Origin of the sequence: Paracoccus sp. FO-3, assembly GCF_006386455.1 — a bacterium.
In the GTDB taxonomy this organism is placed as follows: domain Bacteria; phylum Pseudomonadota; class Alphaproteobacteria; order Rhodobacterales; family Rhodobacteraceae; genus Paracoccus; species Paracoccus versutus.
In genome coordinates this window covers 1-110,788 of the sequence record NZ_VCBQ01000001.1, presented here as the reverse complement: position 1 = coordinate 110,788, position 110,788 = coordinate 1, and the positions used below count along the sequence as shown (strand labels likewise).

Sequence of the window (110,788 nt, the reverse complement as noted above, 5' to 3'; positions counted from 1 at the left end):
ACGCCGGCCGCGGCATAGGCGGCGGTGACGCGCTCGGCATCCTCGGCGCGGGCCTGGTGGCTGACCGACAGGCGGGCGCGCAGGTCGTCCGGCAGGCCGGCGATGGCCTCGGGCACGATGTTCGACAGCACCCGCGCGCCCTGGCTGCCGCCGATGACCAGCAGGTGCAGCTCGCCTTCGCCCGGCGGGGCATAGGTGGCGGCGGCGCGGTCCAGCACCGCCTGGCGCACCGGGTTGCCGGTATGGATGCCCTGGACGCCGGGCGGCAGCCGGGTCGGCCAGGTGCCGCAGGCCACGCGGTCCACCCGGCGGGCAAAGGCGGCGTTCACCCGGCCCATGATGCCGTTCTGTTCGTGGATCATGCGCGGGATGCGCAGGGCCAGCGCCGCCGACATGGCGGGGATGGTCGGGTAGCCGCCAAAGCCAACCACCACGGCGGGACGGTCGCCGCGCATCGCCCGGATCGCCCCCAGGATGCCGGCGCCGATGCGGAAGGGCACGGCCAGCCTGGCCAGCGCGCCCCCGCGCGCGGTGGTGGCCGAACTGACCACCTCGCGCACCACCTCGGCCGGGAAGGCGTCGGCATAGCGCGCGCCGCGCTCGTCGGTGGAAAGCTTCACCCGCCAGCCCTGGGCCAGCAGCACCTCGGCCAGCGATTGCGCCGGGAACATGTGGCCGCCGGTGCCGCCGGCAGCGATCAGGCACAGCGGCCGGCCTTGGGACTGCGGGTCGCTCATCCCCGGCCCCGGCCCAGCACGTCGCCGATGCGGCCCTGCGGGCGCGAGCGGGTCAGCGCCAGCAGCATCCCCATGGCGATGCCCGAGGCGATCACCGACGAGCCGCCGTAGCTGACGAAGGGCAGCGTCATGCCCTTGGCCGGCAGAAGCCGCACCGCCACGCCCATGTTGATCAGCGCCTGCACGCCGAAGGCGCAGGCAAGGCCGGTGCCGGCGATGCGGACGAAGGGATCGCGCTCGCCCTGGAGCCGCAGCAGCGAGCGGATGACGATGGCGGCATAAAGCGCGATGATGATCAGGACCAGGATCAGCCCGTATTCCTCGGCCGCGACCGCGATGATGAAATCGGTATGCGCGTCCGGCAGCGACCACTTGACCGAGCCTTCGCCCACGCCGACGCCGAAGAAGCCGCCCTCCTGGATGGCGTTGGTGGCATAGCCCAGCTGGGTGCGCGGATCGACCTCGGCCGCAAGGAAGCCGTTGATGCGGCGGGCGAAATGCTCGGATGCGCCATAGGCGAAGACGCCGCCGACGCAGGCCAGCCCCATCACGCCGCCCAGAAGGTAAAGCGGCGCCCCGGCGATGAAATACATCACGCACCAGGAAAACAGCACCAGCGAGGCCTGGCCGAAATCGGGCTGCATGGCCAGAAGCAGCACCACGACCACGGCGAGGCCGAAGGAAAAGGACTTGCCGGGCGGGCCGCCGACCTCCTGGCTGGCGGCCATGAACCAGGCGCAGATGGCGACGAAGCAGGGCTTGAGGAACTCGGACGGCTGCACCGACATGCCGCCGGGCAGGCGCAGCCAGCGCACCGCGCCCTTGCCGAAATCGGTGCCGATGAAGGGCAGCGCCATCAGCACCACCAGCGCGACCAGAAAGCCCAGCACGCCGATCCGCCGCACCATCCGCGGCGAGAAGGTCGAGATCACCAGCATCGCCGCCAGCGCCATGGCACCGAACACCGCCTGGCGGGTGACGTAATAGAACTGCGGCAGGCCGTTCTTTTCGGCCAGCGGCACCGAGGCCGCCAGGCCCAGAAGCAGCCCCACCGCGAACAATCCCAGCACGCAGGCCAGGGACCATCGGTCCAGCGTGCGCCACCAGCGTGGAAGAATCGGGTCACCTGCCCGCAAAGGGGTGGTGCCAAAGACCATTTCGGTCATGGGTTACCGCCGTCACTGCCTCGTTTGCATCGCCCGTTTGCCGGGTCTGGGCGGAAGCATAGCGCGATTGCACCCGGCGCGCTACTGCGGATTGAGCGACGTGGTGGCAGCCCGGATCACATCGCGCGGAAGACGGCCGGGTTTCGCGCCCCGCCGCCCCGCCTTCTCCGTTCTTCAAATACCCGACGGCAACCGCGCGGCCGGGCGCGGCGGCGGAAATCTGGCGCTCAGGCGCGCGTCACGTCCTTGCGGGTGCGCCACAGCGACCAGCCGACGCCGGCGCCGAGGATGGCGAAGGTGATGCCCAGTGACACGGCGGGCGGGAATTTCGCCAGCCCCATCAGGTCGGCGATGAACACCTTGGAGCCGATGAAGATCAGCAGCACCGCCAGCGCCTGCTTGAGGTATTCGAAGCGGTGGATGATCGCCGCCAGCGCGAAAAACAGCGCGCGCAGGCCCAGGATGGCGAAGATGTTCGAGGTATAGACGATATAGGGATCGGTGGTGATGGCAAAGACCGCCGGCACCGAATCGACGGCGAAGATCACGTCGGCGATCTCGATCATCACCAGCGCCAGCAGCAGCGGCGTGGCAAAGCGGCGGATGCGGCCGGTCTTGGGGTCGGACTGGCGCACCACGAAGGCATGGCCGTGCAGCTCCTGCGTCAGCGGCATGCGGCGGCGCAGGAACCTCAGGACCGGGTTCGCGCCCATGTCATGCTCCTTGTCGCCGATGAACAGCATCTTGATGCCGGTCAGGATCAGGAAGCCGGCGAAGACATAGAGGATCCAGCCGTATTGCGCGACCAGCGTGGCGCCGACGCCGATCATGATGCCGCGCAGCACGATCACCCCCAGGATGCCCCAGAACAGCACGCGATGCTGGTAGCGGCGGGGGATCGACAGCGTGGCGAAGATCAGCGCGATGACGAAGACGTTGTCCATCGCCAGCGTCTTTTCGACCACGAAGGCGGTCATGTATTCCGCGGCGGCATTGCTGCCCAGCTGATACCAGACGAAGCCGCCGAACAGCACGCCCAGCGTGATGTAGAAGGACGATAGCTTCAGGCTCTCGGCGACGCCGATCTCCTTGTCGCCGCGATTGAGTACACCGAGATCGAAGGCCAAGAGCAGGCCGACCAGGCCGACGAAGACCAGCCACAGCCAGATCGGCGTGCCGAGAAACAGGGTCAGGTAGAAAGGTTCCATGTCAGGCTCCACGTTGAACGAAAGCCGGTGCGAAGCCTTGGGCGGGAATGGTTCCGGGCTGGCACCGAGCAGGGCTCGATGCGGTCCGACATCACGACATGCGTCGTCAGAGGGGCCCGGTCCGCCCGTCCCAGATAGGGGCTCGATGGCGCGATGCAAGGCCGTCCCGCCGGCTTTTCGACAGGCAGTCCCACCGGCGGCCCGCGTCCCCCTTCCCCTCGGCCCTGCGCGGGACTAACTATCGCCAAGCCCCGCAAAAGGATCGCCCATGCTTTACCAGACCAAGGCCGAATGGCTGGCCGCCCCGAAAAAGCGCGTGCTGTTCTTTGGCATGTCGGGCCTGGGCAAGACCTTCCTGGCCTCGATGCTGCGCGGCTCGGGCGAATGGTTCCACTATTCCGTCGATTACCGCATCGGCACCCGCTACATGGGCGAGCTGATCGCCGACAACTTCAAGCGCGAGGCGATGAAGGTGCCCTTCCTGCGCGAGCTCTTGCTGTCGGATTCGGTCTATATCGCCAGCAACATCACCTTCGAGAACCTGGCGCCGCTGTCCACCTATCTGGGCAAGCCCGGCAGCGTCACCCGCGGCGGGCTGGAATTCGACGAATACATGCGCCGCCAGGACCAGCACCGCATGGCCGAGATCGCGGCGCTGCTGGATACCGGCCATTTCATCCGCCGCGCGCAGGAGATCTATAACCTGGGCAATTTCGTCTGCGATTCCGGCGGCTCGGTCTGCGAGGTGGTGGACCCCTTTGCCGAAAGCGACCCGGTGCTGGACGCGCTGGGGCGCGAGCTGCTGCTGGTCTGGATCAAGGGCTCGGACGCGCATACCGAGGAACTGGTGCGCCGCTTCGACCGCGCGCCGAAGCCGATGTATTACCAGCCGGATTTCCTGGACCGGGCCTGGACCGACTATCGCGTCGAAAAGGGCCTGCGCGAGGACCAGGTGAACCCCGACGACTTCATCCGCTGGACCTATGCCCGCGCCCTGGCCCACCGCCAGCCCCGCTACGAGGCGATGGCCCGGCGCGGCGTGACGCTTTTGGCCGAGGAGGTGGCGCAGGTGACGACCCCGCAAGACCTGATCGCGCTGATCGGCCATGCCATAGACCGACGGCCCGCCGGCGCCGCCATTGCCGGAAAGTTCGACAGAAAGGACGCATGATGCCCATCACCCTGCCCAATGACCTGCCCGCCTATGACATCCTGTCGAACGAAGGCGTCATGGTCATGTCGCCGGGCCGGGCGGCGACGCAGGACATCCGGCCCTTGCGCATCGGCCTGCTGAACCTGATGCCCAAGAAGATCCAGACCGAGAACCAGTTCGCCCGGCTGATCGGCGCGACCCCCTTGCAGATCGAGTTCCAGCTGATCCGCATGTCGGACCACGAAAGCCGCAACACGGCCGCCGACCACCTGCAATCCTTCTATCGCCGCTTCTGCGAGGTCGAGGAGACGGGCGAGAAGTTCGACGGGCTCATCATCACCGGCGCGCCCATCGAACACCTGCCCTTCGAGGCCGTGACCTATTGGGACGAGTTGACCCGCGTCTTCGACTGGACGCAAAGCCACGTGCATTCGACCTTCGGCGTCTGCTGGGGCGGCATGGCGATGGCCTGGTATTTCCACCGCCTGGAAAAGCACATGCTGGACCGCAAGGCCTTCGGCTGCTTCCGCCACCGCAACCTGGCGCCCTCCAGCCCCTATCTGCGCGGCTTTTCCGACGACGTGCTGGTCCCGGTCAGCCGCTGGACCGAGGTGCGCCAGGACGAGGTGGACGCCATCCCGGCGCTGAAGACGCTGATCGCCTCGGACCAGGTCGGGCCCTGCCTGCTGCAAGACCCCGGCCATCGCGCGCTCTACGTCTTCAACCATTTCGAATATGACAGCACGACGCTGAAGGACGAATACGACCGCGACGCCGCCTCGGGCAAGCCGATCGACGTGCCGGTGAACTACTACCCGGACGACGACCCCTCGCGCACGCCCACGAACCGCTGGCGCAGCCATGCGCATCTGCTCTATGGTAACTGGATCAACGAGATCTACCAGACCACCCCCTTCGACCTGAACCGCATCGGCGAGGCGTGAGCATGGCCAGCAACGGCGACAAGGCCGGGTCCGGCAAGCAGGGATCGCTGCCCGACCTGCCCTTTGTCGGCGCGATCACCCGCTATCTGGAAAAGGACGCGCCCGATGGGCTGCGCAAGGCGGTGGCGGCGGCCGAGGGCAAGCGCATCCCCGATCCCACCTATCCCTATCCCGAGGAGATGAAGGGCAAGGATTACGACGACCGCATGGCCGGGCTGCAATTGCAGCTGGTGCGGCTGATGCGCGACGTGATCCACCAGCGCAAGCGCCTGGTGGTGCTGTTCGAGGGCCGCGACGCCGCCGGCAAGGGCGGCACCATCGAGCGGGTGCGCGAGAACCTGAACCCGCGCTCGGCCTATATCGCCGCCCTGCCCAAGCCCAGCGAACGCGAGGCCGAGGAATGGTATTTCCAGCGCTACGTGGACTGGCTGCCCGCCAGGGGCGAGATCGCGCTCTTCGACCGCAGCTGGTACAATCGCGGCGTGGTCGAAAAGGTTTTCGGCTTCTGCACGGATGCGCAGCGCGAGACCTTCTTTCGCCAATTGCCGCTGTTCGAGACCATGCTGGTCGATGACGGGGTGATCCTGGTCAAGCTGTGGCTGGAGGTGGGCCGGGCCGAGCAGCTCAAGCGGTTTCTCGACCGCGAGCGCGACCCGCTGAAGCAATGGAAGCTCAGCTCCATCGACGTCGAGGGGCTGGCGAAATGGGACGATTACAGCGCGGCGATCCGGGATACGCTGCTGCGCAGCCATTCCGGCATCGCGCCCTGGACGGTGATCCGCGCCGACGACAAGCGCCGCGCCCGGATCGCGGCGATCCAGGCGATCCTGCGCGCGGTGGATTTCGCCGGGCGCGACGACGCGGTGATCGGCCAGCCCGACCCGCGGATCACCGGCGGCCCCGAGATCCTGCCGGGGTGACGGGCAAGACGATGGACAAGGCGGCAGACAAAGCGGCGGGCGAGGCAAGGAGCGACGATGGATAGGCCGTCCGGGACCGCCCCGGCCAGCGCAATCGCCCGGATGGCGGCATGGCTGGTCGCGCTGCTCTGGCTGGCGGCCCTGGCCCCGGCCCATGCACAGGGCCTGCCCGACTGGCAGAGCCTGCATGTCAACGATTTCGCCGGGTTGCTCGCGCCCGAGGATGCCCAGGCCCTCGACAGGGCGCTGGCTGCGCTCAGGAAACAGACCGGCATCGAGGGCACGGTCGTCACCCTGCCCGACCGGACGCGCCATGGCGGGACCGACGGGCTGGAGCCCTTTGCCACCCGGCTTTTCAACCATTGGGGCGTGGGCGACGCCGCGCGCAACGACGGCTTCATGGTGCTGGTGCTGGCCCAGGACCGCGAGGCGCGCATTGAACTGGGCCGCGGCTACGAAAACGACGCCGACATCCTGGCCCAGGACATCATGCGCAACACCATGCTGCCCGCCTTCCGCGACGGCCGGATGTCGCAGGGCATCCGCGAGGGCACGCTGGCGGTGATCGACCTGATCGCCCGCCCCGTCGCGGCGGGCCAGCCGCTCGCCATGCCCCGGCGCAGCCTGATGGACCGCATCCTGCCCTTCCTGTTCGGCGCCGCCGGGCTGGCGATCCTGGGCGCCGCCGCGCGGCAGGCCTGGCGGCGCAACCGCTGCCCGCAATGCGGCCGTCGCGGCCTGGAAACGCAGGTGGCGCCGCTGGAAACCCCGCTGCCCGAGGGTGGCCATATGATCTCGCAGGACAGTGTCACGCGGCGCTGCCCGGCCTGCGGCTGGTCCGAAACCCGCCAGCGCCTGCGGCCGCAGACGGTGTGGTATGGACCGACCGGCACGGTGCTGCGCAGCGAGCCGACGCCGGGCTATCGCAGCGCCGCGCGCGGCTCCTCGGGCTTCGGCGGCGGCTCGTCGCGGGGCGGCGGCGCCTCGGGGCGCTGGTAGGGCACGGCCGCGCTTGCGAGGGCGCGGCGGGACCGCTAGCGTCGTGCCAGACTGCCTTCAAGGAAAGCTCCGACATGAAACCTCTCCGCTTCCCCGCCCTGGCGCTCGCGCTCGCCAGCACCAGCCTCACGGCCGCCTGGGCCGCCGACCCCGAACTGACGGTCTTCGACTGGGCCGGGTTCGAGGAGCCGGTGATCTTCCAGGGCTATATCGACCAGCATGGCGCCAGCCCCACCTTCGTCTTCTACGGCGACGACGACGAGGCCTATCAAAAGCTCGCCTCGGGCTTCAAGGCGGATGTCGCGCATCCCTGCTCGCAGATGGTGTCCAAATACCGCGACGCCGGGCTGATCGAGCCCTGGGACGTGTCGAAGATCCCGGCCTTCGAAAGCCTCGATGCGAAATTCCTCGATTCGGAAATCTTCAAGGACGACGAGGGCGTCTGGTATATCCCGACCGATTGGGGCGCGACCGCGGTGGCCTACAATACCGAGACCGTGCCGGCCGAGGACGTGGCCAGCCTGAACATCTTCATCGACCCGAAATACCAGGGCCGCACCTCGCTGCCCGATTCGGCCGACGACGTCTGGGCGCTGGCCTACCTGGCCACCGGCACCACCGACTGGACCGAAGTCACCGACGAGCAGTTCGCGGCCGCCGCGGACTGGTTGCGCCAGGCGCACCAGAACGTCGCCGCCTATTGGGCCGACCCGGCCGAACAGGCGCAGCTGATGGCCTCGGGCGCGGTGGACGTGGCCTGGTCCTGGAACGACGGCGTGGTGTTGCTGGAAAACGACGGCTTCCCGGTCGGCTTCCAGCGCGCGGCCAAGGAGGGCAGCTCGACCTTCTTCTGCGGCTTCATCAATCTCAAGAACGGACCGGGCAAGGAAGACAAGGCCTACGATTTCATCAACGCCTGGCTCGCGCCGGAAGCGGCCAAGGGCCTGCTGGACACGATCGGCTACGGCCATACCTCGACCGTCGCCATGGAGACGATCAAGGACGAGCCCGCGGTGCAGGAGGGTCTCTCGCCCGTGGACGCCCCGATCCTGGCCCAGACCCCGAACGACCCGCAGCAGCGCGAAAAGCAGTTGCAGGAGTTCGAAAAGATCAAGGCGGGCTTCTGATCGGCCCTTGCAGCGCCCCGCCCGAAGGCGGGGCGGTCCGCCGGCGGCACGGCCGCATGAGTATTTTGGGAACGAAGAAGGCGGGACGCCGCGCCCGCTTCTTCTCCGTTTTCCAAATACCCCAAGGGGTGAATTGGCCCGCGCAGCGGGACAAGAGGGGAACAGCGTTCCCCTCTCTTGCGCGACGGGATGGTGGCGCCTATATTCCGCTTGTCCGGGCTCGCCCGGACTATGGACATAAACGCGCAGGTAATAAGCGGATCGGACCCGGGGGCGGTACCCGGCGGCTCCACCAAGATCCCTCGTTGGGGGCACAGGGGGCCGAAACAGGATCGACGAACGTCTAAAGCTGTTTGCTTTGTCTCGGTGAGCTACCACCGTTATCGGTGCAAAATGTACAGTTGCCAACGACAACCGTGCTCCGGTGGCCCTGGCTGCGTAAGCAGCTCGGGTAACCGAAACTTAAGCCCTTCCGCCTAGCAGCGTAAGGCGGGGCCCGCAGGAGCCTGGCAACAGAATCCTGCACCTTCCCCTTTCCATCTGGCCCCTTTCCATCTGCCCGCTTTGCATCTGGCTTTTCAGCGCGCCGGCCCCTATTTCAGGCGTCATGCAAGGGAATGCCGCCATGAAAGACCTGACCTCTTCCGATGCCGATGCGCTGATCGCGGATCTGGGCGCAAAGGCGCGCGCCGCCGCCGCCGTCCTGGCCGAGGCCAGCGCCGAGCGCAAGCACGCCGCCCTGGTCGGCGCCGCCGATGCGATCCTGAAGGCCGAGGACGCCATCCTCGACGCCAATGCCGAGGACATGCATTACGCCGAGGCAAAGGGCCTCTCCCCCGCCATGCTCGACCGGCTGAAGCTCGATCCCGCGCGCATCCGCGCCATGGCCGAGGGCCTGCGCTCGGTCGCGGCGCAGGCGGACCCGGTCGGCAAGGTGCTGGCCGAATGGGACCGGCCGAACGGGCTGCATATCCAGCGCGTCGCCACCCCCCTGGGCGTCATCGGCGTGATCTATGAAAGCCGCCCCAATGTCACCGCCGATGCCGCGGCGCTGGCGCTGAAGGCCGGCAATGCGGTGATCCTGCGCGGCGGCTCGGAAAGCCTGAACAGCTCGGCCGCGATCCACCGGGCGCTGGTGACGGGCCTGGGGCAGGCCGGGCTGCCCGAGGCATCGGTGCAGATGGTGCCGACCCGCGACCGCGAGGCCGTCGCCGCCATGCTGCGCGCGCAGGAATTCATCGACGTGATCGTGCCCCGCGGCGGCAAGGGGCTGGTCGGGCTGGTGCAGAAGGAAGCCCGCGTGCCGGTCTTTGCCCATCTGGAGGGCATCTGCCACGTCTATGCCGACCGCGACGCCGACCTGGACAAGGCGCGGCGCGTGGTGCTGAACGCCAAGACCCGGCGCACCGGCATCTGCGGCGCCGCCGAATGCCTGCTGATCGACTGGCAGTTCTATACGAAACACGGCGCCGTGCTGGTGCAGGATCTGCTGGACGCGGGCGTCGAGGTGCGCGCCGAGAGCGAGCTTGCCAAGGTGCCGGGCACCACCCGCGCCGAGCCCTCGGATTTCGGGCAGGAGTTCCTGGACAGGATCATCGCGGTGAAACTGGTCGATGGCGTCGAGGAGGCGATCGCCCATATCCGCCGCTATGGCTCGGGCCATACCGAATCGATCCTGACCGAGAATGACGCCACCGCCGAGCGCTTCTTCAAGGGGCTCGACAGCGCGATCCTGATGCGCAACGCCTCGACGCAATTCGCCGATGGCGGCGAGTTCGGCATGGGCGCCGAGATCGGCATCGCCACCGGCAAGATGCATGCGCGCGGCCCGGTCGGCGCCGAGCAGCTGACCAGCTTCAAGTATCTGGTCACCGGCGACGGCACCATCCGCCCCTGATCCTCGCCCGAAAAGCTGCGCCGGGGCCGCCGCATCGCCCCGTTTGACGGCAGCGACCACGGATGCGCCGTGGTCGGTGTCGCGCAAGGCCCCGTGCCTTGCCGAAAGGCTTGGATTGGCGCGCAGATGATGCAGGCCGCACGGCGCGACCGTTCGTCCAGGGCCGCAGCATGACGCCGGCCGAAGCGCCGCTGCCGCCGCCGATCCAGATCGCGGCGACCGGCTCTCGGCGAAGGCCGGTTTGCCGCGCCGGGCGGGGTAGCGACGGCAGCGCGCCCCTTGCATGAATTGCGGGCGGCCGATCTCGGCGCGAGGAGGCTTTCCAAGGACAGGCCGCATCCATGGTCGGCAGAGCCCCACCCAAACCACGGCGGGTCCGGCCCCAAAAGCCCGGCAGAGAGCCTCAGAACGAGATCTCGCCGCCGGTCTCGTCCAGTTCCCAGGCCAGCGGCCGGTTGGCGGCGCAGGCAAAACCGGCCAGCAGCGGGAAATGCACCTCGGAGGCGCCCGGTTCTGGCCGCGCCCGGTCCCTGTCGAGGCCGAGCCAGGACCACAGCGCCGGATCGGACCGGATGCGGCTGCATTCGGCGACCAGCCGCCAGCCCTGGGCGCCGCGGCAGACCAGCACGCTGCCGCCCCAGGGCATCGCCGTCTCAAGGCACATCAGCGCCAGCAGGATCAGGCGGGCCTCGACGCGCGGCAGGTCGCCCTCGGCCTCCAGCCGCAGGCGGATGCGGCCGCCCTTCTCGACTTCGGCCAGCAGCGCGGCCAGTTCGGCCAGGCCAAGGCGCTGGTCCGGCACGGCATGGCCGAAGGCCACGCGAAACCAGCGTATCCGCGCCCGCGCCGCCTCGACGCTTTCGGCGATCAGCTGCATCTCGGGGCTGTCGTCGATGCCCGGCCAGTCACCCGAAAGCTGCAGCAGCTCCAGCCCGTTGCCGATGGCGCCCAAAGGCGAGACGATGTCGTGGCACAGCCGCGAGCCGACCAGCGCGGCCAGCCGCTCGGGCGACACCGCGCCGGGGGTGTCGGGCGGGCAATGGATTGTCAGATCGTCCATGGAAGGCTAGCCTGCATGCTGTCTCGGGAAAGGGCGTGAGATGAATGAAATCCTGGAACCCGGCATGATCGTGCGCCATCCCGGCGCGCCGGAATGGGGCACCGGGCAGGTCCAGTCGCGCATCGGTGACCGCATCACCATCAATTTCACCAATGCCGGCAAGCAGGTGGTGAACGGCAGACATATCAATCTTGAACTGGTCACAACCGACCCTTTTTAGGCGACCATTGCAGAGTAATTCAACTTTTGCGCGAGTCAACCGCTGTTGAAACGCCGGGCCTGCTGGCGGTTGCAATGTCGCGTTCCCCCGCCTAGACACGGGCGCAAGATGCCATAAGCCGGGGATAGCAGGCCGTAAGATGACGCCGGAAACCTCCTATTTCGCGACCCGTCTCGCCACCGAGGAAGCCGATCTTCTGGCCGCGCAGCGCCTGCGCTATCGCGTCTTCGTCGAGGAACTGGGCGGCGACGGCCCTCTGGTCGACCACGTGAACCGGTTCGAGCGCGACGAGTTCGACCCGGTGGTGGATCATCTGGTGCTGGTGGACGACCGCCGCTCGCGCGAGGCGCTGGACCATGTGGTCGGCGTCTATCGCCTGTTGCCGGGCGACCGGGCCGAGGCCTTTGGCCGCTTCTATTGCGACAGCGAATACGACCTCGCGCCGCTGCGCGCCTCGGGGCGGTCGCTGCTGGAGCTGGGCCGGTCCTGCGTCGATCCGGCTTATCGCGGCGGCTCGGGCATGTTCCTGATGTGGAATGCGCTGGCCGATTACGTGCTGGCGCGCGGGATCGAGATCCTGTTCGGCGTCGCCTCGTTCCATGGCACGGACGTGCAGGCGCTGGCCCAGCCGCTGTCCTGGCTTTACCACCACCACCTGGCGCCCGAGGCGATCCGGCCCCGCGCCCGGCCCGACGGCTATCGCCGCATGGACCTGGTTGCGCCCGAACAGCTGGATCGCCGCGCCGCCATGACCGGGATGCCGGCACTGATCAAGGCCTATCTGCGGCTGGGCGGCATGGTCGGCGAAGGCGCCTGGCTCGACCGCGCCTTCAACACCACCGATGTGTTCCTGATGGTCGATACCCAGGCGATGTCGGCCAAGCACCGCAGGTTCTACGAAGCCCGGCAGGGACAATGAGCGAGGGCAACCGCGCCACCTGGCGGGACGCGGTCGCGCCGCCGGCCATTCCACGGCCCGGCGCGCTCGGCTGGCTGCTGGTGCTGCTGCGCGGCAGCGGCATCGTCCTGGTGCTGGCGCTCGGCGTGCTGCTGATCCTGCCGCTGCGCCTGGCCGAGCGGCTGTTCACCGGCCCGCGCCGCCCGCTGACCGGCCCCTGGGTGCAGGGCGTCTGCCGCATCTGCCTGGGGATCATGGGCCTGCGCTGGCGCTGCATCGGCCGGCCGATGCGCGGCCCCGGCGCGGTGGTGGCAAACCATTCCAGCTGGCTCGACATCTTCGTGCTGAACGCAGCGATGCCGGTGTTCTTCGTCTCGAAATCCGAGGTGGCGGGCTGGCCAGGGATCAATATCCTGACCCGCGTCACCGACACGCATTTCGTCGCCCGCGACCCCAGGCTCGCCCGCGCCCAGGCCGAGGAATTTGCCGCCCGCACCCGCGCCGGCCACCGGCTGCTGTTCTTCCCCGAAGGGACCAGCAGCGACGGGCGCCGCGTGCTGCCCTTCAAGCCGACGCTGTTCCAGGGCTTCCTGGATCCCGCCCTGCCCGAGGGGCTGGCGATCCAGCCGATGAGCGCGACCTATCATGCGCCCGAGGGCCGCGATCCCCGCTTCTACGGCTGGTGGGGCGACATGGACCTGGGGCCGCATCTGCTCGCGGTGCTGGCAGAGCCGCGCCAGGGCTCGGTCGCGGTGCGGCTGCTGTCGCCGATCCCGGTCGCGGCAGAGACCCGCAAGACGCTTTCCGCCAAGGCGGAAACGGCGGTGCGTCAGGGCTTCGACCAGGGCTGACGCGCCGCGCCGACGGCGCTGTCGCATGGGTATTTGTGCAACAGAGAAAGCCGCAAGGCACGCCCAAGCAGGCCGGGGAGCTCCAGAGGTTCGCCTTCTCTGTTGTTAAAATACCCCGGCAGCCGTGACGCCGAGACCGCGCCGCCGCCTAGAGCGGCCAGAACAGCGGGATGGTCAGGCAGGCGACGATGCCGCAGATGATGTCCAGCGGCACGCCGACCTTGACGAAATCGCTGAATCTGTAGCCGCCGGGGCCATAGACCATCAGATGGGTCTGGTAGCCGATGGGCGTGGCGAAGGCGACCGTGGCCGAGAACATCACCGCCACCACATAGGCGCGCGGGTCATGGCCCAGCGATTTCGCCAGCGCGATGGCGACCGGCGTCAGCAGCACCGCGACGGCATTGTTCGACAGCACCTCGGTCATCACCAGGCCCAGGAAATAGACCGCGATCAGCGTGGCAAAGGGCGGCAGGCCGGAAAGATAGGGCGCGACCACATCCACCACCAGGTTGACAGTGCCGGTATGTTCCAGCGCCTCGCCCACCGCCAGCATGGCAAAGATCATCGCCAGCAGCCGGGCATCGACAAAGGAGAACGCCTCTTCGGCATCGACGCAGCGGGTGATCAGGATGATCGCCGAGGCCATGAAGGCCAGCGCCATGATCGGCGCCACGTCCAGCGCCGCCAGCGTGACCACCGACAGCAGGCATACGATAGCGATCGGCGCCTTGGCGCGGCGATAGGGCCGGGCCGAGGGGCGCGAGACATCGACCAGTTCCATGTCCGCGGCCAGCCGGGCGATGTCCTCGGGCGCGCCTTCCAGCAGCAGCGTGTCGCCGACCTGCACCACCAGGTCGTCGAGCTGGCGGCCGATGTTCTGGCTGCGGCGATGCGCGGCCAGAACATAGACGCCATAGCGCCGCCGCAGGCGCATGTCGCCCAGCCGCCGCCCGACCAGCCGCGCGCCGGGCGAGATCAGCACCTCGACCGTGTTGGTCGCGACCGAGCTGAGCTTGTCCACCATCTGGAAATTCTTGTTGGCCTGCATCTCCAGCAGGTCGGCCATTTCCGAGCGCAGCACCACGCGGTCGCCCGGTTCCAGCACCACCTCGGCCAGGTTGCGGCGCAGCGAGGCGTCGCCGCGCAGCACGTCGATCACCCGCACCGCCTCGCGCTTGAAGATCGGCGCGGCCAGCACCGGCTGGCCGACCAGGCTGGAATCCTCGGGGATGGCGACCTCGGTGAAATATTTCATCTCGCGTCGGGTGCCGAGGAAGCCGGCCAGCGAGGTGCGGTCGGGCAGAAGCCGCCAGCCGATGGCGGCGAAATAGGCGATGCCCGCAAGCGTGATGGCGATGCCGACCGGGGCGATCTCGAAGATGGTGAAGGGCACCATGCCCTGTTCGCGGGCCACGCCGTCGACCAGCAGGTTGGTCGAGGTGCCGATCAGCGTCATCATCCCGCCCAGGATGGTGAAATAGCTCAGCGGCATCAGCAGCTTCGAGGGCGAGAAACCCAGTCGCAGCGCCAGCTGGATGAAGATCGGGATCATGACCGCCACCACTGGCGTGTTGTTCATGATCGCCGAGGCCAGGATCACGAACAGGAACAGCGCGCCGATGGTGAAGCGCGGATGGCTGGTCGCCCGTGCGGTCACGAGGCGGGACATGATTTCCAAAGCTCCGGTTCGCAGAAGTCCGCCCATGATCAGGAACATGAAGGCGATGGTCCAGGGCGCCGAGTTCGACAGCACCCCGGCCGCGTCCTTGATCGGCAGAAGGCCCAGCAGCAGCATCACCGCGGCAGTGCCGATGGCCACGACTTCGGGCGGGTGCTTTTCGCGAATGAACTCGATGAACATGATGGTCACGACGATCAGCATCGCCACCGCCGCATTGGTTCCGGTCAGTTCAAAGCCCAGCATGCAATCCTGTCCCGTGCGCCGTTAAATCACGGCCCTTTCGATGGGTAATAGAATTATTTTCTCCGCCGCCGCAAGCAAAAGCACGAGGCACCGTCGCCTTCAGGCAGGAAGCTGCGTGGCATCCAGCCTGCCGCCCTGGCGCACCGCCTGGACCGCGACCGCCTTGCCGGTGCGGTCATCGGTTGTGACCAGCACGCCCGAAAGCGTCGCCTCGCCCTCGGCCGGGGTGAAGCGTTCCGAGGCCATGCCGGTCAGGAAGCGGCGCAGCGGCTCGGCCTTTTCCATGCCGATCACGCTGTCGTAGTCGCCGCACATGCCGGCGTCGGTCTGGTATGCGGTGCCGCGGTTCAGGATCATCGTATCGGCGGTCGGCACATGGGTATGGGTGCCGACGACCAGGCTGGCGCGGCCGTCGCACCAATGGCCCATGGCCATCTTTTCGCTGGTGGCCTCGGCATGGATGTCCACGACCGATGCCTGCACCAGCCCGCCCAGCGGATGCGTGCGCAGGACCGCGTCGATAGCCGAGAAGGGATCGTCGAAGGGCCGCTTCATGAAGACCTGGCCCAGCACCTGCGCCACCAGCACCTTGCGGCCGCGCGTCGCCTCGAAGACCCGCGCGCCATGGCCGGGCGCCACCTTGGAATAGTTCAGCGGCCGGATGACGCGCGGCTCGGTCTCGATATAGGACAGCATCTCCTTCTGGTCGAAGGCATGGTCGCCCAGGGTGATGCAATCGGCGCCGGCCTCGAGGATCAGCTTGGAATGGCCGCCGGTCAGCCCCATGCCGCCCGAGGCGTTTTCGCCGTTCACCACGGTGAAATCGACGCCCAGCCGTTCCTTGAGCGGGCCGAGCCCTTCCGCAATCGCGCGCCGGCCGGCGCGGCCCATCACATCGCCAAGATAGAGAATCCGCATGCGACAGCGTTAGGCGAAAGCCGGGGCACGCTCAAGCCCCGGCGGAGGCCGGGCGGCATCTTACCCCAGCCATGCGCCGAAGGCCGCGCCCGCCAGGGCAACGACGGCGCCCAGCGCCATGCCGGCGACAAGGCCCGGACGCCGGCGCGGCTCGGGCGGGGGCGGCGGTTCGCGCAGCAACTCGGGCATGCGGCGCTCCAGGTATTCCGGCAGAAGCGGCGCGAAGCGCCCCAGAACCTGCGCCGCCCGCGTCAAGTCGCGCACTGCCGCATGGGGGCCCAGGTTGTCGCGGATGTAGCTTTCCACCACCGGCTTGGCGACTTCCCACATGTTGATCTGCGGATCGAGCGAGCGCGCCACACCCTCGACCACGACCATGGTGCGTTGCAGCAGGATCAGTTCGGTCCGCGTGGCCATGCCGAAGCGCTCGGTCACTTCGAACAGATAGGCCAGCAGGTTGGCCATCGAGATGCGGCTGGCATCGGCGCCGAAGATCGGCTCGCCCACGGCGCGCAGGGCACGGGCGAATTCCTTGATGTCGCGGTCGCGCGGCACGTAGCCCGCCTCGAAATGCACCCGCGCGACGCGTTCGTAGTCGCGGCGGATGAAGCCCATCAGGATCTCGGCATAGACGCGGCGGGTGTATTCGTCGATCTCGCCCATGATGCCGAAGTCATAGATGACGATGTCGCCGTTCCTGGCCACCTTCAGGTTGCCCTGGTGCATGTCGGCGTGGAAATAGCCGTCGCGCAGCGCGTGGCGCAGGAAAAGCTGCAGCACCCGCGCGCCGATCGTCGGCAGGTCGTGCCCGGCCGCCCGCAGCGCCGCGACATCGCCCATCGGCACGCCCTCGGCCCAGTCGGTGGTCAGCACGCGCCGCGCGCTGAGGTGCCAATAGGGGGCGGGCACCGCCATCCCCTCGTCCCCCGACGTGTTCTCGGCAAATTCCGAGGCCGAGGCAGCCTCGAGCCGCAGGTCCAGCTCTCCGGTCACCACCGATTCGAAATGGGCGACCACGTCGCGCGGCCGCAGCCGGCGGGTCGAGGGCGACAGCCGCTCCATCATGCCGGCGGCGAAATGGAAGGCGTCGATGTCGCGGCGAAAGGCCGATTCGATGCCGGGCCGCAGCACCTTGACCGCCACCTCGCGGCCATTGTCCAGCCGCCGCGCGCGATGGACCTGCGCGATCGAGGCGGCGGCCACCGGCTCGGAGAACTCGCTGAACAGCGCCTCGACCGGGCGGCCCAGCTCGGCGGCGACGGTGCGGCGCGCCTGTTCCTGCGCAAAGGGCGCCAGCCGGTCCTGGAGCATGGAAAGCTGGTTGGCCAGCTCCACGCCCACCACGTCCGGCCGGGTCGACAGGATCTGGCCGAATTTCACATAGGCCGGCCCCAGCGCGGTGATGGCGCGGGTGACGGGCGGCAGCGCCGGGTCGCCCTTGTAGCCGAGCCAGGCGAAGGGCCAGCCCAGGATGCGGGCGGCGAAGCGGATGCCGGCGGGCGCGTTCGCCGCGTCCAGCGCGACCTTCATCGCGCCCGTGCGCTCGAAGGTGGCGCCGGTGCGGATCAGGCGCCAGATGTTGTGCGGGCCGCGCATCGTTACAGCTTCCAGCCCGAATGCAGCGCGGCGATGCCCATGGACAGGTTGCGCCATTGCACGCGGCCGAAGCCCGCCTCGCGGATCATCGCGGCAAAGGTTTCCTGGTCGGGGAAGTTGCGGATGGATTCGACCAGATACTGGTAGCTGTCGCGGTCGTTGGCGACGATCTGGCCCATGACCGGGATCACGTTGAAGCTGTAGCGGTCATAGAGCCATTGCAGCATCGGCACCGGCATCTGGCTGAACTCCAGCACCATCAGCCGCCCGCCGGGGCGCAGCACGCGGCGCGCCTCGGCCAGGGCGTCGGGGATGCGGGTGACGTTGCGGATGCCGAAGCTGATCGTGTAGCGGTCGAAGCTGTCGTCGGCGAAGGGCAGCTGCATCGCGTCGCCCGTCACCCAGGCGAGGCGCGAGGCGAGCTGGCCGGCCTCGGCACGCTTGCGGCCCTCGACCAGCATCGACTCGGTCATGTCGCAGACGGTGACGCGGGCGCCCGGCGCGCGCTCCAGGAAGCGGAAGGCGATGTCGCCGGTGCCGCCGGCCACGTCCAGGAGGTGCTGGCCGTCGCGCGGCGCCAGCCAGTCCATCATCGCGGTCTTCCAGATGCGATGGATGCCCCCGCTCATCAGGTCGTTCATCACGTCATAGCGCGAGGCCACGCGCGAGAAGACGCCATGGACCAGCCCGGCCTTGTCCGTCTCGGCCACGGTGCGGAAGCCGAAATGGGTCTGCTTTGGCTCGTCAGGGGTCATGTCGCTTGTCCATCCGTCGTTTCGCGCCCAGATAGTCCGAAAGCGCGCCGCGCGCCATAGCAAGGCCGCGGCCGCACCATGCGACGAACGGGAAGAAAATGCCAGAACTGCCAGAGGTCGAAACCGTCCGGCGCGGCCTTGAGCCGCATCTTGAAGGCCGCGTGATCGCCCGCGCCGAGGCCCGCCGCCCCGACCTGCGCTGGCCGCTGCCGCCGGACCTGGTGCAGGTGCTGACCGGGGCGCGGGTGACGCGGCTGCGGCGGCGCTCGAAATACATCCTGGCCGAGCTGGAGGATCGCGGCAGCCTGCTTTTGCACCTGGGCATGTCGGGGCGGATGCTGATCGAGGGGGAAAGCCAGGGCGAGTTCCACCGCGACCCGGCGATCCTGCCGCGCCACGACCATGTGGTGATCTGGACCGACCAGGGCACGCGCATCACCTTCAACGACGCGCGGCGATTCGGCATGGTGGACCTGGTGGCGCCGGGCGCGACCCATCCGCTGCTGGCGCATCTGGGGCCCGAGCCCCTGTCCGACGCCTTCACCCCCGAGGCACTGGGGCGGGCCCTGGCCGGGCGGCGCACGCCGGTCAAGGCGGCGCTGCTCGACCAGCGAATCGTGGCGGGGCTGGGCAATATCTATGTCTCGGAGGCGCTGCATCGCGCCGGCATCGACCCGCGCCGGCTGGCCGGAGCGGTCGCCGCCCCCGAACTGGCGGCGCTGGTCGGCCATGTCCGCGCCGTGCTGGAAGAGGCGATCGCCGCCGGGGGATCGTCCCTGCGCGACCACCGGCAGGCCACGGGCGAGCTGGGCTATTTCCAGCACTCCTTCCGCGTCTATGGCCGCGAGGGCGCGCCCTGCCCGACGCCGGGCTGCGCGGGCGCGGTGCAGCGCATCGTCCAATCCGGCCGGTCCAGCTTTTTCTGCCCGCTCTGCCAGAGGTGAAGCGGCCGCCGGCCGCTGCCTCCGGCGGGGGTATTTGGACAACAGAGAAGCGCGCTGGCCTTGGCCTCGCGCATTTGTTACGAGTCGCGGTCAACTTGCTTGCGAAAGGCGAAGAGTCGATGGCTTACCAGACCCTCACCGTCGAGATCGACGATTATGTGGCGCTGATCCGGCTGAACCGGCCCGAGGCGCTGAATGCACTGAACGCGCAGCTTCTGGGCGAGTTGGGCGATGCGCTGGCCGAGGCCGACCGGAACGAGAAGGTGCGCTGCGTCGTCCTGACCGGCAGCGAAAAGGCCTTTGCCGCCGGCGCCGACATCAAGGAAATGTCCAGCAAGAGCTTTGTCGACGTCTATGCCGAAGAGCTGTTCGGCCCCGAGATCGACCGCATCACCGCGACGCGCAAGCCGATCATCGCCGCGGTCTCGGGCTATGCGCTGGGGGGCGGGTGCGAGCTGGCCATGGCCTGCGACTTCATCATCTGCGCCGACAACGCCAAGTTCGGCCAGCCCGAGATCAACCTGGGCGTGATCGCCGGCATCGGCGGCACCCAGCGGCTGACCCGTTTCGTCGGCAAGTCGAAATCGATGGAGATGCACCTGACCGGCCGCTTCATGGATGCGGCCGAGGCCGAGCGCTCGGGGCTGGTGAGCCGCGTCGTGCCGGCCGCGAAGCTGATCCCCGAGGCGCTGGCCGCGGCCCGCAAGATCGCCGAGAAGGGCCAGATCGCCGTCATGGCCGCCAAGGAGGCGGTGAACCGCGCCTATGAGACCACCCTGCGCGAGGGCATCCTGTTCGAGCGCCGCAGCTTCCAGGCGCTGTTTGCCACCGAGGACCAGAAGGAGGGCATGGCCGCCTTTCTGGAAAAGCGCGAGCCGCAGTTCCGCGACCGTTGATTTGGCGCTTGGCATCGGGGCCGGTCCACTGTATAGGGCCGGGCTACATGCGCGTGGGCCCGCTTAAGGCAAGAATCATGACCGTCCGTTTCTGCGGACGGCGCCATGGGCTTTGCGCAACCGAGACATGAAGAACAGATAGGACCGCACCCATGGCCAATACGCCCCAGTCGAAAAAGCGCGCCCGCCAGATCGAGCGCCGCACCGCCGTCAACAAGGCCCGCCGCTCGCGCATCCGCACCTTCCTGCGCAAGGTCGAGGAAGCCATCGCCGGCGGCAATGCCGAAATCGCCCGCGAAGCGCTGAAGAATGCCCAGCCCGAACTGATGCGCGGCGTGACCAAGGGCGTCATCCACAAGAACACCGCCTCGCGCAAGATGTCGCGCCTCGCGGCCCGCGTTAAGGCCCTGGGCACCGCCTGAGCCGCTGCGGCATTTTCGCAACTATCGGTGGAATCCACCAGGGGCGCGCTCTATCCAGGCGCGCCCTTTCGCATAAGGAAGCCATGGTTTTTCCTTGGCTTTTCAGCATTTTCGTCCCTGCCCCCCCCTTACGGCCGGGCCGCGAGATTCGATCAGGCAAAGTGACTGTCAAGCGCGAAGATCGGTTGCTGGCCGGGCGCGGTTCTTGCTAGCTTGTTCCCTGCGATTCACCGTCGCGCCTGGGGGACATGCCCTGAACCGTCGGCCGTGCCGCCGACAGGCAGGGTGGCAGCAGGATCGGACAAGATCCGCTACCGATGAAGCGTAAGCCGGCTGCCACCGGACTGCGCTGCGTGTCTGCAAGTTTCGGCCGCAAGATGGCCCATGCGTCGCCTTGGCGGCGGGGTCTTCTTGTTGCCGAAACGTATTGCGTTCAGGCCGCGGCACCGAATCGCCTCACGCCGGAAAATGCCGGCGGCATGTGGGGACAAGAGACGGAACTGGGCGAGATGGACAGACTTTGGGGGCAGGCGCGTGAAGAACTTCAGAAGATCGTCGGAGCCGACAGTTTCTCGACCTGGATCGAGCCCCTGCGCCTGACCGGCGTCGAGGACGGCACCGCCACCATCGCCTGCCCGACCCGTTTCCTGTCCGACTGGGTCTCGCGCCATTACAGCGACGACATCCTGAAGGTGCTGGACCGCATGGGCGGCCCCGTGCAACGCCTGAGCTTCCAGACCCGCAGCCAGACCGCGCGCCAGGCCGCGGCGCCCGCCGTCAAGCGCCCCGCCCCGCGCCCCGCGGGCGAGGAGGAGCTGGCCGCGCCGCTGGACAGTCGCTTCACCTTCGAGAATTTCGTGGTCGGCAAGCCCAACGAGCTGGCCCATGCCGCCGCCCGCCGGGTGGCCGAGGGCGGCCCCGTCACCTTCAACCCGCTGTTCCTTTACGGCGGCGTCGGCCTGGGCAAGACCCACCTGATGCATGCCATCGCCCGCGAGATCCAGATCCGCCAGCCCGAGGCGCGGGTGCTTTACCTGTCGGCCGAGCAGTTCATGTATCGCTTTGTCCAGGCGCTGCGCGACCGCACGGTGATGGATTTCAAGGAACTGTTCCGCACCGTTTCCGTGCTGATGGTCGATGACGTGCAATTCATCGCCGGCAAGGATTCCACGCAGGAGGAATTCTTCCACACCTTCAACACCCTGGTCGACCAGGGCAAGCAGATCGTCATCTCGGCCGACCGCGCGCCGGGCGAGATCAAGGACATGGAAGAGCGCATCAAGTCGCGCCTGCAATGCGGCCTGGTCGTGGACCTGCACCCGACCGATTACGAGCTGCGCCTGGGCATCCTGCAAAGCAAGACCGACAGTTTCCGCGCGCAATATCCCGGCTTGCAGATCGCGCCGGGGGTGCTGGAGTTCCTGGCCCATCGCATCACCTCGAATGTCCGGGTGCTGGAGGGCGCGCTGCAACGGCTGTTCGCCTTTGCCAGCCTGATGGGACGCGAGATCACGCTGGACATGACCCAGGAATGCCTGGCCGACATCCTGCGCGCCAACGACCGCAAGGTTTCCATCGAGGAGATCCAGCGCAAGGTAGCCGAGCATTACAACATCCGCCTGGCCGACATGATCGGCCCCAAGCGGGTGCGCACCGTCGCCCGGCCGCGGCAGATCGCCATGTATCTGTCCAAGCAGATGACCTCGCGCAGCCTGCCCGAGATCGGGCGCCGCTTCGGCGGGCGCGACCACACCACCATCATGCATGGCGTGAGGAAGATCGAGGAGCTGCGCGGCTCGGACCGCAGCCTGGCCGAGGACATCGACCTGCTGCGTCGCCTGCTGGAGGCGTGAACGCATCTGCTTGACCTTGCGCGGGATTGTGCCACATTGGCGCCCCGCGTCGCCGGGTGCGGGACGAGGCCAGAACGACATAAGGGTTGACCATGAAATTTTCGATCGAACGTGCCGATCTGGTGAAAGCCGTTTCCCAGGCCCAGTCCGTGGTCGAACGCCGCAACACCATCCCGATCCTTGCCAACGTGCTGATCGAGGCCGCGCCGGACGGCGTCAGCTTCCGCGCAACCGACCTGGATACCGAGATCGTGGACCGCGCCACGGCGCAGGTCGAACGGCCCGGCGCCACCACCGTCTCGGCCGGGATGCTGAACGACATCGCCCGCAAGCTGCCCGACGGCGCGCTGGTGCAGCTTAGCCTGGATGCCGCCTCGGGGCGGCTTTCGGTGCAGGCGGGGCGGTCGAACTTCAGCCTGGCGACCCTGCCGCGCGAGGATTTCCCGGTCATGTCCTCGTCGGAATACAGCGCGAATTTCTCGGCCCCCGCGGCGGTGCTGCGGCGGCTGTTCGACAAGTCGAAATTCGCCATCTCGAACGAAGAGACCCGCTATTACCTGAACGGCGTCTACATGCATGTCGCGCAGGCCGAGGACGGGCCCAGCCTGCGCTGCGTCGCGACCGACGGCCACAGGCTGGCGCGGATCGACGCGCCGCTGCCCGCCGGGGCCGAGGACATGCCCGGCGTGATCGTGCCGCGCAAGACCGTGGCCGAGCTGCGCAAGCTTCTGGACGATGACGAGGCCGAGATCGCCGTCTCGGTCAGCGAGACCAAGGTGCGTTTCGCGACGCCGACGATCACCCTGACCTCGAAGGTGATCGACGGCACCTTCCCGGATTATTCCCGCGTGATCCCCTCGGGCAATACCCGCAAGCTGGAAGTCGATGCCGGCGATTTCGCCAAGGCGGTGGACCGGGTCGCAACGGTCAGCAGCGAGCGTTCGCGCGCCGTCAAGCTGTCGCTCGACGAGGACCGGCTGGTGCTGTCGGTGAACGCACCCGACGCCGGCGCGGCGGACGAAGAGCTGCCGGTCGCCTATGCCGACGAGCCGCTGGAGATCGGCTTCAACGCCAAATACCTGCACGAGATCGCCAGCCAGATCGAGCGCGAGAACGCGGTCTTCCTGTTCAACGGCTCGGGCGACGCGGCGCTGATCCGCGAGGGCGGCGACACCAGCGCGGTCTATGTCGTCATGCCGATGCGCGTGTGACGCTGAGCCGCCTGCACCTGACCCAGTTCCGCAGCTGGGCCAGGCTGGAGATCGAGGCCGACCACCGCCCCATCGCCATCCATGGCCCGAACGGGGCGGGCAAGACCAATATCCTGGAAGCCGTCTCGATGCTGTCGCCCGGCCGCGGCATGCGCGGCGCGGCGCCCGGCGACCAGGCCCGCAAGGGGCCTGATGTCGGCTGGCAGATCCGGGCCGAGATCGGCCAGCATCAGGTGCTGACCCGCGCCCTGCCCGGCCAGCCGCGCGAGGTGGTGATCGACGACAAGCCCTCGACCCAGCTGGCGCTTGGCCGGCTGATGCGGGTGATCTGGCTGACCCCCGCCATGGACCGGCTGTGGACGGATGCGCCCGAACAGCGGCGGCGCTTCCTCGACCGGGTGACGCTGAGCTTCACGCCGGGCCATGCCGAGGATACGCTGGCTTACGACAAGGCCATGCGCGAGCGCAACCGGCTGCTGCGCGACGAGGTGCGCGACGCCGGCTGGTATCGCGCGCTGGAGGCGCAGATGGCCGAGGCGGGCGCGGCCCTGACGCGCAACCGGCTGGACGCCATCGCCCGGATCATGGCGGCGCAGCAGGGGGCCGAGACCGCGTTTCCCTGGGCCAGCCTGGTGCTGCTGCCCGGCGAGGGCGCGGCCGACGATCCCGACCCGGACAGCATCGCCGCCCGGCTGGCCGAGGGGCGCGGCCGCGACATGGCCGCCGGGCGCACGCTGACCGGCCCGCACCGCGCCGATCTGGGCGCGCATTGGGGGCCGCAGGCGATGCCCGCCGCCCTGTCCTCGACCGGCGAGCAAAAGGCGCTGCTTCTGTCGCTGATCCTGGCCAATGCCCGTGCGCTGGCCGACGAAAGCCCGGTGCTGCTGCTGGACGAGGTGGCGGCGCATCTGGATGCCGATCGCCGCGCCGCGCTTTACGACGAGATCTGCGCACTCAGGGCGCAGGCCTGGCTGACCGGCACCGGCCCGGAGCTGTTCGCGGCGCTGAGCGGCCGGGCGCAATCCCTGGCGGTCGCACGCGAAGGCGACAGCTCGCGGCTGGTCGGGGACGGCTCGTGATCGGCCCCTGACGGGTTTCCTTGTCCGTCGGGACCACCCTTCGGACGCCGGAACGCTCGGCCGTTTCCTGGGTATTTGTCCAACGGAGAAGCGCATCAGGCGTCGAGGTCGATCCAGACCGGGACGTGGTCGCTGGGCTTGTCCTTGGCGCGTTCGTCGCGGTCGATGCCGACGTCGATCAGCAGGTCGGCGGCCTGCGGCGACAGCAGCACGTGGTCGATGCGGATGCCGTTGTCCCTTTGCCAGGCGCCCGCCTGGTAGTCCCAGAAGGTGAAGGGGCCGCGCGTGCTGCCCGGATGGCGCAGGCGCACCGCATCGGCCCAGCCGTCGAACAGGATGCGGCGCAGCGCGGCGCGGCTTTCGGGCTGGAACAGCGCATCGTCCAGCCATTTTTCCGGGAAGGCGGCGTCGCGGGGCTCGGGGATGACGTTGTAGTCGCCCAGCATCGCCACCGGCGTCTCGGTCGCCAGCAGCGCCCTGGCCCGCGCGTGCAGCCGCTCCATCCAGGCCAGCTTGTAGTCGAATTTCGGCCCCGGCTGCGGATTGCCGTTCGGCAGGTAAAGCCCGCAGATGCGCACCGCGCGATGGCCGACCACCGTCGCCTCGATATAGCGGGCCTGTTCGTCGCCGTCGTCGCCCGGCAGGCCGCGGCTGACATCCTCGAGCGGCAGCTTCGACAGGATGGCCACGCCATTGAAGCCCTTTTGCCCGTGGGTTTCGATATTGTAGCCCAGATCGGCGATCGGCTCGCGCGGGAAGCCCTCGTCCTGGGTCTTGATCTCTTGCAGGACCACGACATCGGGCCGGGCTTCGGCAAGCCAGCCGGTCAGGGTCTCGATACGGGCACGGATGCCGTTGATGTTGAATGTCGCGATCTTCATGCGCGCGAGACTAGCCGGCCCGGCGCGCCCGCGCCAGACCGGATCGAAAACCCGCGGTCAGATCGAAAACGAGGTGCCGCAGCCGCAGGAGGCGCTGGCATTGGGGTTGTCGATGGTGAAGCGGGCCCCGATCAATTCGTCGGCAAAGTCGATGGTGGCGCCGGCCAGGAAGGGCAGCGAGACCGGGTCGACCACGACGGTTTGCCCGGCGCCGCTGAGGACCAGGTCGTCCTCGGCCGCCTCGTCCAGGCGGATGTCATACTGGAACCCCGAGCAGCCGCCACCCGCGACCGCGACCCGCAGGGGCCGGGCGGGGCCGCCTTCGTTGATCTCGGCCAGGCGCGCAAAGGCGCGTTCGGTGACCTTGGGGGGCAGGTTCAGACCTGTGTTCATGGGGCGTTCCCGTTTCCGACTTCCGGTCTGGAATATAGGCTCTGGCCCGAACCCTCGCAAGGAACGCAGGACCAGATGACGGCACCCTATGCCTGCCAGCCCCAAGACAGCCGCGGCCGCCGCTGGCCCGAGCGCATGTCCACCTTTCGCAGCCCCTGGCAGCGCGACCGCGACCGCATCATCCATTCCAGCGCCTTCCGCCGGCTGAAGCACAAGACCCAGGTCTTTGTCGAGCACGAGGGGGATTACTACCGCACCCGCCTGACCCATACGATCGAGGTGGCGCAGGTCGCCCGCACCATCGCCGGCGCGCTGGGGCTGAACACCGACCTGGCCGAGACGGTGGCGCTGGCGCATGACCTGGGCCACCCGCCCTTCGGCCATACCGGCGAGGATGCGCTGGCCGCGCTGATGGCGCCCTATGGCGGCTTCGACCACAATGCCCAGGCGCTGCGCATCGTGACCCGGCTGGAACGGCATTACGCCGATTTCGACGGGCTGAACCTGACCTGGGAAAGCCTGGAGGGCATCGCCAAGCATAATGGTCCCGTGACCGGCGAATTGCCCTATGCCCTGGCCGAGGTGAATGCGGAATGGGATCTGGAGCTGCACAGCAATGCCAGCGCCGAGGCGCAGGTGGCGGCGGTGGCCGACGACGTGGCCTATAACCACCACGACCTGCATGACGGGCTGCGCGCGGGGCTGTTCACCGAGGCCGATCTGGCACAATTGCCCGTCGTCGGCGAGGCCTTTGCCGAGGTCGATGCCCTGCATCCCGGCCTGGCGCCGATGCGGCGCCGGCACGAGGCGCTGCGCCGCGTCTTCGGCGTGATGGTCGAGGATGTGATCGCGGTGGCGCAGAACCGCCTGACCGGCCTGCAGCCGCAAAGCGCGCAGGACATCCGCGACATGGAGGGGCCGATCATCCGCTTTTCCAAGCCGCTTTACCAGAATCTCAAGGCGATCAAGCTGTTCCTGTTCCAGCGCATGTATCGCGCCCCCTCGGTGGTGGTCGAAAGGCAGCGCGTGACCGAGATGCTGAACGGGCTGTTCCCGCTGTTCCTGGCCGACCCCTCGAAGATGCCCCCGACCTGGTTCGAGGCCGCCGAGGCCACCGGGGACGAGACCGGGCGCGCGCGGGTGGTGCTGGACTACGTCGCCGGCATGACCGACCGCTTCGCCATCCAGGAGGCGCAGCGCCTGCTGGGCTGAGGACGGGCGCCGCTGGCGACGGGATGGCCGGCATGCGCTTTCCCTACGCGCCGGGGGACGGGGCTTTTTGCCGTGGCGGGCACGCCGGCTGTGCTACGCTTTCCCTGTGCGCGCCGAGGACGGGGCGTTCCCGACGATCTGGTTGCGCAGGTGGAAGCCCTTCCCCTGCGCGCCGGGGACGGGCGATTGAACTCGCGCAAGGGATCGCGCGTTCGCCCCCCAGGTCACGGCAGAAAAGGAGAACGGCGATGATCGTGAATTCCGGTTCGGCGAAATGGGAGGGCGGGCTCAAGGACGGCAAGGGGTCGCTTTCGACCAAGTCCGGGGCGCTGAGCAGCCAGCCCTATGGCTTCAACACCCGCTTCGAGGGGCTGCCCGGCACCAACCCCGAGGAGCTGATCGGCGCGGCCCATGCCGCCTGTTTCAGCATGGCGCTGTCGATGATCCTGCAAGAGGTGGGGATCGGCAATGTGCGGATCGAGACGACGTCCGAGATCGGGCTGGCCAAGGAAGGCGACGGCTTCGCCATCAAGACCGCGCATCTGAACACCAAGATCTGGGGCGACGGCGACAAGGCGGTGATCGAGGATTGCGCGCGCAAGGCCGAAAAGGGCTGCCCGGTCAGCAAGGTGCTGAACGCCGAGGTGACGATGGACGTGACGGTGGCATGAGATCGGCCATGCGGTGCGGCCTTGCGCCGTGCCGCATGCGGTCGAGGTGGCGGTTATGCGGGACGGAGCGGACATTCGGTAATCCCGCTTAGCGGCAACTATCCTCGCTGGCGGAATGCATCGCCTCACACTGCCGTCACGCCGGTAGCCTCAACAGCCCGATCATGGCCGACATCGCGAAACTATTTGCGCAATTTCCATTCTGTCCCAGCCCTTGGCTCTGCTGACGAGATGCGGGATCAGGAGACACCTAGTTGGTCGGCCCATCCATTTGGCATCCCCAAATTGGTGAAACGGCCCGGAAGAGAGATTGGCGGGGCCACATTCCAAGATGCGACGACCCAGTACGGCCTGCTTTGCTTCATCGCCATGAACGATAACCATCAGCGGCCGTAGAGAGGACAAATAGTCCGTTGCGATCTGTGCGCCGATGGACCGAACTGGAGACCGCTGCAACTCCGACGAGTCCTTCGTGGGGAGCGCATTCGAATTAGTTTCTGCTACTCGGAACTGAGAATAGGCCTCTACGAGCTGAGACAGCCGCTTGCGTGTAGGTGAAGTACTGGACTTACCTCTCGCGACCCTGAGCCGCTGATAAACTTCTTCGAAAGCAGATCTGTCGGTTAAAAGCTCACTATAAGTCTCTATAGGGCATTCGGCCGGCGTTATGGGCGTAGCAGGATTGAGTCCGACAATCGCTATCTCGACAGCAAATGGGTCCCCCTCGGTCACAAAAGGTCGGCTCCATCGCCCGCCTATTTCACGAACTAATTGGTCGTACACTGCTACCCCCCCGGTGTGTTGCGTAAAACCGCGATATCAGCAAAGATGAAGGTCAGCCTACGATAACTCCTTTGGCGAAGGTCGGCTTTGTGGTCTCCTCCACGCCGTTCAGGAACCGCGGGGCGACATGCGCGCACCATAGCCCGTCAGACAAGCCGGGCTTTTGCCGAGATCGGCGCGCTTACACCATCATCTCCTTGGTCGCCGTCAGCTTCAGATCGGGATGGTCGCGCTCTACGCGGTCGATGTCCCATTGCAGCCGCGTCAGGTAAACCAGGTCGCCGTCATGGTCCTGCGCCATATGGCCCTTGTTCGTATTGGCGAAAGCCTCGACCTTGTCCTTGGACCCGGACACCCAGCGCGCGCTGGTGAATTGCGAGGATTCGAAGCGCACCGGCAGGCCGTATTCCAGCTCGATGCGGCTGGCCAGCACCTCGAATTGCAGCGCCCCCACCACGCCGACGATGAAGCCCGAGCCGATCATCGGCTTGAACACCTTGGCCGCGCCCTCCTCGGCGAATTGCATCAGCGCCTTTTCCAGGTGCTTGGCCTTCATCGGATCGCCCGCGCGCACGGTCTGCAAAAGCTCGGGCGCAAAGGAGGGGATGCCGGTGAAGCGCAGCGCCTCGCCCTCGGTCAGCGCGTCGCCGATGCGCAGCTGGCCGTGGTTCGGGATGCCGATGATGTCGCCGGCCCAGGCCTCCTCGGCCAGCTCGCGGTCGGCGGCCAGGAACAGGACCGGGTTGCTGACTGCCATCGGCTTCTTGGACCGGACGTGCAACAGCTTCATCCCGCGCTCGAAATGCCCCGAGGCCAGGCGGACGAAGGCCACCCGGTCGCGATGCTTGGGGTCCATGTTGGCCTGCACCTTGAAGACGAAGCCCGTCACCGGCTTTTCCTCGGGGGCGATCTGGCGCTCGGCGGCGTTCTGCGGCTGCGGCTGGGGGCCGAACTCGCCGATGCCGGTCATCAGCTCCTTGACGCCGAAGCTGTTGATGGCGGAACCGAACCAGATCGGCGTCATGTGCCCTTCCAGGAAGGACTTGCGGTCGAAGGCGGGCAGCAGTTCGCGCGCCATCTCCAGTTCTTCGCGCAGCTTTTCCAGCAGGTCGGCAGGGACATGCTCGGCCAGCCTCGGATCGTCGAGCCCGCTGATCTGGATCGACTCGGCCACCTTGTTGCGGTCGGCGCGGTCCATGATCTCCAGCCGGTCGTTGAGCAGGTCGTAGGCGCCGATGAAGTCGCGGCCCATGCCGATGGGCCAGCTGACCGGCGCCACGTCGATGGCCAGGTTTTCCTGGATCTCGTCGATGATCTCGAAGGTGTCGCGGCTTTCGCGGTCCATCTTGTTGCAGAAGGTCAGGATCGGCAGGTCGCGCAGCCGGCAGACCTCGAAGAGCTTGCGGGTCTGGCTTTCGACGCCCTTGGCGCCGTCGATCACCATGATCGCCGCATCCACCGCGGTCAGCGTGCGATAGGTGTCCTCGGAGAAATCGCTGTGGCCGGGCGTGTCCACCAGGTTGAAGCGATAGGGCCCGAAATCGAAGCTCATGGCCGAGGCGGAGACCGAAATCCCCCGGTCCTGCTCCATCTTCATGAAGTCCGAGCGCGTGCGCCGCGCCTCGCCCTTGGCGCGGACCTGGCCGGCCATCTGGATCGCGCCGCCGAACAGCAGGAACTTTTCGGTCAGCGTGGTCTTGCCCGCGTCCGGGTGCGAGATGATCGCAAAGGTGCGGCGGCGGGCGATTTCGGGCGGAAGTTCGGGACGGTTCATCATGCCCGGCCGTTTAGCGCGCGCCGCGCACAGTCTCAAATGGAATCGCGGCTCAAAGGGAATCGGGCTCGAACGGAATCGCGGCTCAGACGAATTGTTCGCGGATCAGCCGTTCCTCCAGCCCGTGGCCGGGGTCGAAAAGCAGGTGATGGCGGATGGTGTTTTCCGAACGGATCTCGACCCACAGCACCGAATCGACGCCGCGCGAATCGGCATCGGCCATCACCGGGCGCTTGTCGGGGTCCAGCACGTCGATGCGCACCGTCGCCGACTTGGGCAGGATCGCACCGCGCCAGCGCCGCGGCCGGAAGGGCGCGATCGCGGTCAGCGCCAGCACGTCCGAGCCCAAGGGCAGGATCGGCCCGTTCGCCGAATAGTTGTATGCGGTCGAGCCCGCCGGGGTCGACAGCAACATACCGTCGCAGATCAGTTCCTCCAGCCGCACCCGGCCGTTCACGCTGATGCGCAGCCGCGCCGCCTGCGGTCCGGCGCGCAGCATGCTGACCTCGTTGATCGCCAGCGCGCAATGCTCGTGCCCGTCGGTGGTGCCGGCGGTCATGGCCAGGGGATTGACCACGGTTTCCTCGGCGGCGCGGATGCGGCCGGGCAGGTCGTCCTCGGAATAGGCGTTCATCAGAAAGCCCACGGTGCCCCTGTTCATGCCATAGACCGGCAGGCCGCGATTCTGGTGCATGACCGACAGCATCAGCCCGTCGCCGCCCAGCGCCACGATCACCTCGGCCTCGCGGATCGGCACATGGCCGTAGCGCGCGGACAGCGTCTCGGCGGCGGTCACGGCGGTTTCGGTGCTGGAGGCGATGAAATGCATCTTCATGCGGCCATCATGGCCAGCCGCCGGGCGGAAGCAAGTCCCGGCGACGCATGGAATATCTACCACCAAGGCGTCGCATCCGTCCTAGCGGGGCGCGGCGAAAGGCGCTAGAAGGCCGGCAAGCCGCTTTTTGCATGAGGACCAGATGACCGACACCGGATTCTTCACCGAGACGCTGGACAGCCGCGACCCCGACATCTTCGGCGCCATCCGCAAGGAACTTGGCCGCCAGCGCGACGAGATCGAGCTGATCGCCTCGGAAAACATCGTCTCCAAGGCCGTGCTGGAAGCGCAGGGCTCGGTGCTGACGAACAAATATGCCGAGGGCTATCCGGGCAAGCGCTATTACGGCGGCTGCCAGTATGTCGACATCGTCGAGGAACTGGCGATCGAGCGCGCCAAAGAACTGTTCGGCTGCGCATATGCCAACGTCCAGCCGAACTCGGGCAGCCAGATGAACCAGGCGGTGTTCCTGGCGCTTCTGCAGCCGGGCGACACCTTCATGGGCCTCGACCTGAACTCGGGCGGGCACCTGACGCATGGCTCGCCGGTCAACATGTCCGGCAAGTGGTTCAACGTCGTCAGCTACGGCGTGCGCCAGCAGGACCAGCTGCTCGACATGGAAGAGATCCGCAGGAAGGCGCATGAGAGCAAGCCCAAGCTGATCCTGGCCGGCGGCACCGCCTATTCGCGCGTCTGGGACTGGGCCGAATTCCGCAAGATCGCGGACGAGGTCGGCGCCTGGCTGATGGTGGACATGGCCCATATCGCGGGCCTGGTGGCCGGCGGCCAGCATCCCTCGCCGCTGCCGCACGCCCATGTCGTGACCACCACCACCCACAAGTCGCTGCGCGGCCCCCGCGGGGGCATGGTGCTGACCAACGACGCCGACATCGCGAAAAAGATCAACTCGGCCGTCTTCCCCGGCCTTCAGGGCGGCCCGCTGATGCATGTCATCGCCGCCAAGGCCGTGGCCTTCGGCGAGGCGCTGCGCCCCGAATTCAAGGACTATGCCGCGCAGGTCGTGGCCAATGCGCGCGCCATGGCGGACGAGCTGATGAAGGGCGGCATCGACATCGTCTCGGGCGGCACCGACAACCACCTGTGCCTGGCCGACCTGCGTCCGAAAGGCGTGACCGGCAAGGCGACCGAGGCGGCGCTGGGTCGCGCCCACATCACCTGCAACAAGAACGGCGTGCCCTTCGACCCCGAAAAACCCTTCGTGACCTCGGGCATCCGCCTGGGCGCCCCCGCCGGCACCACTCGCGGCTTCAAGGAAGAAGAGTTCCGCCAGATCGCCCGCTGGATCGTCGAGGTCGTCGATGGCCTTGCCGCGAACGGCGAGGAAGGCAATGCCGAGGTGGAAGCCCGCGTCAAGGCCGAGGTCGAGGCGCTTTGCGCCCGCTTCCCGCTTTATAACGGCATGTAATCCCGGCGCGGCGCGGGTTCGTTCGGACCCGCGCCGCCCCTTGCCGCCCCTTATTGCCCCGCCAGCCGTTGCCCCGGCCGGACAGCAGGGCGCCCCCGGCACTTGGGCCGGTATCCGGGCCTCTCCCTCCTTTGCCGTCCCGCCCAGCCGGCACAGTTCCTCGCTTCGCCCGGCAGCGCCGAACCTACCACAAGGCGCGCAACCCGGAGCCGACCGCGCGGCTGTCCTGTCGCCAGCGGCGACGGTGCTGCAAGAATCAGGTCCACCAGAGCCAGTCGAGCCGGCTTCAAAGCGGGCGATGCGGACAAGGCGTGCGGCGGAACCCCTTCACGAATCGGAACACCTTCGCCGGCAGGGAGCAAGCGACGCTCAGTCAGCTCACGGCGACTGCGGCTAGCGTGCTGGCTTGGCACAGATACTGCGGCGACGGCCCTGACAATCTTTGGAAAAAGCGGTAATCCATCGCAAACAATTGATCTATATCAAAAACAAGTATGCGACTGCTCTTCCAGCAAGGCGCACGGCAAGTCTCTTCACGAATCGAGGCATCTTCATCGGCGGGGAGCAAGCGCCGTTCCGATCAGCCCGCGGCGGCCTTTCCGGCGCAAGACGCCCAGTTCGGCGCAGATGACTGAACCGCGCGGCCACTCCGTCCCCGGCGACGGCCTGGTCTTGCAAGAAGCGCGATCCAACGTAACCCGTGGATCCGGCTGAAAAGCAGGCCTTCCGAGAGGACGTGGAAGGGCCTCTCCACGAATCGCGACACCCTTGCCGGCGCCCGGCAAGCGACCCTCAGATCAGCCCGCGGCGGGTCATGATCCAGAGGGCGACGGCCCCCAGCAGCAGCAGGCCGAACAGCACGCTGGCCGCGATGCTGGCCGCGCCGCCCCGCAGCCGCATCCCCTGCCCCAGCGGCCGCAGATAGGCCGTCAGCGCCTTGTGCGCATGTTCCAGTCGCGTGAAATCCACTTGGCGCGCCAGCTTGGGCTGGCCGGCCTTGCGGTCGGCCTCGGCCAGGATGCGCGCCTCGCGCCGCAGCCGCCGCGGCAGCGCGCCGCCGCGCTTGCGCAGCATGCTTTCCAGATCGGCCTGCTGGCCGCGCCTGAGGCCGCCGAACCGCGCCGCCATCAGGCTGGCGACCTCGTCCGCCATCGGCCGGATGCTTTCGATGCCCATCGCCCCCATCCCGTTTTCGCCAAGGCTAGCGCCTCTGGCGCCGCTTCGCCAGTGCCGCTAGGCTGCGCGCATGATGCTGAACATGACGATGACAGGAATGGATTCGGATCGCCCGCCGGTGCTGCTGGCACATGGGCTGTTCGGATCGGGGCGCAACCTGGGCGGCCTTGCGCGGCGGCTGGGGGAAAGCCGGCGGGTGATCTCGGTCGACATGCGCAACCATGGCGACAGTTTCCACGATCCCGACCATGGCTATGCCGCGCTGGCCGGCGACCTGGCCCAGGTGATCGCGGCGCAGGGCGGCCGGGCGGATGTTCTGGGGCATTCGATGGGCGGCAAGGCCGCGATGATGCTGGCGCTGACGCAGCCCGACCTGGTGCGCCGGCTGGTCGTCATGGACATCGCCCCCTTCGCCTATGGCCACAGCCAGAGCGGCCTGATCGACGCGATGGAGGCGGTGGACCTTGCCGGGCTTCGCCTGCGCTCCGAGGCGGATGCGCGGCTGGCCGAACACGTCGCCGATCCGGGCGTGCGGGCGTTTCTGCTGCAATCGCTGGACCTCAAGGCCGATCCGCCGCGCTGGAAGTTCAACCTGCCGGCGTTGCGGGACCAGATGCCCCGGCTGGTCGGCTGGCCTGAAGCGCCCAAGGGCGGTTTCACCGGCCCCGCGCTGTTCCTGGCCGGAGAGGATTCGGATTACTGCCGCGCGCCGCAAGCCGAGGCGATCCGCGAATATTTCCCCCAGGCCGAGATCCGCGTCATCCCCGGCGCGGGACATTGGCTGCATGCCGACCGCCCGGCCGAGGTCGCCGAAGCGGTGGCAGCCTTCCTGGACTGATCCCGCCGGCGGCACGGGCCCTTCAGCCGTCGGGACAGCGCAGCGACAGCCGCGCCTCGCCGGTATCGCCGGGGATGCGGCTGCGCAGGCTGTTCGGAATCGCCTGGCATCCGGTCGTCCGCTCGGCGGCGATCACCATCAGCTCCGGCACCACTGCCCGCGCATCCCGGCCAAGGTAGCCCAGGCGGATCACCTCTGCCTGGCTGCCGTCGTGAAAGACGGCGAAGCGGATGCCCTCCAGCGTGATGTCATGCCGCTGGGCGCCGAAAAACTGCGGCGCAGGCGAGGCGCAGGCGGAAAGGAACAGCACAAGAAACAGAATCACACGCATGACGCCTGTCTAGCGACCAACGGTTAAGAAAGCCTTAACAGGCGGGGAACCCCGGCCGGGGGCAGGCGTTGATCCCAAAGGAAAATCCACGCAGGAGACTGAATATGCGTAAAATTATTCACGTTTCGCCCCTGCTTGCACTGCTGGTCCTGGCCGCCTGCCAGACGGTGCAGGGCGCCGGGCGCGACCTGCAAAGCGCCGGACAGGCGATCAGCCGGGAAAGCCAGGAAGCCCAAGCCGGCATGTGATCTGCCTCAGGCGGCCCGGTTGCAGTCCTCGCAAACGGGGGTGTCCGGCAGCAGTTCCAGCCGTGCCGGCAGGATGCTGGTCCCGCAACCCGTGCAAACCCCGTATTGGCCGCTTTCCATGCGGCGCAGGGCTGCCTCTATACGCTCCACCTCGATCTGCTGGACCCTGCCGAGCGCGTGAAAGACCCTCTCTTGCGCGGCTTTCGCATCCTGCAGGCCGGCAGGGCGCAATGCCTTTCCGATAGAGGCCAGGTCGGCAAGAAGCGCCCTGCGCCGCATGATCAGCATGGTCTTGCGCGCATTCAGGTCCATGGAACTTCCTCTCTTGGTCCCGGCGTTCTGGCACAGCTGCGCGGCGGCCCGCTTGACTTGCGTCAAGTTGTCACGGGGCCGCGCGGCGGGCCCCGCCCAGCCGGATCGGCCGGGATCCGCCTGCGGGAGCGTCCCTTTCAAGACAATCCTTGCCGATCGGGCGCCCACTGCCACGGCTGTGACTTGAGCGGCTTGCCAAGGAGATTAGGCTTTGCCGACAACGAGCAGAAAAAAAAGAAAGGAACGAGCATGCGTCGGATGGTTACGGTCGGCCTTTGCCTGGCCGGCATGGCGGTCGCGGGCTGCGAGACGATGCAGGGCGCGGGGCGGGACATGCAGACCGCGGGACAGTTGCTGAGCGAACAGGCGGCAAACAGCCAGGTGCAGATGGGACAGCCGGCCCCCTATGGAGCCGCACCGGCCCCTTATACGCCGCCGGAAGTGGCGCCCGCGCCCTACTGATCCAGGCGGCCGGCCGGCTGTCCAGGCCGTCGCGGGCTAGGCCGCGCCCGTCTCCTTGCCGGCCAGCCGCGACAGGAGACGGTCCAGCGCGGCGGCATCCGGCCCCAGTTCGGCCAGCAGATCGGCCTGGAACGCCTCGGCGATGCGGCCCAGCCGCAGCATCAGCGCCTGCCCCCGGGGCGTCAGTTCCAGCACGATCAGCCGCCGGTCGGCGTCGTTGCCCGATTTCCGAACCAACCCCGCCCCCTGCAGGCGCGAGGCGGCACGGCTGACCACGGATTTGTCCAGGTTCACGCGGGCATGGATGTCGCGGATGCTGACCGCGCCGGAATGGTCCAGATGCGCCAGCACCCGCCATTCGGGGATGGTCAGCCCCGCCTCGGCCTCGTAGAGCGCGGCGAATCGGCGGCTGACCTGCGCCGCCGCCACGGACAGGCGATAGGGCAGGAAAGCGTCCAGCCGAAAGGTCATGGGGCACCCCTTTTTTTCCGGCCAGAACAGCAAGGATTCGTCGCCTTGGCAACAGGAATGGGCGGCGCTTGACAGGCCTGCGGCCCAGGCGGCATAATCGTTGCAACTGCAATGATCTTGCAGGGAGGAGCCCGATGACCAGCCCTGCTCTGCCCGGCGGCATGATCCGCGCGACCGTCACCACCGGCACGCATCCGGGCTACATGCCCGGCTTTGGCAACGATTTCGAAACCGAGGCCCTGCCCGGCGCCCTGCCGCAGGGCCAGAACAGCCCGCAGAAATGCGCCTATGGGCTTTATGCCGAGCAGCTTTCCGGCACCGCCTTCACCGCGCCGCGCGGCCGGAACGAGCGGACCTGGTGCTATCGCATCCGGCCCTCGGTCCGGCATACCGGCGATTTCGCCGCGATCGACCTGCCCTATTGGAAGACAGCGCCGAATGTGCGCGACGACATCGTCAGCCTGGGGCAGTATCGCTGGGATCCGATCCCGGTCCCGGAAGAGGCGCTGACCTGGATCACCGGCCTGCGCACCATGACCACCGCCGGCGACGTGAACATCCAGGTCGGCATGGCCAGCCATGTCTACCTGGTCACGCGTTCGATGCAGGACGAATATTTCTTCTCGGCCGACAGCGAATTGCTGGTGGTCCCGCAGGAGGGCCGGCTGCGCTTTTGCACAGAGCTGGGGGTGATCGACCTGGAGCCGCGGGAAATCGCCATCATCCCGCGCGGCCTGGTCCATCGCGTCGAAGTGCTGGAAGGCCCGTGCCGCGGCTTCGTCTGCGAGAATTACGGGCAGAAGTTCGACCTGCCGAACCGCGGCCCCATCGGTGCCAATTGCCTGGCCAATCCGCGCGACTTCAAATGCCCGGTCGCGGCCTTCGAGAACCGCGAGGCGCGTTCCCGCGTGGTGATCAAGTGGTGCGGCCGGTTCCACGAGACCTGGATCGACCACAGCCCGCTGGACGTGGTGGCCTGGCATGGCAATTACTGCGCCTATAAATACGACCTGCGCACCTATTCGCCCGTCGGCGCGGTGCTGTTCGACCATCCCGACCCGTCGATCTTTACCGTGCTGACCGCGCCCTCGGGGCAGGAGGGGACGGCGAATATCGATTTCGTGCTGTTCCGCGAGCGCTGGCAGGTGGCCGAACACAGCTTCCGTCCGCCCTGGTATCACAAGAACATCATGTCCGAGCTGATGGGCAATATCTATGGCATCTACGATGCCAAGCCGCAGGGCTTCGCGCCGGGCGGGATCAGCCTGCACAATTGCATGCTGCCGCATGGGCCGGACCGCGGCGCCTTCGAGGGTGCCTCGAACGCCGAGCTGAAGCCCGAGAAGCTGGACAACACCATGTCCTTCATGTTCGAAACCCGCTTTCCCCAGCACCTGACCGAATTCGCCGCCCGCGAGGCACCGATGCAGCGCGATTATGTCCAGGTCTGGCAGCAGCTGGAGAAGAAGTTCGACGGAACACCCGGCAGCCAATAGGCGGGTAGCGGTGCGGTGCATCAATCCGCCCGCTCGCTCGCTCGCCGCCGAACGGCTTGAGCGTCGGGGGCGAAGAAGGACGCGGGCAGCATTCCCCGCCTTTCCCGGCGCGGCGCCGGGATCAAGGCGGGCAGCCGCCAGCCAGAACCGGCGTGCCGTGCCGAAGGCGACGGCGCGCCGCCTGCCGCGCTCAGACCGCGGGCAGGCCCACCCCGCCGGCCGAGGCCGCGCTCAGCGCGACGAAGTTCAGCGCCTGCTGGCGGATGGCCGCCGCCAGTTCCTGGCGGGCCGAGAGCAGGCTGCGCTCGGCGTCCAGGACCGGGAAGAAATCCGCCTCGCCCAGCTCATAGGAGCTGCGAGTCAGGTTCACCGTCTCGCGCGCATTCTCGACCAGCCGCGATTGCGCGGCGACAGCGCGGGCGTCGCGGTTATAGCCGGCCAGCGCGTTCTCGACCTCCTCGACCGCACCCAGCACCGCGGCCTGCCAAGCCAGCCGCGCCTGTTCCGCCCGCGCCTGCGCCGCGGAAAGCCGGGCCTGGTTGGCGCCGCCCGAGAACAGCGGCAGCGAGATCTGCGGCCCGAAGCCCCAGGTCTTGCCATTCGTCGGCGTGATCGAGCCCGAAAGCGTCAGCCGCGGATAGAAGGCCGCCTGCGCCTCGCCGACATCGGCGGCGGCGGCGGCGAGGTTGCGCTCGGCCATGCGCACGTCGGGGCGGACGCGGACCACATCCGCCGGCACGCCGACGCTGGCACTGTAGCGTGCGCGCGGCTGGCCGCCACCCTGGCGCAGTTGCGCCGCAAGCTCGGCGCTGCGCCCGGCGGTCAGCGTGGCCAGCCGGTTCACCGACTGGTCGAAACCGACCTCGAGGCCCGGCAGCGCCGCCTCGGCCTGCGCCACCAGCTGTTCGGCCTGCAGGACTTCCAGCCGCGAGACGCTGCCGAAGGCGTCCTGGGTGCGGGTCATCTCCAGCGTGCGGCGGCGGCTTTCCAGGCTCTGCCGGGTCAGCGCCAGCGCCTCCTGGTAATAACGCGCGTCGACATAGGCCGAGGCGATGGCGCTGGCCACGGTCAGCCGCGCCACCTCGGCCGACAGATAGGCCGCGTCCAGCCGGGCCGAGGCGCCCTGCCGCGCCGCGCGGGTCGAGCCGAACAGGTCGACCAGCCAGGACACGCCCAGCGTGGCGGAGTTGGTCTCGACGATCCCGGTCTCGCTGCGGCTGCGCGCGGCCGAGCCCTGCACATCCACCTGCGGCAGGTCGCTGGCGCCGATCAGCTGGGCGTTGGCCTGGGCCTCGCGGATGGTGGCGACGGCGGTCTGCACGTCCAGGTTGCGCCGCAGCCCGGTGGCGATCAGCGCGTCCAGCCGCTTGTCGCGGAACGCGGCCCACCAGGCATTCGCCCCGGCGCGGCGGGCGGGCGAATCGGCGGCGAACTCGGCCGCCAGCTCGGCGCGGGGCGCGGCATAGCGGACCGGGTTGCAGGCCGCCAGCGCCAGGCTGGAGACGAGCCCGCCCAAGATGCCGCGGCGGGAGAAAGGCAAGGTCTGGGTCATCCGAAACTCTCTGTTGGGTGGCCCGGATTGCGGGCGCGAAAGGAACAGGCAGGGACGGTCGTCAACCGCCCCTGCCATGGGCTGCGGCGCGACTCAAGCGGCCGTATCGCCGCGGATGGGCGCGGACTCGCGGCGGCCGGTCGCCCGGCTGAACAGGCCCAGCACGAAGACGAAGAACACCGGCACGAAGAACACCGCCAGCACCGTGGCCGCGACCATGCCGCCGATGACCCCGGTGCCGATGGCGTTCTGGCTGGCCGCCGACGGTCCGGTGGCGATGGCCAAGGGCACCACGCCCAGCGTGAAGGCCAGCGAGGTCATCAGGATCGGCCGGAAGCGCAGCTTCGCCGCCGTCACCGCCGCCTCGATCAGGCTTTGGCCCTCGTCGCGCAGATCCTTGGCGAATTCGACGATCAGGATGGCGTTCTTGGCCGAAAGCCCGATGATCGCGATCAGCCCGACCTTGAAATAGATGTCGTTGGGCATGTCGCGCAGCATGACCGCGACGACGCAGCCCAGGACACCCAGGGGCACGACCAGCATCACCGACAGCGGGATCGACCAGCTTTCGTAAAGCCCGGACAGCAGCAGGAAGACGAACAGGATGCTCATGGCGTAAAGCAGCGTCGCCTGGCTGCCGGCCTGGATCTCCTCCAGCGACTGCCCGGTCCATTCGTAGCCGAAGCCCTGCGGCAGTTCGGCCGCCAGCCGCTCCATCTCGGCCATGGCGGCGCCGGAACTGTAGCCCGGCCCGGCGGCGCCGGCGATGCGGACCGCCGGATAGCCGTTATAGCCCACGACCTGCGACGGCCCCTGTTCCCACGCCACGCTGGCGAAGGACGAAAACGGCACCATCCCGCCATTGGCGTTGCGCACGGTCAGCGCCAGGATGTCCTCGGCCTGCATGCGCGAGTCCTCCTCGGCCTGCATGACCACGCGCTGCATCTTCCCGGCATTGGGGAAGTCGTTGATATAGGCCGAGCCGAGGTATTGCGAGATCGTCGCCGAGATGTCGGCAAAGGTCACGCCGAAGGCATTGGCCTTTTCGCGGTCGATGGTGACGAAGACCTGCGCGGCCGAGGGCAGCCCCTCGATCCGCAGCCCGGTGGCGATGCCGTTTTCCTGGGCCTGGGCAATGATCTGCTGGGCGGCGGCCAGCAGCGCCTCCTGCCCCTGCCCGCCGCGGTCCTGCAGGCGGAAGCTGAAGCCGCCGGTGGCGCCGAAGCCGGGGATCGGCGGCGGTGACAGTGCGAAGGCCTGCGCGTCCTGATAGCCGAACATCTGCATGTTCGCGGCATTGGCGATGTCCTGCGCCGATTGCTCGCGCTCGGCCCAGTCCTTGAAGGTGACGAACATCAGCCCCGCATTCGGCCCCTGCCCCGAAAAGCTGAAGCCGCGGATCGCCACGGTATTCTCGACCGCCTCGTTCTGCTGGAACATCTGCGTGGCCTGGGCCAGCACCTCGTCGGTGCGGTTGGAACTGGCCGTGGCCGGGGTCTGGATGTCGGCGATGATGAAGCCCTGGTCCTCGTTCGGCAGGAAGCTGGAGGGCAGGCGCAGGAAGCCCATGGCCGTCGCCCCGACCAGCACCAGGTAGAAAGCCATCATCACCAGCCGCCGCCGCGTGACCAGCCCGACCGCGCCGGTATAGCGGTCGGTCAGCCGGTCGAAATTGCGGTTGAACCAGCCGAAGAAGCCCTTCCTTTCGTGATGGCCGCTGATCGGCTTGAGGAAGGTCGCGCAAAGCGCCGGGGTCAGCGTCAGCGCCAGGAAGGCCGAGAACAGGATCGACACCACCATGGTCAGCGCGAACTGGCGATAGATGATGCCCGAAGAGCCGGGAAAGAAGGCCATCGGCACGAAGACCGCCGCCAGCACCAGCGTGATGCCGACGATGGCGCCCGAGATCTGGCCCATGGCCTTTTCGGTGGCCTCGCGCGGCGGCAGGCCCTCGGTCGCCATGATGCGTTCCACGTTCTCGATCACCACGATGGCGTCGTCGACCAGGATGCCGATGGCCAGCACCATGGCGAACATGGTCAGCACGTTGATCGAGAACCCCGCCGCCAGCATGACCGCCACCGTCCCCATCAGCGCGATGGGCACGACGATGGTCGGGATGATGGTATAGCGGAAATTCTGCAGGAACAGGAACATCACCACGAAGACCAGCGCCATGGCCTCGACCAGCGTATGCAGCACCTTCTCGATCGAAGCCTCGACGAAGGGGGTGGTGTCGTAGGGGATGGTATAGCTCACCCCCTCGGGGAAGAACTGCGACAGCTCCTCCATCTTCTGGTGCACCGCTTCCGAGGTGTTCAGCGCATTGCCGGTGGCCGACAGCTGGACACCCAGCGCCGCCGCCGGCTTGCCGTTGATGCGCGAGGCGAAGCTGTAGCTTTCCGCCCCCACTTCCAGCCGCGCCACGTCGCGAAGCAGCACGGTCGAGCCGTCGGGATTGGCGCGCAGCACGATCTTGCCGAACTCGTCCACGTCGTCGAGCTGGCCCTTGATCAGCACGGTCGCAGTCAGCTGCTGGCCGATGGGGTTCGGGTCGGCGCCGACCTTGCCGGCCGCCACCTGCGCGTTCTGCGCCCGCACCGCCGCCACGATCTCGGCCGAGCTGAGGTTCAGCCCGGTCATCTTGGCCGGATCGACCCAGATGCGCAGCGCGCGTTCCGGGGCAAAGACCTGCGCCCGGCCCACGCCCTCGATGCGGCGAATCTCGCCCACCACGTTGCGGTTCAGGTAATCGCCCAGCGCGATGTCGTCCAGCGAGCCGTCGTCCGAGGTCAGCGCCACCATCATCAGGAAGCCTGTGCCCGCCTCTTCGATCAGCACGCCCTGGTCGACCACGCTTTGCGGCAAAAGCGGCTCGACCCGCGCCACGGCGTTCTGCACGTCGACCTGGGCGCGGGCGATGTCGGTGCCCGGCTCGAAGGTGGCGGTGATCGACATGGCCCCGGAACTGTCCGAGACCGATTCGTAATAGGCCAGCCCCTCGACGCCGTTCAGCTCGTCCTCGATGGGCTGGGCGACCGCCTGGTTGATCTCGCCCGGCGCGGCGCCGGTATAGGCGGTCGAGATGGTGATCTGCGGCCAGGCCACCTGCGGATATTGCGCGACCGGCATCATCGGCAGCGCCAGCACGCCGGCGATGACGATGAAGATGGAAATCACCCAGGCCAGCACCGGCCGGTGAATGAAGAACCGTGCCATCGCCCTACTCCTGCGCGGGCGCTTCGGCGGCCGCGGCGGCGCCGGCCGGCACCCTGGGGGCCTCGACCGGCTGCGCCACCACCTTGGCGTCGGGGTAAAGCTTCTGCGCCCCCAGCACCACGACGCGGTCGCCCGGCTCCAGCCCGCTTTCCACCAGCCAGCGGTTGTCGGTGGTCTGGCCCAGGGTCACGTCGCGGCGCTCGACCGTCTCGTCATCCTTCAGCGCATAGACATAGGCCTGGCCCGACTGGTCGCGCTGCACCGCCATCTGCGGCACGGTCAGGGCGTTGTCGCGCATGGCCTGCTCGATCCGCACCCGGACGTAAAGGCCGGGCAGCAGCTCGCCCTCGGGGTTCGGGAACTCGGCGCGCAGGGTGATCTGCCCGGTCGAGCTGTCCACGCTCGCCTCGGAAAACAGCAGCTTGCCGGGATGGGCATATTCGCTGCCGTCGTCGAAGATCAGCCGCACCGCCGCCTCGTCGGCCGACATCATCGCCAGCTGCCCCGCCGCCAGGGCCCGGCGCAGCGCAAAAAGCTCCGAGGAGGACTGGGTGAAATCCACATAGACCGGGTCGAGCTGCTGGATCGTCGCCATGATGTCGGTCTGGGCGTTGACCAGCGCCCCCTCGGTCACCAGCGCGCGGCCGACCACGCCGGCGATGGGCGCAGTCACCTCGGTATAGGAACGGTTCAGCTGCGCCTCTTGCAGCGAGGCGCGGGCAATGGCGACATCCGCCTGGGCCTGGGCCAGCGCGGTGGCGGCATTGTCCAGGTCGACCCCCGCCGTCACCTTGCGCTCGCGCAGGGCACGGGCGCGCTTTTCCTGGTCGGCGGCGTTCAGCGCGGTGGCCTCGGCGCGGGCCAGCGCACCCTGGGCGCTGGCGACGCGCACGTCATAGGGCGCCGGGTCGATGCGGTAAAGCACATCGCCCGCCTCGACCTTGCCGCCCTGTTCGAAGACGCGCTCGATCACGATGCCGCCGACGCGGGGCCGCACCTCGGCGATGCGGGTCGCGGCGACTCGGCCGGGCAGTTCGTTCACCACCGGCAACGCCTCGGGCGTCATCACCTGCACGCTGACCTGGGGCGGCGGCAGTTGCTGCGCCGCCACCGGGGCGGCCGCCGTCAGGCAGCAAAGCACAAGCCCGGCGCAAAGGCCGGGAGACAGTCTCATGGTCATGGTTCTTTCCTGGGAGGGCTGAATGGTTGGGGGGAGGGGTCAGTCTCCGGCTGTGCCGGGGTCGCTTTCCGCGACCGCCATCAATTCATCAAGGATCTCATCGCGGGTTTCCTGGTCGAAGCGGTGGAAGCCGAAATATTCCAGGAAGGCCATGCCGTGCAGCGTCAGCAGCGCCATCAGCATCCGGCGCCGGTCGGCCGCCTCGGCCGCGACCGCCTCGGCATCGCCGGCCAGCACCTCGCGCATGATCTCGCGGCATTCGGCATGCTCGCCCATGCTGGCGCTGATCAGCAGCGCCATGTCCAGTTCCTCGTCGGTCGGAACCCGGCGATATTCGTCGATCAGCGCGCGCAGCCGGGCATTGGGCTCGCCCTCGTGCCGGGCGCGCACCTCGGCGAATCGCGCCCGGTGCTGGGCCATCTTGTGGCGGATGAAGGCGGCCAGCAGCCCGGCCTTGCTTTCGCAGTCATAGACCACGCTGGACTTGCTGATCCCGGCCTCCCTGGCCACCGCGTCGATGCTGAGCCCGGCAATGCCCGAGCGCCGCGCCACCCGTTCGATGGCGCCCATCAACTCGTCGCGGTCAATCGTGCGCTTGCGTCCCATATCCACCACCAAGATTTCAATACGGTCGTTCGTTTATAATTCTGACCCTCTCCTGTCAACCGCTTCTCCGCGTCGGATGCCGCAAGCCCTGCTTGACTCGCCGGGCCAGCCATAGGTATACCGACCTACCTACTTCGTGGAGGCGATGATGGAAGCTCCCCAGCCCCCAGCGCCGGAAAGCGCGCGCGAGCGGCTGCTCAAGGCGGCTGCCGTGCTGTTCTACAACAACGGCATCGGCGGGACCGGCATCGACGCCATCGTCGAGCGCGCCGGGGTGGCGAAGAAAAGCCTCTACAACAACTTCTCCTCCAAGGCCGACCTGGTGAACCAGTATCTGCAGGCGCGGCACGAGGAATGGCTGGGCCTCCATGAAGCTCGGGCGCGGGATGCCGAAACGCCCCGCGCGCGTGTGCTGGCAGTGTTCGACGCCTATCAGGACCATGCCGAGCATGAATACGAGCGCGGCTTTCGCGGCTGCGGGTTGCTGAACGCCGCCGCCGAACTGACCGCCGGCGACATCGGCCGCCAGGCCGTCCGCCGCCACAAGGAAGAGGTCGAAGCCCTGCTGGCCGCGCCCCTGGCCAAACTGCTGCCTGATGATCCCGACCGCGCGGCCCGGCTGGCGCAGCAGCTCTCCTTCCTGCTGGAAGGGGCCATCGCCCGCGCCGGGCTGGAAGGCACCAGCGCCCTGGTGCACGAGGCCCGCGCCATGGCCTCGGACATGCTGGAGGCGCTGTGAGCAGCCCGTCCAGGGATCACGGCATCGGCGTCGCCGCGGTCCTGTTCTCCTCGGTCGTCTGGGGCACCACCGGCACCGCCGCCACCTTCGCGCCCGAGGTCGGCCCGGCCGCCATCGGCGCGGCGGCGATGGGCGTCGGCGGGCTGCTGCAGGCGCTGCTGGCCGGCGGGCGCATCGCCCGCGCCCTGCCGGAACTGGCACGGCATTGGCGCAACCTGCTGCCTGGCGGGCTGGCGGTGGCGATCTATCCGCTGGCCTTCTACGCCTCGATGCGCCTGGCCGGGGTGACCATCGGCACGGTGGTGACCATCGGCTCGGCACCGCTGCTGTCGGCCCTGATCGAATGGCTTTTCGACGGCGCGCGGCTGTCGCGGCGTTGGCTGGCCGGGGCCTCGATCGGGCTTCTGGGCATGGTGCTGCTGTGCCTGGCCGAGGATGCGGGACACCAGGCCGGCGAGGGCGCGACCCTGCTCGGCATCGCGCTCGGCCTGGTCGGCGGGCTGACCTATGCGCTTTACTCCTGGACGGCGCGGCGGCTGATGCTGCGCGGCATCCACTCGCGCGTGGCGATGGGCGCGACCTTCGGCATCGGCGGGCTGCTGCTGATGCCGGTGCTGGTCGCGAGCGGCGGGCCGTTCCTGGCCTCGTGGGGGAATGCCGCGGTGGGCATCTACATGGCGCTGGTGCCGATGTTCCTGGGCTATGTCTGCTTCGGCATCGGCCTGGCGCGGATTTCCGCCAGCATGGCGACGACGATCACCCTGATCGAGCCGGTGGTGGCGGCGATGCTGGCCATCCTGGTGGTGGGCGAGCGCCTGCCGGCGCTTGGCTGGATCGGCGTGGTGCTGGTCGTCTCCTGCCTGGTGGTGATCACCGTGCCGGTCAGGTTGAAGATACGCCCGGTCCGCACCGCGCAGAAGGCATGAAAACCCGCCATGGCCGGGCTTGTAACCGGCACCGGACCCCCTGATGCCTCGCGGCTGTCCCATCGGCCGGGATCGCCCCCGCCCATCGCATCGGCCCCCGGCAGCGCCGTTCCGACACCGCCCGCCTGTCAAGCCGAGGCAGGAGCGCGCCCTGGTCGCACCTCCGTTGCCCCTGGAAAAGAGCAATCGCCAAGGTGATGCTGACCAAGCGCGGCGCCGGTTGACTTCGCATAGGTGCCGAACGCGATGCGCGACCTGGCTCGAACCCGTGCCACCGCAATGCCGGTGCTGCACAAGGCGCGGAGGCACCTGCCGGGTTTTCCGCTGCGCCACGGTCGCAGCCATCCCGAAAGAAAATGCTGGCTGAATACCTGATCGGCGCACCTAATGTCGCCGCGCTCCCCACAGCAGGCAGAACAGATCCTGCTCCAAGACTGCCAAGACCGAAATGCGGGTCGAGCATTTGCCAGGACGAATCAAGGAACTCCTCCCGAAGCCTGGCGCCGTTTATCCCAGGGGTACACCACGTCGCGACCATTGGCGTTGTCGCCGAGGGCAGCGGGTTTCGACACTCCGATAATCCTCGGCGGCCGATTGCTTCTCTCGCACCGACACCGCCGAGCATTCGAACGGTACCGCCGGAGCGGGATCGGCAAGACCGGCAGAGGGCGTGCGCAACCATTCTTTCCAACCTGCAAGCGACCAGCCCCTTCCGCTTGTAAGGTTCTGGTGCGGTCATCTCCCCCCGCAAGAACACCCGCGGATTCGCCTTCCAGTTCGACCCGCATCTCCGTCCGCGCACATGTGGATCCAACGAAATCAAGCTGCGCAGCGCGGCCATGGCTTCCACCTTAATGCCCAAGGGGAACAGAACGGTAACGAAGTTAGTGATCTGGACCCGGTAAGCTCCCTGAGGCCGAGATGGCGTCGCAGGACAGGTGGCTCTGTCGCAATGGCGATGGCCACCCGCAGCTGCGCCCTCTGGGCTTCAAGCTTGCGCTCTCGGGTATCAGTCGAGATCAAGCAAGGACAACTCCCACAGGCACGTCTTCCCATTTCTTAACGTAAAATATTACAGAATAGCTGCCTATGCTCTCAACAAGGCAAGGGCATTGGCATAACGAGAGCTCCCTGATGACACACTCATCTGGCTACGCAAAAGAAAATGCCTGAGAACAAGATCAAGACCATCGCCTGATTCGAACTGGCTCACGCTATTGCTTCCGGTAAGTCTCTCGGTTCTCACCTTCAGCTCCGAAAGCTGCCTATCAATGGAAAGAGAGGAAAATCCGGCTCCAATACCATAAGCCCCTTCAAACACCTGGCGCAGAGGCTTAGACGCGAGAATTTGATACCATTTCGTATTTTCACTTGCATCTGAAGTCGCAATATTTAGCAATTCTCGCTGCGCGTTCAACGCCAGCTCAATTTCTGCATGCCTTTCCCCGATATTCCTCTCGAATGATCTCGACTCATATTTTTCAATAATTGCACCGACATCAACCCTAGCACCTTGCCCCTCCGACGAAAAATGGAGCGCCAAACCCTGATTCAGGGCAAGGTAACGCTTATCTGCAAGCCTATTTACCAAACTACCCTTATCGGCAGGATCGGATTCAATAACCTTTCTTAAAAAGAACTTGTTGTTAACGTCAGAATCCAACCCAAAGGCACGCAGCACGACCACCAACAGTTTTCTGTCATTGACCAGCTCTTCGGCAGTCTTAATGTTTTGGATGTTCTGCTGAAAATAATCCTTGGAAACCCTTATGTCATGACTCTTGAGAAAAGCGCTACGCTGCTTCACCATCGTACGCTCAAGAATCTTCCAGCCCACATACCCTCCCGATCCCACCTGAACATTATAACTCATGGCTTACCTATGGCCATTAACCTTGACTCCCTTGGAATAAGCAGTCTGAGCTTCCTAAAGGCCCCGTAGTAATCCCCTTCAATTACTGCATTGGAGGCGAAATCAAGCAAACTGCCACTGTCCAGATCACGAAAAACTTGAGACAACTGCTCTATACCGTAGAGAACCTGCCTTCGCCCCTCATCCTCAAGAGCATCTCCGGTGAGAACGAGTTGGCAGATATAGCATATCCTCGAAACCGGAGAGTTGACAGAATCTGGATGTATGGCATCTCTTAATCTAAGGATACTGGTATTCGGCGTAAGAATTGATACCTTGGAACGCTTATCGCCGTTTTCTATTACGGCACCGTTCACCAGAATTCTTTCGCGAGGAGCCAGCTTGAGAACAAGGCCTGTCATGAATTCATGTCCCCTCGCAAACCCTTCATTATTCTGATGTTTATTTCTATGAGCGGCTCAGCAGAGGCGCGTTCCAACAGGATACGACGGCCTTGCTTGAGAGAGAAAAAAGCAAGCGATAGCAGGCCCGCCTTTACCTCTGGAGGTAGACTGTTTTCCTCATGGGCAAGATCGGCAGCTATGACAGTCCAAAGCTGGCTACTGGCGTTTACCGCCTCTATCATCGCATAACGATCATCGATTTTAGTTGCGTTCTTGAGCTTTTGCGTTACCTGGGAAAACGCAAAATACTCATTATCCCTGTCTGTTCGAACATGCCGCGAACCAAAATTCGTGTCAGTGCTTTGAAAATTTGCAAGCTTCACGTCAGGAGACCCATTCTAGACCTATATTGGAACGAAGGGCGCCCCACAGGGCGCCCTTGCTAGATTATCGGAATAGCGACAGAATCGTTTGCGGCGCCTGGTTGGCGATCGACAACGCCTGCACCCCAAGCTGCTGCTGGGTCTGCAGCGCCTGCAGACGGGCTGACGCTTCCTCCATATCGGCATCCACCAGCGCACCGATGCCGGCAGTCAGCGAATCGGCCAGCTTCGATACGAAATTCGATTGATCGTTGATCCGCTTGGCGGCCGTACCAAGTTCTGCTGCCCCTGTCTTCGCGATGTCGAGCAACGCCTCGATTTCACCAACCGCGGTTCGTGCCGTGGTGCTGTCCGTAATGGTCGTGATCGTAGCGCCTTCAATATCCGCCTCGAAGTCCACAGAATTGACCGTAATCGTCTGCGCAGTGGTTACAGCTGTACCCGCTGTCCGGTCCAAGGACGCCAAGACGCTGAAGGATGTCGCAGTACCGATCGGGTTGGTCTTGAGCAGATTGACCCCATTCATCTGGGTTCCGTCAATCGTCGAAATAATCTGGTTCCTTTTCTCCACGATCTGCTCGTTCACAGTCGCAAAATCGTTCGCATCACTGCCGGCACTGCTTGCCAGCCTTCTCATTTCATCAAGCAAATCACGGATATCTTCAGCACCGTCCCGCGCAGTCGTCACCACCGCCGCAGCAAGATTCAGGTTGCTCTGAAGCGTCTTGAAGACTGCTTGGTCGGATTCCATGACCTTCGAAATGGCCCAAACCGCAGCATTGTCCTGTGCGTTGGCGACCTTTTTTCCGGTCGAAATCTCATTCTGGGCTTTCGTCAGATTCGCATTGATCCCTTTCAGGGTTTGCAGCGCGACCATCGCGCCATTATTGGTCAGAATGCTGGACATCTTCAATCTCCATTCCTGGGTGGTTTACCCGTTTCTAGTGCAAGAGGCCTTCTGACCTACGGGACGGACCCGATGACTATGTCACGTCATTCGATCTATCCGCCCTTCCTGAATAAACTCCTGACCAGGCGACCCAGGCAATCAAAGACTACAGAAAAGTTTACTCAAAATCTTCTATCATGCGGTGAAGAAATAGGATTGCCGATCCTGCGGCCCTGGCGATCATAGGTGTTCAGGTGGCGCGACAAGGCTGCGATCTCGGCAAGCTGCCGCTGCGCGGCCGCCACACCGTCGCAGGCAGCACTGGCGAGGGACAGAATGTCGCGCAGCAGTTCGGCAGTTTCTGCAACCCTGTCCCTTGGCATCGCGCCAGAGTGAACAAGCACTTCAAATTCCTGCATTTTCACAAGGGCCGAATCGGCCTGGAATGCCAGAAGATCTTCTCTCGCCTGTTGGAGAAAATATAGAGCTTTTGTCATTTGATCCCCTCTCTACGGCGTTGAAATCCAAGATCAATTCGTTCCGCGATGGCTTCCGCATAGGTATCGTTCAACAGGCTTGCAAATTGCGATTCGCCGATGCCGCCGCCGAACTCACCGGTCGGCTGTCCGGGTCCGGCGTGCTTCAGCATTTCCGCAAGAAATGCCTGCTCGAGTCCATCGACGACGCTCGGTTTCGGTCGGGTTGTCGTGCGGGCGGTTCCTGCTGCCAGAACTCTCTCCATGTCAGGCTCTTTTCTGAATAAAAGTTTCAACAACGGGTGACTTTATCTGGCATAAGTAAATATTTGGTAATCTTGCTATGCCAATCTGGCAGCAACTTGATCGGCACAGAGGGGATCCAAGTGGATGTGGGTTTTACATGTCACCAAGCAGCAGCTGCGCCGCTTGGCGTGCAGTGCAACAATGTGGTTCGGCTAAGCGCTTGCAAAACAATTGATTTTTCAGGATTTTTCAGCGTCCAGCTGCAAGACGACCCCACGGCGGAGCCGATCGAATCGCCCGTCCATTCCACCGCATCCGACGATGAAGATATCCTTGCCGATGCAGATGATACGGCCGACAGTTCGGTTCTTGATCTGGCCGCCGATCCGACCGTTGCAGCCGATCAGCTATCTCTCGGCAGTTCGGACCATATCGGTGCCGCCGGAGAGAGACAAATCACAGCAGAGCCGTTGGTGGAGGAAAGCGAATGGGTGGAAATGGTATCGGATTTCTTCGAATACGCCGATCAGAAACCGGGGAGAGCAGAGATCCTGCATCATGAGCTCTCGGAACGAGGCCTCAGCACCTACGCAGGCATGTCGAGCAATGGTCATACTCTCAAAAATATATTTGGCGGTATTTTTTTTGAAGATTCTGCCGATGAAGGCTCTCTACACGGCCACAAGGAACACGATCTCATAAAGGTTACACCTCTACCGAATGTTGCGGCATTTTCAAAATCCGACCCGATCGTAAGGGAGAGCTTATCCGAACCCTTCGCCGGCACAACCATGAGGGATTTTCATATGAGTAACGAGGGTCAAGATGCAATCCCTTTAAAGGATTATGAGATAAAGGCTCCAACCTCTCATGAAGGTGGCCATGCTGAAAGAGCCTTCAAGACCTCGAGCTTTGACCCACGCCAAGTTATACGCCAAATAGGGCGAGAAGTTACACCTACGCAGGTTGCTGCGCGGGTCGAGGTTATTCTTGATCCGGCAGAATTGGGGAAAGTTCGGATGCTGATATCACCGGGCGACAATCCGGCTGTAACGATCCTTGCCGAACGGCCAGAGACGTTCGATTTGCTGAGGAGAAACATAGATCTACTCTCAAAGGAGCTTCGTGACGCGGGGGTTTCGGGCGCAGATATCTCATTCTCCGATGGCGAGGAGGAATGGAGTTCGCAAAACAATTTTCCGGCAAGAGAGCCTGATTCTCTGCTAGAATCAGTGCCGCAACAATATCTGGAAAATGCAGACCCAGTTAAAACCGCTGCAACTTTGATGAACACCGGAATTGATATCAGGATCTAGGGGAAAGAGATGGTGACTATCAATACAACTTCTGCGGTTGACGGAATTGATGCAAGAAGCCTCCAATCTTCAAAAGGATCCAGCGAAACCAGCTCCACGAACCAGTTCGAAATGTTCCTGAAGATGCTGACGACGCAGATCAAGAACCAGGATCCGCTTAATCCAATGGAGAACACGGAATTTGCCGTGCAGCTTGCGACATTTTCCGGGGTTGAACAGCAGGTTCAGACCAACCTGCTTCTGACGCAACTCCTGGGCAATATCGATGGAGGGGAGATCGGTCAGCTTTCGACCTGGATAGGCCGGGAGGTGAGAACGAATGCTCCTGTATGGTTCGACGGATCCTCCTTGATACTGGCGGCGGACAGAAGCGCGAATGGCGAAAGTGCTACGCTCGTTACGCTGAATGAACAGGGCAAAGAGGTGCTACGACAAACCATAGGATCAATGTCTGGGGAGACTGAATGGCATGGTCGATATGCGGATGGCACTTCACTCCCTGCGGGATTTTACACCTTCCGCATCGAGGAAGAGAGCAGCAACGGCAGCGTGACCCTGCGCGATGTCGAATCCTATAGTCGCGTGACCGGGATCGAATTGACCCAAAACGGCGCCGAACTGGTCCTGAAAGGCGGCGGATCTGCAAGAGTCGATCAGGTCAGCGGCCTGCGGGAATGATTTGCTTCGATCAGCTATCCGGTTTACAGAACAGCGTTTCATCGCAGGGAGTCGCCCTGTCTCGCAGCAAAGGTCGGCGAAGTATCTGGACCACCCACTTTTCCCGGAGACATGTTGCGCGATCGATATTCAGCAACTGCTAGGCGGTGAAACCCATGTCATGCGACTTGAGCAAAAAATGCCACGGATACGAGGAAAATGACCTTTTACTCGCAATTCCGGCCGCCGGATTTGCAGTGCAAAACGGCACGCCGGGTGGCGTGGGGACCAATTCGACCCGCATGGATTCTTCCGCTTCTTGTAACGTGAACCGGCAGTTTCACGGCGGCAAAGCCAGACCGGAGGCTGCTTTAAACTTACACGTTCTGACAGTTCGCCTTGGTATTGGAGGAGATTCCACGGAGGTAACGAAATTCTATAGCCGTCGGGGGAACGCAGTATTTCCATATTTGCCGTCGGACACGACAAAAGGCTTGCTTCACGATCGCCTTGATGGCGCCCGGTAAAGCAAACCGAAGTGCGGGCCATCATCCGCACACAAGCCACGGCACGGTTCCGCCATATCGGCTATAGGACGACGGGCGCGCCGGCATCAAGGCATAGCAGCATCAGGTCTTGTCGCCGCCCCTGCCACGACAACGACCGCCTGACCGCCCGGCTACCTCGTCAGGACGGAGGGCGCGAACCCCGCTGGCAGGCTTGAGCCAGGCTCATCAGGCCGGCCGGGGCCCGCGTTCCAGGCAACTGCACGTCCGGGTCGCCTCGAAACGCCGGGGGGCGTGAGCCCGCGGAAGCGGCGGCAGGTCATGACACGCCCGGCCGCCAGCAACACCGCTAGCAGACTGCGGAGAAAGGGCCCTGACAGGGCGTCGTGGCGGAATTCGTTCTGGATTCGGCGAAGATCAGCCTGAAAACCGGGCATTTCCGGCAGAATTGAGGCGGATTTCCCGGTTCCCGGCCCAAGCTCTCCTGTCGCACGGATTTTTTCAGCAGCCTGCTAGACAGCTGCTAATGTAAACTGCCGCTATTGGGGTGGGGCCCGCGTGCAAATGATGACAGATGCCTGGGCAGGAGCCGGGGCCGGCAGCCGCGCGGATGGCGCGCCGGGCCACCAGGGAAATGCCAAGGAAACCCGGCTCTATCCCCGCCTTACCAGCAAAACGGGCGGTCCGAGCGGCGGGCGACCGCGCGGGTCATGAATGCCGATACGCAGGTCACGGATGCAAAAATACCGGCAGGACCAGCAGCAGGATTGCCGCGGTCCCCGCCCCGGCCAGGGTCGTTCGCCACCAGCCGGAGGCATAGGTCAGCATCATCGCGACCGCGAAGGCCGCCACGGACAGGATGCCCAGCCAGGACGAAACCGCGACAGCGGGGTTTCCCCACCAGATCAGCGCGGGCCAGGCCGACAGGCCCAACAGCACCGCGCCGGTGATCCGTAGCAGCCAGACCAACCCTCGGCCGGGCTTGCGGCCGCGCAGCTGCTCGTGGTGCCGCGGCATGGCTAGGGCCAGCGCAAGGAACGCCAGGTAGCAAAGGACAAGGGACAGCCAGACCAGCATCCTACTCTCCCGGAACCTGGCTGGCCTGGACGCGGGCGCGTGGCTTCGGTGCCTTCACCCGTCCGGGCCGGGCCCTCCAGGCGGCATGAGCGCAGGCAAGGCCGCACAGGATCGCCATCAGATCGACCGAGGCCAGCACCCAGTTCCCTTGCCCCATCGCCTGCAACAGGCTGGACGGGCCGGTCGCCGCGTTCAGCAGCGGCAGGGCCAGAAGCAGCAAGGCGGCAAGGCCAAGCTGCTCGCTCCAGGCTTTCGCGGGCGGGCGCAGGAATGGCCAGATCGCCGCGGCGAGCCAGATCAGGAAGAAGGCGCGGATCTCCAGCAGCGCGCGTTCCGGCGCATCGGCCGGGATCAGCCGGTTGGCCCAGAAATAGCCCGCCGTGGCCAGCGTGAGCCCGGCGATGCCGCCGATGTTCAGCCGCTCGACCAGCCACAGCCCGCGGGGCTGGCGCTCGGTACGGGAATGCCTGGCGGCGCGTTTCGACACCCACAGCACCAGCCCGCTGCCCACCATGACGGTCCCGGCCAGGCCGGCGACGAAGAACAGCCAGCGCAGCGCGGTATCGGCAAAGCGGGCGCGATGCAGCGCGCCGAGCGCGTGGTTCACCTTTGCCGTGGCCGAGGCCTCCGGCCGGCCGGTCTGTTCGATCAGCGCCCCGCTCAGCCCGTCGAAGCGCATCCGCTCGACCCCGTTCGCGCCCGAGCCGCTCTGCACCGTCAGCACCGAGTTGCGTTGCGGGACCAGGACGATCTCGGGCCGGGGGCCGTCGAGCTTTTCGATGCCGATCCGGCCGACCGGCATGGCCCAGGCCGCCTCGGCCCGCGCCAGCAGCGGCGCCAGCGGGACCAGTTGCGGCAGCACCCGCTGCGGGGGTGGCGCGGCAACGGCGGATGCCTGCGGGGCCGGGCCGCGCGGCGCGGGGCGGTCCACCACCAAGGGCATCAGCGTCGCCGCGAACAGCACCAGCCCCGAAAAGGTGATCATGACATGATAGGGCAGCGCCAGCACCGCGGTCATGTTGTGGATGTCCAGCCAGGAGCGCTGGCCCTTGCCGGGGCGGAAGGTGAAGAACTCCTTGAAGATCTTCTTATGGGTGATGACGCCGCTGATGATGGCGACGAACATCGCCATGGTCGCGATGCCGACGATCCAGCGCGCGAAGCTGCGCGGCAGGCCGTAAAGCTCGAAATGAAAGCGATAGAGGAACTCGCCCCCCGCCGTCGGGCGCGGCGAAAGCGTCGCGCCCGTGGCGGCGTCGATCACCATGGTCTCGCCGCCGCGCCGTCCCGCCTGCTCGCCCGGCTTGGCCCAGGACAGCGCCAGCACCGGGCTGCGCTCGTCTGGCAGGGTGATGTTCCAGCTTGCCGCCTGCGGCGCGACCTCGGCCAGGCGGGCCAGGGCAAGCCCGGCCGGGTCGGCGCCCTGGACCGAGCCGTGCAGTTCGGGGCGCATCCAATAGGTCACCTCGCTGCGGAAATAGGCGATGGTGCCGGTCAGGAAGATCGCAAAGAGCAGCCAGCCCAGCAGCAGCCCGGTCCAGGTATGCAGCCAGGCCATCGACTGGCGAAAACCGTTCTTCATGCGCCACCCCCCGGCAGGGTCGCGACGACCAGCGCAAACAGCGCCGCGGCGCCCAGGATCCCCGCCCAGGCCCGTGCGGCGCTGCGGCAGGCGAAGGCCCAGACCGAGGCCGCGGCGAAGACGACGAAGGACAGCATCAACGCCAGCTGCGCGGCGTCGCGCGGCGGCATCGGCACCAGCCTGGCAAAGGCCGGCACGAAGAGATTGGCGGCCAGGTAGCCGCCCAGGATGGCGGCAAGGCTGCGCGAGGCGACCGAGAGCCGCTGCCGGGAAACGGGCTCAGGCATGGCACCCCTGCCGGGACGGGGGCTGGCAACGGGCGAAGGGCTGGGCGTTGGCGGGCATGGATGGGGTCCGGGATACTGGGTGACGGGACGGGGCGGTCTCTGCCCCCAGAGGGACGGGGCAGAGACCGGGGACCGCGCGCGGCAGGGATACCGCGCCTTGCGGTCACGCCTTGGGCGCGATGCGGGTCAGGCGGTCGCCTTCGGGATCGTCCTTGCCGCGCGCCTTGTTGACCGAGAACACCGTGCCTTCCGGCGCGACGACCAGGTGGTTGGGGAAGGAGCCGCCATCCAGGTTGGCCTTGATCTCGCCCGTGGCGGCATCGAGGACCGTGATCGTGTCCGAGGCGCGGTTGGCCACGAACAGCCGCCCGCTTGCGGCGTCGAAGGCGACGTTCAGCGTGCCCGCGCCGACCGGCGTGTCGAACAGCACCGCGCCGCTTTCGCCGTCGATCGCGATCACGTTGTCGCTGCCCTGCGAGGCCACGAAGACCCGCCCGGTCGCCGGATCGAAATCCACGCCCGAGGGGGTCTTGGCGCCCGGCAGCGCCAGGATCTTCACCTCGCCCGAGACCAGGTCGATGCGCGCCAGTTCCGGCGTGCGCAGCGAAACGGTGTAAAGCCGGCCGGCCTTTTCATCCAGCGCCAGGCTCATGGTGGCGAACTGCCCGCCGCGCTCTGCGGATTGCAGCTCGAACCCGTCGAGCTTTTCCAGCGTCTTGGTGTCGAAGGCCTCGATCCGGCTGCGATGGGTGCTGACATAGGCGCGGCCGCGCGCGGCGTCGATCACCACGTCGCGCGGCTTTTCGACCGAGCCCGCCTCGAACTGCCTGACCAGCGACAGGTCGTCCTGGGCATAGACCGCGACCGCGTCCTGGCGGGTGTTCGTGACCCAGAGGGTGCCGTTCGCATCGTCCACGGCGATGCCGAAGGCGCCGAAATCGCCGGGATTGACCTCGGCCAGAACCTCCAGCGTGCCGGCGTCCAGCTTGGCGATGCTTGACGTGCCCTCGGGCGGCCGGCCCACGGCGGAGGCCACGAAAACCGTGCCGTTCTGCGCGCTATGGGCGACCTGGTAGACGCCGGGCCCCACCTTGGCCGAGCGGATATCATAGCCCTCGGCCCCGGCAAGCGGCACCTGGGGCGAGACCTTCAGCTCGGCCACGCCGGCGGTGTCCGGGCCTTCGGTCTGGACCACGACCGGATGCAGGCCGACCGCCGCGTCCTGGGGCAGGTCGAAGGCAAACCTGAAGCCGCCCTCGGCATCGGCCTGCATGTCCTGCGGCGACAGCAGCGTCTTGCCGCGTTGCAGGCTGACCTGCTGCTGCGGGGCAAAGCCCGAGCCGCTGACCTCGACCTTGCCGCCGGCATGGATCGCGCCGCGCTCGGGGCCCGAGAACATGACGCGGCCGGCGAAATCCGCGGGCGTGTCGAAAGCGGTTTCCGCGCTCAGCCCCGAGGCCGAGGCGAAAAACGCGGCCAGGGTCAGCGCCCGGCCTGCATTGCGAAGGGGAAAAGCCATGTCGGCTCCTGAAGTTGCGATTGGCATGATCCGGCCGCCGCTGCGGCGGCCGGAGGGGGTTCCGGTGGTTCAGAAGGTGCTGGTCAGGCCCATGTAGAACCGGCGGCCGTCGTTGTAGCCGGTATTGTCGAAGGTCTTGTCATCGACGTTGTAGATGGCCAGGCTGCCCATCACGTGGTCGTTGAAGTGATAGTCGGCGCCCAGGTCGACGATCGCATGCTCGCGGATATAACCGCTGCCGGTATCGGTGGTGGCGCTGCGATACTGGACGTTGCTCCACAAGGACAGCGCATCCGTGGCCTGCCAGTCGAGGCCAAGGTTCGCCACATGCAGCGGGCTGTTGTTGAAGGCGGTGCCGACGGCGTCGCCCTTGGTGATCTTGCTGTCGGCATAGGTATAGTTGAACGAGACATCGACGTTGCGCAGGGTGAAGTCCACCGTGGCCTCGACCCCGTTCAGCTCGGCGGCATCGCGGTTGACGTATTGGTTGATCCACTTGATCGGATCGGTCGGGCTGTTCATGCCGCAATCCGTCGGCAGGCCCGGAACCGGCGTGTCATGGGCGCAGATTTGCTCGGTGGTGATCTTGTTCTTGAACCGGGTGTGATAGGCGGTCAGCCCCAGTTGCACGCCGCCCGCCGTCTCCCAGATCGCGCCGATTTCATAGTTGGTGCTTTCCTCGGGCTTCAGGGCGGTGTTGCCCTGGTCGCGCGCCCGGCCGTCGCCGCCCGAGGGCTCGAAGATGTTGCTGTCGGCCTGTTTCAGCGTCGGCGTCTTGTAGCCGCCGCTGACCCCGCCCTTCAGCGTCAGCGAGGGGTTGGCGTGCCAGACCGCATAGACCCGCGGCGTGACCTGCGAGCCGTAGCGTTCGTTATGGTCGTAGCGCAGGCCCAGCGTCAGGGTCAGGTCGTCGCGCAGGTGGAAGTTGTCCTCGGCGAACAGCGCCCATTGCCAGCGGGTCATCTCGGGATCGACGCTGACCCGGTCGGGGTCGTGCCGGGTGGTCTCGTCCCGCCAGTCGGCGCCAAAGGTCAGGTCGTGGCGGCCCAGGCTCATGCTGGTCCGGGTGTTCAGGTTCAGCATCTCGTAGCCCGAGACGTTCGAGCCGTTCTCGAAATCGACATCCTCCAGCGTCAGGAAGCTGTCGGTGCGATAGTCGTCGCCCCAGGTGATCTCGTGCGACAGGCCGTAGTTCATGCGCTTGACGCTGACGCCGCCGGGCGTTCCGCCGCCCTGCGGGGTCGAGATGGTGTCCTGCGCGCTATAGACCGTCTCGAAATCCAGGTTCTGCGTCTCGTCGATCTTCCAGGTCAGGCGGGTGCCCAGCGACTTGCGCTCGATGTCCTGGGACTGGTAGCTGACGCTGCCGCCGCGGCCCGCGACGGCCATCTCGTCCTTGCTGCGGTCATGGCGCGAGCCGAACAGCGCCAGCCCCAGCCGGTCCTGGACCAGCGGCCCGCTGAGATAGAACCGCCCCTCGTTGGCATCGCCGGCGCCGCCGTGCTTGTAATGGCTGCTGCCCAGCGTCAGCGAGCCCGACCAGACATCCGAGATCGGCTTGGTGATGATGTTGATCACCCCGCCCGAGGCGGCCGAGCCGTAAAGCGAGGACATCGGGCCGCGGATCACCTCGATGCGCTCGATGGCCGAAGGCGGCGGCAGATAGGACATCGCCAGCCCCGAGCCGAAACCGTTGTAGGTCGCCTCCTGCGAGTTGCCGATGGGCTTGCCGTCGACCAGGGTCAGCACATAGCTCTCGCCCAGGCCGCGGATCGAGATGGTCTCGGCCCCGGACCGCCCCGAGGGCGCGCTGACGATCACGCCCGGCACGTTCTTCAGCACATCGGCCACGGTGGCATAGGGTTTCGAGTTGATTTCCTCGCCGTCGATCACCGTCACCGTCGCGGGGGCGTCCGGCAGGGCCTGGGCCTGGCCGGTCGCGGTCACGACCACGGTATCGAGCTGCACCACCGCCTGCTCGTCCTCGGCCGTCGCCTGTGCCAGCGCCGGCGCGGCGGGCAGGGCCGCCGCCCCCGTCACCGCCAGCCACAACGGCAGCCGGCCCAGCATATCGGCCGTGGTGTTCTTCAATCCTCTCATCGGTTCGGTCCCTCTTTCCTGTTCGGCGTTCGGCCTTGTTACGAGGGCTTCACGCACCAGGGCGGCGGACACTGAACCCGATCGCAGAGTTTTTTTGTCGGCTTTCTCGGCGCGACTGTATCGGATCTGCAACAACGGCCCGCCGGGCGCCGGCCAGAGGGGTGGACAGCCCGTCCCGCCACGGCCTAATCTCGCCCCGGTCAGCCGATGCGCCGCGCGCATTTCGCCAGAACGCTCTTCCTGCCCCGATGCGGACCCCGATGCGGATGTTTGGCTGCTGCGATGTCTTCCTGCGACAGTGACAAGGTTGGCCGGCTTTACCGCGACGAGGGCGCGCGGCTGGAACGCCAGATCGCGCGGCGCATCGGCAACCGCAGCATCGCGCGGGATCTGGTGCATGACGTCTTCCTGCGCTTCTGGGAACGGGCGGGCGAGCTGCGCGGCAATCCCGCCGCCTTCGTGACCCGCTCGGCCCGCAATGTCGCCATCGACCACCTGCGCCGCGAAAAGGTGCGCTGCACCCATGCGGCCGGGGCCGAGGCCCCCTTGCCGGCGCAGGATCCGGCCTTCGACGCGCTTTCGGCGCAGCAATCGGGCGATGCGGTGCGCAGGGCCATCGCCGACCTGCCCGAGACCACCCGCCGGCTTTTCCTGATGAACCGCGCCCAGGGGCTGAGCTTCCAGGAAATCGCCGCGATCTGTGGCATGTCCGAACGGAACGTGGCAAAACACATGGCCAAGGCCGTGGCCCGCTGCGCGCAGGCCCTGGAAGATCTTCGCAACGAATGAGGGCCACCCCCTTGCTGCCACGACCCGATCCGCAGGAACGACTCCGGGCAGAGGCTGCGGATTGGGTGGTGCGGATCGTGGCCGATCCCGCGCTGGAACACGACCCGGCCTTTCGCCGCTGGCTCGGGGGCGGCAAGGACCGGGCACGCGCCTTTGCCGACGCGCGCCTGGCCTGGCAAATCGCCGGCGAGGTCGGCGGCACGGTCATGGCCGGGACGCAGCCCATCCGGCCGGCGGGCCAGCGTCCGGCAGGGACGGGCCGGGGCTGGTTTCGCCCCCTTGCCGCCGGGCTGGCGCTTGGCGCCTGCGCCATGGCCGCGCTGTGGCTGGACCTGGCGCGGCCCGACCTGCGGCTGCGGCTGCTGGCCGATCACGTCGCCCGGCCCGGTGCGGCGCAGGATCTGGCGTTGCCGGACGGCAGCCGGACCCTGCTCGACGGCGGCTCGGCGCTGGACTATGCCGAGGACGCCGCCACCCGCCGCGTGACCCTGCGCTCCGGCGCCGCCTTCTTCGATGTCCAGCGGGACGGGCGCCCCTTCTCGGTCCGGCTGGGCGGGAACGAGGTGCGCGTGCATGGCACCCGCTTCGAGGTGCGCGATTGCGGCGGCTGCATGCTGGTCACGCTGGAAGAGGGCCGCGTCGAGATCCTGGACCCGCAGGGGCAAAGCCTGGCGATGCTGGAACCGGGGCAGCAGGCCCGCATCCCCGCGCAGCCCGGCGCCCGCCCGCTGGTGCAGCGGGTCGACGTGCCCGACGCGCTGTCCTGGCGCGAGGGCCGCTTCACCTTCTACGACGCCAGCCTGCGCGAGGTCGCCGGTGTCCTGCAACGCCACGGCGCGGGCGCGATCCTTTTCGCCAGCGAGACGCTGGCCCGGCGGCCGATCACCGGCAGCATCAGCCTGGCCGACCCCAGGGGCGAACTCGAGGCGCTTGCCGAGGCCGTGGGTTTCCGCATCCTGCCCCTGCCCGGCGGCAGCCTGCTGATGTAGCCCTGCATTCCGGGCCGGGGCGCGCCGCCCTTGCCCGTTTCCGCCAGCCCTTCCGCCAGCGCCTGAAAAACGAAACCGCGGGTTCAGCGTGCCGCCGGCTCATGCGTCGAGCATGTGTCGGGCGGCATTCGGCCGGCCCCTCGCACGGAAGGAACGATGTCGCCGCTCTTGTCTCGATACGGGGTCTCGCTGCTCGGGCTGGCCGTCCTGCTGTCGCTGGGCTGCGCCGCCGCGCCCGCGCCGGCCGTCGCGGCGGCCGGGCAAGCCGCGGCGGCGGAATACGACTTCGACATTCCCGCGCAGCCGCTGGCGCGGACGCTCAACCGCATCGGGCAGGTCGCGGGCCTCTCCGTCCTGGTCGAGGGGGATGGCGCGGCCCTGGTGGCCCCGCCGCTTTCCGGGCGCATGACGCTGGACGCGGCCCTGCGCAGCGTGCTGCCCGCGGGGCGGGGCCGGCATCGCTTTACCGCACAGGGCAGCCTGGTCGTCGAATTGCCGGCGCCGGCGGATGAGGCCGCGCCCACGGTCACGCTGAAGACCGTCGTGGTCACGGCGACCGGCTATCCCCAGCAGCTGGCCGATGCGCCCGCGACGATGACCGTGGTCGGGGCCGGGGATCTGGCCCGCCGCCCCGGCCCGACCCTGGCCGAGGCGCTGCGCGACGTGCCAGGCCTGTTCGTCGGTGCGCCGGGCCGCGACGGCGGCACCCCGATCACCCTGCGCGGCATGGGGCAGCCCTATGTGCTGTTCATGATCGACGGCAAGCCGCTCAGCGCCTCCGAGGAGGCCGCCTATAACGGGCGCGGCGTGGGCGCCAAGGCCGGTTTCCTGCCCCCCGTCCCCGCCATCGACCGGATCGAGGTGATCCGCGGCCCGATGTCGGCGCTTTACGGATCGGCGGCCTCGGGCGGCGTCGTCAACGTCATCACCCGGCCGGTGCCCGACGCCTGGACGGGCAGGCTGGACCTTGGCCTGACGCATGACCTTGGCCCCGGCGGGGCGAACGAGGCGCGCTTCATGCTGGGCGGGCCGCTGGTCCGCGACCGGCTGGGGCTGATGCTCTACGGCTCGCGCCATCGCCAGGACGGGGCCGTCGCGCCTTCGTCCTCCGGGCGGCGGGCCAACCTGGGCGGCAGGCTGGGCTGGACCCCGGCGCCGGACCAGTCGCTGGAACTGGACCTGTGGGGCAGCAGCCTGCGGCTGGACGAGGGCGGGCCCGCAGCCCCGGCCCCGACCGTGATCCGCGACCGGGGCACCAGCCTGACCCACCGCCTGCGCCGCGGCGACGAGGCCGAGACGGTTTCCTTCCTGTTCCGCGAGACCACGGATTTCGATGCCGGCAATCGCAGCGGGCACGAGGCGCTGACCTTCGGCACCCGCTCGACCCAGCCCTGGGGGCGGCATCACCTGACCTTCGGGTTCGAGCATCGCCACGAGCGCACCCGGCACGACCCCGGCCGCCTGCCCGATTCCGCCGTCACCGATCCCGGCCGCTGGCACCAGGCGCTTTACGCCGAGGGCAGGCTGGCGCTGTCGCCCGACCTGACCCTGACGCTGGGCCTGCGCCACGACCGCAACCAGAGATACGGCGCGCAGCTGACGCCCAGGGCCTATGCGGTCTGGCGCCCCCTGCTCGGCCTGACCATCAAGGGCGGGTTCGGCAGCGGCTACCGGGTGCCGGCGCTGAAACAGGCCGACGACGGGGTGTGGGAGCCGTCGGGCGGCGACGGCCGCTCGCGCGACCGCGGCAACAGCGCCCTGAAGCCCGAGCGGAGCAGCAATTACGAACTGGGCCTGGTGTGGGAGGGGCAAACCGGCCTCCAGTTCGGGGCGACCGCCTTCTACACGCGGTTTCGCGACCGCATCGGCCGGGTGGACCTGTGCCGCACGCCCGCGGGTCAGGCCCCGGCCTGCGTGCTGAACGGCGCGCATTACGTGGCGGTCACGCAATACCGCAACCAGGACGAAGCCCGGCTGCGCGGCGTCGAGCTGACGCTGGACATCCCGCTGGGGGATGCGACGGTGTCGGCGAATTACACCTGGTCGGATTCCCGCATCGCCAGCGGCCGCAACGCCGGGCAGCCGTTTCACAACCTGCCCCGGCACATGCTGAACCTGGCGCTGGACTGGCAGCCGGACGAGGCGCTGAACCTCTGGGCCCGCGCCCGCTATCGCAGCACCTCGCAGGCGCTTGGCCGCACCGCCGGGCTGCGGGCGCATCTGGTCGTCGATCTGGGACTGGACTACCGCCTGCGCGAAGGCGTGACCGGCGCCATCGGCCTTTACAACGTCGCCAACGTGGTGCCGGACGAAAGCATGGTGGAGGGGCGGCGGCTCTACCTGGGCCTCAGCAACTCCTTCTAGGGGGCATCGGCCCGGCCCGCCGCCGGGCCCGGCGCAAGGCCAGCCGTCACGATAGCGGCCGCACCTGCCCTCGCCGATGCGGTCGTCCGCACAGCGACAGCCGCGGCGGCACTCGTCATGGTCGCGCTACGCGTCCTGGCGGCGGTGGCGTTCGGCCTCCTCCGGGCCAAAGCAGGACGCCGCGTCGTCCCCGGCGCGGTCCATCCAGTCCCAATCCCGGCCGTCGCGCCAGCCGTCATCGTCCGGTAGCCGCGGCGATAATCACCGGGGCCGCCACGGACATGGTCGTCATCCCGCCGGAAATCCCCCCATAGGCCCCGCGCCCATAATCGCCATAGCCGGGTCGTGGTCGTCGTCGCGGCCATGGGCGCCGCGCCAATCCTCGCGATCGGAATGGTCCCGTCGCGGCGGTTGCGCTCTTTGTCGCTCCAACGATCTGCCTTGTCATCCTCCTGTCTCGCGGATCGACCGGCGCCGTCCTCGACGGGGGGCACATAACCAGACCCATGGCGGTTTCGGAGGAACGCGGCCCCTCCGGGCCAGCAACCCCAGCCTGCCGCAACGCCTGGGCATCGCCGCAGGCAGGCGCCCCGCTAGAATCGGGGCGGTCCGACCCACAGCCCCATGGACTGCATGGTCAGCACCGACGCGGCCGCGATGCTGGCGCTGGCGATGACGCCGAACACCAGGGCAGAGGCGAAAACGGTTTCATGTGGCATGCTCAACTCCTCATGTCCTGAGCGGTGCCCTCGGGCGTGCTTGCAGAGTCAACGCGCAAGCGCAAACCCCTGGGCGGAAAATGGCCGTCCTGCCCAATCCGGCGGCGCTTGCGGCGGCGGCCCGCCCGGCCTGGAACGCCCGGCCTGGAACATTGTCCGGGCTTGGCGGTTGTCCGCCTTCTTTCCCGGAAATCCTTCAGCAAGGAACACCGACATGACCGACAAGCAACCCAAGCCCAGCCAGCCCTCGGACGCGGACCTGCGGCACGATCCGGGCATCGGCCGCTCCAAGGGCGCCGGTCGCAAGGACCCCGAGATCGGCGGCGAGAACACCTTCGAAGGCGACGTGCTGAACGACACCACCCCGCAGGGCGGCATAGACCCCCGCCAGCGCGGCCGCGAGAACAAATAGCCAGCCGGAGGAAAAGGAGACCGGACATGATCGGCAAGAAGACCCGCCAGCAACAGCGGCAGATCATCGAAAAGCGCGTGGATACCAGCAACGCCGGCAAGGATTTCGACCCCCGCCCCTATCTGGACGCGGCCAAGCACCCGCACCAGGAGATCGCCGAGTCCCCCAAGCCGCGGGCCGAGGCCAAGGAGGACGGCGATCCCACGCCCAGGGGCGAAAACCAGGAAAGCCGGCATCGCAAGCACAGCGGCAAGCCAGAGGACCAGGCCGAGGGCTGAAAGCCCCCTGCCCTGCAAGACCCATCCGCCGGCATCGGTGGCGGGAACAACCGCCGCCCGCTTGGGGTTCGGCCTGAAGGCGGCATCTGACGAAAGGGACAGCACATGGCCGACGAGCCCGAATTCTCGCTGGGCGTCGAAGAGGAATACCTGCTGGTCGATGCCGAGACCGGCGACGTGCGCGAGGCGCCCGATGCGCTGATGGCCGCCTGCAAGGCCGAGCTGGCCGACCAGGTCGGCCCCGAGTTCCTGCGCTGCCAGATCGAGATCGGCACCCCCGTCGCCGCCGATGTGCGCGAGGCGCGCGATCATCTGGCCCGGCTGCGCGGCAGCATCGCCCGCCATGCCGCCGAATTCGGCCTGGCGCCGATTTCCGTCGCCTGCCATCCGGTCGCGGACTGGCGCAGCCAGGACCATACCGACAAGGACCGCTACAACCAGCTTTCGCAAGAGATGGGCGGGGTGTCCCGGCGCATGCTGATCTGCGGCATGCATGTCCATGTCGGCATCCCCGACCAGGACATGCGCATCGACCTGATGAACCAGTTCTCGTGGTTCCTGCCGCATCTGCTGGCGCTTTCGGCCTCGAGCCCGTTCTGGCTGGGCGAGGATACGCTGCTCGCCTCGTATCGCACCACGGTCTTTGCCGGCTATCCCCGCACCGGCCTGCCGCCGCGGCTGGGCAGCTGGGCCGAATACGACCGCTCGGTCGCGGCGCTGACCGAGACCGGGATCATCGGCGATGCCAGCAAGATCTGGTGGGATCTGCGCCCCTCGGCGCGCTTTCCCACGCTCGAAACCCGGATCTGCGACGCCTGCCCCCGGCTGGATGACACGATCACCCTGGTCGCGCTGGTGCAGGCGACGCTGCGCATGTTGTGGCGGCTGTCGCGGCAGAACCTGCGCTGGCGGCAATACGACAACTTCCTGCTGGGCGAGAACCGCTGGCGCGCGACCCGCTATGGGCTGACCGAGGGGCTGATCGACTTCGGCACCCGCCGCATCCTTCCCTTCGACGAGATCGCCGAGGGCTGGCTTGCCGCCATCGCCGAGGATGCCGATGCGCTGGACAGCCAGCCCGCGGTGGCCGGGCTGCGCGACATGATCGCCCGCGGCAGCGCGGCCGAGCGGCAGCGGGCGCTGTTCGCCTCGGCCATGGCCGCCGGGGCCACACCGCAGGAAGCCTTTCGCAGCATCGTCGCCTGGCTGGTCGAAGAGTTCCGCCGCGGCCTGTGATCCGGCCTGGCGGCGGATTTCCCCGGCTCGCGGGAACAAAGCCCGCGGGCCGGGGGTTCCCCCGCCGACATGCAGCACTGGGAGAAACAGCAATGCCCAAATATCTTCTGGCCCTCGGCCTCGCCCTGATGCCGCTTTCGGCCCATGCCCAGGATGCCAAGGCGGTTTTCCTTGACACCGAGGGGCAAGAGGCCGGAACCGCGGCGCTGACGGCGACGCCGACCGGCGTGCTGATCGAGGTCGAGGCGACCGGGCTGCCGGCCAGCCAATGGGTCGCCTTCCACGTCCACGAAACCGGCAGCTGCGACCACGCCACCGGCCATGAATCGGCGGGCGGCCACTTCAACCCCTCGCAGGCCCCGCATGGCGTGCTGGCCGAGGGCGGCCCCCATGCCGGCGACATGCCCAACATCTGGGTCGATGCCGAGGGCACCGCGCGGGCGCAGGTCTTCAACCCGCTGGTGACGCTGGCCGAGGGCGACAATGCGATCAGGGGTCGGGCGCTGATGATCCATGCCGGTCCCGACGACTACCAGACCCAGCCCACCGGCGGCGCCGGCGACCGGCTGGCCTGCGCGGTGATCGAATAGGCCAGCGGCGCCGGGATCAGCCCGGCGCACCCTCGCCCTCGCCCGCGCCCAGGTGGCTCATGCGGCTGTGCAATTCGCAGCGCAGGCCCTCGGGCTCGTGGCGGATCACGCTTTCGCCCATGAAGTCCTGGGCCAGCGCCTCCTCGATGATGAGCGAGCCGAAGCCCTTGCCGGCATGGGAGGCGACGGGCGGGCCGCCCGATTCCGCCCAGAGCAGCCGGAACGGGTCGTCGCTGCCCGGCCGCCCGCCGGTCCAGCCCAGGTCCACCGCGCCCTGCGGGACCGACAGCGCGCCGTATTTCAGCGCGTTGGTCGCCAGTTCGTTGATGGCCAGCGCCAGGGTCAGCGCCTGCCTGGCCGACAGCCGCACCGGCGGGCCGGCGATGCGGAAGCGCCGCTGCCCGGTGCGAAACGGCGTCAGCGCCTGCCGGACCACCTGGCCGATTTCGGCATCCAGCGCGCTGGAATCGGTCAGCAGCGTCTGCGCCTGGGCCAGGGCGCCGATGCGCTGGCGCAGGATCTCGCGCGCCTCGGGGCCGTCATGGCTCAGCAGCGTCTGGTTGACGATGGCCGAGACCACGGTCAGCGTGTTCTTGATCCGGTGGCCCAGCTCGCCGTTCACCAGCCGCAGCTGGCGGGTGGCCTCGACCTTGCCGGTGGTCTCGATCACCGTGTCGATCATGCCGCGCACCACCCCGTTCTCGTCGCGGATCGGGCTGTAGCAAAAGGTGAAATGGCATTGCTCGGGATAGCCGTAGCGGTCGATGACCAGCGGAAAATCCTCGATGAAGGTCGCCTCGCCGGCATAGGCGCGCTCGGCAATGGGGCCGATCTCCTCCCAGGCCTCGCTCCAGACCTCGGCGAAGGACCGGCCCAGCACATTGCCCTTGTTGCCCAGGATCGGGCGAAAGGCGTCGTTGTGCAGGGTGATCAGCCCCGGACCCCAGACGATGCATTTCGGGAATTTCGAGTTCAGCGCCATCCCCAGCGCGATCTTGAGCGCCGAGGGCCAGCCGTCGGGCGGGCCAAGCGCGTTGCCGGACCAGTCATGGTCGCGGATCGCCTTGCCCATCTCGCCGCCGCCATCCAGAAAATGCACCGATCCGTCCATCGCCCCTCCGTCGCGCTGCTGCCGCCCCATCCGGTATGCCCGTCCCCGTCCGACGCAAAATAGCGCAACGCGGGACATTGTCCGGCGGTTTCCCATCCTGGCACGCGGCGCCGGGGGAAAATGACCGGCGCCGGCTCGTGCCGGCCGCGATCGCGGCCCGGCGCACGAAATCATGCGCCACCCAACCGGCCGGGCGCGGGAATGTTCCCGGAAAAATTCGCCCGCCCCAGGCCCTGGCACGGAACGATTCGCGGAACGATTCCGGCGCTGCCCGGTTCTGCATGAAACGTCCCGATCATCAAGAACCCCGGCGCCATGGCAGAAACCCTTCGCTTCGGCCGCCTTCCGGCGGCGACGGTCCATCTTTGCGTCGACATGCAGCGGCTGTTCGGGCCCGGCTCTGCCTGGGCGGTGCCGTGGATCGAGCAGGTTCGGCCGGCGGTTGCGACGCTGGTCGAGGCGCGGCCGCAGCACACCGTCTTCACCCGCTTCATCCCGCCCGAGCGGCTCGGGGCGGCGCCCGGCGCCTGGGCGCGCTATTACGCGCAATGGCCCGAGATGCTGCGCGAGCGGCTGGACCGCACATGGCTCGAGTTGCTGCCCGAGCTGGCGCGGCATGTGCCGCCGGCCCGGGTGGTCGACAAGCCGGTCTATTCGCCCTGGCACGACGGGCGGCTGCACCGCTGGCTGCGCCGCGCCGGGATCACCACGCTGGTGATCACCGGCGGCGAGACCGACGTCTGCGTGCTGGGCACGGTGATGGGCGCGGTCGACCTGGGCTACCGGGTGGTGCTGGTGGGCGATGCGGTCTGTTCCTCGACCGACCAGGGCCATGACGCGGCGATGACGCTCTACCGCACGCGGTTCTCGCAGCAGGTCGAGACCGCACCGCTGGGCGAGGTTCTGGACGCCTGGGCCGCGGCCTAGGGGAACAAGCCGGGGGCGGCGGGTGTTTCCTTTCCATGGCCGTCCCCAAGCACGCCCGAGGGGGACCCCGCGGAAGGCCGCCCGACGGGGCGGCCGCGCCAATGGGGCCCGTCTAGGGCCTGTCCGACACCAGCACAGGAGCTTTGCAATGTCCGCACCCCGCACCGACCTGGAAAGGCAAAGACGCCGCCACCTCGTCCCGATCATCGGCATCCTCGCGGCCGTGCTGATCGCGCTGGCGGGGTTTCTCTGGTGGTTCAACGACGAGACCAGCGATCCCGAGATCCCCGGCCAGGTGCCGGGTCCGGTGGACGAGATCGCCGACCCCCCCGCCTCGGGCGCCCCCGCCACCGGGGTCGAGACCGCACCCGCCACCACACCCGCCGACGCGGCGCCTGCTGCCGACGAGACCGCGCCCACCAGCAGCACGCCCGAGGCCGCGCCTGCCGACGCGGGGTCTCCTGACGTCGCGCCCGACGAGACCGCGCCGAGCGATACCGCCCCGGCCGGGACTGCCCCCGCCGACGCCGCATCCCCGGACAGCGCCCCCGCCGGAACGGCACCGGCCGATCCCGGCCAGCCGTCGCAATGAGCGCCTCGGGCGGCACCGCCCGGCCGCCCGAGCCCCCAAGCAGCATGGGAAGCCCCGCGATGCCCGACCGCAACACCCTCGCCAGCCTCCCGCCCACCGGGACCGCGCGTTTCCCTCGCAAGGCCGACCTACCCCCAAGCAGCACGAGAAGCCCCGCGATGCCCAACCGCAAGACCCCCGCCAGCCTCCCGCCCACCGGGACCGGGCGTTTCCCTCGCAAGACCGACATGCCCCCGGCATCGCGGGAAGGGGAAAGCGCCGTCTTCCGGTTCTGGCGGCTGGCGTTTAGGCGCCTTTCGTCGCCTGCCGGGGCCTGAGGATCCGGGTCATGCCGAACCGGAAAACCCTTTCCTGCATCTCGCCCGCGGGGGTGCGGCATTTCTACCGCAGCGCCGACCTGCACGGGCTGCGGCTGGCGCTGTGGGAGGATGGCGCGGCCGGGGCGGGATCGGTGGCGGATTACCTGCGCCAGGCCGGCGCCTCGGTCGAGGTGCTGGTGGACGCTGCGCCCCGGACCCATACGCAATCCTGCGCGCCAACCCATGCTTCGGCCCATGCTTCGGCCCACCCGCCAACCCATGCGTCGGTTCACGCGCCGGTCCTGCCGCCGATGCTGGCGCGCCACCGGCTGGCCGCGCCTTGGGCCGGAGACGGGGCTGGAGACGGGGCTGGGGACGGAGAGGGTGACGGGCCGGCGGAGATCCGCTTCAGCGGCAGCCTTGTGGCCGCGCTGGTCCGGCCCGGACCGATGCAGGTCGACGCGGCGGTGCTGAACCTGCGCGACCCGGCGCCGCTGGCGCAGAGCCTGCAGGCCGCCGGCATCCCCTTCGTCATCTTCGCCCAGGCGCCTGGGCCCGGCCTGGGCCTCTACCCGCATGGCCATTGCGTGCCAAGCCACGAGGGCCCCGAGGCGCTCGCCTCGGCCATCCTGCTGCACAGCGCAATCTACAGGGCCGGGCTGTGCTGCACGCCCGAGATGACGGTGACGGATATGCTGCCGCGGCTGCGGGCGCTGGCGCGCTATCTGGTGCAGGACGCGGCGCTGGCGGATGCGCTGGTCGAGGATGCGCTGGAACAGGCGCTGGCGCTTCTGCCGCATCTCGGCCGCGAGCGCGAGCTGGGCGCGCTGCTGGTCACGCTGGTCGAACGGATCTGGCAGCGGCAGAAGATGTCGCGCCCGACCTGAAGGGTCGGAGGCGCAGGCCCGGCAGCACCAGCAAAAGCGCGACCGGCTGCAGGGCCAGGAACGCGGCGCTTGCGGACGCGCTGGTAAGGGAGGCGCTAGGATAGGCGGCTTTTGCCGGATCTGGGCCGGGAGCGCGGCGAGGCCCAGCCGCTGCAGCAGCGGCCTCGACTCCGGATCGTGGGGCAGCCGGGACGCGGCCTTCAGCTCGGCGAAGCGGCCCCTCCGCCGCTGCACGCGGCCACCTCACCGATGCCGAACGGGGCCGGAGCGGGATCGGGGAAGGCGACCTTGTCGCCGGTCCGGCCGCGGCCAGTCGCCTGGCGCGGATGCAGCGGTTACCCTGCGTTTTTCGGTGTTGTGCGGCCATGATCCTCTCCGGGAGGACGAAAAGGGGGGCCGGCGCGGCCTCCTTTTCCGTCGCGCCTCAGCGCCGCCCGCGCGCGGCATGGCGGCGGTCGTCGTCCTCGTCGTGGTGCGAGGAATAACGGCGATCATCGTCGTCCCGGCGGTGGTCCCAGCCCCGGCGGGTGGCCTCGGCATGGCCCTCGGGGTGGCCGAACCAGCCGCCCTGGCGCGCAGTCGCGCGCATGGTCGTCATCGCGGCCGCGCGAATAGCTGCACCGGTCGTCGTCATGACAGCGCGAGAATGCACCGGCCGTCATCGTCGCGGCGCGAACCGTAGCGCCGGTCGTCGTCCCGGTGATGGTCCCAGCTGTGGTAGGCGGCCTCGGCATGACCCTCGGGGCGACCGAACCAGCCTCCTAGCGCGGCGCGCGCATGGTCGTCATGACGGCGCGAGAATGCACCGGCCGTCCTCGTCGCGGCGCGGGGAGGCATGGTGGTCGTCGTCGTGGCCCGCACCGCGAATCGGCCCCGGCCTATCCCTTCCGAAAACGGGGAAAGGCTTGCGGGCCACGACGGGGCACCGAGGCACGCCTTCAGGCCCCGAAAAGCCCCGACAGTCCCCCGGCTCACGGGGGCAAGCCGGGAACCCGCGCTCAGGCCGGTTCGGCCGCCTCGCGGTTGGCCTCGCTTTCGGCGATCTCGGTCAGCAGCTCGTCGGTCGCCGATTCCTCTTCCAGCGTCTGGCCCAGAAGCGCCGCGGCCTCCTTCAGGCCCAGCTGCTTGGCCCATTGCCGCAGGGTGCCGTAGCGGGCGATCTCGTAATGCTCGACCGCCTGCGCAGCCGCCACAAGCCCGGCATCCAGCGCCGGGGCGCCCTTGAAGGTGGCCATCACCTCCTCGCCCTCCTCGATGATGCCGTCGATGGCCGGGCAGGTCTTGCCGCGCGCCGCCTTCCCCAGGATCTCGAACACCTGCTGGAGGCGCTCGACATGGATCTCGGTCTCCTCGCGATGCTTCTCGAAGGCCTTGCGCAGCCGGTCGGACTGCGCGCCCCGCGCCATCTTGGGCAGCGCCTTCAGGATCTGGCGCTCGGCATAATAGATGTCCTTCAGCGTGTCGTGGAACAGGTCGTCAAGAACCTTGTGGGCCATCTCTCAGGTCTCCTGCGTTGAAAAAATCCAATCGGGACGCCCTGAACCAGAACCGGCGGAAAATGTTCCAAGGAACAAACGCCCCGGCCGCTGGTTGCCCGTCAAAGAAGGAGGAAACCCATGGCCCGTCCCATCCCCATGGCCCGATTCACCCTGGCATGGCCCCTGGCCGGCGCAGGCGCGGCACTGCTGTCGATCCCGGTCCTGGCGGCGCTTTCGGCCGGGCGCGGCCTGCCGCCCTGGATGCCGCTGAACGCCACCACCCATGCGCTGCACGGGGCCGAGGCCGCCCGGACCACCGCCCTGGACCTGGCCCATACCGGCCTGGGCACCGCCATCCATGTCGCCTCGTGCTTCTTTTGGGCGGGGGTGGCGGTGCTGCTGGTCCGCCGGGCGGCACGGGGCGGGCCATGGCTGGCCTGGCTGGCGGGGCTGGCCACCGCCGCCATGGCCGGGCTGATCGACTATGGCCTGCTGCCCGCCCGGCTGCGTCCGGGATGGGGGCTGGTGCTGCCGCCCTGGGCCGTCCTGGCCGGGCTTGCCGCCCTGGGCGTCGGGCTGTCGCTGGGATTGCTGGCCGCATGGGCCATCGGCCGGCGCGCGCCGGGAACATCGCCGGCGCCGGATCGTTATCCCCCCGTCCCCGGCGCGGCCGAGCCGCCGCAGGCGCCGGTCTCGGCCGTCGAGCGGCTGCGCCATCCCGCGCCGCATGTGCTGGACCAGCGCCAGCAGCGCATGGACCCGGCCGGCGCCGTCACCGAGGATCCGAACCGTCAGGGCGACGGCAACAAGCAGCCCGGCGTCCCCCATCCCGATGAAAGGCCCGACAGATGAGCGATTATCCCAAGCCGCCCTTTCCGAAACAGCAGCAATCCCTGCCCGGCAGCTTTCGAAACATGGATCCGCGCCCCGACCATGGCGAGGAAAGCTGGAAGGGCGCCGGCCGGCTGGAGGGCAAGGTGGCGCTGATCACCGGCGGCGACAGCGGCATCGGCCGCGCCGTCGCCATCGCCTATGCCCGCGAGGGCGCCGACCTGGCGCTGTCCTGGCTGAACGAGAGCGGGGACGCCGCCAGCACCGCCGATCTGGTGCGCGAGGCCGGGCGCGACTGCCTGTCCATCCCCGGCGACATCGCCGACCCGGACCATTGCCGCAAGATCGTCGCCGACGTGGTCGAGCGCTTCGGCCGCATCGACATCCTGGTCAACAACGCCGCGCACCAGGCGCTGTTCGACGGCATCGAGGAGATCGCGGACGAGGAATGGCGCCGCACCTTCGCGGTCAACATCGACGCGATCTTCTACCTGACCAAGGCGGCGGTGCCGCATATGCCCAGGGGCTCGGCGATCATCAACACCGCCTCGATCAACGCCGACAAGCCCAATCCCAAGCTACTGGCCTATGCCACGACCAAGGGCGCGATCCAGAACTTCACCACCGGGCTGGCGCAGATGCTGGCCGAACGCGGCATCCGGGTGAATGCCGTGGCGCCCGGCCCGGTCTGGACGCCGCTGATCCCGGCCAGCATGCCGCCCGAGGAGGTGGCCGAGTTCGGCGCCAACTACCCGATGAAGCGTCCCGCCCAGCCGGTCGAGCTGGCCTCGGCCTATGTCATGCTGGCCGAGCCGATGTCGAGCTATGTCTCGGGTGCGACCATCGCCGTCACCGGCGGCAAACCGATGATCTGAGAAGGGAGTCGACCATGAACAACCGCCATCTTGCGTTCCTCTGCGGCCTGGCCGCCGGTTTCGCGCTCAAGGGCGCCTGCGATGCGCTGGCCCGGCCCGCTACCGGGCCCCGCCACCGCAGCCGCCGGCGCCAGGACGAGATCCGCCCCGCCGGCCGGCGGCAGATGGAAAACCCGCCGCGCAACTGGGACATCGTGGACGAGCAAAGCGACGAATCCTTCCCGGCCAGCGACCCGCCGGGAAACTACTGAACGAAAAGGGGCGGAGACCGCGGTCCCTGCCCCCTTTCCGGCGCCTGTCGGCCCCGGTTCAACCCTTGTGTTCGGGGTCAGCCCTTGTGTTCGGGCTTGTGTTCGGGCTTGCCCTTGCGCTTGGTGGCGGCCAGTTCCTCAAGCTCGCTTTCGCTCATCGAATCGTGCATCTGCTTCGAGGGGCCGCGCAATTCGTCCTTGCTCGTCTCGCCGCGCTTGGCGGCCAGCGCCGCGCCGGCCGCCTTCTGCTGCGCCTTGGATTTGGCTGGCATGGTCTCGATCCTCCTGCTTAGGCCTCCTGGTTAGGCGCCCGGTTCCGGCCAGGGCGCGGCGTCATTCGCCGCCATTGGTGGCGCGGTCGTTCTGCCGGGCCTTGCGGTCGCCCGCCTCGCGGTTCTCCCCGCCGGCATTGGGTTCGTTCGAACGCTGCATCTGCTTGGGGTTCAGCACCGGATCGGCATTGCCCATCTTCAGCTGCTGCGCCCTTTGCTGGACGTTGAACTTTTCGTTTTCGGCTTTGGGATCGAATTTCTCGCCCATGGCGAAGTCCTCCTTGTCAGGGGCTGGTCAGGGCTGGCCGGAGCGGATCGCGGCCGGCCGCGGGGGTCAGTCCCGATGCTCGGGCATCTGCTTCAGCTCGTCCTTGGTCCAGCGCGAGACGGCGTGGACGCTGTTGCTGCCGTCGCGCATGAAGTCCAGCTCGCGGGCGGGAACGGCGACGGGCTTCGAGCCGATGCCCAGGAAGCCGCCGACGTCGATCACCACCACCGCCTCGCTACCGACGCCATGGACATGCGAGACATGGCCGATCCTTTCGTCGCCGGGGCCATAGATGGTGGCGCCGGTCAGCGCGGCCTCGGTCAGCTCGCTTTCGTTCAGTCGGATATGGGTGCTGTGGTCCATTGGGCCCTCCTCTGCTTTGTCCGGTTGAGGCACCCCCAACTGCCGGAAGGCCGGTCTGTTCCATAACGGTGCCGTGAAGGCTGCGGCGGGAACATTTGCCGCCGGCCACGGTTCAACCGCCCTGCGCAAACCCCGCATCCAGAGGAGGAATGAGATGAAACAGTTGTTCGTCACCACCGCCCTTGCCGCCGCGCTGAGCGTGACCGCCGCCCAGGCCCAGGAGACCGAAAGCCAGCCCGTCCCGATGGGTCAGGAAACCGCGCCCGCCGCCGACGAGCCCCTGCCCACCATCACCCCGCCCGACGGCTATGTCGAAGGCGAGGTGGTGTTGACCACCGAGAACCTGCAGGGCGCCACCGTCTACGACGCCAGCGGCGACGAGATCGGCGAGGTGCATGGGCTGGTCTTCGCCAACGGCTCCACCTCGCTGCAAGGCGGCGACGCCGGCGCGGCGATGCAAGGCAGCGATGCCGCCACGACCATGCCTGCGCCGGGTGCCGATACCGAGGTGCCGGATGCCGCCACCGAAACCACGCCCGCCGCCCCGCCGCCCGCCGCGGCCGAGACGGGCACCGACACCGGCGACACGACCGGCATGGCCGCCACCGGCGACACCGAGACGACCACCACCGACACCGCCCCCGCCACCGAGGATGCGAACACCTCGGTCGAAAGCGGCACGGCCAGCCCCGAGGCCACCGCACCGGGCCTCGACACCGATTCCTCGAACGTGGCCAGCGGCACCGACCGCGGCGACAGCGACCGGATCGAGGGGATCGGCTCGGATGCCGGCACCATCACCCCCACCGATGCCACCACGCCCCCGGTGCAGACCGCGCCCGAGGGGGAAGCCCAGCCGATGGGATCGGCCGAGATCAGCCATGCCATCATCGACGTGGGCGGCTTCCTGGGCATGGGCGAGCATCGCGTCGCCATCCCGGTCGGCGACCTGGTGGTCTATCGCAAGGATACCGACATCCGCATCTATCTGCCCTGGACCCGCCAGCAGCTCGAAGCCCTGCCCGAGTTCGACGAGGACGGCCCCGCCCCCGTGACCCAGTAAGCGCCGGCAGCCACGGCCCCGCAGCCGGCCCCGGCTGCGGGCGCCAGCATATCGCCTTGCCAGGACCGCCATGCCGAACCCCCGATCCAACAGCCCCACCCTGCGCGTCCCCTCCCTGCGCGACGACGGCCTGCAACTGGACGAGGACCGCCGCTTCCAGCGCCGGTTCTGGCGCATCCAGCGCATCGCCTGGCTGCTCTTCGGCGCGGTCTGCCTGCTGGCGCTGCTGGGCCTGACGGGAAGCGGCGGCGCGCTGCACAAGGGCGAATTGCGCCTGGACGGCGCGCGGGTCGAATTTCCCCGCATCAGCCGCTGGGAGGGCACCGACGAGGTCTCGATCACCTTCGAACGCCCGGCCGCAATGCATTCCTTTCGCATCGGGCAGGATTTCTTCGACCGCTTCTCGGTCGAGCGCATCCAGCCCGAACCGGCGCAAGCCACGCTTTCGGGCCGCGGCCAAGGCTTTGCCGTGCCGGCGCAGGGGCCGCACAAGGTGGTCCTGGAGGTGCGGGCGCTGCATTTCGGCTGGACGCGGCTTGACATCGCCATCGGCGCGCAACGCCGCGCCGCCCATATCCTGATCCTGCCCTGAAGGCCAAGCCATGGATTCCGTCATCCGAGGCGTCGCGATCTATCTGGCGCTGCTGGTCATGACCCGGCTGTCGGGACGCCGGACGCTGGCGCAGACCACGCCCTTCGACCTCGTGCTGCTGCTCATCATCGCCGAGACCACGCAGCAGGCGCTGCTGGGCGACGATTTCTCGATCGTGAACGCGGTGGTGCTGATGATCACCCTGGTCACCGTCGACGTGATCCTGTCCTTTGCCAAGATGCGCTCGACCCGGCTGGCGACCTGGCTGGACGGCACCCCCACGGTGCTGATGAGCCGGGGCGAGGTCGACCGCGCCGCGCTGGAACGCTCGCGCATGGGCATCACCGACATCCTGGAGGCGGCACGCGTCCAGCATGGCCTGGCCAACCTGCAACAGATCGACGCCGCCGTGCTGGAGATCAGCGGCGCGATCAGCATCATCCCCCGCAAGGACCAGGGATAGGCCGCCCGCGCCGCCGGAACCGCCGCCAGGCTGGGGACGTTGGGCCGACGTCGTATTTCACCGGGAAGGCAGGCCATGGCACCGCGGGCGATCTGGAAGGGGATGCTGAAGATCGCCGAGGTCAGCTGCCCGGTCGCGCTTCACGCCGCGGCCTCGACCTCGGAACGCATCGCCTTTCACACGCTGAACCGGGCGACCGGGAACCGGGTGCGCCGGCAGTTCATCGACAGCGACACCGGCAAGCCGGTGGAAAAGGACGACCAGGTCAAGGGCTACGAGGTCGGCGAGGGCGACTACGTCGTCCTGGACCCCGACGAGATCGCCGCGGCCATGCCGGAAAGCGACAAGACCCTGGCCGTCGCGGGTTTCATCGCCTGCAAGGACATCGACGACGTCTATTTCGACCGCCCCTATTACCTGACGCCGGCGGACCGGACGGCCGAGGAAGCCTTTGCCCTGATCCGCGAAGGCATGCGCCGCAAGCAGGCGGCGGCGCTGGCGCGGGCGGTGCTGTTTCGCCGCGTGCGCACGGTGCTGGTCCGCGCGCATGGGCCGGGCATGATCGCCTCGACGCTGAATTTCGACTACGAGGTGCGCTCGGCCAGCGAGGCGTTCCGCGACATCTCGGCCGTGAAGATCAAGGGCGAGATGCTGGAGCTGGCCAAGCATATCATCGCCACCAAGATGGGCGCGTTCGACATCGCCGCCTTCGACGACCGTTACGAGGCGGCGCTGGCGGACCTGGTCCGCGCCAAGCTGGAGGGCCGCAAGATCAAGCCCCGCCCGGCGCCCAAGCGCGAGAATGTCGTGGACCTGATGGCGGCGCTGCGCGAAAGCGCGGGCTTGGCCCGGAAAAAGCCGCCCGCCCGCAGGAAGGCGGCGGGCGCGGGCTCGCGGCGCAAGTCCGGCTGAGCCCCCGCGCCCTAACCCTTCAGGACCAGCGCCGCGCCGCTGACGATGGAGAAGACCAGCACCGCCAGCCGCAGCGCCGGCCCGTTGACATGGGCATGGACATGCCGCGACAGCAGGCTGCCGACCAGCACCGCCGGGATCAGCGCCAGCGCCGCCAGGATCTGCTGCCCGCCGATCCGCCCGGCGACCAGCAGGATGACCAGCGAGATCGCCTCTCCGACCAGAAAGCAGGTCGCCACGGTCGAGCGCAGCACCGGGCCGGGGGCGTGCTGGTATAGCAGCGCCAGCGGCGGGCCGCCGATGCCCGTCGCCGTCTCGGTCACGCCGGTGAACAGCCCCACCCCCAGCGAGGCCGAGCGGCTGGGGGCGAAGGGCGGCGCCAGCAGGGCCGCGACGGCGGCCAGCACCGTCAGCAGGCCGACGGCGATCTCAAGCTGGCGCACCGACAGCGCGACCAGCACCGCCATGCCCAGGAACGTCCCGAAGAAGCGGCCGAAGGTGATCCACCCGGTGCCCTGCCGGTCGATCATCTGCCGCTCGCGCCATGCGACCAGGAAGTTCAGCGGCAGCATCAGGATAAGCAGGGTGACGGGCAGGTGGCTGGCATCGACGAAGCCGAAGACCGGCGCCATGATCAGGGCAAAGCCGATGCCCACCGCACCCTGGACGAATGCGGATGCGGCGACCAGCAGCGACAGGCCCAGAAAGATGGAAAGGGTCACGCCAGCCTCATGTCGATCAGGCTGTCCGCCGTCGGATGGATGCGCTGGATCGGCGCGGCGGCGATGGCCGGCGCGGCCAGATCCCTGATCTCTTCCATCAGGGCGCGCGCGTCCCAGTCCACCGGCCAGCCCTGCACCATCCTCAGCCGGCCATTGGTAAAGACCGCGTCGATCTGGTCGCGGTTGCCATAGCGCACCAGCTCCCAGCTCAGGTCGTGCGAGGGGGTGAATTCGGGCCGGTCCAGGTCGACCAGCAGGAAGTCGGCCGCCAGCCCCTTGGCGATGCGGCCGGTCACGCCGGCCAGACCGCCGGCATCGGCGGCCATCCGCGTCGCCGCATCCAGCCACAGCCAGCCGCCGCCGCAGGAACTGTCGCCCGAGGCCAGCCCATAGGCCACGCGCTGCATGCTTTCGGCCGCGTCCATCAGCCGGAACCCGTCGGCCCGCGTGCCGTCCGTGCCCAGCCCGAAGCGGATGCCAAGCGCCTGCATCTGCAACGCCGGCGCGACCGCGTTCCCCTTCCAGACCGAGGCGACGGGGTTGTAGGCGACGGCGGTGCCGGTATCGCGCAGCAGGTTCAGCTCCGACGGCGTGACCAGCGTCGAATGCGCGATCAGGGTCTGCGGCCCCAGCGCGCCGACATGGGCCAGATGCTCCAGCGGCCGGCGGCCATGCGCGACCAGCGAGCGTTCGACCGCCACCAGATGCTCGTTCACATGGGTCTGGAAGGTCACGCCCGCCTCGGCCGCCATGGCCGAGACCTCGCGCAGCATCTCGTCGCTGGCCACCTCGGGGATCGAGATGGCCAGCGAGGCATGGATCAGCGGATCGCCCTGGCAGGCGGCCAGGTGCGCCTGGGCGTTGCGCAGGATCTGGCCGCGATCCGGCACCACCGCCGCGCCGCCCAGGTCGTTGCAGATCTGCGCCACCACCAGCCGCAACCCCACCTCGCGCGAGGCAAGGGCAAGCTTGCCGATATGGCCGGCCGAGCGCGTGCCGGCGTCGATCGCCGTGGTAAAGCCGCCCCGCAGGCATTCCAGCGCCGCCAGCTTCGAGGACAGGTAGACCATGTGTTCGTCCAGGCTGCCCTCCAGCGGCACCCAGATGCGGCGAAAGATCTCGGAGGGTTCGCCGAAGACCAGCGACTTGCCCAGCGATTGCGTCAGGTGGGTGTGGGTGTCGATGAAGCCCGGCATCATCAGGTGATCGGGCAGTTCGACCAGCCGCGCCTGGGGATGGCGGGCGCAAAGCGCGGCGGCTTGGCCGACATCGGCAAAGCGGCCGGCACGCAGCAGCACGGCCATGTCGCGCTGCGGCCCTCCGTCAAGAAGCAGGCGCCCCGGCGCGACGATCGTCTCGTCGGTTCGGGCAAAGGTCTGGCGCAGGTCGGTCATCAGGCATGCTCCGTGGCATCGACAGGTTTGGGGGCGCTGAACTGGAAGAAGGCGTTGACCACGGCCGCGGTGATCGTGCCCATCGCCAGCCCATTGCCCAGGATCATCTGCGACCATTGCGGGAACTGGCTGTAGACGCCGGGCACCAGGATCGGCATCAGCCCCATGGCCAGCCCCGAGGCCAGCGTGAACATCGCGCCATGTTCGCGCAGGTCGACGCGGCTCAGCACATGGATGCCGATCACGCCGATGATGGAAAAGACGATGACGGCCGTGCCGCCGACGACCGGGCCGGGCAGGACGCTGGCCAGCCGCGACACCGGCGCCAGCAGCGCGATCAGCACCAGGATCACCCCCGCCATGGCGGTGACATGGCGCGAGCGCACCCCGGTCGCGCGGACGATGCCGATGTTCTCGCCCGAGGTGATGATCAGCGAGGTGCCGAACAGCCCGCCCAGGATCGAGGCCACCGCATCGCCGCGGATGGTGCGCGGCACGATGGCATGGGCGTCGCCCTTGCGGTCCACGATCTCGGCGGTGGCGATGGTCTGGCCGGTCGCCTCGGCCATCGAGATGATCGAGAAGATGATCAGCGGCAGCGAGGCGATCAGGTCGAACTTCGGCATCCCGAACGGAAACAGCTGCGGCACCGCGACCAGCGGTCCCTGCATCACGCCCGACAGGTCGAGCCGGCCCAGCGCCGCCGCCAGCAGCGTTCCCGCGATCAGCCCCAGCATCACCGAGATGCGCTGGAGCGTGCCGGTGAACACGCGCGAGAAGATCACCGTCAGCGCGATGGTCGCCAGCGCCAGCCCGACATTGACCGGATCGGCAAAGCCCTCGCTGCCGGGCTTGCCGGTGATGGTGCCGCCATAGATCTTGACCAGGTTGACCGCCACCAGCAGCAGCATGGTGCCCACCACGATGGGCGGGAAAAAGCGCAGCAACCGGCGAAAGACCGGCAGCGCCAGGAAATAGAACACTCCGGTCATCAGCACCGCGCCCACCGCCGTCTGCACGTCGGTCTGGCTGGCGATGGCCAGGAAGATCGCGATGGGGGCGCCGCCCGGAACCATGATGAAGGGCAGCCGCGCCCCGAAACCGGCCGGCCCGAAGCTTTGCAGGATCGAGCCCAGCCCGCAGACCAGGAAGGTGGCGCTGATGATCGACACGGTCAGCGCCGGGTCGAAGCCCAGCGTCTGCGCCACCAGAAACACCGCCGTTATCGGCGATGCGGCCATCACCAGCACGTGCTGGAAGCCGTAAAGGATCAGATCCCTCGGCGGCAGAACCCGGTCCACCGGATCGGGCGGCGTAAGCGTCTTTGCATTGGCCATCGTGGCGTTTCCCTGTTGTTGAAGCGGCGTTTACATTTATGCAAATCGTTTTGCTTACCCCCGAAATACCACGCGGCGCGATTCGTGCAAATCGTTTTGTTGCCTCCGGTGCGGCGATGCTGCTAGCCTTGCCGCGAAAAGCGGCGAATGAGGACGCATTGCGCAAGCCCACCATATCGGATCTGGCCAGGGCCGCGGGGGTGTCGGTCACGACCGTTTCCCATGCCTTCAGCGGCCGCCGCCACGTCGACCCCGAGACCCGCAAGCGCATCCACGCCATCGCCGAGGAGATCGGCTATCACCCCAGCAGCATGGCGCGGGCGCTGCGCAGCGGCCGCAGCGGCACCATCGCGCTGGCCTCCTCGATGCCCTTCGCCATTGCCGCCGGGCCGTCGCGGCTGGGCTTCCTGATGGAGATCGCAGCCTCGGCCGCGATGTCGGCATTGACCCGCCAGCTGGCGCTGTGCCTGATCCCGCCGCATCCGGCGATCCGCAGCCAGGGCTCGGTCGCCTTCGACGGGGTGATCCTGGTCGAGCCCATGCGCGACGACCCGCTGGTCGCCCTGTTCGAGCAGCGCAAGATCCCCGTCGTCTCCATCGGCACCGTGCCGGGCCGGCCCGACATACCCGCCGTCAACATCCGCTCGCGGGAAACCGCGCTGCTGCTGCTGGACCATCTGGCGCAGCAGGGTTGCCGCCATGTCGCCGCGCTGGTCGGCGCGACCCCGCGCACCAGCCAGATCGAGGCCGCTGAGGCCTATCGCGCCTTCGTCGCCCGGCGCGGCCAGCAAGCCACCCTGGTCGCCCTGGACGAGGAAGAGGGCGAGGAGATCGCCTATCGCGAAACCCTGCGCCTGCTGCGCGCGGACCCCTCGATCGACGGGATATTCGCCGCCATCGACGCCTTTGCCAGCGGCGCGGTGCGCGCGGCGCATGAGCTGGGGCTGGCGATGCCCCGGCAATTGCGCATCGCCACCCGCTATGACGGGCTGCGGGCGAAGCTGTCCGATCCGCCGCTGACCGCCCTGGACCTGCATCTTCCGGCGATCGCCGAGCAGGCGGTCCACCTGCTGCTGGACCGGATCGAGGGGACCGGCCGCACGGTCGATGCGGACCTGCCGGAACTGGTCCCCCGGCGATCCTCGGTCTCGGACTGAGGACGGCCGGCCCGCTCAGTTCTTGCGCAGCGCGTTCAGCAGCGCCGCGCCCAGGGCGCCCGGCTGTTCCTTGCCGGCGGGGGCGGCGGATTTCGGACCGCGCGCCGGCTGGGCCTTGGGGCCGCGCTCCTTCTGCGCATCCCTGGCGCTGGCGCCGCCGTCCTTGCGCATGGTCAGGCCGATGCGCTTGCGGGCCACGTCCACCTCGGTCACGCGCACCTTGACCACGTCGCCGACCTTCACCACCTCGTTCGGATCCTTCACGAAACGGTCGGCCAGCTGGCTGATATGCACCAGCCCGTCCTGATGCACGCCGATGTCGACGAAGGCGCCGAAGGCCGCCACATTCGTCACCGTGCCCTCCAGGGCCATGCCGGGGCGCAGATCCTTGATATCCTCGACCCCTTCGGCAAAGCTTGCCGTGACGAAGCTCGGGCGCGGGTCGCGGCCGGGCTTTTCCAGTTCCGACAGGATGTCGCGGATGGTGGGCAGGCCGAAATGCTCATCGACAAAGGCTTCCGCCCGGATGTCCTTCAGCGCCGCGCCATTGCCCATGATCTGGCGGATGTCGCGGCCGCAGGCGGCGACGATCCGGCGGGCGACGCCGTAAGCCTCGGGATGGACGGCCGAGGCGTCCAGCGGCTCGTCGCCCTCGCGGATGCGCAGGAAGCCCGCGCATTGCTCGAAGGCGCGCGGGCCAAGCCCCGTCACCTTCTTCAAGGCCGCGCGCGAGCGGAAGGCGCCCGAGGCATCGCGATGCGCGACGATGTTCTGCGCCAGCGACGGCCCCAGCCCGGCGACATGCGCCAAGAGCGGCGCCGAGGCGGTGTTCAGGTCCACCCCCACCGCGTTCACCGCATCCTCGACCACCGCCTCCAGCGTTTTCGCCAGCTGCCGCTGGTCCACGTCATGCTGATACTGGCCGACGCCGATGGATTCGGGCGGCACCTTGACCAGCTCGGCCAACGGATCCTGCAAGCGCCGGGCGATGGACACCGCACCGCGCAGCGACACGTCGAGGCCGGGGAACTCCTTGGCCGCCAGTTCCGAGGCCGAATAGACCGAGGCGCCGGCCTCGGACACGATCACCTTCACCGGCTGCTTCACCCCCTCGGGCAGGCGTTTCAGCACCTCGGCCACGAAACGCTCGGTCTCGCGGCTGGCGGTGCCATTGCCGATGGCGATCAGCTCGATCTTGTGGCGGGTGATGGCGGCGGCCAGCGCGGCTTCCGCCCCGCGCAGGTCGGATTTCGGCGGGAAGGGATAGAGCGTCGCCGTCTCGACCAGCTTGCCGGTGCCGTCCACCGCGGCCAGCTTGACCCCGGTGCGGATGCCGGGGTCCAGGCCGATGGTCGCGCGCGGCCCGGCGGGCGAGGCCAGCAGCAGGTCGCGCAGGTTGCGGGCAAAGACCCGGATCGCCTCGGCATGGGCGCGGGTGCGCAATTCGGTCAGCAGGTCGATATACATCGTGTTCGACAGCCGCACCCGCCAGCACCAGCCCGCCACCTTGCGCAGCCACCTGTCGCCCGGCTGGTCGCCCAGCCGACCCAGCGCCGAGGCGACAATGCCCTCGGCCCGCGCCGCGCCGGTTTCCGGCTCGGGCGCGATCTCGATGGTCAGCACCTCTTCCTTGGCGCCGCGCAGGATCGCCAGCGCCCGATGCGCCGGGATCGCGGCCCATTTCTCGGACTGGTCGAAATAATCGCTGAACTTGGCGCCGACCTGCTCCTTGCCCGGCACCACCTTGGCGGAAATGATCGCCTCGGCCTGCATGAATTCGCGCAGCCGGCCCAGCAGCGCCGCATTCTCGGACAGTTCCTCGACCAGGATGTCGCGCGCCCCGTCCAGCGCCGATTTCACATCCGGCACCGCCTCGGTCAGATAGCCCGCCGCCAGCGCCTCGGGCTCGGGGCTGCGGTTCTCCTGGATGGCGCGCAGCAGCGGCTCCAGCCCGTTTTCGCGCGCGATCATCGCCTTGGTGCGGCGCTTGGGCTTGAAGGGCAGATAGATGTCTTCCAGCGTGGCCTTGGTCTCGGCCCCGGCGATGGCGCGGGCCAGATCCTCGGTCAGCTTGCCCTGGCCGCGGATCGTATCCAGGATCGCCGCCCGTCGCGCCTCGAGTTCGCGCAGATAGGCCAGCCGTTCGGCCAGCGTGCGCAGCTGCGTGTCGTCCAGCCCGCCCGTGACCTCCTTGCGATAGCGCGCGACGAAGGGAACCGTCGCCCCCCCGTCCAAGAGGCCGGTCGCCGCCGCCACCTGGGCGGGGCTGGCGCTGATCTCGGCGGCGATGGTGCGGGCAATGCGGTCGGTCGCGTCCACGGGCGGCATCCTCTGCTGACTGGAACGCCGTCTTAGACAAAACCGGCCGCCGATCCAAGCGTCCCGGCGCCGCCGTCCCGTTCAGGACAGGCGCATCGCCGCGCGCATCCGCTTTTCGAACTGCGGCTCAAGGCGCGGCAGGCGCATGTCGCCCTTGGTCGTCTCCATCGCGCACCACAGGTTCGCGATGGCGGTCCAGTTTAGGCCCAGGGGCTCGTCGCCGGTTTCGACCAGTTGCAGCCGCCCGCCCAGCCGGCGGAAGGCCATGCCCCTCAGCAGGGCATTGGCGTGCAGCAGCACCTCGTCGGCCAGCTCGTCGTCGAACTGCGCCTCGGCCATGGCGACGAACCCCGAGGGATCGCCTTCGATGGAAAGGGTCTGCGCCTCGATCAGGTAGCTTTCGCAGATCGAGAACCCCTGCTCGCACCAGTCCGCCACCGAGCCCGAGAAGCTTCGGCTGCCGACCCCGATTCCCGGAACCTGAAGAAAGCTCAGGCAACCGTTGTCGCCAGGGGTATAATGCATGCCAGCGGCATGCGTGGCCTTGCCATTCACCAACATCACTCACCAACCAACAATAGAGATCACGCAATGACTTACAATTAAAACGATCTGTTCGGTTTAGGCCAGTTGCCCTTTAAGACAGGTTAACAATTTCTTAACAGCGGCACGTCAATATGTTGTTTTTGCTTGATTTTAATGAGCGCCCTGCGCGGCGGCGGCGAACACCCCCAGGTTGCGATGGATTCGCGGGGCCCTGTCTTTCCTTGCCGCCGGGTCATCCGGGGCCGGCGGCTTCGGCCGACCCGCGCTTGCGGCCGGCCCGCCGGGGCAGCCCCCGCGCGGGAATCAACAAAGCAGGAAAGCCCCGCCGCAAATGGGCAGGACCGTTCCTTTCGGCTTTTGGGCCTTGGATATGCCGGAAAAAAGCACGGCTGCCGCCTGCGCGGATGCGCTGGCGGCTTGACGGGCAGACCAGCCCCGCGGCTGATTGCCTGCCCTGCGGGCTGGCGCCCGGCGCTTGCTAGCCCATGCTGTCCTTCAGCTTCCCGGCGACATACCAGGTGATGGGCAAGGCGATGATCGCACCCCCGGCGGCAGCCAGAAGGATGGCGCGCAGATCGTAAAATCCCATCGCCAGGACGATGATCACGCCGATCCCGGCGAGCGTCGTCAGGCTGATGGACAACAGAAGCATGAAAAGACGGGTCATTTCCACCCCCAGACCAGTTACCATGCCCTGTAGGGCACATCCGGCCACGACGCGCTTTGACGGGGATCAAACTGGCCAAGGAAGAATCCGGCCCGGCTGCGCGCCCATCGCAAGGAACGCCCCCGGATCAGCCGCCACATGGGCCCGCTTGGGAAGCGGGCTGTAGAGGACATGCGCGAGAAGATCGGCGCCCTGGATGACGCCGGCCGGCTGGTGATCCACGGCGGGCGATATGCCGAAGCTAGGGTGTATTCAGCCCCTCACCGGGCACAAGACGCCCGCCCTGGTCTGGAAGTTCCGGTCCCAGGCCGACCGAAAGCGCAAGCCAAAGGCGGCGCAACGCCGCCGGGAACCGAACATGACCGCGCCGAAAATGTGCCGAAACGCCTTGAGCCAAGGGCCGGCACCATTGCGATCGCAGGCGGATTATCGTCTGCTTTCAAAATGGTGCGGGTGGAGGGACTTGAACCCCCACGCCTTGCGGCGCCAGAACCTAAATCTGGTGCGTCTGCCAATTTCGCCACACCCGCAATGGCGCGCTGTCTAGCAAAGCCACCGCCCACATGCGAGGGGTAATTTCAGACTCCCATCCCACGCAGCACGGCGGGCAGCGCCTCGGGCAGATCGTCGGCGATCAGACCGGGACCGAAGCGACGCGCCGCCTCGGCATGAAGCCGGGCGCCGGTTGCCGCCGCCTCCAGCCCCGGCAGGCCGCGGGCCAGAAGGCCGGCGATGATCCCCGCCAGCACGTCGCCCGCGCCCGCCGTCGCCAGCCAGGGCACGTCGAAGGCGGAATGGATGCAAGCCCGCCCGTCGGGGGCGGCGATCACCGTGTCGGGGCCCTTCAGCAGCACGACGGCGCCGCAGCGCGCGGCCGCGTCGCGGGCGCCGTCGAGCCGCGAATAAAGCGGGCCGCGCATTTTTGCCAATTCCTCGCGATAGGCCGCATGTTCCGCCAGGAACCGCGCCATCCGCGCCGGATCGGACGCCTGGGCATCGCCGATGCCGGCAGGCGCAGGCGGATGGTCAAGGCGCGCGGCAAGATCGGGAAAGACGCGCCCGAACTCGCCCGCATGGGGGGTAAGCACGCAGTTCTCGTGCAGCACCGCCATCAGGCCGGGGTCGCGGGACAGGACGGTCAGCGCATCGGCATCCAGCACCGCCGCCCGCCCCGCGCCCAGGATCGCGGGCAGCAGCGCCGCCGCGCGCTCGACCCCGCAGCCGGGACCGATGCAGAGCGCGTTGATCCGGCGGTCCGCCAGCATGTCCTGCAGCCCGGCCGGATCGTCGATTCCCCGGCGCATCAGCGCATCGGGCGGGCCGGCATGGGCCGGCAGGGCCTCGGCCGGCGGCGCAAGCGTCACCAGGCCCGCGCCGATGCGCAGGGCGGCGCGGGCCGACAGGCGCCCCGCCCCACCCCTGCCCGGCCCGCCGGCAACGACCAGCGCATGGCCGTGGCTGAACTTGTGGGGATGCGAGGACGACCGCTTGGCAAGCCGGTCGGCCAGCACCGTGCCAGACCGCGCGTCGGGAATATCGAACGGGGGCCAGATGCCGGTCAGCCGGGCGGGCCGGAACCCGCGGCCGTCGATGTTGCGCTCTCTCCAATGCCGCAGGCCGATGTCGGCGACGACCAGCTCGCCGCAGCATTCCGGCCCGCGTTCCAGCAGATGCCCAGGCTTGGGGCTGTCGAAGGCGACGGTCAGCCGGGCGCGCAGGTCGAAATCGCCGGGCTCGCGCGGCCGGCCGGGAAAGGCGCCGCTGTCGAGGCACAATCCGCTGGGGCAGTCCACCGCCACCAGCCGTTCGCGGAAGAACGCCCAATCGCCGCCCGAGCCGCCCAGATGATCCAGGATCGCGGCGATCTCGCCCTCGGGCGCGCGGGTCAGGCCGGTGCCGAAGATCGCGTCCACATAGACATCCGCATCGGGGCCCTCGCGCAGGGCATCCTCGGTCAGGGGCAGGATCGGGCCCGACGCCCGCCATTCGGCCTTCATCCGGGCCGCATCCGCGCCGGCGGCATTGTCCATGCCCAGCACCCGCAGCTGCCAGCCCGCCCGGTGCAGGTGCCGCGCGACCACATAGCCGTCGCCGCCGTTGTTGCCCGGCCCGCACAGCACCACCGCCAGGCCCGCCTTGGGCCAGCGCAGCCGGATCTGCCCGGCGACGGCGCAGCCGGCACGCTCCATCAACTCTGCGCCCGTGACCCGGCCGCTGGCCATCGCGGCAGATTCGATGGCGCGCATTTGAGCGGTCGTCAGGATTTCGGTGCCATGAAACATGGTGACTGCCTAAATTATCATCGTTCTGCACGAAATATACGCATATCGGCCGGGCAAATGCGATCGGCCGCATGATCCTGGCCCTGCCCCATTTACCCGCATCATCAAACCCGCCAATCAGGTCGCAGGCAAGTCGCGAGAGAAGGATCAGGCGATGAAGAAAGTCGAAGCCATCATCAAGCCCTTCAAACTGGACGATGTGAAAGAGGCACTTCAGGAAGTCGGCGTCCAGGGCCTCTCGGTCACCGAGGTCAAGGGCTTTGGCCGGCAGAAGGGCCATACCGAGCTTTATCGCGGCGCGGAATATGTCGTGGACTTCCTGCCCAAGGTGAAGATCGAGATGGTGCTGCCCGACGACCTGGTCGAGGCCGCCGTCGACGCCATCATCTCGGCCGCGCGCACCGAGAAGATCGGCGACGGCAAGATCTTCATCATCCCGGTCGAACAGGCCATCCGCATCCGCACCGGCGAGACCGGCGACGACGCGGTCTGATCCCGCCCGACCCGCAACAAGAAACCGATGACCCCAGCCCCGCGGCGGCGCCGGGCAGACTGATGGAGGAAGGATCCCAATGACAGTCAAGGACGTTCTGGATCTGATGAAGACGGAAGAGGTCGAATATGTCGACGTCCGCTTCACCGATCCCAAGGGCAAGTTGCAGCACGTGACGCTGGTCGCCGACCTGGTGGACGAGGACTTCTTCGAGGAAGGCTTCATGTTCGACGGCTCCTCGATCGCCGGCTGGAAGTCCATCGACCAGTCCGACATGAAGCTGATGCCGGACGCCTCCTCGGCCTATATCGACCCGTTCTATGCCGAAAAGACCCTCTGCGTGCATTGCAACGTGGTCGAGCCCGACACGGGCGAGCCCTATGCCCGCGACCCGCGCGGCACCGCGCTGAAGGCCGAGGCCTATCTGAAATCCAGCGGAATCGGCGATGCGGCCTATTTCGGCCCCGAGGCCGAGTTCTTCCTGTTCGACGACGTGCGCTATTCGGTCACGCCGCAGAAGGTCTCGTTCGAACTCGACTCGGTCGATGCCGCCTGGAACACCGACACCGTCTACGAGGACGGCAACCTCGCCCATCGCGCGGCCCACAAGGGCGGCTATTTCCCGGTGAACCCGATCGACGCCGCCCAGGACATCCGCGGCGAGATGCTGTCGACCATGAAGCGCATGGGCATCAAGGTCGACAAGCACCACCACGAGGTCGCCACCGCCCAGCACGAGCTGGGGATGATCTTCGGCGGGCTGGTCGAGCAGGCCGACAACATCCAGAAATACAAATACGTCATCCACAACGTCGCCGCCGCCTATGGCAAGACCGCGACCTTCATGCCCAAGCCGATGAAGGGCGACAATGGCTCCGGGATGCACGTGAACATGTCGATCTGGAAGGACGGCAAGCCGCTGTTTGCCGGCGACAAATATGCCGACCTGTCGCAAGAGGCGCTGTGGTTCATCGGCGGGGTGCTCAAGCACGCCAAGGCGCTGAATGCGCTGACCAACCCCGCGACCAACAGCTACAAGCGGCTGATCCCCGGCTTCGAGGCCCCGGTGCTGCGCGCCTATTCCGCCCGCAACCGCTCGGGCTGCGTGCGCATTCCGTGGACCGAGTCGCCCAAGGCCAAGCGCGTCGAGGCCCGCTTCCCCGACCCGGCGGCCAACCCCTACCTGGCCTTTGCGGCGCTGCTGATGGCCGGCCTTGACGGCATCAAGAACAAGATCGACCCCGGCCCGGCCTCGGACAAGGATCTCTACGACCTGCCGCCGGAAGAGCTGGCCGAGATCCCGACCGTCTGCGGCAGCCTGCGCGAGGCGCTGGAGGAGCTGGAGAAGGACATGGACTTCCTGCTGGCCGGCGACGTCTTCACCCGCGACCAATTGGAAGGCTACATCAAGCTGAAATGGGAAGAGGTCTATGCCTATGAGCATACCCCCCATCCCATCGAATATGCGATGTATTACAGCTGCTGAGCCGCAGCCCGGAACGAACCGGAAAGCCGCCCTTCGGGGCGGCTTTTTCATTTCCCGATCCAGGAAACCGGCAATCCGGCGCCGCGGGTCGGCAGGCTCTGGAACCCCGCAGATTCCAAAGGCGGGGGCGGGCCAGAGCCACGATCGCCTCCGCACGGCAACGTCTTGCTGGAGCCCAGGGCCGCGACCGCGCGGCGCGCCGTTGCTTCCGAAAGGATTGCGCGGCAGATCCGCATCACGGCGAAGCCAAGCCACCCAAGGGCCGGACTTATCGCCCGATTTCCGCGCGCCAGCCCGTCCCTGCAGCGCTTGTCGATAAGGGCGGGCCGGGGGCTGGCCCGGCTGATCGACCGCAGATGCCGGAACATTCGGCGCCCTGCACCGGGGGCAATCCGTAATTAGTTCAATTTGTCTGCAAAATGGATGGAAACCCGAACGCGAAACCGGCTACAGTGATCCTGTGCCAGACGCATGGCGTTTTGGTTGCAAGACGTGCGGTCATCCGTCCTCTGGGGTCGGCGGATGGCTGGTTTCCAGCCTACGGCATGGGCGCAGCCCTGCCTGCTACAGGATCTTAGAATGCCTTATTTCACCAAAATACCCGACGCGACCATCGACCTGGAGGCCGAGACCCCGGTCCTGGTTCTGGGGAACAATCTTCTGCTGAACGAACTCAGCGGCTCCACCCAGTTCACCCAGTACGACGTGGACGAACCCCACGGCACCACGCTGTCCCGCGGCGACGACGTCTCGCTGGTGGATGGCGAGGGCGATCCGCAGCTGTCGGGCGGCACCTTCGCCGGCACCGGCACGCTGTCCACGGCGGCCGTGGGACTGACCGTCAAGCTCCTCGGCATCGAGCTGGCCTCGCTGACGGTCCAGGTCAACCCGATCGGCGGCTCTTTCGTCGTGAAGGGCGAAGACACCTATTTCGTCACCGACCAGCCCCTGACCGAGGACCATATCAGCGTCAAGATCACCGGCACCGTCGCTGGACTACCGCTCACCCTGGCGGATGTGAACATCTCGGACCTTGGCGGTTCGTTGACCGGCGACGTTCTTGCGGCGGTGCAGAATCTTCTCGACACCATCGTCGTCAACGTCGCCTACAATCCCGCCGGCACGCTGGTCCTTGACGACGACGACGTCTTTCCCTGCTTCACCGCCGGTACGCTGATCGACACGCCCCAGGGCCCGGTTCCGGTCGAAAGCCTGTCGGTCGGCGACCTGGTGCTGACGGCCGACCACGGCCCCCAGCCGGTCCGCTGGATCGGGCGCCGCCGCTTTGCCGCGCATCGGCTTGCCACCCATGGCGCCCGGCTGACGCCCGTCCGCATCAGGGCCGGGGCGCTGGGGCCGGACATGCCCTCGGCGGACCTGGTCGTCTCGCCGCAGCACCGGATCCTGCTGCGCTCGCGCGTCGCCCTGCGGATGTTCGGCACCGACGAGATCCTGGTCGCCGCCAAGCAGCTTTTGCAGATCGAGGGCGTCGATCTGGCCACGGACCTGGCCGAGGTGGAATATGTCCATATCCTCTTCGACCAGCACGAGGTGGTCCGGGCCAACGGCACCGCGACCGAGTCGCTGTATCTGGGCCCGCAGGCCCTTGCCGCCCTGCCCGCCACGGCGGTCGAGGAAATCCTCGCCATCTTCCCCGAACTGACCCAGCGCACCCATGCCCCCGCGGGGGCGCGGATGCTGGCCTCGGGGCGCAAGGCGCGCAAGCTGGCGCATCGCCACTCGAAGAACGGCCAGCCGCTCGTCGTCCTGGCCTGAATCGGCAACAGCCGCGCAGGGGCCGCCGCGGCCCCTGCCGCCGCGGTTGCGGGTCCGGGGCCTTGCCGCTAAAACCCCGGCAAACCCAAGGAGCCCTGCATGATCCCGCGCTATGCCCGTCCCGAAATGGTCGCCATCTGGTCGCCCGAGACCAAGTTCCGCATCTGGTACGAGATCGAGGCGCATGCCTGCGACGCCCAGGCCGACCTTGGCGTGATCCCGCGCGAGAATGCCGAGGCCGTCTGGAAGGCCAGGAACGTGGAGTTCGACGTCGCCCGCATCGACGAGATCGAGGCCGTGACCAAGCATGACGTCATCGCCTTCCTGACCCACCTGGCCGAGCATATCGGCGCCGAGGAGGCGCGCTTCGTCCACCAGGGCATGACCAGCTCGGACGTGCTGGACACCACGCTGAACGTGCAGCTGGTGCGCGCCGCCGACATCCTGCTGGCCGACATGGACAAGGTGCTGGCCGCGCTGAAGAAACGCGCCTACGAGCACAAGGACACCGTCCGCATCGGCCGCAGCCACGGCATCCATGCCGAGCCGACGACCATGGGCCTGACCTTCGCCCGCTTCTACGCCGAGATGGCGCGGGGCCGCGAACGCCTGCTGCGCGCCCGCGAGGAAGTGGCGACCGGCGCCATTTCCGGCGCGGTCGGCACCTTCGCCAACATCGACCCCGCGGTCGAAGAGCATGTCTGCGCCAAGATGGGCCTCTCGCCCGAACCGATCAGCACCCAGGTCATCCCGCGCGACCGCCACGCGATGTTCTTCGCCACGCTGGGCGTCATCGCCAGCTCGATCGAGAACATCGCCATCGAGATCCGCCACATGCAGCGCACCGAGGTGCTGGAGGCCGAGGAATATTTCAGCCCCGGCCAGAAGGGCAGCTCGGCCATGCCGCATAAGCGGAACCCGGTGCTGACCGAGAACCTGACCGGCCTTGCCCGCCTTGTGCGCATGGCCGTGGTGCCGGCGATGGAGAATGTGGCGCTGTGGCACGAACGCGACATCAGCCATTCCTCGGTCGAGCGCGGCATCGCTCCGGATGCGACCATCACCCTGGACTTCGCCCTGAACCGCCTGGCCGGCGTGATCGAAAAGCTGGTGGTCTACCCCGAGAACATGCTCAGGAACATGAACAAGTTCAAGGGGCTGGTCATGTCGCAGCGCGTGCTGCTGGCCCTGACCCAGGCCGGCGTCAGCCGCGAGGACGCCTATCGCCTGGTCCAGCGCAACGCCATGAAGGTCTGGGAACAGGGCGCCGATTTCAAGACCGAGCTGCTGGCCGACGCCGAGGTGACGGCCGCGCTGTCCCCCGCCGAGATCGAGGAAAAGTTCGACCTGGGCTATCACACCAAGCACGTGGACACGATTTTCGCCCGCGTGTTCGGCGAAAACGGCGCGCATTAACCCGGCGTTCGCTTTTTCCTGCCAGATTGCCCCCGACAGGTTTGGAATCGGGGGCAATCCATGGGTGTTCCGGCGCTCGGGGCGACGGCGGGGCTCAGTCCGCGGCAAAAGGCTGCGGTGATCGTGCGGCTGGTGCTGGCCGAGGGCGGGGACATCGACCTCGCCCGGCTGCCGCCGGAACTGCAGACCGACCTGGCGCAGGAAATGGCGCTGATGGGGATGATCGACCGCGAGACGCGCAATGCCATCGTGGCCGAGTTCTGCGACAGGCTGGAAGCGGTCGGCCTGTCCTTTCCGGGCGACATCGACGGCACGCTGGACCTGCTCGACGGGCATCTTTCGCCCGACACGACCGACCAGCTGCGGCGCATGGCGGCGCTCAACGGCGCCGGCAACCCCTGGGACAGCATCGCCGCCCTGCCCCCCGCGCTCTTGGTCGAACTGGCCCGCACCGAAGCGGTCGAGATCGGGGCGGTGATGTTTTCGAAACTGCCGGTGCCGCGCGCGGCCGAGGTGTTCGGCCTGCTCGAACAGGAACGCGCGCGCCAGATCGCCTATGCCATGTCGCTGACCGGCGGCATCACTCCCGAGGCGCTGCAACGCATCGGCCGGGCGCTGCTCCATGCCGCCGACGCCGTGCCGCAGCCGGCACTGGAGGGCAAGGCGGGCGAAAAGGTCGGCGCGATCCTGAACTTCTCGCCCTCCAGCATGCGCGACGGCGTCCTGGCCGGGCTCGAGGACGACGATGCCGCCTTTGCCGGCGAGGTGCGCAAGACCATCTTCACCTGGGCGCATATCCCGCGCCGCATCGACCGGCGCGACATCGCCCGCATCCTGCGCGAGGTGGACAATCCCGTGCTGCTCAAGGCGCTGGCCGGCGCCCGCGGTCCGGCGCGCGAAACCGTGGATTTCCTGCTGGGCGGCATTTCCTCGCGCCTGGCCGAGTCGATGCGCGAAGAGATCGAGGCGCTCGGCAAGGTCTCGGCCCGCGACGCCGAGGAGGCGATGGACCAGGTCGTGGTCACGATCCGCCGCATGGAGGCGGCGGGCGACCTGTTCCTGATCGCCCAGGAAGCCGAGGAGGAGGCGGATGAGGAACCGCAAGCCCCGCCCGGCTGACGGATCCCGCCCGCCGCAATCCGAAAACCCGTCGCAGGCTGCCCAAGGCCCCCCAAGGCCCGCCGCAATGACGGCACGGACAGACGGCAGGCCGCATGGCGCAAGGCGCGGTGCGGCGGCAGGCCGCAAAGGCTTGCCCGGCCCCGGCCTCTGCCCTAGCAGGGGGCGGGACGGCGCATCGCGCCGGGGGACGGCATGGACGGGACGGATGGCATGACAAATCAGATCGCGCTCGTGCTGGGGCTCCTGGTCCTGGGCCTCTTCGCGGCGGATGCGCTGGTGCTGCATTGGAACCTGCCGCTGTTCCTGGGCAAGGCGTTCGCCAGCCTCATCGAATATCTCAGCTTCTGGCGCTGACCTCGGCGCCGCGATTCGCCGCCCTGCAGCATTCGGCACCGCGGCAAGCGGCTTGCGCCGCCCGCGCCGGCCATCCCCGCCGCCGGCCGGGCGCAGCGGCAGCGACCATACGTCGCAACCATGCCCCCGGCACCCCCCTTTCCGCCGAGTTTCCGCCCCTTCCGCTTGCAGGCATTTGCATTCCCCCGGCGATGCGGGCTATTTGCAGCGCGAACATCATCAGCGGCGGAGGAAACCTATGGCTGTCAAGGTAGCGATCAACGGCTTTGGCCGGATCGGTCGGAACGTGCTGCGCGCGATCATCGAATCGGGGCGCAATGATATCGAGGTCGTGGCGATCAACGACCTGGGCCCGGTCGAAACCAATGCGCATCTGCTGCGCTACGACTCGGTCCACGGCCGCTTCCCCGCCCAGGTCACGGTTTCGGGCGATTCGATCGACGTCGGCCGCGGTCCGATCAAGGTCACGGCGATCCGCAACCCGGCCGACCTGCCCTGGGGCGACATCGACGTCATCATGGAATGCACCGGCATCTTCGCCTCCAAGGAAAAGGTGCAGCCGCACCTGTCGACCGGCGCCAAGCGGGTGCTGATCTCGGCCCCCGGCGACAATGCCGACAAGACCATCGTCTTCGGCGTGAACCACGACACGCTGACAAAGGACGACATCGTCGTCTCGAACGCCAGCTGCACGACGAACTGCCTGTCGCCGGTGGCCAAGGTGCTGAACGATTCGATCGGCATCGCCCGCGGCTTCATGACCACGATCCACAGCTATACCGGCGACCAGCCGACGCTCGACACCATGCACAAGGATCTGTATCGCGCCCGCGCCGCGGCGCTGTCGATGATCCCGACCTCGACCGGCGCGGCCAAGGCCGTGGGCCTGGTGCTGCCCGAACTCAAGGGCCGCCTGGACGGCGTGGCGATCCGCGTGCCGACGCCCAACGTCTCGGTCGTGGACCTGGTCTTCGAAGCCGCCCGCGACACCTCGGTCGAGGAAATCAACCAGGCCATCCGCGCCGCCGCCGACGGCCCGCTGAAGGGCATCCTGGGCTATACCGACGAGCCGCTGGTTTCCTCGGACTTCAACCACGACAGCCACAGCTCGGTCTTCCACATGGACCAGACCAAGGTGATGGAGGGCAAGCTTTGCCGCATCCTGACCTGGTATGACAACGAATGGGGCTTCTCGAACCGCATGTCCGACACCGCGGTCGCCATGGGCAAGCTGATCTGAGCCCACATCTGAACCCGCAAGGGCTCGATCCGAAAACCGAAAGAAACGCGCCCTCGCCGGGCGCGTTTTCATTTCCGGCGGACCGGCGCCGCCGGTCGCCCGTCAGTTCTTGCCCGAAAGGCGCCGCACATTGGCGCGGGTGCGCTTGCGATAGGGCCGCAGCGCCGCCGCCATCACCCGGTCGGCCCGCTCGCCCCGCCCGGCGGCACGCAGCGCGGCCTGCAGCGCCTCGGAGGCGGCATCGGCCTTTTCCACCACCATGCGCTGCGGCTCGGCCGCGTCCTGGCGCACAAGCCCCATCATCCCCGCCGTCCGCAAGGCAATGACCATCTGCGATTCCCAGGCCATGCGCGCCATCTGCTGCCACAACAGCAGCGGCGCCTGCATCGCCGCATAATTCATCTTCCCGAAACCCATCACGAATTCCCTATGAACGAACAACAGGCGGGCAAGGCTGCGCCCATGGCGGGGAAATGCCAAGAGCCCCCGTGGACGGGATCTTTGCCCTATGGCCTTGCTGCCGCACCCGGTATAGAGGGAAAATCATGACCAAATCCGTGACGCTCCGACGCCCCGACGACTGGCACCTGCACCTGCGCGACGGCGCCATGTTGCAGGCAGTGGCTTCATTTTCCGGCCATTTCGGCCGGGCGATCATCATGCCGAACCTGGTGCCGCCGGTGGTGACAGGGGCGCAGGCCGCGGCCTATCGCGACCGCATCCGCGCCGCCCTGGCCCCGGAAATGACGTTGCGTCCCTTGATGACGCTCTACCTGACCGAAACCACCGATCCGGCCGATGTGCTGGCTGCCCATGCGCAGGGAATCATCTCGGCGGTCAAGCTCTACCCGGCCGGGGCGACCACCAATTCGGCCTCGGGCGTGCGCGATTTCGACAAGGTGCGCGGCGTGCTGGAGGCCATGGCCCAGGCCGGCATCCCGCTTTGCTTCCACGGCGAGGTCACGGACCCGGCGGTGGACATCTTCGACCGCGAGGCGGCGTTCATCGACCGCGTCCTGGACCCGATCCGCCGCGCCACGCCCGGCCTGCGGGTGGTGATGGAACATATCACCACCTCGGACGGGGTGGATTACGTCGCGGGCAACGACGACATCGGCGCCACCATCACCACGCATCACCTGGTCATCAACCGCAACCACATCCTGGCGGGCGGCATCCGGCCGCATTACTACTGCCTGCCGGTCGCCAAGCGCGAGACGCACCGGCTGGCGCTGCGCCGCGCGGCGACCTCGGGCGACGCGCGCTTCTTCCTGGGCACCGATTCGGCGCCGCACCCGGACCGCGCCAAGGAATCGGCCTGCGGCTGCGCCGGCTGCTTCACCGCGCCCAACACCATGTCGATCCTGGCCCAGGTCTTCGAGGAGGAGGAGGCGCTCGACCGGCTGGAAGGCTTCACCTCGCTCCACGGCGCCGCTTTCTACCGCATGGAGCCCAACGAGGACCGCATCCGGCTGGTCAGGCGCGAGACGCCCGCCGCATATCCGACCCATATCCCCGCCGGCGACGAAACCGTCACCGTCTTCGACCCCGGCTTCCCGCTCTACTGGCACCTCGAGGATCCCGCATGACCCTGCCCTTCCCCCCGCATGAGGAAATCGCCCGGCTGACCGCCCGCATGCTGCTGGAGATCAAGGCGGTGCATTTCAATGCGGCCGAGCCCTTCACCTATGCCTCGGGGCTGAAGGGGCCGACCTATATCGACTGCCGCAAGCTGATCAGCTTCCCGCGCATCCGCGCGACGCTGATGGACTTCCTGGCGGCGACCGTGCTGCGCGAGGCGGGCTTCGCCGCCTTCGACAACGTGGCCGGCGGCGAGACGGCGGGCATTCCCTTCGCCGCCTGGGTAGCCGAGCGGCTGGAGCTGCCGATGACCTATGTGCGCAAGAAGCCCAAGGGCTACGGCCGCAACGCCCGCATCGAGGGCGCCATGACCGAGGGCCAGCGCGTGCTGCTGGTCGAGGACCTGACCACCGACGGCGGCTCGAAGCTGAGCTTCGTCGACGCGATCCGCGAGACCGGCGCGACCTGCGGCCATACGGCGGTGATCTTCTACTACGGCATCTTCCCGGAAACCACGCAGCGCCTGGCGGACCACGGCGTCAGGCTGCACCATCTCTGCACCTGGTGGGACGTGCTGGCCGAGGCCAAGGCGCAGGGCTTCTACGACGAGGCGACGCTCTCCGAGGTCGAAAGCTTCCTGACCGATCCCCGCGCCTGGCAGGCCGCGCATCCCTGATCCGGCCGGCCCGGCTGCACGGTGGCAAGGGGGTATTTGAGCAACGAAGAAGACCGGGGCACCGCCCTGTCCTTCTCTGTTGGCCAAATACCCATGCCGCCCTTGCCACCCGTGCAGGCGCGGCATTCCGCCCACAGCTTATCCACAGCATATCCCGATGGACCGCGGGGCGCATAAGGTGGATAACGGCCCCCAGCCGAGTCGAAGGTCGGAGACCATGGGATGAGCGAGTTGCGCGCCGTCGAAATCAGGAAGCCCGGCGAGATCGCCGAGGCCGCCGCCGCGCAGGCGGTGCCCTTCTCGATCGAGGCCGAGCAGCAATTGCTGGGCGCGCTCCTGACCAATAACGAGGTCTACGACCACGTCTCGCGCATCATCCAGGCCGGGCATTTCTACGACCCGGTCCATCGCCGCATCTACGAGATCTGCGCCGAGCGCATCGCCAGGAACGCCCTGGCGAGCCCGGTCACGATCAAGGCCTTCATGGAGCATGACGCGGGCCTGAAGGAACTGGGCGGCCCGGCCTATCTGGCGCGGCTGGCGGGGGCGGCGATCTCGTCCCATGCCGCGCGCGACTATGCGCAGATGATCCGCGAATTCGCCCTGCGCCGCGAGTTGATCGGGCTGGGGCAGGACATCGCCGCGCGCGCCGCCACCGTCACGGTCAGCGATTCCGCCGAGGAGCAGATCAAGGAGGCCGAGCAGATCCTCTACAAGCTCGGCGAGCAGGGCGTGGCCGAGCGCGGCTTCCAGAGCTTCCTGGCCGCCGTCACCGGGGCGCTGAACGCCGCCAATGCCGCCTTCAGCCGCGGCGGCGGGCTGTCGGGGATCTCGACCGGGCTCGTGGACCTGGACGGCAAGATGGGCGGGCTGAACCGTTCGGACCTGGTCATCCTGGCCGGGCGGCCGTCGATGGGCAAGACCTCGCTGGCCACGAACATCGCCTTCAACGTCGCCCGCGCGCATCGCCTGGGCGAATTGCCTGACGGCAGCCACGGCACGGTGGCGGGCGGCGTCGTGGGCTTTTTCAGCCTGGAGATGTCGGCCGAGCAATTGGCCGCGCGCATCCTGTCCGAGGCGGCCGAAGTGCCCAGCGAGGCGATCCGCCGCGGCGACATGACCGAGGACGAGTTCCGCCGCTTCGTCAAGGCCGCGCATGACTTGCAGAACTGCCCGCTTTACATCGACGACACCCCCGCCCTGCCGATCAACCAGTTGGCCGCCCGCGCCCGCAAGCTCAAGCGCACCATGGGGCTGGACCTGCTGATCGTGGACTATCTCCAGCTTTTGCGCGCCGCCTCGGCCAAGGACAGCCGCGTCAACGAGGTGAGCGAGATCACCCAAGGGCTGAAGGCCGTCGCCAAGGAACTGGACATCCCCGTCGTCGCGCTGTCGCAGCTGTCGCGCCAGGTCGAGAGCCGCGAGGACAAGCGCCCGCAGCTGTCCGACCTGCGCGAATCCGGCAGCATCGAGCAGGATGCCGACATCGTGATGTTCGTCTTCCGCGAGGAATATTACCGCGAGCGCGAAAAGCCCGCCGACCACGACCTCGACAAGATGGCCACCTGGCAGCAGGTCATGGAATCCTGCCACGGCAAGGCCGAGGTCATCATCGGCAAGCAGCGCCACGGCCCGATCGGCACGGTCGAGCTATCCTTCGAGGGCCGCTTCACCCGCTTCGGCAATCTTGAAAAGCATCGCAGCTGGGATCGCGGTGAATGAACCTGCCGGTGCCGTTCGTCACCATCGGCCTGCTGATCCTGTCGAACCTGTTCATGACCGTCGCCTGGTACGGGCACCTGAAGTTCAAGACCGCGCCGCTCATGCTGGTCATCCTGGTCAGCTGGGGCATCGCCTTCTTCGAATATGTGCTGCAGGTGCCCGCGAACCGCAGCGGCTACGGCCATTTCAACGCCGCGCAGCTCAAGACCATCCAGGAGGTCATCAGCCTGTCGGTCTTCGTGCTGTTCTCCTGGGCGTGGCTGGGCGAGAAGCTGACCTGGAACGTGGCGGCCGGCTTTGCCTGCATCTGCCTGGGCGCCTTCCTGATCTTCCACGATTTCGGCGGCTCGGCGCATTGACGCGAAACTGTGCCCTGTAAACAGGCGATTGCCTTTGCCCGCCGGCCGGGCAAAGGTGCGGGCATGAGCAGCGCGACCCCTTCCCTTCCCCGCCGGCCAAGCATCCTGACCCTGGTTTCCATCTCGGCCGCCGGGGCGCTTTCGATGAACATCTTCCTGCCCTCGCTGCCGGCCATGGCGCGGGATTTCGGCGTGGAATACGGCTTCATGCAGCTGTCCGTCTCGGCCTTCCTGGGGGTCAGCGCAGTGCTGCAACTGCTTTGCGGCCCGATCAGCGACCGCTATGGCCGCCGGCCGGTGGTGCTGGGCTCCTTCGCGATCTTCCTGCTGGCGACCGTGGGGGCGCTGCTGGCCAGGGATGCGGCCTGGTTCATGCTGTTCCGCCTGATCCAGGCGGTCGCCACCACCGGCTTCGTCATCAGCCGCGCCGTGGTGCGCGACATCGTGCCGGCCGAGCAGGCGGCCAGCATGATCGGCTATGTCACCATGGGCATGTCGCTGGTGCCGATGGTCGCGCCCACGCTGGGGGGCGTGCTGGACGAGACCCTGGGCTGGCGCGCCAGCTTCGTCGCCATGGGGCTGACCGGGCTGGCGGTCATGGCGCTTTGCGCCTTCGACCTGCCCGAGACGGCGCGCGGCGGCGGCGTGCCGCTGCGCCGGCAGGTCGCCACCTATCCGGTGCTTGCCCGCTCGCAGCGCTTCTGGGGCTATGCGCTGGCGGCGACGCTCAGCGCGGGGTCGTTCTATGCCTATCTGGGCGGCGCGCCCTTTGTCGGCCAGGTGGTGCTGCACCTGTCGCCGGCCGAGGTCGGCTATTGGTTCGCCGGCCCCTCGATCGGCTATGCGCTGGGGAACTACCTTTCGGCGCGGTTCTCGACCCGCATCGGCATGAACCGGATGATCCTGTCGGGGGCGCTGATCTGCTCGGTCTTCCTGGTGCTGGCGCTGGCGGTGGACCTGATGGGCGGGCTGACGCCGCTGGTCTTCTTCGGCTCGGTCGGGCTGATGGGGCTGGGCAACGGCATGGTGCTGCCCAATGCCAATGCCGGGATGATGAGCGTGCGCCCCGAACTGGCCGGCACCGCCAGCGGGCTGGGCGGCGCCATGGCGGTGGCGGGCGGCGCCGGGCTGGCGGCGCTGGCCGGCGCGCTCTTGCACGACGAATCGGGGGCGGCGCCGCTTCTGGTCATCATGGCCGGGTCGGCCATCGCCTCGATCGGCTTCATCCTCTGGGTCATGATCCGCGAAAGGCAGGTCATCGCCGGCCGCTGATCCCCCTTGCGGCAACGCCTTTGCAAAGCGTATGGCTGCTTTGCAAAGAGGACTCGCATGGCCACACAAAAGATCTATGCCGGCGTCGCCCTGCGCGAGACGCGGGCCCGCGCCGGCCTGACCCAGCGCGCCTTTGCCGACCGGCTGGGCGTGTCGCTGCCCTATCTGTCGCAGATGGAGAACAACCACCGCCCGGTCTCGGCCGGGGTGCTGCTGAAGCTGGCCTCCGAGTTTTCGGTCGATCTGGGCGCCATGGCGGTCGGCGATGCCGAGCGCATGGTGATGGACATGGCCGAGGCGCTGGCCGATCCGCTGTTCGACGCCACGCCGCCCCGCGCCGACCTGCGGCTGGCCGCGACCAACGCCCCGGCGCTGGCGCGCGCCTTCCTGGACCTCTATCGCGCCCATCGCGAGGGGCAGGAGCGGCTGGCGGCGCTGGACGAGGCGCTGGGGGCGGGGGCGCAGAACGCCACCCCCTCGCCCTGGGAAGAGGTGCGCGACTTCTTCCACTACTGCGACAACTATATCGACGCGGTGGACCACGCCGCCGAGCATTTCGCCCGCATCCGCCCCGAGCAGCGCCCGCTGGACCGCGCCATCGCCGCCCTGGCCGAGCGCGGCATCGAGGTGGTAACGGCCGAGCTGGGCAGCGGCCCGGTCTATCTGCGCGACGGCAAGCGCATCACCCTGAACGCGGCGGCCGAGCCCGCCACGCAAGCCTTCCAGCTGCTGCACCTGCTGGCGCTGGAATCGCGCGGCGACCTGCTGGAGGCGACGCTGGAACTGGCGCGCTTTCGCAGCGGCTCGGCCCGCGACATCGCCCGGCTGGGGCTGGCGAACTATTTCGCCGGCGCGGCGATGATGCCCTATTCGCGCTTCCTGGCCACCGCGCGGGCCGAGCGGCACGACCTCGAGCGGCTGGCGCATCTGTTCCACGCCTCGCTGGAACAGGTGGCGCATCGGCTCTCGACCCTGCAACGCGGCGGCGACCGGGGGGTGCCGTTCTTTTTCGTCCGCGTCGACCAGGCGGGCACCATCACCAAGCGCCATTCCGCCACGCGGATGCAATTCGCCCGCTTCGGCGGCGCCTGTCCGCTGTGGAACGTGCATCAGGCCTTCGAGACGCCCGGCCGCTTCCTGCGCCAGCTGGCCGAGACGCCGGACGGCAAGCGCTACCTGCTGCTGGCGCGGGACGTGTCCAAGCCCGCGGGCGCCTTTGGCGCGCCGGTGCGCCGCTTCGCCATCGGCCTGGGCTGCGAGATCAGCCATGCCCGCGACGTGGTCTATGCCGACGGGCTGGACATCGGCAATCCGCAGCTGTTCGAGCCGATCGGCGTCTCCTGCCGGATCTGCCCGCGGCCGAACTGCCACCAGCGCTCGGTGCCGCCGGTGGACCGCCATATCCGCATCCCGGCGGATCGCCCCGGCCCGCTGCCCTACGAGATCGCCTGAAACCGCCGCAAACGCCGCGACCCGCGGCGCGGTTCCCGGCGCGCAGGCGGAACAGCCGCGGGGAATCACTGAACCGGCCAGTCTGAACCCGTTCGTTTGCCCATTTTGCGGGCAGCGTCATCCGGCCGCCTGCTGCGCCGAACCGAACCGGACGGTCAAGACGCGCCATCCGATTCCGCGGGGAAAAATGCCTTCAATCTTTCATAGATTCATGGAAAGGCCCGTTCCCATCAACCCATGGTTGCAGTTTTGGCCCCTTTGCGCCCGGCGGATAACCACCCGCGCCGCCAGCCCCGATCGGCGTCAATCCGCCCAAGCTTCGGGCAGGCCCCCCGCCCCTGTTGCGCTTTGACCACAGGTCGGATTTATCCGTGCGCAGCCATGACCGCCTTTGCCCGGCAGGTCGGCCGAAACAACATGGACCTGGGACATTGCGGATCACCCACAGCCTGAATTCGGTGCTTGAGCGCTGGCTGCCAGAACAGCGCCTTTTCCTGAAGTCGGACAAGACCACCCGCTTCCTGCGGCTGCGTCCGGCCACGCAGCTTCTTGCCCTGGGGGGCATCGCGCTGGTCTTCGGCTGGTCGATCATCGCCAGCTCGATCCTGGTCATCGACGCGATCAGCGCCGGCTCGTCGCGCCACCAGGCCCGGCTGGCGCAAAGCGCCCTGGAAGCGCGGCTGACCGACCTTTCCGCCGAACGCGACCGCCGCGCCGCCGAGGCGGTGGCGGCGCAGAACCGCTTTGCCGTGGCGCTGGACCAGGTCTCGCACATGCAATCGCTGCTGCTGGAGACCGAGGCGCAGCGGCGCGAACTGGAAACCGGGCTGGGCGCGGTGCAGGCCGACCTGCAGGACGCGGTGAAGGCCCGCCAGCAGGCCGAGGCGCTGGCCGGCCCCGAGGGCGAGGCCGCCCCCGTCCGCACCGCCGAACTGCAGGCCGCGCTGGACATCCTGGCGGGCGAGCTGAAACAGGCCGCCGGCCAGCGCATTGAGGCGGTGCAGCAGGCCGAGGACGCCCGCCGCCTGGCCGAGGCCGTCACGCTGGAGCGCGACCAGATCGTCGCCCGCAACGACGAGATCCTGTCGCAGCTGGAAGACGCCGTGTCCGTCTCGGTCAAGCCGCTGGACGACATGTTCCGCAGCGTCGGCATGAACCCGGACGAGATCCTGCGCACCGTGCGCCGCGGCTATGCCGGGCAGGGCGGCCCGCTGAACCCGGTCAGCTATTCCTCCAGCGGAAATGCCGAGATCAGCCAGGGCGAGGCCAAGGCGCAAGAGATCCTGATCACCCTGGACCAGATGAACAGCTACCGCATCGCGGTCGAGAAGATGCCGCTGGCCATGCCGGTGAAATCGGCCTTCCGCTATACCTCGCCCTTCGGCCGCCGCTGGGGCCGCGCGCATGAGGGCATCGACATGGCCGCCCCGGTCGGCACCCCGGTCTATGCCACGGGCGAGGGCACGGTGATCTTTGCCGGCTGGCAGCGCGGCTACGGCAACCTGATCAAGATCCGGCACGAGCTGGGCACCGAGACCCGCTATGGCCACCTGTCCAAGATTCGCGTGAAGGCCGGTCAAAAGGTGTCGCGCGGCAGCCAGATCGGTGATATGGGCAATACCGGCAGATCGACCGGGCCGCATCTTCACTATGAAGTCCGCGTGAACGGCCGTGCCGTGAATCCCATGAGCTTCATCAAGGCAGCCCAAAATGTTTTCTAAGACCCGTGTTACCGAACCCGGCCCCCGTACCCAGCCGACCCCCGAGCCCGAACCGGCGCGCGGCCTTGACACGAGTTACGACATTCCGGCAGCCGCGGCCCCGCGTGCGCGCACCGCGCCTTCGGTGCTGTCCGCGGACCTGACCGTCACCGGCAACATCCAGACCCAGGGCGACGTCCAGGTCGAAGGCACCGTCGAGGGCGACATCCGCGCCCATCAGCTGATCGTCGGCGAAAGCGCCACCATCCGCGGCGAGATCGTCGCCGAGGAGGTCGTGGTGAACGGCCGTGTCGTTGGCCGCGTCCGCGGCCTCAAGGTCCGCCTGACCGCCACCGCGCGGGTCGAGGGCGACATCATCCACAAGACCATCGCCATCGAATCCGGCGCCCATTTCGAGGGCTCGGTCCAGCGCCAGGAAGATCCGCTGGCCAATGGCGTGACCCCCAAGCTGGCACCGCCCGCCCGCGCGGCCAATGCCGAAGCCGAGTGATCCCGGCATCGGCGCAAGATCGGTGCAAGATAGATGATCGGGCGGCCGCGGGGCCGCCCTTTTTCATGGCTCGGGGTCCGGCATCAGCAGCCGGTACATGTGCCAGCTGGCATGGCCCAGCACCGGCAGCACGACGAAAAGCCCCAGGAACAGCGGCGCGATGCCCGCGAACAGCAGCGTGGCGATGACCACGGCCCAGGACAGCATCACCGGCAGGTTCGCCCCCACCGCCTGGAAGCTGGCGATGATGGCCGAGACCAGGTCCACCTCGCGGTCCAGGATCAGCGGCAGCCCGACCACGGTGATCGAGAACAGCACCGCGGCAAAGCCCGCCCCGATCGCCGTGCCCGCCCCCAGCATCACCAGCCCGCGGCCCTGCAGCAGCACCTCGGGCGAGGAGGTGATGTTGGTCAGCGCCGAAACGCCCATGAACAGCGCGAAGGTGGTATGGGCGACAAAGACCCAGAACATGAACATCAGCAGGATGACCATGGCCATCGACGGCACCTGCCGGTCCTTTTGCGCGATGACCACGGCCAGCACCTCGCGCCAGATCAGCGGCCGGTCCGATTCGATGCGCCGGCTGACCTCGTAGAGGCCGACGGCGGCAAAGGGCGCGATCAGCGGAAAGCCGACGATGAAGGGCATCAGCCACCATTCCTGCCCCGCCGCCGTGGCCACCGCGGTCAGCACCAGCCCGCCCGCGACATAGAAGGCCGCGAACAGCAGGCCAAAGGCCGGGGCGCGGCGGAAATCCCGCCATCCCGCCGCCAGCACCGCCGGGATGGCGTCCAGCCCGATCACCGCCGGCAGCGGGATCTCGTCCGGGCCCGGATCGGGCAAGGGGTCGGGCAGCGGCTGCCGCTCGGGCTCGGGGATGGGGGTGGGAATGGGCTTGGGGTCCGAATCGGTAAATACCATCTGCTCCTCCGTCAATGCGACGAAGGTTAGCAGGCCCGCGGCAAAGAAAAAGCCTTAGCGCGCGAAGCGCTCGACCAGCGCGTCCCGGACGGCGGGGGGAACGAATTTCGACACGTCCCCGCCCAGCCGCGCGATCTCCTTGACCAGTTTCGAGGCGATGGCCTGCCGGCGGGCGTCGGCCATCAGGAAGACCGTCTCGATGCTGTCGTCCATGGCGCGGTTCATGCCGACCATCTGGAATTCGTATTCGAAATCCGCCACCGCCCGCAGGCCGCGCACGATCACCGTGGCGCCGACGTCGCGGGCGCAGTCGATCAGCAGGTTCTCGAACGGGTGGACCACGATCTCGCCGCCGCGCTTGGCGACGATGCGGTCGCATTCCTCGCGCACCATGGCGACGCGGTCCTCCAGCGCGAACAGCGGGCTCTTGTCGCGGTTGATGGCGACGCCGATCACCAGCCGGTCCACCAGCTCCAGCGCGCGCTGGATGATGTCCAGGTGGCCCAGGGTGATGGGATCGAAGGTGCCTGGGTAAAGCCCGATGCGCATGGGGTGCCGTCTCCTCGCCGAATGCCGGCAGTCAAACAGGGTTTCGCCAAGGAATGCAAGACCATGCGCCCGTCCCGCATGTCGCGGGGCGGGCCAGCGGGCCGGGTCAGTTGCCCATGATCATCCCGGTCAGCGCCTCTTTTTCCGCCGCGAGTTCCTTGAGCCGGGCCGAAACCGCATCGCCGATCGAGACGATGCCGACCATCTCGCCCCGCTCGTCCACCACCGGCAGGTGGCGGAAGCGGCCCTGGGTCATGCGGTCCAGAATCACCAGCGCATCCTCGCCCGTGGTGCAGGTCGCCAGCTTGCGGGTCATCAGCTCGGTGATCGGCTGCTCCAGGACGGCGGCGCCGCGCTTGCCCAGTTCGCGCACCACGTCGCGTTCCGACAGGATGCCCAGCGGGATCTTGCCGTCCTCGGATACCACGATCGCACCGATGCGCTTTTCCGAAAGCAGCTTCGTGGCCTCGGCCACGCTGGTTTCCGGGCCGACGGTGAAAATCTCGCCGCTGGCCTTCATCGACAGGATCTGGTTGACGAGCATTGCTGTTCCTCCTCCGGGTTGGCGCAAGCGTCCTGACGCCCAGCGTCACCTCAACCCCGGCTTGCGTCAAGCCCGATGTTGCAGTGCAGCGATCAAGGGATGACAAGCGCCTGGAGCCGCGCCACCTCGGCCCGGATGCCCTGCGCCAGCGCATCCGCCAGCCGGTTCATCCGCTGCGAGCGGCGGTCGTCGGCATGCCGGATCAGCCAGAAGCTGCGCGTCAGCGAAACCTGCTCGGTCAGCACCCGCCGCACGCCGGGACAAAAGGGAATCGCGAAGTCATGCACGATGCCCAGGCCCGCGCCGACCCGGATCGCCTGCATCTGCACCGAGACCGAGTTCGAGGTCAGCGCCGCCCATTCCGCCCCCGTCTCGGTCAGGTAATCCAGTTCGCGGTCGAAGATCATGTCGGCGATATAGCCGATCATGCGATGGCCGCGCAGATCCTCGCGCGAGCGGATCGGCGGATGGGCGCGCAGGTAGTCCTCATGCGCCGCCAGGTGCAGCTGGTAGTCGGTCAGCCGCTGCACCACCAGCCGCCCGGCCTGCGGCTGCGAGACGGCGATGGCCATGTCCGCCTCGCGCTTGGACAGGTTGAAGACCCGCGGCAGGGCGACGATCTGGATCTCCAGCCGCGGATGCGCCTCGGACAGGCGCGCGCAGACCTGCGGCAGCAGGTAGTTGGCACAGCCGTCCGGCGCGCCGATGCGCAATTGCCCGGCCAGGTCGCCGGGGCCGGTCAGCGCCTCCTCGGCGCCGCTCAGCGCCGCCTCGACTGCCTCGGCATGGGGCAGCAGCCGCTCGCCCTCGGGCGCCAGGCCGTAGCCCTGCGGCGTCTTGATGAAAAGCTTGGCCCCCAGCGCGCCTTCCAGCCGCGCCACCCGCCGGCCCACGGTCGAGGCGTCGATGCCCAGCCGCCGCCCGGCCCCCGACAGGCTGTCGGCCCGCGCCACGGCCAGGAAAATGCGCAGGTCGTCCCAGTCCATGCCCGCCGCCTTTGCAGAAATGCAAAACCCTTTTGCCAGACTTCCTCTTTTTCCGGCAATGCTGCAAGTCTATGATCCCCCCGAAACCTGAACCCCTCGGGAGGCACCCATGGAAGAACTGAGCCACTGGATCGACGGCAAAGAGGTCAAGGGCACCTCGGGCCGCTTCAGCGATGTCATGAACCCCGCGACCGGCGAGGTGATCGCCAGGCTGCCGCTGGCCACCCCGGCCGAGCTGGACGCCGCCGTGAAGAGCGCCGAAAAGGCACAGGTCGCCTGGGCCGCCACCAACCCGCAGCGCCGCGCGCGGGTGATGATGAAATTCGGCCAGCTGATCCAGGACAACATGGATGCCCTGGCCGAGCTGGTCTCGCGCGAGCATGGCAAGACCCTGCCCGACGCGCGCGGCGACGTGCAGCGCGGGCTCGAGGTGATCGAGGTCTGCATGGGCGTGCCCGCGATGCTCAAGGGCGAGTTCACCGACAATGCCGGCCCCGGCATCGACCTTTACTCGATGCGCCAGCCGCTGGGCGTGGTCGCGGCCATCACCCCCTTCAACTTCCCGGCGATGATTCCGCTGTGGAAGATGGGCCCGGCGCTTTCGGCCGGCAACGCGATGATCCTGAAGCCGTCCGAGCGCGTGCCCTCGACCTCGATCATGCTGGCCAAGCTCGCGCAAGAGGCCGGGCTGCCCGACGGCGTGCTGCAGGTCGTCAACGGCGACAAGGAGATCGTGGACGCGATCCTCGACCATCCGACCGTGCAGGCGGTGGGCTTCGTCGGCTCGACCCCGATCGCGCAATACATCTATGGCCGCGCCGCGACCAACGGCAAGCGCGCGCAATGCTTCGGCGGCGCCAAGAACCACATGCTGATCATGCCCGATGCCGACCTGGACAAGGCGGCGGACGCGCTGGTCGGCGCCGGCTTCGGCGCGGCGGGCGAACGCTGCATGGCGATCTCGGTCGCGGTGCCGGTGGGCGACAAGACCGCCGACGCGCTGATCGAGCGGCTGATCCCCAAGATCGAGAAGCTGAAGGTCGCCCCCTATACCGCCGGCGAGGACGTGGATTTCGGCCCGGTCATCACCAAGGCCGCGCAGGAACGCATCAACCGGCTGATCGATTCCGGCGTGGAACAGGGCGCCAAGCTGGTGGTGGACGGCCGCGGGCTGAAGATCCAGGGCTATGAGAACGGCTTCTTCTGCGGCCCGTCGCTTTTCGACAACGTGACCCGCGACATGGACATCTACAAGGAAGAGATCTTCGGCCCGGTGCTGTCCACCGTGCGCGCGCAAAGCTACGAGGACGCGCTGAACCTGGTCATGGACAACGACTACGGCAACGGCACGGCGATCTATACCGCCGACGGCGACACGGCGCGCGACTTCGCCAGCCGGGTGAACGTGGGCATGGTCGGCATCAACTTCCCGATCCCGGTGCCGCTGAGCTACTACACCTTCGGCGGCTGGAAGAAGTCGGCCTTCGGCGACCTGAACCAGTATGGCCCGGACGCCTTCCGCTTCTACACCAAGACCAAGACCGTGACCGCCCGCTGGTTCTCGGGCATCAAGGACGGCGTGGCGCTGAACTTCAAGGCCATGGACTGACGGCAGGGGCGGGCGGGGGCTCTGCCCCCGCGTGCCCTGCACCCCTCGACGGGGTGCAGGGCACGCTCCCCCGGGATATTTCGACACGAAAGAAGCCGGGACGGCGACCTCCGCAGTTTCGCGCAAGGCTGCAAAACTGGCGCAACATTTCCCGGCCATGACCGGGCAAGGCAATTCATCACGAAAGACATGAGGGGGAGAGCATGGATTTCGGTCTGAGCGAGGAACAGGCGGCGATCTTCGATCTGGCTCGGGATTTCGGGGCCGATCATATCGCGCCGCAGGCCCGCGCCTGGGAAGAGGCGGGGACCATCCCGCGCGCCTTGTGGGCGCAGGCGGCCGAACTGGGCCTGGGCGGGGTCTATGTCGGCGAGGAGCATGGCGGCACCGGGCTTTCGCGGCTGGACGCCACGCTGGTCTTCGAGGCG

General features: G+C 67.7%; 111 protein-coding genes, 1 tRNA gene and 1 other RNA gene (1 of these 113 cut by a window edge). 62 read left to right on the top strand and 51 right to left on the bottom strand.

The window, feature by feature from the left end; translation table 11 throughout:
• From FE811_RS00550 to FE811_RS00540, 3 genes are all read right to left on the bottom strand, one after another.
• Positions 1–737, bottom strand: partial view of a glycosyltransferase gene (locus FE811_RS00550; protein ID WP_140846471.1) — the 5' portion only. 367 nt of this gene lie to the left of the window's left edge; the window shows 737 of its 1,104 coding nt (coding positions 1–737); its start codon is at positions 735–737; the stop codon falls past the left edge of the window.
• A complete protein-coding gene (locus FE811_RS00545) occupies positions 734–1,903 on the bottom strand; it encodes a putative peptidoglycan glycosyltransferase FtsW (protein ID WP_072463492.1) in 1,170 nt (389 codons plus the stop codon). The genes FE811_RS00550 and FE811_RS00545 overlap by 4 nt, the downstream gene beginning before the upstream one ends.
• A gap of 227 nt (positions 1,904–2,130) precedes the next feature.
• Positions 2,131–3,111 carry a TerC family protein gene (locus FE811_RS00540; RefSeq protein ID WP_116220560.1) on the bottom strand — a complete coding sequence of 327 codons (981 nt, stop codon included), beginning with the start codon at positions 3,109–3,111 and terminating at the stop codon, positions 2,131–2,133.
• Positions 3,112–3,379: 268 nt separating this feature from the next.
• Here FE811_RS00540 and FE811_RS00535 point away from each other — a divergent pair, with 268 nt between their 5' ends.
• From FE811_RS00535 to FE811_RS00505, 7 genes are all read left to right on the top strand, one after another.
• On the top strand, positions 3,380–4,282 hold the full coding sequence (locus tag FE811_RS00535) for a hypothetical protein (protein WP_036754947.1): 903 nt from the start codon (positions 3,380–3,382) through the stop codon (positions 4,280–4,282).
• Positions 4,282–5,208, top strand: a complete 927-nt coding sequence (gene metA, locus FE811_RS00530) for a homoserine O-succinyltransferase (RefSeq protein WP_036755021.1) — start codon at positions 4,282–4,284, stop codon at positions 5,206–5,208. Before FE811_RS00535 ends, metA begins: the two co-directional genes overlap by 1 nt.
• A 2-nt stretch (positions 5,209–5,210) precedes the next feature.
• Positions 5,211–6,128, top strand: coding sequence for a polyphosphate kinase 2 (gene ppk2, locus FE811_RS00525; RefSeq protein ID WP_114537560.1), 918 nt, complete (start codon positions 5,211–5,213; stop codon positions 6,126–6,128).
• A 57-nt stretch (positions 6,129–6,185) separates the two neighbouring features.
• Positions 6,186–7,127: a YgcG family protein gene (locus FE811_RS00520; protein WP_116220559.1), complete on the top strand. Its 942-nt coding sequence runs from the start codon at positions 6,186–6,188 to the stop codon at positions 7,125–7,127.
• A 74-nt stretch (positions 7,128–7,201) separates the two neighbouring features.
• Positions 7,202–8,254, top strand: a complete 1,053-nt coding sequence (locus FE811_RS00515; RefSeq protein WP_036754941.1) for a PotD/PotF family extracellular solute-binding protein — start codon at positions 7,202–7,204, stop codon at positions 8,252–8,254.
• 173 nt (positions 8,255–8,427) lie between these two features.
• Positions 8,428–8,781, top strand: a transfer-messenger RNA (tmRNA) gene (gene ssrA, locus FE811_RS00510).
• A 98-nt stretch (positions 8,782–8,879) separates the two neighbouring features.
• Positions 8,880–10,151, top strand: a complete 1,272-nt coding sequence (locus FE811_RS00505; RefSeq protein ID WP_116221650.1) for a glutamate-5-semialdehyde dehydrogenase — start codon at positions 8,880–8,882, stop codon at positions 10,149–10,151.
• A gap of 403 nt (positions 10,152–10,554) precedes the next feature.
• On the opposite strand, the gene FE811_RS00500 is transcribed toward FE811_RS00505, so the two are convergent.
• The gene (locus FE811_RS00500) at positions 10,555–11,211 is read right to left on the bottom strand and encodes a histidine phosphotransferase family protein (protein ID WP_116220558.1); all 657 of its coding nucleotides are present in this window, start codon (positions 11,209–11,211) and stop codon (positions 10,555–10,557) included.
• A 40-nt stretch (positions 11,212–11,251) separates the two neighbouring features.
• On the opposite strand from FE811_RS00500, the gene FE811_RS00495 reads away from it, so the two are divergent.
• From FE811_RS00495 to FE811_RS00485, 3 genes are all read left to right on the top strand, one after another.
• The gene (locus FE811_RS00495) at positions 11,252–11,431 is read left to right on the top strand and encodes a DUF3553 domain-containing protein (RefSeq protein ID WP_036754938.1); all 180 of its coding nucleotides are present in this window, start codon (positions 11,252–11,254) and stop codon (positions 11,429–11,431) included.
• Between the two features lie 139 nt (positions 11,432–11,570).
• Entirely contained in the window at positions 11,571–12,350 is a 780-nt protein-coding gene (locus FE811_RS00490) for a GNAT family N-acetyltransferase (RefSeq protein ID WP_072463499.1), read from the top strand.
• Positions 12,347–13,180: a 1-acyl-sn-glycerol-3-phosphate acyltransferase gene (locus FE811_RS00485; RefSeq protein ID WP_116220557.1), complete on the top strand. Its 834-nt coding sequence runs from the start codon at positions 12,347–12,349 to the stop codon at positions 13,178–13,180. The genes FE811_RS00490 and FE811_RS00485 overlap by 4 nt, the downstream gene beginning before the upstream one ends.
• Positions 13,181–13,328: 148 nt before the next feature.
• Here the strand turns inward: FE811_RS00485 and FE811_RS00480 are convergent, their stop codons facing one another.
• The 4 genes from FE811_RS00480 to ubiE all read right to left on the bottom strand — a co-directional run bounded on the left by FE811_RS00480 (position 13,329) and on the right by ubiE (position 18,376).
• On the bottom strand, positions 13,329–15,107 hold the full coding sequence (locus FE811_RS00480) for an SLC13 family permease (RefSeq protein WP_116220556.1): 1,779 nt from the start codon (positions 15,105–15,107) through the stop codon (positions 13,329–13,331).
• A gap of 99 nt (positions 15,108–15,206) precedes the next feature.
• A complete protein-coding gene (locus FE811_RS00475; RefSeq protein WP_116220555.1) occupies positions 15,207–16,025 on the bottom strand; it encodes a TIGR00282 family metallophosphoesterase in 819 nt (272 codons plus the stop codon).
• Between the two features lie 60 nt (positions 16,026–16,085).
• Positions 16,086–17,621 carry a 2-polyprenylphenol 6-hydroxylase gene (ubiB, locus tag FE811_RS00470; protein WP_116220554.1) on the bottom strand — a complete coding sequence of 512 codons (1,536 nt, stop codon included), beginning with the start codon at positions 17,619–17,621 and terminating at the stop codon, positions 16,086–16,088.
• A gap of 2 nt (positions 17,622–17,623) precedes the next feature.
• Positions 17,624–18,376 carry a bifunctional demethylmenaquinone methyltransferase/2-methoxy-6-polyprenyl-1,4-benzoquinol methylase UbiE gene (ubiE, locus tag FE811_RS00465; RefSeq protein ID WP_116220553.1) on the bottom strand — a complete coding sequence of 251 codons (753 nt, stop codon included), beginning with the start codon at positions 18,374–18,376 and terminating at the stop codon, positions 17,624–17,626.
• Between the two features lie 98 nt (positions 18,377–18,474).
• Between ubiE and mutM the strand changes: the two genes are divergently transcribed.
• From mutM to recF, 6 genes are all read left to right on the top strand, one after another.
• Positions 18,475–19,320 (top strand): bifunctional DNA-formamidopyrimidine glycosylase/DNA-(apurinic or apyrimidinic site) lyase, encoded by an 846-nt coding sequence (gene mutM, locus FE811_RS00460; protein WP_072463504.1) that lies wholly within the window; start codon positions 18,475–18,477, stop codon positions 19,318–19,320.
• A gap of 119 nt (positions 19,321–19,439) precedes the next feature.
• The gene (locus FE811_RS00455) at positions 19,440–20,216 is read left to right on the top strand and encodes an enoyl-CoA hydratase (protein WP_072463505.1); all 777 of its coding nucleotides are present in this window, start codon (positions 19,440–19,442) and stop codon (positions 20,214–20,216) included.
• 152 nt (positions 20,217–20,368) lie between these two features.
• Positions 20,369–20,638, top strand: coding sequence for a 30S ribosomal protein S20 (gene rpsT, locus FE811_RS00450; RefSeq protein ID WP_036754914.1), 270 nt, complete (start codon positions 20,369–20,371; stop codon positions 20,636–20,638).
• A 509-nt stretch (positions 20,639–21,147) separates the two neighbouring features.
• Positions 21,148–22,491 (top strand): chromosomal replication initiator protein DnaA, encoded by a 1,344-nt coding sequence (gene dnaA, locus FE811_RS00445; protein ID WP_114537622.1) that lies wholly within the window; start codon positions 21,148–21,150, stop codon positions 22,489–22,491.
• A gap of 92 nt (positions 22,492–22,583) precedes the next feature.
• On the top strand, positions 22,584–23,702 hold the full coding sequence (gene dnaN, locus FE811_RS00440) for a DNA polymerase III subunit beta (RefSeq protein ID WP_036754911.1): 1,119 nt from the start codon (positions 22,584–22,586) through the stop codon (positions 23,700–23,702).
• Positions 23,699–24,781: a DNA replication/repair protein RecF gene (gene recF, locus FE811_RS00435; protein ID WP_116220552.1), complete on the top strand. Its 1,083-nt coding sequence runs from the start codon at positions 23,699–23,701 to the stop codon at positions 24,779–24,781. The genes dnaN and recF overlap by 4 nt, the downstream gene beginning before the upstream one ends.
• 95 nt (positions 24,782–24,876) lie before the next feature.
• Here the strand turns inward: recF and xth are convergent, their stop codons facing one another.
• A complete protein-coding gene (gene xth, locus FE811_RS00430) occupies positions 24,877–25,662 on the bottom strand; it encodes an exodeoxyribonuclease III (protein WP_036754905.1) in 786 nt (261 codons plus the stop codon).
• 57 nt (positions 25,663–25,719) lie between these two features.
• The gene (locus FE811_RS00425; RefSeq protein ID WP_072463508.1) at positions 25,720–26,055 is read right to left on the bottom strand and encodes an iron-sulfur cluster assembly accessory protein; all 336 of its coding nucleotides are present in this window, start codon (positions 26,053–26,055) and stop codon (positions 25,720–25,722) included.
• Between the two features lie 75 nt (positions 26,056–26,130).
• On the opposite strand from FE811_RS00425, the gene FE811_RS00420 reads away from it, so the two are divergent.
• Together FE811_RS00420 and FE811_RS00415 are read left to right on the top strand one after the other, a co-directional pair.
• Entirely contained in the window at positions 26,131–27,267 is a 1,137-nt protein-coding gene (locus tag FE811_RS00420) for a deoxyguanosinetriphosphate triphosphohydrolase (RefSeq protein ID WP_116220551.1), read from the top strand.
• 248 nt (positions 27,268–27,515) lie between these two features.
• Positions 27,516–27,938: an OsmC family protein gene (locus FE811_RS00415; RefSeq protein ID WP_116220550.1), complete on the top strand. Its 423-nt coding sequence runs from the start codon at positions 27,516–27,518 to the stop codon at positions 27,936–27,938.
• A 964-nt stretch (positions 27,939–28,902) separates the two neighbouring features.
• Here the strand turns inward: FE811_RS00415 and FE811_RS00410 are convergent.
• Together FE811_RS00410 and FE811_RS00405 are read right to left on the bottom strand one after the other, a co-directional pair.
• Complete coding sequence (locus FE811_RS00410) at positions 28,903–30,498, bottom strand: peptide chain release factor 3 (protein ID WP_116220549.1); 1,596 nt, start codon at positions 30,496–30,498, stop codon at positions 28,903–28,905.
• 82 nt (positions 30,499–30,580) lie between these two features.
• Positions 30,581–31,330, bottom strand: a complete 750-nt coding sequence (locus FE811_RS00405; RefSeq protein ID WP_072462526.1) for an NAD kinase — start codon at positions 31,328–31,330, stop codon at positions 30,581–30,583.
• A 142-nt stretch (positions 31,331–31,472) separates the two neighbouring features.
• Here FE811_RS00405 and glyA point away from each other — a divergent pair, with 142 nt between their 5' ends.
• Complete coding sequence (gene glyA / locus FE811_RS00400; RefSeq protein WP_116220548.1) at positions 31,473–32,756, top strand: serine hydroxymethyltransferase; 1,284 nt, start codon at positions 31,473–31,475, stop codon at positions 32,754–32,756.
• A 792-nt stretch (positions 32,757–33,548) separates the two neighbouring features.
• Here the strand turns inward: glyA and FE811_RS00395 are convergent.
• Positions 33,549–33,932, bottom strand: a complete 384-nt coding sequence (locus tag FE811_RS00395) for a hypothetical protein (protein WP_036754880.1) — start codon at positions 33,930–33,932, stop codon at positions 33,549–33,551.
• A gap of 73 nt (positions 33,933–34,005) precedes the next feature.
• On the opposite strand from FE811_RS00395, the gene FE811_RS00390 reads away from it, so the two are divergent.
• A complete protein-coding gene (locus FE811_RS00390; RefSeq protein ID WP_166435477.1) occupies positions 34,006–34,770 on the top strand; it encodes an alpha/beta fold hydrolase in 765 nt (254 codons plus the stop codon).
• Between the two features lie 22 nt (positions 34,771–34,792).
• Here FE811_RS00390 and FE811_RS00385 read toward each other — a convergent pair whose 3' ends face one another.
• On the bottom strand, positions 34,793–35,101 hold the full coding sequence (locus FE811_RS00385; RefSeq protein WP_072462525.1) for a hypothetical protein: 309 nt from the start codon (positions 35,099–35,101) through the stop codon (positions 34,793–34,795).
• Between the two features lie 104 nt (positions 35,102–35,205).
• Between FE811_RS00385 and FE811_RS00380 the strand changes: the two genes are divergently transcribed.
• Positions 35,206–35,349: an entericidin A/B family lipoprotein gene (locus FE811_RS00380; protein ID WP_036754874.1), complete on the top strand. Its 144-nt coding sequence runs from the start codon at positions 35,206–35,208 to the stop codon at positions 35,347–35,349.
• Positions 35,350–35,355: 6 nt separating this feature from the next.
• On the opposite strand, the gene FE811_RS00375 is transcribed toward FE811_RS00380, so the two are convergent.
• A complete protein-coding gene (locus tag FE811_RS00375) occupies positions 35,356–35,661 on the bottom strand; it encodes a TraR/DksA C4-type zinc finger protein (protein ID WP_116221649.1) in 306 nt (101 codons plus the stop codon).
• A 249-nt stretch (positions 35,662–35,910) separates the two neighbouring features.
• Here FE811_RS00375 and FE811_RS00370 point away from each other — a divergent pair, with 249 nt between their 5' ends.
• Positions 35,911–36,123 carry an entericidin A/B family lipoprotein gene (locus FE811_RS00370; RefSeq protein WP_072462523.1) on the top strand — a complete coding sequence of 71 codons (213 nt, stop codon included), beginning with the start codon at positions 35,911–35,913 and terminating at the stop codon, positions 36,121–36,123.
• Positions 36,124–36,159: 36 nt separating this feature from the next.
• Here FE811_RS00370 and FE811_RS00365 read toward each other — a convergent pair whose 3' ends face one another.
• Positions 36,160–36,594: a MarR family winged helix-turn-helix transcriptional regulator gene (locus tag FE811_RS00365; protein WP_116220546.1), complete on the bottom strand. Its 435-nt coding sequence runs from the start codon at positions 36,592–36,594 to the stop codon at positions 36,160–36,162.
• A gap of 134 nt (positions 36,595–36,728) precedes the next feature.
• Between FE811_RS00365 and hmgA the strand changes: the two genes are divergently transcribed.
• Positions 36,729–38,090: a homogentisate 1,2-dioxygenase gene (hmgA, locus tag FE811_RS00360; RefSeq protein WP_116220545.1), complete on the top strand. Its 1,362-nt coding sequence runs from the start codon at positions 36,729–36,731 to the stop codon at positions 38,088–38,090.
• A 190-nt stretch (positions 38,091–38,280) separates the two neighbouring features.
• Here the strand turns inward: hmgA and FE811_RS00355 are convergent, their stop codons facing one another.
• The 4 genes from FE811_RS00355 to FE811_RS00340 form a co-directional block, all read right to left on the bottom strand.
• Positions 38,281–39,642, bottom strand: a complete 1,362-nt coding sequence (locus FE811_RS00355; protein ID WP_116220544.1) for an efflux transporter outer membrane subunit — start codon at positions 39,640–39,642, stop codon at positions 38,281–38,283.
• A gap of 93 nt (positions 39,643–39,735) precedes the next feature.
• Positions 39,736–42,861, bottom strand: a complete 3,126-nt coding sequence (locus FE811_RS00350) for an efflux RND transporter permease subunit (protein WP_036754862.1) — start codon at positions 42,859–42,861, stop codon at positions 39,736–39,738.
• A 4-nt stretch (positions 42,862–42,865) separates the two neighbouring features.
• Positions 42,866–44,041: an efflux RND transporter periplasmic adaptor subunit gene (locus tag FE811_RS00345; RefSeq protein WP_116220543.1), complete on the bottom strand. Its 1,176-nt coding sequence runs from the start codon at positions 44,039–44,041 to the stop codon at positions 42,866–42,868.
• Between the two features lie 39 nt (positions 44,042–44,080).
• A complete protein-coding gene (locus FE811_RS00340) occupies positions 44,081–44,647 on the bottom strand; it encodes a TetR/AcrR family transcriptional regulator (RefSeq protein ID WP_036754860.1) in 567 nt (188 codons plus the stop codon).
• A gap of 148 nt (positions 44,648–44,795) precedes the next feature.
• On the opposite strand from FE811_RS00340, the gene FE811_RS00335 reads away from it, so the two are divergent.
• Together FE811_RS00335 and FE811_RS00330 are read left to right on the top strand one after the other, a co-directional pair.
• Entirely contained in the window at positions 44,796–45,386 is a 591-nt protein-coding gene (locus tag FE811_RS00335; RefSeq protein WP_116221648.1) for a TetR/AcrR family transcriptional regulator, read from the top strand.
• Entirely contained in the window at positions 45,383–46,312 is a 930-nt protein-coding gene (locus FE811_RS00330; protein ID WP_116220542.1) for a DMT family transporter, read from the top strand. Before FE811_RS00335 ends, FE811_RS00330 begins: the two co-directional genes overlap by 4 nt.
• Before the next feature lie 1,087 nt (positions 46,313–47,399).
• On the opposite strand, the gene FE811_RS00325 is transcribed toward FE811_RS00330, so the two are convergent.
• From FE811_RS00325 to FE811_RS00300, 6 genes are all read right to left on the bottom strand, one after another.
• Positions 47,400–48,185, bottom strand: coding sequence for a DUF1217 domain-containing protein (locus FE811_RS00325; protein WP_116220541.1), 786 nt, complete (start codon positions 48,183–48,185; stop codon positions 47,400–47,402).
• Entirely contained in the window at positions 48,182–48,586 is a 405-nt protein-coding gene (gene flbT / locus FE811_RS00320) for a flagellar biosynthesis repressor FlbT (RefSeq protein WP_084197056.1), read from the bottom strand. The genes FE811_RS00325 and flbT overlap by 4 nt, the downstream gene beginning before the upstream one ends.
• Positions 48,583–48,951, bottom strand: a complete 369-nt coding sequence (locus tag FE811_RS00315) for a flagellar biosynthesis regulator FlaF (protein ID WP_084197054.1) — start codon at positions 48,949–48,951, stop codon at positions 48,583–48,585. Before FE811_RS00315 ends, flbT begins: the two co-directional genes overlap by 4 nt.
• A 64-nt stretch (positions 48,952–49,015) precedes the next feature.
• Entirely contained in the window at positions 49,016–49,858 is an 843-nt protein-coding gene (locus FE811_RS00310; RefSeq protein ID WP_036754856.1) for a flagellin, read from the bottom strand.
• A gap of 164 nt (positions 49,859–50,022) precedes the next feature.
• Complete coding sequence (locus tag FE811_RS00305; protein WP_116220540.1) at positions 50,023–50,337, bottom strand: hypothetical protein; 315 nt, start codon at positions 50,335–50,337, stop codon at positions 50,023–50,025.
• The gene (locus tag FE811_RS00300) at positions 50,334–50,582 is read right to left on the bottom strand and encodes a hypothetical protein (protein ID WP_116220539.1); all 249 of its coding nucleotides are present in this window, start codon (positions 50,580–50,582) and stop codon (positions 50,334–50,336) included. The genes FE811_RS00305 and FE811_RS00300 overlap by 4 nt, the downstream gene beginning before the upstream one ends.
• A 96-nt stretch (positions 50,583–50,678) precedes the next feature.
• On the opposite strand from FE811_RS00300, the gene FE811_RS00295 reads away from it, so the two are divergent.
• Entirely contained in the window at positions 50,679–51,878 is a 1,200-nt protein-coding gene (locus FE811_RS00295; RefSeq protein ID WP_140846470.1) for a flagellar hook-length control protein FliK, read from the top strand.
• A gap of 9 nt (positions 51,879–51,887) precedes the next feature.
• On the top strand, positions 51,888–52,556 hold the full coding sequence (locus tag FE811_RS00290; RefSeq protein ID WP_116220536.1) for a flagellar hook capping FlgD N-terminal domain-containing protein: 669 nt from the start codon (positions 51,888–51,890) through the stop codon (positions 52,554–52,556).
• Positions 52,557–53,770: 1,214 nt separating this feature from the next.
• Here the strand turns inward: FE811_RS00290 and FE811_RS00285 are convergent.
• The 5 genes from FE811_RS00285 to FE811_RS00265 all read right to left on the bottom strand — a co-directional run bounded on the left by FE811_RS00285 (position 53,771) and on the right by FE811_RS00265 (position 59,606).
• A complete protein-coding gene (locus FE811_RS00285; protein ID WP_052095872.1) occupies positions 53,771–54,118 on the bottom strand; it encodes a DUF3325 domain-containing protein in 348 nt (115 codons plus the stop codon).
• A 1-nt stretch (position 54,119) separates the two neighbouring features.
• Complete coding sequence (locus tag FE811_RS00280) at positions 54,120–55,700, bottom strand: PepSY domain-containing protein (RefSeq protein ID WP_116220535.1); 1,581 nt, start codon at positions 55,698–55,700, stop codon at positions 54,120–54,122.
• Entirely contained in the window at positions 55,697–55,987 is a 291-nt protein-coding gene (locus FE811_RS00275) for a DUF3649 domain-containing protein (RefSeq protein WP_116220534.1), read from the bottom strand. Before FE811_RS00275 ends, FE811_RS00280 begins: the two co-directional genes overlap by 4 nt.
• Before the next feature lie 163 nt (positions 55,988–56,150).
• A complete protein-coding gene (locus tag FE811_RS27285; RefSeq protein WP_166435375.1) occupies positions 56,151–57,506 on the bottom strand; it encodes a PQQ-binding-like beta-propeller repeat protein in 1,356 nt (451 codons plus the stop codon).
• A gap of 69 nt (positions 57,507–57,575) precedes the next feature.
• On the bottom strand, positions 57,576–59,606 hold the full coding sequence (locus tag FE811_RS00265; protein ID WP_116220533.1) for a TonB-dependent receptor domain-containing protein: 2,031 nt from the start codon (positions 59,604–59,606) through the stop codon (positions 57,576–57,578).
• A 282-nt stretch (positions 59,607–59,888) separates the two neighbouring features.
• Here FE811_RS00265 and FE811_RS00260 point away from each other — a divergent pair, with 282 nt between their 5' ends.
• From FE811_RS00260 to FE811_RS00250, 3 genes are all read left to right on the top strand, one after another.
• Positions 59,889–60,395, top strand: coding sequence for an RNA polymerase sigma factor (locus FE811_RS00260; protein WP_036754846.1), 507 nt, complete (start codon positions 59,889–59,891; stop codon positions 60,393–60,395).
• Between the two features lie 11 nt (positions 60,396–60,406).
• Complete coding sequence (locus tag FE811_RS00255; protein ID WP_166435374.1) at positions 60,407–61,384, top strand: FecR family protein; 978 nt, start codon at positions 60,407–60,409, stop codon at positions 61,382–61,384.
• Between the two features lie 156 nt (positions 61,385–61,540).
• The gene (locus FE811_RS00250; protein WP_116220531.1) at positions 61,541–63,748 is read left to right on the top strand and encodes a TonB-dependent receptor domain-containing protein; all 2,208 of its coding nucleotides are present in this window, start codon (positions 61,541–61,543) and stop codon (positions 63,746–63,748) included.
• A 593-nt stretch (positions 63,749–64,341) separates the two neighbouring features.
• Here FE811_RS00250 and FE811_RS28075 read toward each other — a convergent pair.
• On the bottom strand, positions 64,342–64,467 hold the full coding sequence (locus tag FE811_RS28075) for a hypothetical protein (RefSeq protein ID WP_255469536.1): 126 nt from the start codon (positions 64,465–64,467) through the stop codon (positions 64,342–64,344).
• A 214-nt stretch (positions 64,468–64,681) separates the two neighbouring features.
• Here FE811_RS28075 and FE811_RS00245 point away from each other — a divergent pair, with 214 nt between their 5' ends.
• The 4 genes from FE811_RS00245 (at position 64,682) to FE811_RS00230 (ending at position 66,983) form a co-directional block, all read left to right on the top strand.
• The gene (locus FE811_RS00245; protein ID WP_036754845.1) at positions 64,682–64,879 is read left to right on the top strand and encodes a hypothetical protein; all 198 of its coding nucleotides are present in this window, start codon (positions 64,682–64,684) and stop codon (positions 64,877–64,879) included.
• 26 nt (positions 64,880–64,905) lie between these two features.
• On the top strand, positions 64,906–65,157 hold the full coding sequence (locus FE811_RS00240) for a hypothetical protein (protein ID WP_116220530.1): 252 nt from the start codon (positions 64,906–64,908) through the stop codon (positions 65,155–65,157).
• A gap of 105 nt (positions 65,158–65,262) precedes the next feature.
• Positions 65,263–66,393, top strand: a complete 1,131-nt coding sequence (locus FE811_RS00235; protein ID WP_114537591.1) for a carboxylate-amine ligase — start codon at positions 65,263–65,265, stop codon at positions 66,391–66,393.
• Between the two features lie 92 nt (positions 66,394–66,485).
• Positions 66,486–66,983 carry a superoxide dismutase family protein gene (locus tag FE811_RS00230; protein ID WP_116220529.1) on the top strand — a complete coding sequence of 166 codons (498 nt, stop codon included), beginning with the start codon at positions 66,486–66,488 and terminating at the stop codon, positions 66,981–66,983.
• 16 nt (positions 66,984–66,999) lie between these two features.
• On the opposite strand, the gene FE811_RS00225 is transcribed toward FE811_RS00230, so the two are convergent.
• A complete protein-coding gene (locus tag FE811_RS00225) occupies positions 67,000–68,094 on the bottom strand; it encodes a sensor histidine kinase (protein WP_116221646.1) in 1,095 nt (364 codons plus the stop codon).
• A 315-nt stretch (positions 68,095–68,409) separates the two neighbouring features.
• On the opposite strand from FE811_RS00225, the gene FE811_RS00220 reads away from it, so the two are divergent.
• The 3 genes from FE811_RS00220 (at position 68,410) to FE811_RS27280 (ending at position 70,799) form a co-directional block, all read left to right on the top strand.
• Positions 68,410–69,021 (top strand): cysteine hydrolase family protein, encoded by a 612-nt coding sequence (locus FE811_RS00220; RefSeq protein WP_116220528.1) that lies wholly within the window; start codon positions 68,410–68,412, stop codon positions 69,019–69,021.
• Positions 69,022–69,169: 148 nt separating this feature from the next.
• Positions 69,170–69,613 (top strand): hypothetical protein, encoded by a 444-nt coding sequence (locus tag FE811_RS00215; protein ID WP_116220527.1) that lies wholly within the window; start codon positions 69,170–69,172, stop codon positions 69,611–69,613.
• Between the two features lie 328 nt (positions 69,614–69,941).
• On the top strand, positions 69,942–70,799 hold the full coding sequence (locus FE811_RS27280) for a hypothetical protein (RefSeq protein ID WP_166435373.1): 858 nt from the start codon (positions 69,942–69,944) through the stop codon (positions 70,797–70,799).
• 424 nt (positions 70,800–71,223) lie between these two features.
• On the opposite strand, the gene FE811_RS27275 is transcribed toward FE811_RS27280, so the two are convergent.
• Complete coding sequence (locus FE811_RS27275; RefSeq protein WP_157034111.1) at positions 71,224–71,388, bottom strand: hypothetical protein; 165 nt, start codon at positions 71,386–71,388, stop codon at positions 71,224–71,226.
• Positions 71,389–71,797: 409 nt separating this feature from the next.
• Positions 71,798–72,295: a ferritin-like domain-containing protein gene (locus tag FE811_RS00205; protein WP_072462498.1), complete on the bottom strand. Its 498-nt coding sequence runs from the start codon at positions 72,293–72,295 to the stop codon at positions 71,798–71,800.
• A 120-nt stretch (positions 72,296–72,415) separates the two neighbouring features.
• On the opposite strand from FE811_RS00205, the gene FE811_RS00200 reads away from it, so the two are divergent.
• Genes FE811_RS00200 through FE811_RS00190 form a run of 3 tightly spaced genes read left to right on the top strand, consistent with a single transcriptional unit; the run spans position 72,416 to position 74,234 of the window.
• Entirely contained in the window at positions 72,416–73,129 is a 714-nt protein-coding gene (locus FE811_RS00200; RefSeq protein WP_244294840.1) for a hypothetical protein, read from the top strand.
• Positions 73,126–73,983, top strand: coding sequence for a glucose 1-dehydrogenase (locus FE811_RS00195; protein ID WP_116220525.1), 858 nt, complete (start codon positions 73,126–73,128; stop codon positions 73,981–73,983). Before FE811_RS00200 ends, FE811_RS00195 begins: the two co-directional genes overlap by 4 nt.
• 14 nt (positions 73,984–73,997) lie before the next feature.
• A complete protein-coding gene (locus tag FE811_RS00190) occupies positions 73,998–74,234 on the top strand; it encodes a hypothetical protein (RefSeq protein WP_116220524.1) in 237 nt (78 codons plus the stop codon).
• Between the two features lie 77 nt (positions 74,235–74,311).
• On the opposite strand, the gene FE811_RS00185 is transcribed toward FE811_RS00190, so the two are convergent.
• The 3 genes from FE811_RS00185 to FE811_RS00175 all read right to left on the bottom strand — a co-directional run bounded on the left by FE811_RS00185 (position 74,312) and on the right by FE811_RS00175 (position 75,137).
• Positions 74,312–74,506, bottom strand: coding sequence for a DUF3008 family protein (locus tag FE811_RS00185; RefSeq protein ID WP_116220523.1), 195 nt, complete (start codon positions 74,504–74,506; stop codon positions 74,312–74,314).
• 61 nt (positions 74,507–74,567) lie between these two features.
• Positions 74,568–74,774, bottom strand: a complete 207-nt coding sequence (locus tag FE811_RS00180; protein WP_036761175.1) for a hypothetical protein — start codon at positions 74,772–74,774, stop codon at positions 74,568–74,570.
• Positions 74,775–74,840: 66 nt separating this feature from the next.
• Positions 74,841–75,137, bottom strand: a complete 297-nt coding sequence (locus FE811_RS00175; protein WP_072462495.1) for a PRC-barrel domain-containing protein — start codon at positions 75,135–75,137, stop codon at positions 74,841–74,843.
• A 154-nt stretch (positions 75,138–75,291) separates the two neighbouring features.
• On the opposite strand from FE811_RS00175, the gene FE811_RS00170 reads away from it, so the two are divergent.
• From FE811_RS00170 to FE811_RS00155, 4 genes are all read left to right on the top strand, one after another.
• The gene (locus FE811_RS00170; protein ID WP_116220522.1) at positions 75,292–76,200 is read left to right on the top strand and encodes a photosystem reaction center protein H; all 909 of its coding nucleotides are present in this window, start codon (positions 75,292–75,294) and stop codon (positions 76,198–76,200) included.
• 70 nt (positions 76,201–76,270) lie between these two features.
• Positions 76,271–76,792, top strand: coding sequence for a hypothetical protein (locus tag FE811_RS00165; RefSeq protein WP_116220521.1), 522 nt, complete (start codon positions 76,271–76,273; stop codon positions 76,790–76,792).
• Between the two features lie 10 nt (positions 76,793–76,802).
• Positions 76,803–77,255 (top strand): DUF421 domain-containing protein, encoded by a 453-nt coding sequence (locus tag FE811_RS00160; RefSeq protein WP_114537601.1) that lies wholly within the window; start codon positions 76,803–76,805, stop codon positions 77,253–77,255.
• A 75-nt stretch (positions 77,256–77,330) separates the two neighbouring features.
• A complete protein-coding gene (locus FE811_RS00155; protein WP_116220520.1) occupies positions 77,331–78,167 on the top strand; it encodes a Ku protein in 837 nt (278 codons plus the stop codon).
• Between the two features lie 11 nt (positions 78,168–78,178).
• On the opposite strand, the gene FE811_RS00150 is transcribed toward FE811_RS00155, so the two are convergent.
• From FE811_RS00150 to FE811_RS00140, 3 genes are read right to left on the bottom strand one after another with little or no spacing between them, the layout of a single operon-like run.
• On the bottom strand, positions 78,179–78,889 hold the full coding sequence (locus tag FE811_RS00150) for a sulfite exporter TauE/SafE family protein (RefSeq protein ID WP_114537603.1): 711 nt from the start codon (positions 78,887–78,889) through the stop codon (positions 78,179–78,181).
• Positions 78,886–80,283: an amidohydrolase family protein gene (locus FE811_RS00145; protein ID WP_036760855.1), complete on the bottom strand. Its 1,398-nt coding sequence runs from the start codon at positions 80,281–80,283 to the stop codon at positions 78,886–78,888. The genes FE811_RS00150 and FE811_RS00145 overlap by 4 nt, the downstream gene beginning before the upstream one ends.
• Entirely contained in the window at positions 80,283–81,620 is a 1,338-nt protein-coding gene (locus tag FE811_RS00140; RefSeq protein ID WP_116220519.1) for a uracil-xanthine permease family protein, read from the bottom strand. The genes FE811_RS00145 and FE811_RS00140 overlap by 1 nt, the downstream gene beginning before the upstream one ends.
• A 158-nt stretch (positions 81,621–81,778) precedes the next feature.
• On the opposite strand from FE811_RS00140, the gene FE811_RS00135 reads away from it, so the two are divergent.
• Positions 81,779–82,777, top strand: coding sequence for a LacI family DNA-binding transcriptional regulator (locus tag FE811_RS00135; protein WP_244294837.1), 999 nt, complete (start codon positions 81,779–81,781; stop codon positions 82,775–82,777).
• A gap of 15 nt (positions 82,778–82,792) precedes the next feature.
• Here FE811_RS00135 and FE811_RS00130 read toward each other — a convergent pair whose 3' ends face one another.
• The 5 genes from FE811_RS00130 to FE811_RS00110 all read right to left on the bottom strand — a co-directional run bounded on the left by FE811_RS00130 (position 82,793) and on the right by FE811_RS00110 (position 88,591).
• Positions 82,793–85,105, bottom strand: a complete 2,313-nt coding sequence (locus FE811_RS00130; RefSeq protein WP_116220517.1) for a Tex family protein — start codon at positions 85,103–85,105, stop codon at positions 82,793–82,795.
• 72 nt (positions 85,106–85,177) lie between these two features.
• Positions 85,178–85,621, bottom strand: coding sequence for a hypothetical protein (locus FE811_RS00125; RefSeq protein ID WP_244294832.1), 444 nt, complete (start codon positions 85,619–85,621; stop codon positions 85,178–85,180).
• Positions 85,622–86,120: 499 nt separating this feature from the next.
• The gene (locus FE811_RS00120) at positions 86,121–86,309 is read right to left on the bottom strand and encodes a hypothetical protein (RefSeq protein WP_036760848.1); all 189 of its coding nucleotides are present in this window, start codon (positions 86,307–86,309) and stop codon (positions 86,121–86,123) included.
• Positions 86,310–86,754: 445 nt separating this feature from the next.
• A tRNA-Leu gene (locus FE811_RS00115) sits at positions 86,755–86,839 on the bottom strand.
• A 48-nt stretch (positions 86,840–86,887) separates the two neighbouring features.
• A complete protein-coding gene (locus tag FE811_RS00110; RefSeq protein ID WP_116220516.1) occupies positions 86,888–88,591 on the bottom strand; it encodes an NAD(P)H-hydrate epimerase in 1,704 nt (567 codons plus the stop codon).
• A gap of 154 nt (positions 88,592–88,745) precedes the next feature.
• Between FE811_RS00110 and FE811_RS00105 the strand changes: the two genes are divergently transcribed.
• The 7 genes from FE811_RS00105 to gap all read left to right on the top strand — a co-directional run bounded on the left by FE811_RS00105 (position 88,746) and on the right by gap (position 96,478).
• Positions 88,746–89,084, top strand: a complete 339-nt coding sequence (locus FE811_RS00105) for a P-II family nitrogen regulator (RefSeq protein WP_036760069.1) — start codon at positions 88,746–88,748, stop codon at positions 89,082–89,084.
• Positions 89,085–89,163: 79 nt separating this feature from the next.
• On the top strand, positions 89,164–90,570 hold the full coding sequence (gene glnA, locus FE811_RS00100; protein ID WP_116220515.1) for a type I glutamate--ammonia ligase: 1,407 nt from the start codon (positions 89,164–89,166) through the stop codon (positions 90,568–90,570).
• Positions 90,571–91,149: 579 nt separating this feature from the next.
• Positions 91,150–92,346, top strand: coding sequence for a Hint domain-containing protein (locus tag FE811_RS00095; RefSeq protein ID WP_116220514.1), 1,197 nt, complete (start codon positions 91,150–91,152; stop codon positions 92,344–92,346).
• Positions 92,347–92,445: 99 nt separating this feature from the next.
• Positions 92,446–93,762 carry an adenylosuccinate lyase gene (gene purB, locus FE811_RS00090; RefSeq protein ID WP_116220513.1) on the top strand — a complete coding sequence of 439 codons (1,317 nt, stop codon included), beginning with the start codon at positions 92,446–92,448 and terminating at the stop codon, positions 93,760–93,762.
• A 60-nt stretch (positions 93,763–93,822) separates the two neighbouring features.
• Positions 93,823–94,881, top strand: coding sequence for a flagellar motor switch protein FliG (locus FE811_RS00085; protein ID WP_116220512.1), 1,059 nt, complete (start codon positions 93,823–93,825; stop codon positions 94,879–94,881).
• A 213-nt stretch (positions 94,882–95,094) separates the two neighbouring features.
• The gene (locus FE811_RS27270; protein ID WP_036760079.1) at positions 95,095–95,238 is read left to right on the top strand and encodes a hypothetical protein; all 144 of its coding nucleotides are present in this window, start codon (positions 95,095–95,097) and stop codon (positions 95,236–95,238) included.
• A 238-nt stretch (positions 95,239–95,476) separates the two neighbouring features.
• Positions 95,477–96,478: a type I glyceraldehyde-3-phosphate dehydrogenase gene (gap, locus tag FE811_RS00080; RefSeq protein ID WP_036760081.1), complete on the top strand. Its 1,002-nt coding sequence runs from the start codon at positions 95,477–95,479 to the stop codon at positions 96,476–96,478.
• 102 nt (positions 96,479–96,580) lie between these two features.
• Here gap and FE811_RS00075 read toward each other — a convergent pair whose 3' ends face one another.
• Positions 96,581–96,895: an antibiotic ABC transporter gene (locus FE811_RS00075; RefSeq protein ID WP_083539132.1), complete on the bottom strand. Its 315-nt coding sequence runs from the start codon at positions 96,893–96,895 to the stop codon at positions 96,581–96,583.
• 128 nt (positions 96,896–97,023) lie between these two features.
• Here FE811_RS00075 and pyrC point away from each other — a divergent pair, with 128 nt between their 5' ends.
• The 8 genes from pyrC to FE811_RS00035 all read left to right on the top strand — a co-directional run bounded on the left by pyrC (position 97,024) and on the right by FE811_RS00035 (position 105,751).
• Positions 97,024–98,067: a dihydroorotase gene (pyrC, locus tag FE811_RS00070; RefSeq protein ID WP_116220511.1), complete on the top strand. Its 1,044-nt coding sequence runs from the start codon at positions 97,024–97,026 to the stop codon at positions 98,065–98,067.
• Positions 98,064–98,735 carry an orotate phosphoribosyltransferase gene (locus FE811_RS00065; RefSeq protein ID WP_036760086.1) on the top strand — a complete coding sequence of 224 codons (672 nt, stop codon included), beginning with the start codon at positions 98,064–98,066 and terminating at the stop codon, positions 98,733–98,735. The genes pyrC and FE811_RS00065 overlap by 4 nt, the downstream gene beginning before the upstream one ends.
• A 222-nt stretch (positions 98,736–98,957) precedes the next feature.
• Positions 98,958–100,457 carry a replicative DNA helicase gene (locus FE811_RS00060; RefSeq protein ID WP_116220510.1) on the top strand — a complete coding sequence of 500 codons (1,500 nt, stop codon included), beginning with the start codon at positions 98,958–98,960 and terminating at the stop codon, positions 100,455–100,457.
• The gene (locus FE811_RS00055; protein WP_036760088.1) at positions 100,454–100,816 is read left to right on the top strand and encodes a DMT family protein; all 363 of its coding nucleotides are present in this window, start codon (positions 100,454–100,456) and stop codon (positions 100,814–100,816) included. Before FE811_RS00060 ends, FE811_RS00055 begins: the two co-directional genes overlap by 4 nt.
• Before the next feature lie 63 nt (positions 100,817–100,879).
• Positions 100,880–102,088 (top strand): multidrug effflux MFS transporter, encoded by a 1,209-nt coding sequence (locus tag FE811_RS00050; RefSeq protein ID WP_114537613.1) that lies wholly within the window; start codon positions 100,880–100,882, stop codon positions 102,086–102,088.
• Positions 102,089–102,145: 57 nt separating this feature from the next.
• Entirely contained in the window at positions 102,146–103,540 is a 1,395-nt protein-coding gene (locus FE811_RS00045; RefSeq protein WP_036760093.1) for a short-chain fatty acyl-CoA regulator family protein, read from the top strand.
• 431 nt (positions 103,541–103,971) lie between these two features.
• Complete coding sequence (locus FE811_RS00040; protein WP_072462482.1) at positions 103,972–105,261, top strand: M23 family metallopeptidase; 1,290 nt, start codon at positions 103,972–103,974, stop codon at positions 105,259–105,261.
• Positions 105,251–105,751, top strand: coding sequence for a polymer-forming cytoskeletal protein (locus FE811_RS00035; RefSeq protein ID WP_072462481.1), 501 nt, complete (start codon positions 105,251–105,253; stop codon positions 105,749–105,751). The genes FE811_RS00040 and FE811_RS00035 overlap by 11 nt, the downstream gene beginning before the upstream one ends.
• Before the next feature lie 63 nt (positions 105,752–105,814).
• On the opposite strand, the gene FE811_RS00030 is transcribed toward FE811_RS00035, so the two are convergent.
• From FE811_RS00030 to FE811_RS00015, 4 genes are all read right to left on the bottom strand, one after another.
• Positions 105,815–106,672 carry a DUF2189 domain-containing protein gene (locus FE811_RS00030; RefSeq protein WP_116221644.1) on the bottom strand — a complete coding sequence of 286 codons (858 nt, stop codon included), beginning with the start codon at positions 106,670–106,672 and terminating at the stop codon, positions 105,815–105,817.
• 54 nt (positions 106,673–106,726) lie between these two features.
• A complete protein-coding gene (coaD, locus tag FE811_RS00025) occupies positions 106,727–107,221 on the bottom strand; it encodes a pantetheine-phosphate adenylyltransferase (RefSeq protein ID WP_036761068.1) in 495 nt (164 codons plus the stop codon).
• Between the two features lie 106 nt (positions 107,222–107,327).
• Positions 107,328–107,765 carry a CBS domain-containing protein gene (locus FE811_RS00020; protein ID WP_036761065.1) on the bottom strand — a complete coding sequence of 146 codons (438 nt, stop codon included), beginning with the start codon at positions 107,763–107,765 and terminating at the stop codon, positions 107,328–107,330.
• Positions 107,766–107,857: 92 nt separating this feature from the next.
• Positions 107,858–108,751 (bottom strand): LysR family transcriptional regulator, encoded by an 894-nt coding sequence (locus FE811_RS00015; protein WP_036761062.1) that lies wholly within the window; start codon positions 108,749–108,751, stop codon positions 107,858–107,860.
• Positions 108,752–108,860: 109 nt separating this feature from the next.
• Between FE811_RS00015 and FE811_RS00010 the strand changes: the two genes are divergently transcribed.
• Together FE811_RS00010 and FE811_RS00005 are read left to right on the top strand one after the other, a co-directional pair.
• Positions 108,861–110,360: a CoA-acylating methylmalonate-semialdehyde dehydrogenase gene (locus FE811_RS00010; protein ID WP_036761059.1), complete on the top strand. Its 1,500-nt coding sequence runs from the start codon at positions 108,861–108,863 to the stop codon at positions 110,358–110,360.
• Between the two features lie 203 nt (positions 110,361–110,563).
• Positions 110,564–110,788 (top strand): acyl-CoA dehydrogenase family protein (locus FE811_RS00005; protein WP_140846468.1); only part of this gene is annotated, 225 nt, incomplete at its 3' end.

Bases quoted from the DNA above. Each gene is read 5' to 3' on its own strand.
- FE811_RS00350 (WP_036754862.1), bottom strand. From the start codon at position 42,861: ATGGCACGGTTCTTCATTCACCGGCCGGTGCTGGCCTGGGTGATTTCC.
- FE811_RS00175 (WP_072462495.1), bottom strand. From the start codon at position 75,137: ATGGACCACAGCACCCATATCCGACTGAACGAAAGCGAGCTGACCGAG.
- FE811_RS00340 (WP_036754860.1), bottom strand. From the start codon at position 44,647: ATGGGACGCAAGCGCACGATTGACCGCGACGAGTTGATGGGCGCCATC.
- FE811_RS00165 (WP_116220521.1), top strand. From the start codon at position 76,271: ATGCCGAACCCCCGATCCAACAGCCCCACCCTGCGCGTCCCCTCCCTG.
- FE811_RS00540 (WP_116220560.1), bottom strand. From the start codon at position 3,111: ATGGAACCTTTCTACCTGACCCTGTTTCTCGGCACGCCGATCTGGCTG.
- FE811_RS00060 (WP_116220510.1), top strand. From the start codon at position 98,958: ATGAGCGAGTTGCGCGCCGTCGAAATCAGGAAGCCCGGCGAGATCGCC.
- FE811_RS00250 (WP_116220531.1), top strand. From the start codon at position 61,541: ATGTCGCCGCTCTTGTCTCGATACGGGGTCTCGCTGCTCGGGCTGGCC.
- rpsT (WP_036754914.1), top strand. From the start codon at position 20,369: ATGGCCAATACGCCCCAGTCGAAAAAGCGCGCCCGCCAGATCGAGCGC.
- FE811_RS00535 (WP_036754947.1), top strand. From the start codon at position 3,380: ATGCTTTACCAGACCAAGGCCGAATGGCTGGCCGCCCCGAAAAAGCGC.
- FE811_RS00160 (WP_114537601.1), top strand. From the start codon at position 76,803: ATGGATTCCGTCATCCGAGGCGTCGCGATCTATCTGGCGCTGCTGGTC.
- FE811_RS00495 (WP_036754938.1), top strand. From the start codon at position 11,252: ATGAATGAAATCCTGGAACCCGGCATGATCGTGCGCCATCCCGGCGCG.
- FE811_RS00260 (WP_036754846.1), top strand. From the start codon at position 59,889: ATGTCTTCCTGCGACAGTGACAAGGTTGGCCGGCTTTACCGCGACGAG.
- FE811_RS00240 (WP_116220530.1), top strand. From the start codon at position 64,906: ATGATCGGCAAGAAGACCCGCCAGCAACAGCGGCAGATCATCGAAAAG.
- FE811_RS00010 (WP_036761059.1), top strand. From the start codon at position 108,861: ATGGAAGAACTGAGCCACTGGATCGACGGCAAAGAGGTCAAGGGCACC.
- FE811_RS00170 (WP_116220522.1), top strand. From the start codon at position 75,292: ATGAAACAGTTGTTCGTCACCACCGCCCTTGCCGCCGCGCTGAGCGTG.
- FE811_RS00420 (WP_116220551.1), top strand. From the start codon at position 26,131: ATGACGGCACCCTATGCCTGCCAGCCCCAAGACAGCCGCGGCCGCCGC.
- FE811_RS00015 (WP_036761062.1), bottom strand. From the start codon at position 108,751: ATGGACTGGGACGACCTGCGCATTTTCCTGGCCGTGGCGCGGGCCGAC.
- FE811_RS28075 (WP_255469536.1), bottom strand. From the start codon at position 64,467: ATGCCACATGAAACCGTTTTCGCCTCTGCCCTGGTGTTCGGCGTCATC.
- FE811_RS00130 (WP_116220517.1), bottom strand. From the start codon at position 85,105: ATGCCGCCCGTGGACGCGACCGACCGCATTGCCCGCACCATCGCCGCC.
- FE811_RS00425 (WP_072463508.1), bottom strand. From the start codon at position 26,055: ATGAACACAGGTCTGAACCTGCCCCCCAAGGTCACCGAACGCGCCTTT.
- FE811_RS00490 (WP_072463499.1), top strand. From the start codon at position 11,571: ATGACGCCGGAAACCTCCTATTTCGCGACCCGTCTCGCCACCGAGGAA.
- FE811_RS00285 (WP_052095872.1), bottom strand. From the start codon at position 54,118: ATGCTGGTCTGGCTGTCCCTTGTCCTTTGCTACCTGGCGTTCCTTGCG.
- FE811_RS00485 (WP_116220557.1), top strand. From the start codon at position 12,347: ATGAGCGAGGGCAACCGCGCCACCTGGCGGGACGCGGTCGCGCCGCCG.
- FE811_RS00265 (WP_116220533.1), bottom strand. From the start codon at position 59,606: ATGAGAGGATTGAAGAACACCACGGCCGATATGCTGGGCCGGCTGCCG.
- FE811_RS00300 (WP_116220539.1), bottom strand. From the start codon at position 50,582: ATGGAGAGAGTTCTGGCAGCAGGAACCGCCCGCACGACAACCCGACCG.
- FE811_RS00455 (WP_072463505.1), top strand. From the start codon at position 19,440: ATGGCTTACCAGACCCTCACCGTCGAGATCGACGATTATGTGGCGCTG.
- FE811_RS00325 (WP_116220541.1), bottom strand. From the start codon at position 48,185: ATGAGTTATAATGTTCAGGTGGGATCGGGAGGGTATGTGGGCTGGAAG.
- FE811_RS00205 (WP_072462498.1), bottom strand. From the start codon at position 72,295: ATGGCCCACAAGGTTCTTGACGACCTGTTCCACGACACGCTGAAGGAC.
- FE811_RS00050 (WP_114537613.1), top strand. From the start codon at position 100,880: ATGAGCAGCGCGACCCCTTCCCTTCCCCGCCGGCCAAGCATCCTGACC.
- FE811_RS00415 (WP_116220550.1), top strand. From the start codon at position 27,516: ATGATCGTGAATTCCGGTTCGGCGAAATGGGAGGGCGGGCTCAAGGAC.
- FE811_RS00125 (WP_244294832.1), bottom strand. From the start codon at position 85,621: ATGCATTATACCCCTGGCGACAACGGTTGCCTGAGCTTTCTTCAGGTT.
- FE811_RS00140 (WP_116220519.1), bottom strand. From the start codon at position 81,620: ATGGCCAATGCAAAGACGCTTACGCCGCCCGATCCGGTGGACCGGGTT.
- FE811_RS00190 (WP_116220524.1), top strand. From the start codon at position 73,998: ATGAACAACCGCCATCTTGCGTTCCTCTGCGGCCTGGCCGCCGGTTTC.
- FE811_RS00370 (WP_072462523.1), top strand. From the start codon at position 35,911: ATGCGTCGGATGGTTACGGTCGGCCTTTGCCTGGCCGGCATGGCGGTC.
- FE811_RS27270 (WP_036760079.1), top strand. From the start codon at position 95,095: ATGACAAATCAGATCGCGCTCGTGCTGGGGCTCCTGGTCCTGGGCCTC.
- FE811_RS27285 (WP_166435375.1), bottom strand. From the start codon at position 57,506: ATGGCTTTTCCCCTTCGCAATGCAGGCCGGGCGCTGACCCTGGCCGCG.
- FE811_RS00245 (WP_036754845.1), top strand. From the start codon at position 64,682: ATGACCGACAAGCAACCCAAGCCCAGCCAGCCCTCGGACGCGGACCTG.
- FE811_RS00375 (WP_116221649.1), bottom strand. From the start codon at position 35,661: ATGGACCTGAATGCGCGCAAGACCATGCTGATCATGCGGCGCAGGGCG.
- FE811_RS00405 (WP_072462526.1), bottom strand. From the start codon at position 31,330: ATGAAGATGCATTTCATCGCCTCCAGCACCGAAACCGCCGTGACCGCC.
- FE811_RS00545 (WP_072463492.1), bottom strand. From the start codon at position 1,903: ATGACCGAAATGGTCTTTGGCACCACCCCTTTGCGGGCAGGTGACCCG.
- FE811_RS00395 (WP_036754880.1), bottom strand. From the start codon at position 33,932: ATGGGCATCGAAAGCATCCGGCCGATGGCGGACGAGGTCGCCAGCCTG.
- mutM (WP_072463504.1), top strand. From the start codon at position 18,475: ATGCCAGAACTGCCAGAGGTCGAAACCGTCCGGCGCGGCCTTGAGCCG.
- FE811_RS27275 (WP_157034111.1), bottom strand. From the start codon at position 71,388: ATGCGCGCGACTGCGCGCCAGGGCGGCTGGTTCGGCCACCCCGAGGGC.
- FE811_RS00045 (WP_036760093.1), top strand. From the start codon at position 102,146: ATGGCCACACAAAAGATCTATGCCGGCGTCGCCCTGCGCGAGACGCGG.
- FE811_RS00515 (WP_036754941.1), top strand. From the start codon at position 7,202: ATGAAACCTCTCCGCTTCCCCGCCCTGGCGCTCGCGCTCGCCAGCACC.
- FE811_RS00275 (WP_116220534.1), bottom strand. From the start codon at position 55,987: ATGCCTGAGCCCGTTTCCCGGCAGCGGCTCTCGGTCGCCTCGCGCAGC.
- FE811_RS00215 (WP_116220527.1), top strand. From the start codon at position 69,170: ATGTCCGCACCCCGCACCGACCTGGAAAGGCAAAGACGCCGCCACCTC.
- dnaN (WP_036754911.1), top strand. From the start codon at position 22,584: ATGAAATTTTCGATCGAACGTGCCGATCTGGTGAAAGCCGTTTCCCAG.
- ubiB (WP_116220554.1), bottom strand. From the start codon at position 17,621: ATGCGCGGCCCGCACAACATCTGGCGCCTGATCCGCACCGGCGCCACC.
- FE811_RS00120 (WP_036760848.1), bottom strand. From the start codon at position 86,309: ATGACCCGTCTTTTCATGCTTCTGTTGTCCATCAGCCTGACGACGCTC.
- FE811_RS00095 (WP_116220514.1), top strand. From the start codon at position 91,150: ATGCCTTATTTCACCAAAATACCCGACGCGACCATCGACCTGGAGGCC.
- hmgA (WP_116220545.1), top strand. From the start codon at position 36,729: ATGACCAGCCCTGCTCTGCCCGGCGGCATGATCCGCGCGACCGTCACC.
- FE811_RS00230 (WP_116220529.1), top strand. From the start codon at position 66,486: ATGCCCAAATATCTTCTGGCCCTCGGCCTCGCCCTGATGCCGCTTTCG.
- FE811_RS00075 (WP_083539132.1), bottom strand. From the start codon at position 96,895: ATGGGTTTCGGGAAGATGAATTATGCGGCGATGCAGGCGCCGCTGCTG.
- FE811_RS00365 (WP_116220546.1), bottom strand. From the start codon at position 36,594: ATGACCTTTCGGCTGGACGCTTTCCTGCCCTATCGCCTGTCCGTGGCG.
- FE811_RS00185 (WP_116220523.1), bottom strand. From the start codon at position 74,506: ATGCCAGCCAAATCCAAGGCGCAGCAGAAGGCGGCCGGCGCGGCGCTG.
- FE811_RS00145 (WP_036760855.1), bottom strand. From the start codon at position 80,283: ATGACCGACCTGCGCCAGACCTTTGCCCGAACCGACGAGACGATCGTC.
- FE811_RS00390 (WP_166435477.1), top strand. From the start codon at position 34,006: ATGCTGAACATGACGATGACAGGAATGGATTCGGATCGCCCGCCGGTG.
- FE811_RS00380 (WP_036754874.1), top strand. From the start codon at position 35,206: ATGCGTAAAATTATTCACGTTTCGCCCCTGCTTGCACTGCTGGTCCTG.
- FE811_RS00475 (WP_116220555.1), bottom strand. From the start codon at position 16,025: ATGCGGATTCTCTATCTTGGCGATGTGATGGGCCGCGCCGGCCGGCGC.
- FE811_RS00385 (WP_072462525.1), bottom strand. From the start codon at position 35,101: ATGCGTGTGATTCTGTTTCTTGTGCTGTTCCTTTCCGCCTGCGCCTCG.
- FE811_RS00220 (WP_116220528.1), top strand. From the start codon at position 68,410: ATGGCAGAAACCCTTCGCTTCGGCCGCCTTCCGGCGGCGACGGTCCAT.
- FE811_RS00155 (WP_116220520.1), top strand. From the start codon at position 77,331: ATGGCACCGCGGGCGATCTGGAAGGGGATGCTGAAGATCGCCGAGGTC.
- FE811_RS00065 (WP_036760086.1), top strand. From the start codon at position 98,064: ATGACCCTGCCCTTCCCCCCGCATGAGGAAATCGCCCGGCTGACCGCC.
- FE811_RS00310 (WP_036754856.1), bottom strand. From the start codon at position 49,858: ATGTCCAGCATTCTGACCAATAATGGCGCGATGGTCGCGCTGCAAACC.
- glyA (WP_116220548.1), top strand. From the start codon at position 31,473: ATGACCGACACCGGATTCTTCACCGAGACGCTGGACAGCCGCGACCCC.
- dnaA (WP_114537622.1), top strand. From the start codon at position 21,148: ATGGACAGACTTTGGGGGCAGGCGCGTGAAGAACTTCAGAAGATCGTC.
- FE811_RS00505 (WP_116221650.1), top strand. From the start codon at position 8,880: ATGAAAGACCTGACCTCTTCCGATGCCGATGCGCTGATCGCGGATCTG.
- gap (WP_036760081.1), top strand. From the start codon at position 95,477: ATGGCTGTCAAGGTAGCGATCAACGGCTTTGGCCGGATCGGTCGGAAC.
- FE811_RS00335 (WP_116221648.1), top strand. From the start codon at position 44,796: ATGGAAGCTCCCCAGCCCCCAGCGCCGGAAAGCGCGCGCGAGCGGCTG.
- coaD (WP_036761068.1), bottom strand. From the start codon at position 107,221: ATGCGCATCGGGCTTTACCCAGGCACCTTCGATCCCATCACCCTGGGC.
- metA (WP_036755021.1), top strand. From the start codon at position 4,282: ATGCCCATCACCCTGCCCAATGACCTGCCCGCCTATGACATCCTGTCG.
- FE811_RS00020 (WP_036761065.1), bottom strand. From the start codon at position 107,765: ATGCTCGTCAACCAGATCCTGTCGATGAAGGCCAGCGGCGAGATTTTC.
- FE811_RS00055 (WP_036760088.1), top strand. From the start codon at position 100,454: ATGAACCTGCCGGTGCCGTTCGTCACCATCGGCCTGCTGATCCTGTCG.
- flbT (WP_084197056.1), bottom strand. From the start codon at position 48,586: ATGACAGGCCTTGTTCTCAAGCTGGCTCCTCGCGAAAGAATTCTGGTG.
- FE811_RS00085 (WP_116220512.1), top strand. From the start codon at position 93,823: ATGGGTGTTCCGGCGCTCGGGGCGACGGCGGGGCTCAGTCCGCGGCAA.
- glnA (WP_116220515.1), top strand. From the start codon at position 89,164: ATGACAGTCAAGGACGTTCTGGATCTGATGAAGACGGAAGAGGTCGAA.
- FE811_RS00305 (WP_116220540.1), bottom strand. From the start codon at position 50,337: ATGACAAAAGCTCTATATTTTCTCCAACAGGCGAGAGAAGATCTTCTG.
- ubiE (WP_116220553.1), bottom strand. From the start codon at position 18,376: ATGACCCCTGACGAGCCAAAGCAGACCCATTTCGGCTTCCGCACCGTG.
- FE811_RS00235 (WP_114537591.1), top strand. From the start codon at position 65,263: ATGGCCGACGAGCCCGAATTCTCGCTGGGCGTCGAAGAGGAATACCTG.
- ppk2 (WP_114537560.1), top strand. From the start codon at position 5,211: ATGGCCAGCAACGGCGACAAGGCCGGGTCCGGCAAGCAGGGATCGCTG.
- FE811_RS00030 (WP_116221644.1), bottom strand. From the start codon at position 106,672: ATGGTATTTACCGATTCGGACCCCAAGCCCATTCCCACCCCCATCCCC.
- xth (WP_036754905.1), bottom strand. From the start codon at position 25,662: ATGAAGATCGCGACATTCAACATCAACGGCATCCGTGCCCGTATCGAG.
- FE811_RS00180 (WP_036761175.1), bottom strand. From the start codon at position 74,774: ATGGGCGAGAAATTCGATCCCAAAGCCGAAAACGAAAAGTTCAACGTC.
- FE811_RS00345 (WP_116220543.1), bottom strand. From the start codon at position 44,041: ATGACCATGAGACTGTCTCCCGGCCTTTGCGCCGGGCTTGTGCTTTGC.
- FE811_RS00110 (WP_116220516.1), bottom strand. From the start codon at position 88,591: ATGTTTCATGGCACCGAAATCCTGACGACCGCTCAAATGCGCGCCATC.
- FE811_RS00480 (WP_116220556.1), bottom strand. From the start codon at position 15,107: ATGCTGGGCTTTGAACTGACCGGAACCAATGCGGCGGTGGCGATGCTG.
- FE811_RS00290 (WP_116220536.1), top strand. From the start codon at position 51,888: ATGGTGACTATCAATACAACTTCTGCGGTTGACGGAATTGATGCAAGA.
- FE811_RS00355 (WP_116220544.1), bottom strand. From the start codon at position 39,642: ATGACCCAGACCTTGCCTTTCTCCCGCCGCGGCATCTTGGGCGGGCTC.
- FE811_RS00410 (WP_116220549.1), bottom strand. From the start codon at position 30,498: ATGATGAACCGTCCCGAACTTCCGCCCGAAATCGCCCGCCGCCGCACC.
- FE811_RS00520 (WP_116220559.1), top strand. From the start codon at position 6,186: ATGGATAGGCCGTCCGGGACCGCCCCGGCCAGCGCAATCGCCCGGATG.
- FE811_RS00280 (WP_116220535.1), bottom strand. From the start codon at position 55,700: ATGAAGAACGGTTTTCGCCAGTCGATGGCCTGGCTGCATACCTGGACC.
- FE811_RS00225 (WP_116221646.1), bottom strand. From the start codon at position 68,094: ATGGACGGATCGGTGCATTTTCTGGATGGCGGCGGCGAGATGGGCAAG.
- FE811_RS00105 (WP_036760069.1), top strand. From the start codon at position 88,746: ATGAAGAAAGTCGAAGCCATCATCAAGCCCTTCAAACTGGACGATGTG.
- FE811_RS00200 (WP_244294840.1), top strand. From the start codon at position 72,416: ATGGCCCGTCCCATCCCCATGGCCCGATTCACCCTGGCATGGCCCCTG.
- FE811_RS27280 (WP_166435373.1), top strand. From the start codon at position 69,942: ATGCCGAACCGGAAAACCCTTTCCTGCATCTCGCCCGCGGGGGTGCGG.
- pyrC (WP_116220511.1), top strand. From the start codon at position 97,024: ATGACCAAATCCGTGACGCTCCGACGCCCCGACGACTGGCACCTGCAC.
- purB (WP_116220513.1), top strand. From the start codon at position 92,446: ATGATCCCGCGCTATGCCCGTCCCGAAATGGTCGCCATCTGGTCGCCC.
- FE811_RS00195 (WP_116220525.1), top strand. From the start codon at position 73,126: ATGAGCGATTATCCCAAGCCGCCCTTTCCGAAACAGCAGCAATCCCTG.
- FE811_RS00500 (WP_116220558.1), bottom strand. From the start codon at position 11,211: ATGGACGATCTGACAATCCATTGCCCGCCCGACACCCCCGGCGCGGTG.
- FE811_RS00035 (WP_072462481.1), top strand. From the start codon at position 105,251: ATGTTTTCTAAGACCCGTGTTACCGAACCCGGCCCCCGTACCCAGCCG.